The sequence below is a fragment of the Aequorivita sediminis genome (assembly GCF_032080575.2).
Classification (GTDB): Bacteria; Bacteroidota; Bacteroidia; order Flavobacteriales; family Flavobacteriaceae; genus Aequorivita; species Aequorivita sediminis.
Genome location: NZ_JAVLSO020000005.1, coordinates 1 through 115,343, shown reverse-complemented (window position 1 = coordinate 115,343; position 115,343 = coordinate 1). Strand labels below are relative to the sequence as shown.

Sequence of the window (115,343 nt, the reverse complement as noted above, 5' to 3'; positions counted from 1 at the left end):
AGAGGTTGAGGTTGATACCGATTATGTTTTAATAATAAGTACGGTTTCTGGGGCTTGGCGTTATTTAATTGGTGATACTATCGCTTTCACAGATGTAGAAAAAGCTGAAATTAAAATTACAGGTCGCACCAAATTCTTTCTAAATGTGGTGGGGTCACAGCTTTCTGTAAATAAAATGGAGGTTGCACTACGTGAATTGGAAGAGAAATTTGATATAAAAATCCCTGAATTTACACTTGCAGCTGTTAAGATAGATGAGGAGTTTTATCATCATTGGTATTTGGGTACAGATACTGAAATTAGCAATGAACAATTAGCTGATGCTTTAGATAATGCATTAAAAGAGGCAAATAATAATTATGCTGTAGCTAGATCGAAGGCTTTAAAAGGAGTAAAAGTATCAACTGTAAGTTTAGAAGTTTTTCAGGAGTGGAGTGCAAAGAATAAAAAGAAAGGTGGACAAGTTAAAATGGAAAAGGTGATGGGAGAAGAGAAGTTTGCAGAATGGGAAGAGTTTGTAAAGGAACTTAGTATATAAGCAGACGAATAGTTTCTTAACAAATTTTGATAACAAATAATTGAAATTGGGAAGTATGCAACGTTTTTACAATATTTAAAAACAAATTATCACCTATAGATATAATTGTAACGTCTTTTTCATATTCATCCTTTCGACTGAAAAAATTTTTGATTTTTGGTTTAAAAATTCCAATATAATAATTCCTTTTTCAGCAGTTTTATTTAACTCATAATTTTCTTTCAAATCAAGAGATTGTAATTTTACTACATAATGATATATTAATTTTGCAATTTTTTCAATATGAGATTCATGTAATTTCGAAATATGTTTTATTAAGTCTGAAGTCTTAATATTAGTTATTTTTTCTAATGGTAAGTCAAATTCGCTTTCTAGAACTTCATTTATACTGTTAATTTCGTTGTTTATATTACTTGAGTTAATTCCACTAATTTTTTCAATTAAACTAACTAATACTAAATTGAGCTTTTGAATTTCTCGCTTTATATAGTCCCTTTCTATATCCATTATTAAAAATTAGTATTTAAAAGTTTTCGTTTTAAATTTAGCTAGTTTAATATCGAAATTACGAGAAATTTTATATTGTTATTTCTAATATTTTAGATGCTTTTAAGTTTACAAATAGATTTAACCTTCTTTTTCAACTATTTCAATTTCTTCCTCAACTTTATTTTTATTGATGAGTTCCATAACTTCTTCAGGTGAAATGTAAAGCCTTCGAATTCGCTCTTTATATTTCTCTGAAAGATTGGCGTTATCGAGTATGAAGTTCTTTGTTTTTAGAATATAATCCCCCATACCATGAGCAATAGCATATGTATCTGCTGCGCGCTCTACTTCCCTTATATGTGCCGAAGAAAAGAGATATTTTAATCCAAAAATTAGCATTCCGACATTTGTTCTATTACGATAGTCCATAACATGGCCTAATTCATGTCCAATCCAACCAGTTATTACATCGGAAGGAATATCATCTATAGTGAATTTTTCACCTTCAATTTGAATGTTTCTACTAATTAAAATAACATATTCCCTATTTTCCTTCGATTTAAAAAAACTTGCAAATCTCGGTTGAGCTTGCATTGTAGATTTTTTTATGTTGTTCTTAAATTTAAACTCTATGGCGGTATCATAGAGTTCAGGATAATACGATATTGCTTCGATTACCTCTTTTTTAATGTTTTCTGGAATTATTTTGTTATCTAAATTGATATTTTGAGTTGAGATCATAGAAAGAGTAAAATACAAAATAGATTTTATGAAAGTCGTTAAAAGCATTGTAAAATTAAATCTCTTGTTAGTATACTGCTGACTATAATATATAAAGAATATTTTAAAACACTCAGACCTCCTCTAGCTGTTTCTGATACGTTTTGATCTTATCACGAAGTTTAGCAGCCATCATAAAATCTAACTCTTTGGCCGATTTTTCCATAGCTTTACGGGTATCTCGGATTTTCTTTTCAATTTGAGCTTTCGTCAGGTATTCCACTTCAGATTCTGCAGCAAGGCTTTCGGCTGTTTCAAACGAATACGCTTCTTGTTTAGACTTTGTTAGTGAATTTTCAAAAGACTTCTTAATTGCTGTTGGCGTAATACCGTGTTCTTTATTGTAAGCAATTTGCTTCTCTCTTTTGTAATTTGTGCTATCAATTGTCTCTTGCATACTTTTAGTTATTTTATCGGCATACATAATAGCTTTACCATTTAAGTTTCTAGCAGCACGACCTACAGTTTGAGTTAGAGAACGCCCACTTCTTAAAAAGCCTTCCTTATCAGCATCTAAAATAGCGACCAAGGAAACCTCTGGTAAGTCTAACCCTTCACGGAGAAGGTTTACTCCTACTAAGACATCAAAAAGACCAAGACGTAAATCCTGCATAATTTCCACTCGTTCCAAAGTATCTACATCACTGTGGATATAACGCGTTCTTACCTGAACACGAATTAAATACTTGGTAAGTTCTTCTGCCATTCTTTTAGTTAAAGTAGTAACCAAAACCCTTTCGTCTTTTTCAATACGAAGCTGAATTTCTTCAAGTAAATCATCTATTTGATTGAGGCTAGGGCGAACCTCAATGGGTGGATCTAGAAGTCCTGTTGGTCGTATAATCTGTTCTACAATCACACCGCCACTCTTTTCTAATTCGTAGTCGGCAGGAGTTGCACTCACATAAATTACTTGATTTTGAATAGCTTCAAATTCTTCAAACTTAAGTGGTCTATTATCCATTGCAGCTGGTAAGCGGAATCCATATTCAACCAAATTTTCTTTTCTAGAACGGTCTCCACCGTACATTGCACTAACCTGAGGGATGGAAACGTGACTCTCATCTACTACCATTAAGTAATCATCAGGAAAATAATCTAATAGGCAGAAGGGACGAGTACCGGGCAAACGTTGGTCTAAGTAGCGTGAATAGTTTTCGATTCCGCTACAATAGCCTAACTCGCGAATCATTTCAAGGTCGAAGTTTGTGCGCTCTTCCAGACGTTTCGCTTCTAAGTGCTTTCCAATTTCTTTGAAATACGCTATCTGTAAAACCAAATCATCCTGAATGCTTTTAATAGCATTTTGTAGTACATCTGGTGAAGTCACAAACATATTGGCAGGGTAAATGTTTAATCTGTCGTACTTCGCTATTATATTGTTGTTTAAAGGATCAAATACTTCAATTTCTTCAATTTCATCTCCAAAAAAATGAATTCTAAAGGCATCATCTGCATAACCTGGAAAAACATCAACGGTATCTCCTTTTATGCGGAATCGTCCGTGATTAAATTCGGCTTCAGTCCTAGAATAAAGGCTTTGAACCAAACGGTGAAGCAACTTGGTTCGCGAAATTATTTGTCCTTTTTTTAACGAAATAACGTTTTTCTTAAATTCAACAGGGTTACCAATACCGTATAAACACGAAACTGAAGAAACCACCAACACATCTCTTCGTCCAGATAATAGGGCAGAAGTAGTGCTTAATCGCATTTTTTCTATTTCTTCATTTATGGAAAGATCTTTTTCTATATAAGTTCCACTGCTGGGAATAAAGGCTTCAGGCTGATAATAATCGTAGTATGATACAAAATATTCCACTGCATTATTTGGAAACAGATTTTTAAACTCTGTATAAAGTTGAGCAGCAAGAGTTTTATTATGAGCTAAAACCAAGGTAGGTTTTTGTACTTGTTCTACGACATTGGCAACAGTAAAAGTTTTTCCCGAACCAGTTACACCTAAAAGTGTCTGATATTTTTCATCGGAATTAAGTCCTTCAACTAATGATTTTATAGCCCGTGGTTGGTCTCCAGTGGGTTGAAATTCTGATTCTATTTTAAACTTCATATGTTCTTTTTCAAAGCTTTACAAAAATAGTGAATTGAAGCGAAAAGAGATGCTTTGTTAGCTAATGCTTAACGTCTATTAATTATGAATTTCAATTTGAAATTTATCTAAAAGTCCAATTACTTCAGGTAGTGAAAATTTAGCGCCTTTTAATCTGTTTTGTTCAGGATCAATAGAATAGTTTTTAGCTTCTCGAAAATCAGCTTTTTCCAAATTCGTGTTTCGAAAAGTTGCATTCTGAAAATTACATCCCGTAAGTTTTACACCTTTTAAGTCTGCCTCAGTAAAATCTACAAATTGCAATTGTGAATTTTTAAAAATACTTCTGCTCAACTTCATTTTATAGAAAATTGAATGCTCTAATAAACACTCATCAAATGAAACAGCAAATCCGAATTCATTACAAGAATCAAATTGTAACCCTAGCATTTTACAATTTTTAAATCTAACATCCTGGAAAGAAACCTTAGACAAGTTACTGTTGCTAAAATTACAATCTAAAAACTTACAATCTGAAAACCTACTTCCAGAAAGATTGCTATTAGCAAAATTACAATTTTTAAAAGTGCAGAATTCGTATTCGGCTATTTCTAAATTATCTTTAGAAGTGTCTATATTGCTAAAGTCTTGATCGTCTATATATTTAATATTCATTTAATAATTTTCCGGTTAGTGGCTAGCATGTTTTAATCATTAAGAAGATTTTATTTCAACTTTATCACCGTAAAATTTGGGTTCCACGTTAAAAATAATATCTAGAAAAGCTTTCGTTCTTGCGAAATATTCGCGTAGCTTCACTTTAAAGCCATTTCTTCCACCCACATCTTTGGCGTTAAAACCAATTACATTTAAACCGTTTTTTCCGGCAAGATAAATAGCGCGTTCATTGTGAAACTGTTGTGAGATTACGGTAAAACTATCTTGACTAAAGATAACATGGGCACGGATAACAGAATCTAATGTTCTAAAACCAGCATAGTCTAAAAATATTACATCTTCAGGTATGCCGCGTTTAATCAATTCTTTTTTAAATGTTTTTGGTTCATTATAACTTTTCGAGCTGTTATCGCCGCTTACTAAAATAAAATCAATTTTATCGTTTTTAAATAGTTCTACTGCTGCATCAATTCTGTACTTAAAATATAAATTTATCCCTCCGTCTTTATAGTATTTTGCTGTTCCTAATACTACGCCAACGCTATTTTTCTTTATGGAATTTACATTGTTGAACGTCTTGCCTTTACTTGTGTTTGAAATTGTATAATTGGAATAAAAAGTCAAAAAAAACACGCTTAAGAACAACAGAATAATAACTTGAAAAATTTTTTTTATAATCATTGATAGTGTTGAGGTTTTTTTGCAGAATTTAAATCATAGTAAATCGCGATTGCTACTTCACAAAGCTACGCAATGGGTTTAATCTTATAATGTGTTTTCAGGAAATTAACTACTTATATTCTTCGCGTACTTCATCACTATTCGCAAAACAAACTGGTGATGAATTTTGAGGAATTTGATTTTTAGTTTCAATCCACTTACTTAAGTATTTTGTACTTTGTAGTGTGTGATGCTGTATCACTTGACCTAGGAAATTTTCTTGTCGGTGGTTTGTTATGTTTTCTACAAGGGAAGTAATTCTCACATTGAGTTTTTCAGAGAACAATTCACCTAAAAAACGTTTTTCAATAATTCTAAATCCATTTTTCTGAGCATTTCGCCAGGCGTCTTCATCTGAATACAGTTCAACTGCTTTAGTGATAAAGTTTTCATCCAATGTGGTTATAGCTCCACCAAATGATAAGTTGCCAATTAAACCTTCAGCGCCAATTTCCGTAGTAATAAAAGGCAAGCCAAATTGCATTGCATCAAAAAGTTTTCCTTTTAATCCAGCACCAAAACGTATAGGAGCGAGCTGTACACGATAATTATTCATTATCTCTCTAACGTTTTCTACCCAACCTTTTACAATAAAACCTTCTTTTTTATTATTAAGTTGAAGGATTTGCTGAGGAGCATATGCGCCGTAAACGTGGAGTTCAGCTAAGGGAATTTGCCTTTTTACTTTTGGCCATAATTTTTTAAGTTGTAAAACGGAATCTACATTAGGCGCGTGCAGTAAATTGCCTATAGCTAAAAAGTTTTCTCTTTCTGCAAATGAAATAGGGTTTTTGAGTTCCGAATTAGCGTCTGCCATTAATGGAAGATAGAAAAGTATACCTTGAGAAATCTTAAAAGTGTTCTTTAAAAGCTTCATTTCATATTCAGATATAATTAGAGAGAGATCACATCTTAAAATACTTGCGAGTTCCCTTTTTGCAGAATCTGAGAATAGATTTGCGTCAGAAACTGGTTTATTTTTTTTAATAGCTTCCTTTCTTGCGTTTCTTAAGAAGTGCAGATCCTCTGTATCTAAAATTTTCAATGCCTGAGGACAGTTTTCAGATACTCGCCAACCAAATTGTTCTTCAGTAATAAAACGGTCAAACATTACAACTGTTGGATTCAGTTTTTTTATAAAAGCATCAAAAGCAGGGTCGTTGAGTTTTATGTTTTTAATAGAAATATTTTGATCTATAAGGATAGCCGATTTTTCACCTTTTGCAGCAGTACTTACAAAGGTTATTTCATAATTAATTCCAGTGAAAAATTGTATCAATTGCATCATCCTCCCACCAGCCGCAGTAGTTGAAGGCTCAGGGTATGTATGGCCGATAATTAGCAATTTATATGTATTCAAATTAGTATCCATAAAATTCACACATTAATCCAAGGTTGAAAAATCCAGATAGAGCCCCTAAAAACAGCATAGTGCTTATAAACAGGATGGAGAGAATTACAATTTTGTTTTTTGAGCGATATGCGATGTAATTCATTATTATTTGAATGAATATAGCAAAACCTTGGGCTATTAACATCCGTTCGGCACATACAATAACAGGCTCCTTATAATATAGAATATAGGTGGCAATCATCAGAAGCACATAAAGCCCACTGATTATAAATAAGACTGTTTTTGGAAGGTTAAATCGAGAATAGCCCATCTTGACACTTTTATATCAAAGGTACAGAATTAAGAAGTTTCAACAATTAAAAAGCCTTTCCAAAGCAGCAATAGCTTCGGAAAGGCATGTTGAATTTGGTTAGTTTTATACTCCACTGTTATATAGAGAATTCAGCTCTTTAAATTATAACAGTGGAGTCCCCCTCTAATTAAACTTAATAAACAAACAAATGTTAACTTTTCTCACTAAGTTATTAAACTCTATTTCACTACTTAACATAGCGTCAAAAATAATTTTGAAACAAATATACTTTTGATATAAAGTAGTATCAATACCTAATTAGTATTTGGCTCATCTTACTGAGTATTCGGTTTAAATGAGTTTTATTTTTCCAAATACTAATTAATAGCTGCTATTTACTAAAATGATAGGGAATAAGCTAAGGCAGAATAGTATATTAGCTACAGACATGAGAACCTCCATCATTTTATTTGTTTTTTGTCTTTTAGCTAATTTGACATTAACGCAGGGTCAAATAATGGCTGACTCAATTGTGTCCAAATTTGAGCTCATCAATAGTAATGAAGTTCAAGCACATATTAGTGATAAAGGTTCTAGTTTCAAGGATGTTAAAGAGAGTGCTTCATGGAGTTCCTACAATTCGGCTTTATCTGTAAATTCTAAACAGGCACTTTGGTTAAAATTCATCTTAAAAAATAACTCCAAAGACACTATCCGGAATTATATATATAGTGATACCCCAAGTAATACTACATATCAGGAATTTAAAAACGAAGTTAAAATATTTAAAAATGGAAGGTTAATTCCCTTACCAAAGCGCACAAACAAGTCTGATTATTATTTTACAGAAATAGCACTAGCCCCCTTTCAAACCTCTCAAGTATTTATACAATTACACAATCCATTATACAACAAAATAGATGCCCCTACACTAAATTCTAAGCTCAGTTACTGGGAGACATTGCATAACATAAATGCGAAACAAGATGCATCAATTTCCTTTATATATATTTATATAATTACCATAACAACAATTTTTGCCTTTGCTCTGGTATTTTGGTTGCGGCTTTGGAGAAAACTATACCTATATTATTTAGGATATTTACTTTTTCAAATAATTTATGGTTTTCAAGTATTGCGAACAACTTCTGCATCATTTGGTAATTTGTTTACCTACATTCCAACACTTTCCACTTCTGCTTTTCAACCCGTTCAATTTATATTTATAGGATTTTACATTTTATTTATAAAACACTTATTGAAAGTTAAGTATTACGATAAATTACTGGCAAAAGTACTATCATACCTAGGAGTGTTTTGTTTTGTGTATGCGTTTTCACACTTTATATTCAGCTATTTTTTCTTTGGAAATATGTTTGCCGAAACAGTGTTTGTTATTGTGAGATTAATAATTATACCACTTAATTTTATACTTATTTTTTGGATAATTTATAAGGTTAAACATCCGCTTATAGGGTATTTTATAGTAGGACAAACGTTCTTTTTTATTGGTGCAGTTTTATCGTCCTATGTTGCTTATGCAGAATTGAACTTCATCCCAGGCCACTTCTTTAATTTTACTCAAGCTCCAAATATCATCTTTCAAATAGGATTATTGGCTGAGGTAATATGTTTCTCACTTGCATTAGGAGAAAATGTACTTCTGCTTCAAAAAGAAAAAACTATAGCTAATAAAGAATTAATTGTTCAATTAAAAGAAAACCAAGCTTTGCAAGAAAACATGAATCGGAAGCTTGATGAGAAAGTTCACAAAAAAACTGAAGAACTAATTAAGGTTTATTCTGAGATTGAAAAAGATAGAGAACAGAAGATAAAAGATGAATTTACTCAGAAAATTAGAGAAACAGAAATGATAGCGTTGCGTTCACAAATGAACCCTCACTTTATTTTCAATAGTTTAAGCGCAATAAAGCACTTAATAATGACCTCTAGAAATGATGATGCAATTACTTATCTGGATGAATTTTCTGCTTTACTACGAGGAATATTAAATAGTACTAAACATCAACAAATTACTGTAGAAGAAGAGTTGGAGATTTTAGAACTATATCTTTCATTGGAGCGTAGCCGTATGGGGTCTAGCTTTACTTATGATATTGAAGTATCGTCTATGGAGGAGCTTTCACAATATCAAATACCTCCATTATTGTTGCAACCTTTGGTTGAAAATGCAATCTGGCACGGTTTGCAACCAAGTCTTAAAGCCGAGAAAAAATTATCGATTATATTTGATACTTCTGACGATTTAATAATCACTATATTGGATAATGGTATCGGCAGAAAGGAAAGTGCAAAGAAAAAAAGATTACACGAGGCTATGGGTACTAGTCTAGTTCAAGATCGATTAACACTTTTTAATCATTTGAGCAACAAGTCAATACGTCTTAAGATTACAGACCTTGAAAAAGATGAAGTAGTTTTAGGCACAAAAATTACATTAACCTATGAAACTTAAATCATGACAAAAATTATAATAATTGATGATGAGGCGCATTGTACTAATGTATTAAAACATTTAATCGAAAGGGCACATTCAGATTATACCATAACGGGGGTTTTTACCAATCCACTGGAGGGGTTAGAGTTTATTAAGAAAAACCCACCTGATTTATTGTTTCTAGATATTGAGATGCCAAATTTGAATGGATTTACACTGCTAGATAATTTACTTCCAATAGATTTTGATGTAATTTTCACAACTGCATATGATCAATATGCCATAAAAGCATTCCGTTATAGTGCTATAAATTATCTTTTAAAACCTATTACAGAACGAAGTATAGTTAAGGCATTATCGGGTTGGGAGAGTCGACGAAAAAAGACATCTACCAAACAGTGGCAGATACTCAATGATTATATACAAGATCCTAAAAAGGATATTTCTCAAATAGCGTTGCCAACAGGAGTAGGATACAAGATTGTAGAAATTCAAAATATAGTGCGTTGTCAATCAGATAGTAATTACACCAATATTTTCTGTAAAGATCAACACAAGATTTTAATAAGTAGAACTTTAAAGGAAATAGAGGAATTGTTAAATGAAAAAGGTTTTATTAGAGTGCATCAATCCCATTTAATAAACCCTCAGTATGTAAAAGGAATATTAAAGCACGACGGAGGGAGTTTAATTATGCATGATGATGTCGAGATACCAGTGTCACGACAAAAAGCAAAACAAATTAATGAAATTTTAGAGACAATGCTCCGCTTTAAATAAAAAGTAAAATAATGGATTACTAAGCTGTTTTGAATTGAATTTTTATCCCCAGTCGTTTAAATGTCTGGGTTTTTTTATTTGTCCTATTATATAAAAAGTGTTTTTTCCAAATTCTAAATCATAACCTCCAAATTCTAATTGAGGGTTGTAATACTCTAATATCATCAATAGGTTTGTTCGTGAAATTCTTTATAAAAGAATAAAAAACGATATTATGAAAAAGATTTATACAGCTGTATTAACAACTTTAATGTTGTTAGCTTTTATAGTGCCAGTACAAGGACAGCGAGGTTTTATAAAAAGAAAAATAAAAGAGAAAGTTGAAAGAGACATGCGAGAGAAGCATGCCGAACCGCAACGAGAAAAAGGACGTAAAGCGTTAGAAGATATTACCTATGAAAATGATACGCGCTATCCAGTTCCAGAGAATCCCGTACAAGCAACTTTAGTGATAAAGATGCAATCGTTTAAAAAGAACGGAAAATTAGACGATACTAATACTGCTAAAATGGTATTTGGTAAAACTGGGGAATGTATGATAATGAATGAAGGAGATAAAAATGAAAGTCGAATGCTATTCGATTATAAAGGTGCTGCCACGTATATGGTGAATCATAAAGAAAAAACAGCGATGAAAATGCCAATGATAAATTTTCAAAAAATGGCTGAGAAAATGGCGGAAAATCAAGCCGATTTTGAAGATAGCAACGGTGAGTGGGAGCGGACTAACGAGGTAAAGGAAATAAACGGTTATAATGCCCAAAAATACGTTTATACAAATCCAGACGAAGATATTAAAATGGATGCTTGGGTTACCAAAGATATTAGTATTGATCTTAGTGGAAACCACCTATTTGGTGGACAGATTAAAGATTTTTCAAAAGCTTCAACCATTAAAATAGACGAGAACTACCCACAAGGGATGATGGTTAGAAGTATTTATTACGATAAGAAAAGTGATAACCCTAGTTCAATAATGGATATTACTTCTTTTAAAAAATCGTCAGACCCTAAATATTTCGATCTAAGTGGTTACACTATTAATGATATCTTAGGTAAGCTTTAGGTATATAATTAGAATTATTAATAAATATCAAAACTATAAACTATAAAAATTCAAACATGAAAAAGTTTCAATTCAAAATTCAAAACCTTTTATTCATCCCATTAACCTTTATTGCGTTAACAAGTTGTAGTAGCGATGATGATGGTGGTGAACCAGACCCAGTAGTAGAGCCTTTAGTGTTAGATTGTTCTACAATTACCGAAGCAATGGTTCTCGAAGATAGAGGTGCTGGAATTGATTATATATGGCCATGTTCCGTTAAAGTAAGAGCTCCGTTAACCATAGAGCCAGGAGTTACAATTGCCTTTGAACAAGGAGGAGGGTTAACCATTGACGACTATGACACCAGAACTGGAGCTCTAATAGCTAATGGTACAGAAGATAAACCAATAGTATTTACAGGTACAAATCAAACTCCAGGGGCATGGAATCGAATTTATATGGATTCGGGAGATTTAAATAACATATTAAATCACACTATAATAGAATATGCCGGAGGAACTGATGGAAGCAAACCTGCTTTGACAAACTTGAACGGAAGTAAAGTCCAAATTAAAAATACAATAATCCGCAATAATAAAGGAGATGGAGTTTATGTTGCTAGCTATGCCAATATAGATGGATGGGAAGCTAATACAGTAATCGGGAATCAAGGTTATCCAATGCAAATTGCAGCGAGAAAAATTAAGTTTCTAGACGGAACAGCAAGCTTATATGCCGATAACGGAATAAATCAAATATATGTAAACTCAGGATCTATATATAATCGCGCATTTATTGAAGACGAGGTAAATGGGCCTGTACACACATGGCTAAATCCTGGCATTCCATTCTTCATTGAAGAAAATATTTTTGTAAGACAAGATAGAGAAAATGAAAGACCAGGTCATTTAAAGATTACCGAAGGATGCAATATTGTTTTTGCAGAAAATTATGGTATCCAAGTGTATCATGATAATACTGTATTGGAAGTATTAGGATCAGCAGAAAATCCAGTAAATTTCTCTGGGCAATACGGACAAGGAAGTTGGAAAGGAATAAATATTATTCAAAGTATAAGTAATCTAAATAAAATTGAGAATGCAGTGATAGCCGACGCAGGACAATCTACTTGGGATTGGTTTAATCAGCCAGGCGGTCTTTCTTTAGGGGGACAAACTTCTCATGCAGTAAACTTAAACTTAAATAACGTACATTTTACTAATAGTGGTGGATGCGGAATTGTAGAAAGAAAAATGGCTAGTAATGCTAGTTTAGTATATAATAATCTCACTTTTACTAATAATGCTGGTGGCGATATTTGTGAGGAGCTATAAATTGTTAAAAATTTAATCTCATATTACTAAATAGTCATACTCGACCCTTTATTAAAATCAAGTACATTTTATTTTAATAAAGGGTCGATTTTAAAAACAATAATTATGAATGACAAAGAAAATACTCTGGAGGGTCAACCTTCAAATACGGTTGAAGAAGGAAAAACTATTGCAATTATAGCTTACATAACCATATTTGGCTTGTTGATAGCTTTTCTGATGAACAACGATAAAAAGAATTCATTTGCCTCCTATCACTTACGTCAATCATTGGGTTTAGGACTTACTAGTTTAGCTTTATCCGTTATTAGTATCATTCCAATTTTGGGATGGATAGTTTCATTATTAGGTAGTATTTTCATACTTGTATTATGGATTATTGGACTAATGGGAGCATTGAACGGAAAAGAAAAGCCAGTACCTTTTTTAGGTAAGAAATATCAAGAATGGTTTAAAAGTTTATAATTATGTGTAAGATAAAACCTTTATTGTTTGTTATAGGGATTTTCAGTCTTGTTTTAATAGGTTGTAAAAACAATTCAAACAATGCAAACAATGAAAATGATGCAGATAATAAAGCCTCATCCAAAGTAGAAAGCAAAGATGATGGCTATATTGAAATACAGCTTGAAGATGGTAAAAACATCGTATTAAATTCTCCTAACCAAAAAGGGAAGTTATTTGCCCCTAGTAGCCTTACTGTAAATATGGATAAGGATGGTGTGGTAGTAATGCTTAAATTAAACAAGTATAAAAGGCCTTTAGAAAACCAAGTTTATGACGATCCGCTTGATGCACAAATTACGCTTACAAGTATATCGCACAGTGGCCCGCTGGGAAAGGAAGCTTACCGCTCTTTTAATGAAAACGAGAACGGAGAAGAGGGGAAGGTAAAAATTAACCTAATTTCGCATAGTGAAGATCATGCTGAAGGAACCTTTGAGGGTACACTTTATTCGCAAAATAAGAAGGAAGCGATTATTAAAGGAAAGTTTAAAACCAAAAAGGAAAAGTAGGCAGGGCTAATTGCTCAAAATAATATTCTTGATAATGAATAATTAGTTAAACAAAAAAAGCGAGAAATTTCTCGCTTTTTTTGTTTAATAATAAGGTGTTTAATTTTTATCTTACAACTTCTGCATACAAGTCGAAGTCTTCGGCAGCGGTAATTTTTACATTAAAAAATTCTCCTGTTCTTAAATAGTCATCTTCTGCATTAATTAATACTTCGTTGTCAACATCTGGACTGTCAAATTCAGTTCGTCCTACAAAGTATCCACCTTCTTTTCTATCGATTACCACACGAAATTCCTTACCTATTTTTTGCTGGTTTAGTTCCCAAGAAATTTGAGATTGAATTTCCATTATTTGGTTGGCGCGATCCATTTTTACATCATCCGGAACGTCGTCTTCAAGATTGTAAGCGTGAGTATTTTCTTCGTGAGAATATGTAAAACAACCTAAACGCTCAAAACGCATTTCTTTTACCCATTCTTTTAAAGTTTGGAAATCTTCTTCAGTTTCACCTGGATATCCAACAATTAAAGTAGTTCTAATTGCCATTTCAGGAACGGCGGCTCTAAAGTCTTCTAATAACTTTGTAGTCTTTGCTTTAGTAGTTCCGCGACGCATGGATTTCAAAATAGAATCTGAAATATGCTGTAATGGTATATCTATATAATTACATATCTTAGGTTCATTGCGCATCACCTCCAATACATCCATTGGAAATCCTGTAGGGAAGGCGTAATGTAATCGAATCCATTCAATTCCTTCAACTTTTGCAAGCTTTTGAAGAAGCTCTGCAAGATTTCTTTTTTTGTATAAGTCTAAACCGTAATAAGTTAAATCCTGTGCTATTAAAATAAGCTCTTTAACACCTTTTGCTGCTAATTTTTCAGCTTCAACGACCAATTCCTCTATAGGGGTACTTCTGTGTTTTCCACGCATAATCGGAATCGCACAAAAAGAACATGGACGGTCGCACCCTTCAGCAATTTTAAAATAGGCATAATTCTTTGGTGTAGTCGTAATTCTTTCACCAATTAATTCGTGCTTATAGTCTGCACCTAAAGCTTTTAATAAACCTGGAAGCTCGGTTGTACCAAAATATTCATCTACATTCGGAATTTCTTTTTGAAGGTCTGGTTTATATCTTTCAGAAAGACACCCTGTAACAAAAACCTTATCTACAACACCTTCTTCTTTTTTCTGAACGTATTCAAGAATGGTATTTATGCTTTCTTCTTTGGCATTATTAATAAAGCCGCAGGTGTTAATTACCACAATGTTTCCTTCTTCCTCGTGTACTACTTCTTTATCACTAGCACGCAGTTGGCCCATAAGTACCTCACTGTCATATACATTTTTAGAGCAACCTAATGTTACTACATTAATTTTATTTTTCTTTAGGGATTTCGTGCGCATTTCTGTTATTTCTTAATTTAAAAAGTGTGCAAAGATACCACGAAAAATTAGAACATTCATTACTATCTATATCTAGTGCAACCAGCATAGATTTTTTAAGTAACTTTGCATTTTTAAAAACTTTTGAAATGAAAAAAATAACGTTCCTGCTAGCATTTCTTACTGCTGGCATCATGTTCGCGCAAAATACAATGACGCCTGAGCTACTGTGGCAAGTAAAAAAAGTAAGTCCGATTGGAATTTCTGACAATGGAGAAGTGCTTTTTTATAAAGTTACAACTCCCAACATGGAAGAAAATAACTTCGACTCAAAATTCTACGCTATGAAAGTAACTGGTGGCAATTTTGCTGAAGTTACAAAGGAAGAGGCTAAAGTGGCAGATAAAAATTTATCTCCAAATGGCAAATACCTTCTGATGCACAAAGCAGTTCATATTAACGACATTACTGGAAATGATATTTACAACGATCTACCAAAAAGTGATGCGTATGTATTTACGTCATTAGATTACCGTCATTGGGATAAATTCAACGATGGAAGTTTTAATCACGTTTTTTATAAAGATGTAGAAACTGGAGCAGAAACTGATATCACACCAGGCCAGCCATACTACACCCCACAAGCTCCATTTGGAGGTGATGAAGATTATATTTGGGGTCCAAAAGGTGAAAATATCTATTACGTAAGTAAAAAAGTTGCAGGCACAGAATATGCAGTAAGTACTAACACAGATATTTACAAGTACAACCTAGCCAGCAAAAAAACTGAAAATATTACTGAAGAAAATAAAGGGTACGATACAAACCCTGCATTTTCGAAAGATGGTGCTTTAGCTTGGTTGCAAATGAAAACTCCAGGTTATGAAGCTGATAAAAATGATATTATTGTGCTAAAAGAGGGTGTGAAACAAAACCTTACAGCACATTGGGATGGAACAGTTGCTAACTTTATATGGGCAAACAATAATAAAGATATTTATTTTACAGCTCCTGTAAATGGAACAAGACAACTTTTTAAAGTTGATCATCCGGGAAGATCAAGAAAAGTGCCTGTAGTAGAGCAGCTTTCACAAGGACAATTTGATGTAACGGGTATAGTAGCAGAAAAAAATGGTCATTTAATCGTTACACGTACCGATATGAACCACGCTACAGAGATTTTTTCTTTCGATTTAAAGAATAAAACTTTTAAGCAACTTACACAGGTTAATACTGAGTTTTACGGAAAAATGGATTTACCATCAGTTGAAAAGAGAATGGTAACTACTAAAGATGGTAAACAAATGTTGGTATGGGTGGTCTTACCTCCAAACTTCGATAAAACAAAAAAATATCCAACCTTGCTTTATGCTCAGGGTGGACCACAGTCTCCTTTATCTCAATTCTACTCATTCCGTTGGAATTTCCAATTAATGGCATCGCAAGGTTATATTGTTGTAGCTCCTAATAGAAGAGGAATGCCAGGTCATGGTGTAGAATGGAATGAAGCAATTAGTGGCGACTGGGGTGGTGGTGCAATGCAAGACTACTTAGATGCTATTGATGCTATTGCTAAAGAGCCTTATGTTGATAATGATAGACTTGGTGCTGTTGGTGCAAGTTTTGGTGGCTATTCAGTTTTCTGGCTTGCTGGAAATCACGACGGTCGTTTCAAATCTTTTATTGCTCATGACGGTGTTTTCGACAACCGATCAATGTATGGGACCACTGAAGAGTTGTTCTTTGTAAACCACGATATGGGTGGTGCTTATTGGGAGAAAGAAAATGAAGTAGCACAGAAAACATACAATGAGTTCAACCCAATTAATTATGTTGATAAATGGGATACTCCAATTTTAATAGTACAAGGTGGTAAAGATTATCGTGTACCTATTGAGCAAGGATTGCAAGCGTTCCAAGCAGCGCAATTACAAAATATAAAAAGTAAGCTTCTTTATTTTCCAGAAGAGAACCATTGGGTACTTCAACCACAAAATGCGTTGGTGTGGCAAAGAGAGTTCTTTAGCTGGTTAAAAGAAACACTTTAATTTATGCTAAATGAAAAATCACGAATGCACGAAAAATTATAAAAACTCGTGTGTTCGTGATTTTTAAATAAAATTAAAAGAATGGCAAATCAACAATTTTACTTTTGTTGAAAATACATTGAAAAATTACTCACAACAGTTTAACCAAATTAACAATTTACAGTATTTTTGCCTATGCAAAATAATGTCCTCATTTTAGATTTTGGATCGCAGTACACTCAATTAATCGCTAGACGCGTTAGAGAGTTGAATATCTATTGCGAAATCCACCCATACAATAAAGTTCCAGAAAACCTAGATCCTTATAAGGCTGTAATTCTTTCTGGAAGTCCATTTTCTGTTCGTGCTGAAGATGCTCCACATCCGGACCTTTCAAAAATTAAAGGTCAGAAGCCACTTTTAGCGGTTTGTTATGGGGCACAGTATTTAGCGCATTTTAATGGAGGAAGTGTAGAGCCATCAAACTTACGTGAATACGGAAGAGCGAAGTTATCTATGATTAAAGATGGTGAAGTTTTCTTTAAAGACATTCCAGAAAACACTAATGTCTGGATGAGTCATAGCGATACCATCGCGAAACTTCCTGAAAATGGAGTACGTTTAGCAAGCACTGTAGATGTTTTAAATGCTGCTTATAGAATTGAAGGCGAAGAAACCTACGCAATTCAATTTCATCCTGAAGTGTACCATTCAACGCACGGAAAGCAATTGTTAGAAAACTTTTTAGTGAATATAGCTGAGGTACCTCAAACGTGGACACCAGCTGCTTTTGTTGAAACTACTGTTGCAACTTTAAAAGAGCAAGTAGGAGATGGAAAAGTTGTGTTAGGATTAAGTGGTGGAGTAGATTCAACAGTTGCTGCTATTCTTCTTAATAAAGCAATAGGTAAAAACCTATACTGTATATTCGTAAATAACGGATTGCTTCGTAAAAACGAATTTGAAAGTGTATTAGACCAGTATAAAGATATGGGTCTAAATGTAAAAGGTGTAGATGCATCGGAGCGATTTTTAAAAGCTTTAAAAGATGTAAGCGATCCTGAAAAGAAACGTAAAGCTATTGGTAATGCCTTTATTGAAGTATTTGATGATGAGGCACATCAATTAACTGGCGTGGATTGGTTAGGTCAAGGAACTATCTACCCAGATGTTATTGAAAGCGTATCGGTTAATGGACCTTCAGTAACCATTAAAAGTCATCACAACGTAGGTGGGCTGCCAGATTTTATGAAATTAAAAATTGTAGAGCCGCTACGTATGCTTTTTAAAGATGAGGTTAGACGTGTAGGAAAAGAAATGGGAATCGACCCTGAATTATTAGGAAGACACCCTTTCCCTGGACCAGGCTTAGCAATTCGAATATTAGGAGATATTACGGCCGAAAAAGTTCGTATATTACAAGAGGTCGATGCTATCTTTATAAATGGGTTAAAAAAGTGGGACCTATACGATAAGGTATGGCAAGCTGGGGCAATTCTATTACCGGTAAATAGTGTAGGAGTAATGGGAGATGAAAGAACCTATGAAAAAGTAGTTGCTCTTAGAGCAGTCGAATCTACCGATGGGATGACTGCAGATTGGGTAAATTTACCTTATGAATTTTTACAAGAAGTAAGTAATCATATAATAAATCGCGTTAAAGGCGTTAATAGAGTAGTCTATGATATCAGCTCTAAACCGCCTGCAACAATAGAGTGGGAATAATTTCTGTAAAGTTTCTTTTTTGCTGAAATTGATTTTACTCATAAATCATGTTTAATTTTAACTGAAATTGAGACTATGTTTGACAAACTTAAAAATTCGATTATTCCTATGTTGAAGTGTTTAATATACGTTTCAGTTACGTTGTTATTTATGGTTAGTTGTGGATCTGCAGCGCAACAACAATACAAGAGTCACGCTGTTAAAAAAGGTGAAACGATTTCGAGTATTGCAGATGCATACAATATTTCTGAAGAAACAATTTACAATTTGAACCCTGAATCTAGAAATGGACTAAAGGCAAATAGTATTTTGATTATTCCTTCTAATAATATTATTAGTTCAGGAACAGAAAAATACAACTACCGCGAGCATAGGGTTAAACGAAAAGAAACTCTATACGGCATAGCTCAAGAATACAATGTTAGTGTTGATGATATCAAAAGGTTAAATAAGGAGTTGTACTCCAGAGGCCTGAGAAACGGAGAAAGAATACTTATTCCGGCGGCTTCAAAAAGTACCGAGGTTACTACTACAGATCCTGATAATAAATTACTATCTGGCACTCAAGAGTATAAAGTTCAAGCTAAGGAAACTAAGTTTGGAATTGCCAGAAAATTCGGGATTAGTATTGCGGAATTAGATGCGCTAAACCCAGAATTAGGCGATGGTTTAAAGAGAGGTTCAATAATTATTGTGCCTGAAGATACTGTAATAGAAGATGCTGAAATCGACGAAGATAAATTTCAGTATTACGAAGTATTATCCAAAGAAGGTTTTTATAGACTGAAAGTGAAATTTGGTCTTTCCCAAGATGAAATTATTGCTTTAAATCCGTATGCAAAAGATGGATTAAAAGAAGGAATGATTCTTAAATTACCTAAAGAATCAGATTACGCTTCTTCCAATGTTTATACCGATGTTAATCTTGAAGACCGAATAGACAATAAAAGTATGAAAACGGTAGCGCTTATGTTGCCATTTCGTTTACCAGATAGTCCAGACGACTCAACTGAAGGCGATAGCGATTTAATTAAAAGAGATCCTACCCTTCGTGTATCTTTAGACTTTTATAGCGGAGCATTAATGGCTGCTGAGTTTGCAAAGGATAAAGGCATTCCTGTTACTCTTAATGTATACGATACAGAAAGAAGTGAAAGTAAAGTTGCATCTATTATTTCAAATGGAAACTTTAAAAATGTAGATGCCGTAATTGGTCCATTGCTACAGAAGAATGTTGAGAAAGCTTCAGATATGCTTCAGAGAGATAAAATTCCAGTTTTTTCTCCTTTAAGCAATAGAGATATGGCTATGAATAAGAACCTTTTTCAAACCATACCTACCAATTCAATTCTTGAAAAAACAATGATTCAATATTTGGTGAAGCATTCATCAGGTAAGAATATTATTATAATTTCAGATTCAAAAAGAGCTAAACAGAAAGAAATGCTGCTATCGGCAATTCCAACTGCAAAAACAGTAGTGCCAAGAGGTGGAGGATATGTTGGCTCTAGTGATATTTCTGCTGTAGTAAATAACGGAATGGAAAATTGGGTTGTTCTTGAGTCTGAAAATCCTGTGCTAATTAGTAGTGCCGTAAATGTTTTAGCTGGAATGTCTCCAAGCTATAAGCTTCGCCTATTTACTTTCGATAAAAACGACGCTTACGAATGGCACGAAGTATCAAGTAGACGTTTAGCAAAATTAGATTTTACATTTCCATCTGTTAACAGAAAGTTTGACGAGGACGAACGCAATTCATTTTTGGTAAGTTATAAAAATAAATACGGTGTATTGCCCAATAGATACGCTATTAGAGGTTTTGATGTAACTTACGATGTATTGTTGCGTATGGCTTCAGAAAAAGATATTTACGATGCTGTACTACCTGAAAATCAAACAGTGTATATTGAAAATAAATTTAGATATAATAAGTCTGATACAGAAGGGTATTGCAATGAAGCGGCATATATTCTAAAATACAATAACGAACTTAAATTTGAAGTTGTAGAATGAGTACTTCTAAAGTAACATATTTAGGAAATCTTCGTACAGAGAACGAACACCTACAATCTAAAAACACCTATATCACAGACGCTCCAACCGATAACAACGGAAAAGGAGAAGCATTTTCACCTACAGATACTGTGGCTACAGGACTTGCTAATTGTATGATAACTGTAATGGGGATTAAGGCGAGAGATATGAATGTAAATATGGATGGAACTACAGCAATGGTAACCAAAACTATGGCTGCAAATCCGCGTCGTATTTCTAAAATTGAAATAGCCCTGAATTTTCCTGCGGGTATCGAAGAAAAATCGAGAAAAATATTAGAAAATACAGGGAGAACTTGTCCAGTGATACAAAGTCTTCACCCGGATATTGAAAAAGTAATTGAGTTTAATTGGGGCTAAGAAGGCAATTAGCTTTCTTTTTCAGTTGAGAGTCAGTTATTTTAATTTCCACGATATTTTTGACTTCAGCTTATTATGAAACTTTTTATTGCATTATTAATTTTCTTGATAACACTCCCTCAGAACAATTCTGAAAAAATCATGTGGAGTGAAAGTTATAAGCTTAGTTGGAATGACTTTCGCGGAAAACCTTTACGTAGTGCAAGTTTTGTTGCGACCACCAATTCGGGAATAAGCTTTCAATATTCGTATTCAATCAAGAATAATAAGGTTAGTGTTGATTACTCGGTATCAAGTTTCTTTGAGCCGAATAACTCTTGGTATATTCCTGAAAAAGTAAATGATTATATTCTAAAACACGAACAGCTTCACTTTGATATATCAGAATTACATGCTCGAATGCTTAAAAAGAATTTAGAAGGAAAGCAGTTCTCAAAGAGTGTGCAATCTGAAATTGAAAAAATTTACAGAGAAGTTGAACAGAAAAGAAGGGCAATGCAAACGAAATTTGATACCGAAACTGATCACTCTCGAAATGACAAACAAGAATTATACTGGCGAGAATATATCGCCAAACAACTCGCCGAATATGAACATTGGAAATAGCCCAGACCCTAATCACTTAATTGAACTTGCTAATTATAAAATGCCTTTCGGAAAATATGAGGGGTATTATTTGGTGAATGTTCCTGAGTATTATCTTGTGTGGTTTAAACAGAAGGGATTTCCTGAGGGGAAACTTGGAAGAATGATGGCCGAAATGTATGAGCTCAAACTCAATGGGCTAGAGGGCTTAGTGAAAAAGCTTATCAAAAAGTAAAATTCTGTATCTTTTTGGCGATAGATAAAGTTGCAATAATTAAAAGGAAAAATGAAAAAGATTTTAAGCTACATCTGGCCAGTCACAAGAAAATTTCCTTCTGAATTTAATGGCACTTTAGAAATTTCTTATATTAATGGTAAGAAGGTTTTGGATACAAAAAACGCAAATTATTCTTACGGGTCACTTCAGAAAATATTAGAAATAGGTTTGACTAAAGTAAATCTAAAGTCTGTTGAAAACTTATTGCTTTTAGGTTTAGGCGGTGGAAGTATTATCCAGTCTCTTCGTGAAACATTTGAATATCAAAAAAATATTATTGCTGTAGAAATCGATCCTGAAATCATAAAGTTGGCTAAGGATGAATTCGGTATTGCTTCTTCAAACACCTTGCAAATTATCCAAGCCGATGCTTTTGAGTATGTGAAAACTTCTAAAAATAAATTTCAGCTAATTATAATCGATCTTTTTATAGACACCACTGTACCTTCAAAATTTTTTAAAAAGGAATTTTGTGACAATGTTTCAAAACTCATCGAAATTAATGGAGAGTTAATTTTTAATATAGGAGTGAACTTAGAAAAGGATACAGAAATGGCTACCAAAATTATTGATAATTTCGGCAGTCACTTCGACTTTTATTCGCTTAAAAAGGTAAATGGAACAAATCATTTATTAATTGGGAAAAAAATATCTTAATTCTAACTACTGACGGAAATTCATTTTGAAAATAGGGTATTTCATTTTTGAATTTTAAACCTTTCCTTTCCACAATAAAAATGTACCTTTGCATCCCGTATAATCATTTCAGCAGAGGCATCCATGAGCACTACAAAATACATCTTCGTTACGGGCGGGGTTTCATCATCATTAGGAAAAGGAATTATCGCAGCATCGCTAGCTAAACTATTGCAGGCTAGAGGCTACCGTGTAACTATTCAAAAACTAGATCCTTACATTAACGTAGATCCAGGAACTTTAAATCCATACGAGCATGGCGAATGTTATGTTACAGATGACGGTGCTGAAACCGATTTAGATTTAGGGCATTATGAGCGTTTCTTAAATTTGTCAACTTCTCAAGCAAACAATGTTACCACAGGACGTATTTACCAAAGCGTAATCCAAAAGGAGCGTCGTGGTGAATTCTTAGGAAAAACGGTTCAAGTAATTCCACATATCACAAACGAGATTAAAGAGCGTATCCAACTATTAGGAAAAACTGGCGATTACGATATCGTTATTACCGAAATAGGTGGAACTGTGGGAGATATTGAGTCTTTACCATACATAGAAGCTGTTCGTCAGATGAAATGGGAAATGGGAGATGATAACGCTCTAGTTATACATTTAACCCTTGTCCCTTTCCTTGCTGCTGCAGGTGAATTGAAAACCAAGCCAACTCAACATTCGGTTAAAACCTTAATGGAAAGTGGTATCCGTGCAGATATTTTAGTTTGTAGAACAGAACACGAACTTTCTTTTGATTTAAGAAGAAAGCTTGCACTTTTCTGTAATGTAAAACAAGAAGCTGTAATTCAATCTATAGATGCTTCTACAATTTATGATGTTCCAAACTTAATGTTTGAAGAAGGCTTAGATAAGGTTACTCTTAAAAAATTAAATCTTGTAGATTCAAATGAACCAGACTTAGAGCATTGGAATAACTTTTTACAAAGACACAAAAACCCGAAAGCTGAGGTTAGAGTTGGTTTAATTGGAAAGTATGTTGAACTACAAGATAGCTACAAATCTATTTTAGAAGCTTTTATTCATGCGGGAGCTGAAAATGAGGTTAAAGTAAATGTTGACTTTATACATTCAGAGCACATTAATGCAAAAACTATTGGTAACAAACTTTCTAAACTTGATGGGATTCTTGTTGCACCAGGATTTGGCGAACGAGGAATTGAAGGGAAGGTTGCTGCTGTTCAATATGCACGTGAAAATAACTTACCGTTCTTGGGAATTTGTTTAGGAATGCAAATGGCAGTTATTGAGTTTGCTAGAAATGTGTTGAACTTAAAAGATGCAAATAGTACCGAAATGAATCCAAAAGCTCAAGACCCTGTAATTAGTATTATGGAGGATCAGAAAAACTTAGAGGATATGGGAGGAACTATGCGTTTAGGTTCATGGAAATGTGATATAAAAGAAGGTAGCTTAGCGAGCAAGATATATGATTCAAACTCTATCGAAGAGCGTCACCGCCATAGATATGAGTTTAACAGTAAGTATAAAGATGAATTAGAAGCTGCAGGTATGATTGCTACAGGTAGTAATCCAAATACCGATTTGGTAGAGATTGTAGAAATTCCAAGTCATCCTTGGTTTATTGGCGTTCAATACCATCCTGAATATAAAAGTACGGTCGCCAATCCGCATCCACTTTTTGTAGCCTTTGTAAAAGCAATGCACGAACATTCAGAAAAAAAATAACTAAGACAATTTGGCGTAAGCTCGAAGAAAGGCGGGATTATTGTTTACCTAGCTGTCTTATAAGTTTAAATCTAAGTTATTAACTGAGATTACAACGAAACAAAACGATTAAATTAAACTAAACTTTCGAATTCTAAATTCGGAATGCATTAAAACGATTGCGGTACAAGTCCGCGACTTAGTATGGAAGAAAAGAAATTTGACGTAAACTCACTCGTAGGTTTTTTATTGATTGGTGGTATCCTTATTTGGATGCTTTATATGAATAAACCTACCGAGGAAGAATTACAAGCTGAACAAGCAAAAACTGAAGCTGCAGCAAGTGAGGCTATTTCATCAGAAAAAGGACCTCAAGACACAACTTTAGCTGGAGCTATTTCAGATTCAATGAAGCTAGGTTCTGCAAGTGATTCATTAGCTTATGAGCAATTGAAAAACCAATTAGGTTCTTTTGCTTATTCTAGCACATTGCCTTCTGCAACCGATGAAAGTACAGTGTTTGAAAATGATGTGCTTTACTTAAAAGTAAGTAATAAAGGAGGTTATATTTCGGAAGCTAGATTAAAGAATTTTACAAAATTTGATTCTGTTCCAATCTATCTTATTAAAGATGGCAACGCTTCATTAAACCTTCAGTTTACAGCTGAAAATAGAAATTTAAACACAGCAGATTTATACTTCGAGCCTACATTAAGTGACAACGGCGAAGATAAAGTGCTTTCTATGAAGTTAAAAACTTCACAAAATGGATTCCTAGAGTATCGTTATACCTTGAAGCCTGGTGAATATATGCTCGATTTCAGTATTAATAGTCAAGGGTTAGATGGTGTATTAAATACCTCTCAGCCTATGTATTTAGACTGGAGATTAAAAGGATATCGTCACGCAAAAAGTATCTCGTATGAAAACAGATATTCTCGTTTAACTTACGAATACGACGACGAAAAACACTCAAAATTGTCTCCATCTGGTGATGACGACGAATTAGAGAAAGATGTTACTTGGATGAATTTCCGTCAGCATTTCTTTAGTTCAATGCTGCTTACAGATACTCCATTTAAAGAGGTAAAACTTACATCTGTAGATTTAGTAAAAGATGAAGAAATAGATACTGTATATACAAAACAGTACGGGGCTAAGATGCTTATAGAACCTAAAGGTGGAAAGTTGGCTCATACGATGAATATGTATTACGGTCCTTCAGATTATAAAATCTTTAAAGAATACGGTCGTAACTTAGATGAAGCTATGCCGTTAGGTTGGGGAATATTTGGGTTTATTAATAAATACGTTATTATACCATTGTTTGGGTTATTAACAGATTTCTTACCAGCGGGAATTGCCATTATTGTACTTACCATTTTAATTAAGCTATTGCTCTCTCCTGTGCAGTACAAGCAATACCTTGCTCAGGCTAAAATGAAGGTTTTAAAACCTGAAATGGATGCAATAAAAGAGAAGTACAAGGACAATAAGCTTAAAATCCAGCAGGAAACTATGAAGTTGCAAACTTCCGCAGGTGCCAGTCCGCTGAAAGGTTGTTTACCAGCTTTATTGCAAATTCCTGTGTTCTATGCCTTGTTTACCTTTTTCCCATCGGCATTCGATTTGAGACAGAAGAGTTTCTTATGGGCAGAAGACCTTTCAAGCTATGATACAATTTTAGAATTGCCATTTCATATTCCATTTTATGGGGATCACGTAAGTTTATTCCCAATATTAGCTTCTATTGCAATCTTCATTTATATGATGATGACAACAGGACAGACAATGCAGCAACAGCAGCAACCGGGAATGCCTAATATGAAATTCATAATGTACCTTTCTCCATTGTTTATGTTGATTTTCTTCAACAACTATGCAAGTGGTTTATCGCTGTACTATTTTGTATCGAACTTGATTACTATCGGGATAATGCTTGTAATCAAAAACTTCATTATTGATGAAGAAAAGATTCACGCTAAAATTCAGGTGAAAAAAGCGCAACCAAAAAAGCAAAATAAATTTCAGCGTAAAATGGCTGAAATGATGGAGCAGGCTGAGGAACAAAAACGAGCTGGGAAGCGATAATATTTTCTAATCTTAATAAAGAAGGGTTTCTTTGTAGGCTGATATTTCGGCATATTTGGAAACCCTTCTTCAATTCACAACTATAGTAAAATAGAATTAAAGCTTCTTCGTTATATTTATTGAAATATTACAAACACTATGAAAATATTTAATGCCTTACTTTTCTTAGGAATTTTTATCTCATCTGTAACAGGTTTTTCTCAAAATGATACAAACCAAATGGATGCAGATGGTAAACGTCACGGAATTTGGAAAAAAACATATCCCGAAACGGAACAATTGCGATATGAAGGTAAGTTTGAACACGGGAAGGAGGTTGGAGAATTCAGATTTTATTGTGAAGACTGCAAGAATCAGCCTACTGTAATTAAAACCTTTAACAAGAGTGATAATATTGCCGAAGTCAAGTATTTTACTAAAAAAGGAAAACTTGTAAGTGAAGGTAAAATGCAAGGTAAAGACCGAATAGGGGAATGGGTTTACTATCACGAAAAATCTAAGGTAGTTATGTCTCGAGAAAACTATCTAAACGACGAACTTCACGGAAAAGTTATAACCTATTACCCAAATGGAAAAATAACTCAAGAAACCGATTATAAGCACGGGAAAAAGGACGGAGAAGATAATTATTACTCGGCGGAGGGGGTACTGCTTAAAAAACTTCCGCATTCTAATGACCTAATTCACGGACATGTTTTTTACTACGATGCTTATGGTAATGTAGTAATTGAAGGCCACTACAAACACGGTAAAAAGCATGGACTTTGGAAATATTACAAAGACGGACAAGTTGCTTTAGAGGAAACTTTTCCAAAGAAAAATAGAGAGTAAATTTAAACTTACTTTGTTTTTATTAAGTTATTACAAACAAACCTTTCTCAATCCTTTACCTTTATTAATTAGCTATCATTTATAGATAATTGTTGCTAATTAAATTTTAGCTTTTTATAGGGTTAAGCCTTGTCTTTGCTCTAAAATCAATAGCATTATTTCAAATTGTTTCTTTAGCTTTATCAATTATTTTAAACTCTTTCAGAATGAATCGTTTTCTCACTATTTTATTTTTAATTTTTCCTGTTTTTATTTTCGCGCAGTTAAAATCACCTGCAGAATTTTTGGGGTATGAAATAGGTACTCAGTTTTCAAGGCACGCCGATGTAGTTGCTTATTTTGAACACGTTGCTGAAAACAGTGCGCTTGTTCAATATTCCGATTATGGAACTACAAACGAACGTAGAAGATTGACCTATGCCATTATTTCTTCTGAAGAGAATCTTAAAAACATTGAAAAGATTCGTACTGATAATTTAAAAAATGCTGGAATTATTACAGGAAATGCCAGCCCAGAGAAAGCTATTGTTTGGTTAAGCTACAATGTACACGGAAATGAAGCGAGTAGTAGTGAAGCAGCAATGAATACAATCTATAAATTGCTGACAGAGCACCAAAATTATCTTCAAAATACTGTAATAATTATGGATCCTGGTGTTAATCCAGATGGGCGAGATAGATATGTAAATTGGTACAATCAAGTGCAAGCTAGGCCTTATAACACCTCCCAAGATGCTACAGAGCATAAAGAGCCTTGGCCAAGTGGCCGACCTAACCATTATCTATTCGATTTAAATCGCGATTGGATGTGGGCAAGTCAGATAGAAACGCAACAACGCTTAAAAATTTATAATCAATGGATGCCGCATCTACACGTAGATTTTCACGAACAGTTTATAAATAACCCATATTATTTTGCTCCTGGAGCAGAACCTTATCACGAAATAATTACCCCTTGGCAACGCGATTTTCAACATCAAATAGGAAAGAATAACGCCAAGTATTTTGATGAAAACGGATGGTTGTACTTCACACGTGAGAGTTTTGACTTATTATACCCAAGTTATGGTGATACTTACCCAATGTATATGGGGGCGATTGGAATGACTTACGAGCAAGCAGGGCACGGTATGGCTGGATTAGGTATTATAAATGATGAAGATATCGAACTCACACTTGTAGACCGTGTTGCTCATCATACCACAACAGGACTATCAACTATTGAAGTTGCTTCAAAACAAGCGAAAACCCTTAATTCAGAATTCGGAAAATTCTTTCAAAATGACAATTTAAAATTCAAGAGCTTTGTGCTAAAAGGAAATGCAGATAAAATTAAAAGTCTAACCGAAATGTTAGATCGTCACGATATTAAATACGGGTTTGCAGATGGTGGTAAAGTGAAAGGTTTTAGCTATTCAACATCGAAAAATGCAACAATAGACGCTAAAGATGCTTTAGTGGTTAGTACAAATCAACCTAAAGGGAAGATGGTGCAAGTACTTTTTGAACCTACCACATCACTATCAACTCCAATTACTTACGATATTACAGCATGGAGTCTGCCTTATGCCTTTGGTTTAGATGGTGTTGCAAGTACTAGTTTGGTTACTGCTAATAGTACAGCGAAAAAATCAGCAGTTTCTAATATTGCTTCTCCTAATGCCGCTGGTTATATCGCGAAATGGAATAGCTTACAAGACGCCACATTTCTTTCGGAATTATTAAAGAATAATATAAAAGTGCGTTTTTCTGAAAAAGAACTTGGTTTTAATGGAAATAACTTTGGTCGAGGAAGTTTAATTATTACAAGAAGCGACAATAAAACCAATTCAGAATTTGACACAAAGCTTATTGAAATAGCAAATAAAATGGAGCGAGAGCTCTACGCTTCTCCAACGAGTTATGCTGATGAGTTAACAGATTTTGGATCACAGTACGTGCATTTAATCAAGAATAAAAAAGTTGCCATACTTCAAGGTGCAGGGACCTCTTCATTAAATTACGGAGCCCTTTGGCACTTTTTTGAAACGCAACTAAAGTATCCGATCACTTCAATAAACACAGAAAGTGTAGGAAGAATTAAATGGAGTGAATATGATATTTTAATATTACCTGAAGGAAATTACAATTCAATTTTAAACGATGATAACTTTAAAAAACTTGAAGATTGGATTGAGCAAGGCGGTAAAATAATAGCTATAGGTAATGCTGTAGACATTTTTGAAGGTAAAAAAGGTTTCGATTTAACCAAAAATGCTTCTGAAAACGATGATGAAAAAGAAGATGAAGCTTCAGATAAAAACCTAATTCCTTATGCTGAACGTGAGATGGAAAGTACTAAAGATATGATTACTGGAAGTATTTTTAAAGTGAAGTTAGATACCACTCACCCCTTAGCTTTTGGATACGATGTTACGTATTATAGTATGAAATTGGGTAATAAGTCTTACAAGTTTTTAGAAGATGGTTATAATGTAGGTTATATTGAAGGAGACGCTGTAAGTGTTTCTGGATTTACTGGTGAACGCGCCAAGGCTTCACTTAAAAACTCAATTGTTTTTGCTCAGGCAAAGAAGGGTAGTGGTAGTGTAGTTTATATGGTTGACGATGTGTCATTCCGTTCGTTTTGGCAGAATGGAAAACTGTTTCTAGCCAATGCAGTATTCTTTGTGAATTAAAACTCTCGATTAATATATTTAAAACTCGGACTTTAAAATAGAAGACCGAGTTTTTTTATTCAATAATATCGACTGAAATATCTTCAGTAATTATCTCTGAAAGCAACGTTAGTTTTCCTTCGGTAAAGAGCTCATCTAGAGAGTTCATATCTACATTTTCCCAAGGTTCGGCTTTGTAGTTTTTGTAATCAACAAAACGTATTCCTTTTACAACACTAGGGTTAAAAGCTTCTCTAAAACGTATGCCACCTTTTCCAGTGTAGAATTTATATGCGAAATAGTCAGTAGTATAATCATCTTTATTAATCCAATACATATATATATCTTCGTGATCTTCGCCGCCGCCTTCTTGCTTAAACGTTACTTCAATTTCGTAGTATTTCTTGCCTTTAACCTCAGCTTCTCCAACTAATTTTTTATTTACGGCTTCATCATTCAAACCGTAAGGCAATTGCACAAAATAGTGTACAGAATTTACCGAATTGGAATACAGATTCATTAGAGAGTCTGGCAAGTTTATTTTTACACCATCAACTTTTCTTTCAAAACTACTATTTGTAAGCACATCAAAAGTTTCTCCTAAAGAATCGTTTATTGTTCGAGTTAATTTATAAAGACCGTTTTTTCTTTCGCTAGTGTATTTATTATTACGAAAAGTGAATTCAATTTTGGCCTTGTCGTATTTATCTCCTCCAGCATTTTCAATTGCCTTATCAATAATCTGTTGTGCTGTAAGTTGTTTTTCTTCTTGCTTGCAGGAAATAAAAAAGAAAAGAAATCCAATTATAGGAAGGACTCTCATAGGGTTTTGTTTTTTCTCAAAGATACAAATGAATTATTCTAATTTAGAATATCATTAAACTTCATTGTTTATGGAGGGTTTAAAAAAAAATTAATCGATAATAGTTCTAAATGTCAGATTGATTCTTGCTGAATGTATTTTTTTAGTTGGCGGTAATCGATGTAACCAATAGGTTTGAATTTCACCTTTCATTACTAATAAGCTACCGTGTTCTAAGTTTACAGAAATCGTTTCTTTGGTTTCTTTGTGCTTAAAAGCGAATTTACGCGCTGCACCAAAACTAACAGAAGCAATTGCTCCGTTCTTTTTTAAATCCTTTTCATCGTCGCTATGCCATGCCATGCCTTCTGCACCAGTGTGATACAAGTTCAGTAAACAGCTGTTATAAGTTTCTCCGCTTTCTTTTTCAATATAGTTTTTAAGCTCAAGTAATTCTGGTGTCCATGGAAGCGCTTTCTTTGTTGTTTTTGAATAGGTGTAATTAAATTCCTTATCACCATACCAAGCTACTTTTCGTTTTGTAATAATTTTTTTTCCAAAAATGAAGGCTTCATCATTTTTCCAGAAAATGGAATTTAGAAGAATTTCGAAATAACGATTTGCTACTTCTTTAGAAAATATTCTTCCGAGGTAATTAACCTCGCCATCTTTAGGGAGTAAGTTCTTTTCTGAATCTGCTTTTAGGGAAAATAAATTTAATTGTTGCAAGTGAAATCTTTTATAAAGAGTGATAAAAGTAATAACTACAATCGAATCAAGTTTATTTAAGACGCATTATTTCGTTATTAAAAAATGTAAGAGAGAATTTAAATTGAATTCATTACTTTTATTAGTCAATTGATTATCAAAACAAAACCTAAACAATTATGAATATTGTGCTTTTTATTTTCGGAGTTATAGTAGTGATTGCAATTTTGCTTGTTATTGTTTTTAATCGCTTTGTAAAAAACAAAAATTTAGTAAAAGATGCTTGGAGTAATATTGATGTTGCTTTAAAACGTCGCTACAATTTAATTCCGAACCTTATCGAAACTGTAAAAGGATATGCAGCCCACGAAAAATCTACATTAGAAAGTGTTATAAATGCCCGAAACGCTGCAATGTCTGTACCTTCAGATGATATCAATAGCCAGATAAAAGCAGAAAGTCAATTACAACAATCGTTACGCAGTATTTTTGCATTAGGTGAAGCTTATCCAGATTTAAAAGCTAATCAAAGCTTTTTGGACTTACAGCAGAAATTAAATGAAATTGAAGTAAATCTTGAACGCAGTAGAAGGTATTACAATGGTACGGTGCGTGAAAATAATACCTATGGCGAAAGTATGCCTGGTGTTTTATTTGCTGGAATGTTTGGGTATAAGCATTTCGATTACTTTGAAGCTGATGAAGCCGAACGCAAAAATGTAAAAGTGAGTTTCGATTAAATTTTATTAAAACATATGCGATTAAGATGCTTTTCAATTATTTCATAAAACTAAAGTTTAATTGCCGGTTCAATAAAAAACTGGTTCTACTAGTTTTTGGAATATTCTTTTTCCTAAAAGCTTCTTCTCAGGATTTTACTGTTGATTATGCAAAGGTTGATATTTATTTAAGTGAAGAGGGGTATTTTGATGTTGTAGAGAATTACGACATTACTTTCACAGCTCCCAAACACGGGATATATCGTACCATACAAACTCAATACGATATTAAAACGGAAGATGGAACGGATGAAAAGCGTAAAATTGATATTGAAAATATTGATGTTTCAAAGCATAAGTATTCAACAACGCCATTTTTTGCACGAAAAGTAAGCCATGATTTTGAAATTAAAATTGGGGATAAGGATAAAACTATAATCGGTCCGGAGCACTACGAAATAAAATACAGGGTTTACAATGCCTTTCTCTATGGAGAAGAAAACACTCATTTCTATTGGAATATTAAACCAGATAATTGGTTGGCACCCTTTAAAAAATTAGATTTTACTATTCATATTCCTGAAAGCATTGATTTGGATTTAGACAATATCTATGTGTATTCGGGTGAGCGAGGGCAATCTGCAGTTTCACCTTATTTTGAGGTTAGTTATGACGATGGAGTGTTTTTGGTTAAAAGTACTAGAGACTTTAATTCTACAAGCGGAGAGAGTGTAACAGCACTTGTAAAATTGCCATTAGGCTCTATAAAAGAAATAAAACCCTTTTGGCCATTTTGGACTGACTATGGTTGGACTATTATTTTGGGAGCTTTAGTCTTTGTTTTTTATTTAGTTTGGAATAAATACGGGAAGGATGATAAGGTAATAGCGACTACAAGTTATTTTCCTCCAAGTGGCATAGACCCAGCTATGGCAGGGTATTTAATAGATGATAAAGGTGATTCCGAAGACCTAATTGCATTATTACCCTATTGGGGAGAACGTGGGATTATAGCCATAGAGGAAATTTCAAAGAAAAATTGGTTTGGTAAAAGTGATACTAAAATTACACGTTTGAGACCTCTGCCAGAGGGTGCTTCACCCTATGAAATTACTTTATTCAATGGAATTTTTGGTAGCGGGCATAATTCTGGTGAAAAGAGTGTTTTGATAAGTAGTTTGAAAAATTCATTTTACACAAAAATGGATAAAGCAAAAACATTATTAAAAAAACAAGCCCAAGTATATTATGATCCTAAAGCGAATAAAGTTCAAATTGGAGCAATAGTAGGTCTAATAATTATAGATCTTATTCTACTTTTTGTCTTTTTGGTATATTGGGGTCCAATAGCGGTAATTGCACTTGTTCCAGTTTTCGCATTTTTACTTTATATGACAGTGCATCTGGTAAAGAAAAACGCGAAAGGAACTCAAGTTTTATCTGAATTAAAAGGGTTTAAACAGTTTATAAAAATAGCAGAAGAGAATAAACTAAAAATGCTATTAAAAGATAGTCCCAATTACTTTGAATCTACGATGAGCTATGCGCTAGCTTTTGGATTACTCAGCAATTGGGTTAAAAAATTTGAAGTCCTCGATTTACAACCTCCTACTTGGTATTCTTCAACTACAGGAGTATTGACAATGAATAATTTTTCCAATTCATTTTCTAATACAATGCAGTCTACCAAATCTACTATGGTTAGTTCACCATCAAGCAGTTCGTCTGGAGGAGGGTCGTCTGGAGGTGGTTTTGGCGGCGGCGGTGGTGGAAGCTGGTAAGTGTTTTTTTATTTATGTAGTAAAATATTAAATTACATCTAGAATCTAGAATCTAGAATCTCAAATCTCACATCTCACATCTCAAATCTCACATCTCACCTATACCCCCAAGGAGCTGCTGGAGTTTCAACTTCTTTAGTTAAATCGAATTTTACAGTAAATACTCTGTCGCTCCCAATTCGGCGTAAATTGTAGGTCATAGATGTATCATCAAGTGTAAACCACCATACATTAGTAGAGGCTAAAGGAAGCATATTGCTTGTATGTTGGTCTGCAGGGAAAAACTGTATATTCGGTAAGCCTGTATTAGAGCTTACCCCTCCGTATTGCGTAATATCTTCTTCCGTTCCATCTTCGTGACGATGATCGTGCTTTAAAAGGATGCGATTGTCCTCTTGCAAGGTTAATACCCAAGTTCTAGATCTATTTTCTCCTACAAAAAACGGAACGCGGATGGTATTGTCTTCACAACTTCTAATATGCATAACAAGTTTTTCTCCCATAAAACCATCACCTTCCTTGCCACCAGCTGTAATAACTCCTTCATAAGCTTTATCGCAATGTGATTTTAAATTATTCCAGAATTGCTCAGAAGAAGGAGTTTCTTGAGCAAAAAGATGAAAAGGTAAAAACAACAATATGAAGAATATTTTTTTCATTTTATCAGAATTTAAAAGAACTGACAAGATATCAACTTTTAGGTAATTAGTAAATTATTATCGATTTAAAGTAAAGAGCTAAGCTATGTAAAATGATTATGTGTGAATTTATAAGTTATAAATCTCTTTTCTTTAGAATTGCATAAGACCAATAAACAAATAAAAACGTCCATACAATTACAATTAGGATATTTAACCAACCAACTGCATAATCCTTTGTAAAATTTTCGCCTAACTGGTTTGCTGCGGTTTGAATAACTCCCAAGCGGCTAAACGGTTCTTTTATTAAGTTTGCCATGGCGTTTAACGGGAAAAACAACGCTACTTTGTCTGCAATTTCAGTGTCTCTAAAAAACTGCCATTTCATTAAGCCGTAGAGTAGCCATTCAATTACTTGCCAAACAATTAAGAAACCAAGCGCAAAGGCAGAACGCTTTACCAACACCCCTAGAAATAAACAAAATGAGAAAAAGGCAACGAGTTTAATGAAATACGCTGCTATATATTCCAAATCGCTAAAAATAATTCCTATTTCATTATAATCGGAAAAGCTTAACCCCAAGATAAGTGTTACTATAAATATAAAAAGGGTAGAAATGCCAGCGAACAAAAGCACAGTTAGGAACTTAGAAAGTACAAACTCTTTTTTGCTAAGCCCATCGATTAGGTTTTGCTTTAGGGTGCGATAACTATATTCATTACTCATCAAGGAAACAATAACAATGGCTAAGAATAGCTTTAGAATGGCCGCCATATATGTATTAAAGTGCCAAATAATAGGAAAGTTGAAAATTCCTTGATCTGCAACCCTAAAGTGAATATTTCCAAAATTGAACTCTATTGAGGCAATAAGGGCTATAAAAGTGATAAGTATAAAATAGATACTCGATATAACTTTTACAGATCGGCTATGTTTCAGTTTAAAAAGTTCTATTTTTAGTAATCGTAGCATCTGTAATTAGTTTTGTTTGGTTAGTTCAAGGAATTGTTCTTCAAGGCTTTCTTTTCTCTTTACAAGATGGGAAAGGGTAATACCTTTTTCAAAAAGCAATTTATTTACTTCGGTCGCATCCATGGGTTGGTTTAGATAAGCTATTAGATATTCTCCTTCCCGTTTAACAGTTCCAAAAGCAGAATTCCCTTCTAAAGCTTGCTCTAGCATTTCCATATTATTACTCTGAAGGGTTAAAAAGCCATGGCTTGCATTCATAGCATCCACACTGCCTGAATACAGACTAACTCCTTTTCTTAGAATAACCACGTGTGTACATACTTTTTCTACTTCATCAAGCAAATGTGAAGCGAGTAATATTGTGGTTCCCAAAGAAGCAATTTTCTTAATAATCTCTCTAATTTGATGAATTCCCTGCGGGTCAAGACCGTTTGTAGGTTCGTCTAGAATTAATATTTCAGGGTCATTTAATAAAGCTGAAGCTATCGCCAAACGCTGTTTCATACCTAGTGAAAAGGTGCTAAACTTGCTGTCTTTTCTATCGGATAAACCAACTAATTCTAACTTTTCTAAAATTTTAGCTTCAGAAACCTCTTTGATTTTACAAACCAATTTAAGGTTTTGTACTGCTGTCATATAAGGGTAAAAGTTAGGTCGCTCAATAATAGCACCTACTTTTTTTAAAGCATTGTGAGTAGAAATATCTCCGTTAAACCATTGAAAGTCGCCTGAAGTTTTATTTACTACATTAAGCACAATGCCAAGTGTTGTACTTTTACCGCTTCCATTTGGACCAAGTATCCCGTAAACATTGCCTTTCTCGATGGTAAATGATAGGTTGTTTACAGCAGTAAGTGAGCCGAATTTTTTGGTAAGATTATTTATTGTGAGAATATTTTCCACAGAAAAGGTTTTGGTGGTTATTGTTTGTATGACGAATTGCAAAGGCTTTTGTTACATTTTCAATTCTGAACATTGAAATCTATATTCAGAATTAAGTACCTTTGCACATCTTTTAAAACATAAATATAATGCAAGACGGAATCTACGCAAAAATAACCACAGAAAAAGGAGAAATCCTTATTAAACTTACACACGATAAAACTCCAGGAACAGTTGGAAATTTTGTGTCTTTAGCAGAAGGGAATTTAGAAAATTCAGCAATTCCACAAGGGAAACCTTATTACGACGGACTGAAATTTCACCGTGTAATCCCAGATTTTATGATTCAAGGAGGAGATCCAAAAGGAACAGGTTCAGGAGGTCCAGGATATAACTTTGAAGACGAATTTCATCCAGATCTTCGCCACGATACACCAGGTGTAATCTCTATGGCTAATGCAGGTCCAGCAACTAACGGAAGTCAGTTTTTTATCACTCACGTAGCAACACCTTGGTTAGATAATAAGCACACCGTATTTGGAAATGTAGTGGAGGGACAAGATGTTGTTGATAGTATTGCTCAAGGGGATACTATGCAAAAAGTTGAAATTATTCGCGTTGGAGAAGAAGCCGAAAAGTGGAATTCAGTAGAAGCTTTTAGAAGTTTTACTGGTGAAAGAGAAGCGCGAATTGCAAAGATGAAAGAGCAACAAGATGCGGATCTTAAGAAAGTTGCTGAAGGTTTTGATAAAACAGATAGCGGACTTCACTATAAAATCATCATTAAAGGTGATGGTAAGAAGGCTGAAAAAGGAAAGACAGTTTCTGTACATTACAAAGGAATGCTAACTGACGGAACCGAATTCGATTCTTCATACAAGAGAAGACAGCCTATAGACTTTCCATTAGGTAAAGGCCACGTAATTGAAGGTTGGGATGAAGGTATTGCTTTATTGCAAGTAGGTGATAAAGCTAGATTTGTAATTCCTTCTAACCTCGCTTATGGTGAGCGCGGAGCTGGTGGTGTAATTCCTCCAAATGCAAATTTAATTTTTGACGTTGAATTAATGGATGTAAAATAAGTTTACAAATTTATTTAAACATCATAAGAAGTCTTCATTACTCTATTATTAGCGTAATGAAGATTTTTTTTTTAAAACTGTTATTTCCTTCCAACGAAATGCTCCATTGTTTTATAAATACCGAGCACCTTTCCAGCAAACCAATCGAAAGCATTGATAGAAAGAACAGCTTGTCCTAATCGTGTAAAGCGGTAAATGTACCCCGGAATGGTAACCATCTTTTTATCCTTTTCAATTGCTTTTACAATTGTAAGTGCCGCTGTTTCAGGTTCGAGAATAGGAATCTTAGATTGAACCCCATCAAACATTCCAGTATTGATGTAATATGGCATAATGGTAGTAACCTTTATGGCTTTGTTTTTTTGCATCATTTCTAATCGAAGACTATCAGACCATCCGATCATTGCCCATTTGCTAGAAGCATACACCGACATTTTTGGATTAGAGATTAATCCACCGGAAGACGCGATATTGCAAATATGCCCTGAATTTTGATTTAACATGCCATCAAGGAATTCCTTAGTAACATACATCGGGCCAATGGCATTAATTTCCATAGTTTTAGCAATATCTGCATTTGTGTGTTCGTCGAAATATTTTCCTACAACAATTCCAGCGTTGTTAATTAGTACATCAACGATTCCTATTTCCTGTTTTACTCGATTTGCAGCTTCTTTAATTTCCTCAGGATTGGAAACATCTATTTTAAATCCAAAAAGATTATTGTTATTGGAAAACTCAGTTAGCGTATTGTTGATATTTTCCTGACTAATATCCCATATAATCACTTTTGCCTTCCGCTCAAGCATTAATCGAACCATTATCTTTCCTATACCAGACCCTCCACCTGTGATTAAAACGGTTTTATTATTTAATTGACTCATAAATTAATGTGGTTGATGGAATTTCTTATTTCCATTTAATATTACATCCAATACTTGGTTTTTGATCCTTTCGTTGCGGATTATTATTTAAAATGTTATCCATAGCTTCGCGTAAATCTCGGCCATTTACAGGAATTCTATTACCAGGTCGGCTGTTGTCTAATTGTCCGCGGTAAACCAGTTTAAGTTCTTCATCAAAAAGATAAAAATCAGGCGTGCAAGCTGCATTATAAGCTTTTGCTACTTCTTGAGTTTCATCAAATAAATATGGGAAAGGATAGCTTTCTTTCTGGGCAGTACGCCACATTTCCGCTGGGGAGTCTGCTGGATATTTAATGATGTCGTTACTGTTAATTGCCACAAACCCAAAACCAATCACCCTGTAATCGTTGCAAATGCGAACTAATTCTTCATTTACATGTCTTACGAATGGACAGTGGTTACAAATAAACATAACTACAGTTCCTTTTTCACCACGAATGTCCTTTAGCGCAACAAGTTTATTGGTTATTGCATCTGTAAGTACAAAATCTGGGGCTTTGGTGCCAAGGGGTAGCATTTTTGATTCAGTGTCTGCCATATTGTATTTAAAATAATCATAATGTGTTCAGGTCTAAATATACAATTTTTAAGGGGTTAATTAACTAACGATTGTAGGCTAATACTAATACGGTTCGTATTTATTTTACTAAAAAAATTATAATTCTTTGCCGATGTTTAATTTCGTAGCTAACTTTAAAGATTAAATCAAAATTTTATGAAAAAATCATATTCATCATTATCTGTAGCTATTCAAGATTTACAAAAGGAAGGTTATACCGAAGACTTTAATCTTGTAGAAGAAGGAATAGAATCTAAAAATCTTAAAAAGAAGTGGAAGGCTGGAGAGCTGGATGTTGTAAAATATTACCGATTTGAAGGAATGACCGATCCGGGAGATAATACCATTCTTTATTTAATTGAAACAAAGGGAGGAGTTAAAGGTCTGCTAGTAGACGCTTATGGCGCCGACCAAAGTGTGGTTTCTTCAGCCATGATTCAAAAACTTAGAATAAACCATGCCAAATAAGCTTACTTGGTCCGATTTCGAAAAGGTAGAAATGCGGGTTGGAACAATTATAGAAGCCAATGATTTTCCCGAAGCGAGAAACCCTTCATATCAACTTATAATAGATTTTGGAGAAGAAATAGGACAAAGAAAAACTTCAGCTCAAATAACAAAACGCTATCATAAGGATGAATTGATAGGGAAACAGGTGGTAGCAGTTGTCAATTTTCCAAAAAAACAAATTGCAAACTTTATGAGTGAGTGTCTTGTTTTGGGAGCCGTAGATGGGAAAAATGTTACCTTATTGCAAACAGACAAACCGGTTGAAAACGGATTGCGAATTTTATAAAGTTAATATCAAAGCTTATAAGCACACCGACTAATGAAAAAGTTCTTAATCTATATATTCTTACCATTTTTATTTGTTTCATGTAAAAACAATACTCAGGAAGAACAGAAAGAAAAAGAGGTTGTTTTAAAAAATTACGATAAAATAAATCAACTAAATTGGTTGATAGGAACATGGACAAATGAGATTGCCGGTGAATATTCACAAGAAACTTGGTCTAAAGAAAATGATAGTACTTTTACAGGGTTTAGCTTTGTTGAGGTGAATGGTAAACCTGAACGAACATTAACCATGGCCTTAGAGGAGAAAGAAAACAACTTGTTTTTGTCCTTTCTAAAAGTTGATGAAAAAAATTCTAAACCTCACACCTTTACACTTGTTTCATCAGAAGAAGGCAAATTTGTTTTTGATGATCACAATATAGATTTCCCTGAAAAAATTACCTATACCCACCCTGCCAAAGACTCCTTACACAGATGGATAGAAGTAGAGATAGAAGGTGAGCCAACTAAAACAAATTTTTACTTCACCAGAAAATAAAACCTAATTAAGCTTCGGCATCTAAGGTATCGGTAACTACATAATAGCGCGGATCCTCTACAGAGCTTTTTATTATTGTTTCAAATTCTGGATTCCACTTAAGTAATAAAGCTTTACAATCTGGACTAAGGTGCGTTAATTTAATTTGCTTTCCGTTATCAAGATATTTATTCGCAATATTGCGAACAGCTTCCACACCAGAATGATCTGATATTTTAGATTCTATAAAGTCGATTTCCACTGATTCTGGATCGCTTGAAACATCAAACTTACTGTTAAATGCTGTAGTTGACCCAAAGAACAAAGGTCCCCATATTTCATAAACTTTTGTACCGTCTTCTTTAATTCTCTTTCTAGCTCTAATTCTTGTAGCACTTTTCCAAGCAAAAACTAAGGCACTCATAACAACCCCTATAAATACTGCTATTGCAAGATCTAGCCAAACTGTTACCGCTGATACTGTAATAAGCACTATAGCATCTGAAATTGGAATTTTATGTAGAATTCTAAAACTACTCCAGGCAAAGGTTCCAATTACAACCATAAACATTACACCAACCAATGCAGCAATAGGAATTTGTTCAATAAGTGGAGCACCAAATAGCACAAAACAAAGTAAAGCTATTGCAGCTGTGGCACCAGAAAGTCTCCCGCGTCCACCAGAACTTACGTTAATGATAGATTGCCCAATCATTGCACAGCCACCCATGCCACCAAAAAGTCCGTTAAGGATGTTAGCTCCTCCTTGAGCCACGCATTCTCGGTTCCCACTTCCGCGAGTTTCGGTCATTTCATCTATAAGATTCAACGTCATCAACGATTCTATTAATCCTACAGCCGCCAATATAAAAGCAGTAGAAAATATCAATCCCCAATGACCGTCTAGGGTTTCAATAAATCCAAAAATCTGAGTTTGGAACATCGGCAATGAACCTTTTAAACCAGATCCGCCGCCATCACGAATAAACGAGCCAACAGTACTGACATCAAGGCCACCAAAAATTGTAATTGCTGCAACTACAATAATAGCAATTAGAGCCGCTGGAAGCTTTTTGGTAATTTTCGGTAAACCGAACATAATACCCATAGTCAATCCAACTAGCGCTAGCATTACCCATAGGTCCAAACCGGAAATCCATTGCGGTACTGTACCGCGAGTTTCTTTAAATAGACCTAGTTGAGATAGAAAAATTACAATGGCTAAACCATTTACAAATCCCATCATAACAGGATGGGGGATAAGTCGAACAAATTTCCCTAACTTAAAAACGCCCGCCATTATTTGAATAGCTCCAACAAATAAAAGGGTTATAAAAAGCCATTGAAGCCCAAGGTTTTGAACGGGTTCTGCTAATGTAAGTCCAACTTCATTTCCTTTTTGGATTAAGTGTACCATAACAACTGCCATAGCCCCAGTTGCCCCAGAAATCATACCGGGACGACCACCAAATAGAGCGGTTACAAGTCCCATTATAAAAGCACCATAAAGTCCCACTAAAGGATCTACACCCGCTACAAATGAAAAAGCTACCGCTTCTGGAACCAATGCAAGAGCAACAGTAAGTCCTGATAGAATGTCGTTTTTAGGATTCTGAGTGAAGTTTTGAAGTGTTTTTGCGAACATAATGTTTTTTATAAAGGGCGGCAAAGATAACCTTTTTGAAATAAAATTAAAGGATTGAGTGTTTCAATGCATTTTAAGTTGTAAATCTATTTAAAACATTGATTTTTAGGAAATAAAAAAACCGGCTACGAAATTATTCGCGCCGGTTTTACTTTTTTGTTTTTCAACAACTAAATATCGTCGAAACTGATGTCAGTAAAAGTACTAGTATCAGTAGCAGTTGTTTGTGCGACTGTTTCTTTAACAGGATTAGGCGTAGTGTCTGTTTCCTTTTTGTAATCTTTCTGATGACGTTCGCTTATAACTTCTTCGCCTTTCTCATCTATAATGTAATTTATCATTTCTTCAAGAGTGTCTTTAAACTCAGTAAAGTCTTCTTTGTATAGATAAATTTTGTGTTTTTTGTAGTGGAAAGACCCATCATCGTTTGTAAATTTCTTACTCTCGGTAATAGTAAGGTAAAAATCTCCTGCTTTTGTAGACCTTACATCAAAAAAGTAGGTGCGTCTTCCTGCACGCATAACTTTTGAAAAAATTTCTTCTTGCTCCATCGTATAGTGCTCACTCATAATTTCTATTTTTTTTAACTAGGTGTCGCCAAAAATCTAAAAAAAAACCAAACCAGCCAAAGTAAATTACATTTCTTTTTCTAAAAGCTGCTTTGAATACAGTTCCTTATAATAACCGTTGGTGTTAACTAGCTCTTCGTGAGACCCTTTTTGAATAATTTTTCCTTCATCTAAAACAATAATTTTGTTAGCGTTTTTAACCGAAGAAATTCTATGACTTACTATGATAGTGGTTTTATCTTTTGAAATTTTAAATAAATTTTGAAGAATCTCTTCTTCAGTTTCTGTATCTACAGCCGAAAGGCAATCGTCAAATAGTAAGATTTGAGGATCTTTTATAATTGCTCTTGCGATAGAAACTCTTTGCTTTTGCCCACCACTCAATGTTAGCCCTCGTTCTCCTAAAATTGTATCATACCCTTTTTTAAAGCCAATAATGTTTTTGTGAACCGCAGCATTTTTTGCAGCATTAACAACCTCTTCCTCAGTTGCTTCTTCCTTACCAAAACGAATGTTGTTTTTTATCGAATCGCTAAACAGAAATGCATCTTGTGGAACATACCCAATGCTGTCACGTAAATTATCCAAGTTGAGGTTTCGGATAGCGGTTTGGTCAATTCTTAACATTCCCTCTTCAACATCGTATAATCTACCTATCAACTCAAGAATAGTTGATTTTCCAGATCCTGTATTTCCCACAATTGCAAGAATTTCTCCTGGTTTTACAGAGAAAGAAACATTTTTTAAAGCCGTAATTCCTGTATCGGGATAAGTGAAAGTTAAATTGTTGAATTCTATATCTCCATGAATAGAAGTGCTTTCAGTAACAAGATTTTTAATGGCAGGTTCTGTTTTTAGAAACTCATTTATACGTTCTTGTGATGCTTCTGCCCTCTGAACCATAGAAGTAACCCAACCTACAACAGCTACCGGCCAAGTAAGCATATTTACATAAATTAAAAACTCAACTATAGTACCAAATTCAGCAATTTGACCGTCTATGTATCTACTTCCCCCTATGTAAATAACTAGAATATTACTTACGCCAATAAGCAACATCATTAAAGGAAAAAATAGGGCTTGTACCTTGGCAAGGTCTATGTTTTTTACTTTGCTGCCTTCGGCTAACTCTTCAAAATTAGCATTAATGCTTTCTTCGGTTCCGTAGGCTTTAATAACGGCAATTCCACTAAAACTCTCTTGAGTAAAAGTTGTTAGTTTCGATAAATATTGTTGAACTATAGTACTGCGTTGATTGATAATAACACTTAGTTTATAAATTGCAACCGATAGAATTGGGAGTGGAGCAATAGCGTACCAAGTTAAAATAGGTGCAGTGTAAAACATATAACTTATTACAACTATAAAAAGTGTAATTGTAGTAATGCTATACATAAGCGCCGGTCCAACATACATTCTTACTTTAGAAACATCTTCACTTATTCTGTTCATTAAATCGCCAGTTCGATTTTGTTTATAAAAGCCTAAAGAAAGTTTTTCGTAATGTTGAAAAATCTCGTTTTTTAAGTCGTATTCCACATATCTAGAAACCACAATAAATGTTTGTCTCATCATAAACGTGAAAAACGCAGAAAGCAATGCAGCGCCTAGTAACAGTAAAATATTTATTAGAAGTTCGTGTTTTACAAAAGCCAAATCGGCTACCTCTCCATTTAAGTATTGCTTTACGACAGTTACCGAATCTCCTACTTTCATAGGAACAACAAGTTTAAATACCGTTGCAACTATGGTAATAAACACTCCCAACAGAAGGCGCCACCTGTATTTTAAAAAGTATTTGTTTAGATATTTTAATTCTTTCATTAGAAATAAATTGAATGTTTTTTTAAAGTTCTTAAATTAACACCCTTTGCTTTGTGGAATTAACAAGTAAAAGTTACTTTTGCACTGCCTTTTTAAAGGATAAACAAAAATCAAAATAGTTATGAAAACTGAGGTAATCAATACAAACGAACTACATAAAATAGACCCTGTATTTGGTCAAATGTCTTTTGATGATCACGAGCAAATTGTTTTTTGCAACGACAAAGATACTGGATTGAAAGCAATAATTGGTATCCACAACACTGTTTTAGGACCAGCTTTAGGTGGTACTAGAATGTGGAACTATGCAAACGAGTGGGAAGCATTGAATGACGTATTGCGTCTTTCTCGTGGTATGACTTATAAAAGTGCTATTACAGGTTTAAATCTTGGTGGAGGTAAAGCAGTTTTAATTGGTGATGCTAAAACTCAAAAAACGCCAGAATACATGTTGAAATTCGGTGAGTTTGTACATTCATTAAGCGGAAAATATATTACTGCAGAAGATGTAGGAATGACAACTGCTGATATGGATTTAGTACGCACAGTAACACCTCACGTGACTGGTGTTTCTGAAGCAAACGGAGGTTCAGGAAATCCTTCTCCAATTACAGCCTATGGTGTTTTTATGGGACTGAAAGCTGCAACTAACTATAAATTTGGTTCAGATAATCTAGATGGGAAAGTAGTTTACGTTCAAGGAATTGGTAACGTTGGTGAAAACCTTGTTAAGCATTTAAGCGAAGAAGGTGCCAAAGTTTATATCTCAGATATAAACCAAGATCGCTTAGAAGAAGTTCGCGATAAATACAATGTAAACATTTACACAGGTAGCAATCTGTATGCAGAAGAAATGGATATTTATGCTCCATGTGCATTAGGAGCTACTATTAACGATCATACTATTAACCAATTTAACACGAAGATTATTGCTGGTGCGGCAAATAACCAGCTTGCCGATGAGCAAAAGCACGGTAAAATGTTACGTGAAAGAGGTATAGTTTATGCTCCAGACTTTTTAATTAACGCGGGAGGGATTATAAATGTATATGCTGAACTTGAAAATTATGGCCGTAAGGAAATAATGAGCAAGACAGAAAATATTTACAATACTACGCTAGAGATATTGAAAACAGCTGAAAGTGATAAAATTACAACACATCAAGCAGCCTTCAATATTGCACAAGCTAGAATAGACGCAAGAAAAAACGAAAAATAGTACAAACCTTTTTAGTACTACAATATCACTATTTCTTATATTTGCAGCGCACAAGTTGTTCTTGTGCGTTGCTATTTTAAAAACAAGTTCTTTTAAAAAATAATATGCTTACTAGAAGACATATCCGAGTAAAAGTTTTGCAGACTGTTTATGCTTACAATCACAGTGTAAACCCGAACATAGATGTACAAGAAAAGTTTCTTCATCACAGTATTGGTCAAATGCAAGATTTGTATTTACTAATGTTAGAGTTGTTAGTTGCGGTAAAAGATCAAGCAGAAGATTTTCTCGCTAAGTCACAAAATAAATATCTAGCTACCGACTCTGAAAAAAATCCTAGTCGTACTTTTATAGATAACAAAGTATTAGATATTATAGCCAACAATACTGTTTTTTCTGAAATAATTGATAAGAAAAAACTTAACTATTGGGCGTTAGACAATGAATATGTAAGTATTGTTTTTAAAGAATTACGCGAAAAAGACTGGTATCAAACTTATCTAGATAAAACAGATACTACCCTTAAAGAGGATCAAGCTTTCATTGCGAAGTTCTACAAAGAAGTGATTGCTCCTAATGACAAGCTTTACGATTACTTAGAAGATAAACGTCTTACTTGGATAGACGACTTTCCAATTGTAAATACGGCAATCGTTAAAATGTTAGGGAAAATTTCAGAAAAGAATGCTTCCGATCTTCTAGTTCCAGATACATATAAAAACAATGAGGACCGTGAGTATGCGCTTCAACTTTTTAGAAAAGTAATTCTTAATGAAGAGAAGCTAAACCTCCAGATTGAAGGAAAAACTCCAAATTGGGATCAAGATCGAATTGCCGATATAGATTTAATTATCTTAAAAATGGCAATTGCTGAATTTTTATACTTCCCATCAATTCCTGTTCGCGCAACAATAAACGAATACTTAGAAGTTTCAAAAGAATACTCTACCCCAAAAAGTAGCATTTTCGTAAACGGTATCTTAGATAAATTGGTAAAAGAATTTACCGAAAATGGGGATCTTAATAAAATGGGAAGAGGGCTTCAATAAGAGTAAAATATTGTCTATTTTTGCCCTGCTAAAAACATAAAAAATTAAAAAAATGAAAAAATCAGTTTTATTTGTAGCTATACTTTCTGTTTTTGCGTTTTCTTCTTGTAAAGATAATGCAGCAGACAAAGTAAACGAAGAAAATGTAGCAGCAGCAGAAGCACGTGATGCAGAATCTGGAAAATTTCCAGTAATGACTTTTGAAGAAGGTCAATACGACTTCGGAACTATCGAGCAAAATACACCTGTTGAACACGTATTTAAATTTAAAAACACTGGAGATGCTCCATTAATGATAGTTAACGCAAAAAGTAGCTGTGGATGTACTGTTCCAGAATATACTAAGGAACCAGTTGCTCCAGGAGAATCTGGTGAACTTTTAGTTAAATTCAACGGTGCTGGTCAAAACCAAGTTAGCAAGACTGTAACGATTACTACAAATACAAAAGCAGGAGTAGAAACCTTAACTATTAAGGCTTTCGTTACCCCTAAAGGTGGAGCAAAACAGCTACCAACCTCATAATTTACTTACTGGAATTTAAAAATTACTATGGAACAAATACAAGGTTTTTTACCTATAATATTATTGTTTTTGGTGATGTATCTTTTCTTGATACGCCCACAAATGAAAAAAGCCAAACAAGAAAAGCAGTTCGCTGCTCAGCTTAAAAAAGGCGATAGAGTTATTACAACAGGAGGATTGCACGGTAAAATATTAGAACTGTCTGATGATGGAACTTGTGTTATTGAAAGCCTGGCTGGAAAAATGAAGTTTGAAAGATCTGCCATTTCTATGGAAAGAACAGCAAAACTAAACGCACCTGTTAAAGAAAAGAAATAGAAAATTGTTCCTTTTTGAATTAAAAACTCCCTCTCTATTTTATATAGTTGAGGGAGTTTTTTATTTTAGATAATTCTTGTGAAGCTAAAAGCTCTTCAGATTATCTAATTTGCTAGTTTTAAATATTATCTCCTAATTTATCGCTGTATTTACTATGTCCGACATTAAGAAGAATCAATTGCGAAAACACAAAAGATTGGCGACTTGGCTATTCTTTTTTATGGCGATTGTATATGGAGTGATGGTTTACCTTCAACATCAAGGTAGTGAAGCTTGGATGGGCTATGTAGAGGCCTTTTCGGAGGCTGGGATGGTTGGAGCGCTGGCGGATTGGTTTGCTGTGACGGCTATTTTTAAACACCCTCTTGGAATTCCTATTCCTCATACAAATTTGATAGAGAGAAAAAAGGACGATCTAGGACAAAATTTAGGGAAGTTTGTAAAAGACAACTTCTTAAATCCCGAAAACATACGGCCGTATATAGAAAAATTGAATGTTGTAAAATGGGTCTCAGAATGGCTAAATAAGCCCACTAGTCAAAAAATTCTGGAGAAAGAAATTATTAATCTTACTCAAAAAATCATTTCAGACCTTCAGGATAAGGATGTAGAACAATTTTTAGCAAACAAAGGGACGGAGATTTTACGTGAAATATATTTTCAGAAAATATCATCTTCGGGAATTAAATACTTTATTGATAAAAAAGAACATATTGACGTATTGGAAATTCTACTACCAGAAATTAAGGAGTATATCAATGAAAGCCAAGAGATGATACTTCATAGATTATCTGAAAACAGACCATTTATTGCTTTTTTAGCTGGTAGAAAAATTTCAAATGAAGTGGTTGAAGGTTTGATAAAATTTATTGATGAAATAGAATCGGATAAAGAGCATTTTGTTCGGAAAAAACTTACGGAAAATTTACAAAATTTCTCTGAAGAAATTTTAGTTTCTGAGCATTGGAAGGAGAAATTTGAGACGTTAAAACAAGAAGTATTAACGGAACAGAACTTAAGGGTGTACACTGATGATGGGTGGCAATCTATTAAAGGGCTTTTATTGCAAAACCTAGAAAATCCTAACTCACAATTGCAAAGTTACCTAAAAAGTAATATTCAAAAGCTATCGCATAGCCTTTCCGATGACCAAGAAATTAGCAATAGGATAAATAGTTGGGTGCGTCATTTTTTATATAGAATGACATTAAAAAACAGTGATGAGGTAGTAGCGCTTATTAGCAGCACTGTTGCCAGTTGGGAAGGGAAAGAACTCAGTGAAAAGCTAGAGTTGGAAGTGGGAAAAGACCTTCAGTTTATACGTATAAACGGTACTTTGGTAGGTGGTTTTGTGGGATTACTAATTTATACACTTACTCATTTGTTTATTTAACACTAAAATTCGGTTGCGTATTTTTTTAGACGTAAGACCGCTGCGCTGAAGGACGCAAGACATTGGATGTAAGACCGCTGCGCTGAAGGAGATAAGACATAAGACTTAAGACCGCTACGCTTAAAGACGTAAGACTTGATATTTGACAACTTTATGTTAATGTTAAATGGATTGATCAGGTTTTTAAAATAAACTTTAATTGGTGAACTTAATATTAAGCCGTTAGTTAATAAAAGTATACTCCAATTGTGTAATTATAAGGGCGTGATTAAATTCTGAGATTAAAATAATAAAAGCACCAAACTCCATAGGAATACCTTTGGAATTTGGTGCTTATTTTTTTAGGAGTTTATTTTGCTTCTGTCTTAAATTTAGTAAGGTCTTCTGCTGTAATTTTTGCAATGTTCACAATTACCTCTACCGCTTTAATCATACTCTCAACAGGTACATACTCGTATCTACCGTGGAAGTTATGACCACCAGCAAAAATATTTGGACAAGGAAGCCCCATAAAGCTTAATTGCGAGCCATCTGTTCCACCTCTAATAGGTTTTATTAAAGGTTTGATGTTTGCTTGCAACATGGCTTCTTCTGCTATATTTACAATATGCATTACAGGCTCCACCTTTTCACGCATATTAAAATATTGGTCTTTTATTTCAACCGATACAGCCTCTGTTTCAAATTGTTCATTTAAATCATCAGCAAGTTTTTGGATCATTTCTTTTCGAGCTTCAAAATGCCCTCTGTCGTGATCGCGGATAATATATTGAAGTTGCGTTTCGTCTACACTTCCTTTTATATTGTGTAAGTGAAAGAATCCTTCACGACCTTCTGTGTGTTCTGGTGTTTCAAGTCTTGGTAAGGAATTGATAAAGTCTGTAGCAATGTACATACTGTTTACCATTTTCCCTTTTGCATACCCTGGGTGTACAATTTTTCCTTTAATTGTAACTACGGCACCTGCTGCGTTAAAGTTTTCGTATTCTAATTCTCCCACTTGACTTCCGTCCATAGTATAGGCCCATTCAGCACCAAATTTTTCTACGTCGAATTTATGTGCGCCACGACCAATTTCTTCATCTGGAGTGAAACCTACACGAATTTTTCCGTGTTTTATTTCAGGGTGATTAATTAGATATTCCATAGCCGAAACAATCTCGGTAATTCCAGCTTTATCATCGGCACCCAAAAGTGTTGTTCCGTCAGTAGTGATAAGGGTCTGACCTTTGTACAACAATAAGTCTTCGAAATAATCCGGAGAAAGAACGATATCTTGTTCTTCATTCAGAACAATGTCTTTCCCATCATAATTTTCAATTATCTGCGGTTTAACGTTGGCACCTGTGAAGTCAGGGGAAGTATCAAAATGCGATACAAAACCAATCACCGGAACATCATGTGGAACATTTGATGGCAAAGTAGCCATAATGTAAGCGTTTTCGTCGATGCTTACGTCTTCCATTCCTATTTCTTTTAGCTCCTCAGCTAGTTTATTTGCTAAATCCCATTGCTTTTTGGTACTCGGAGTTGTGTCGCTATTTGGGTCACTTTCGGTGTCAATAGTTACATAACTTTTAAAGCGGTCAATAATGTGTTGTTTTTCAATCATGTCTTTTTCATTTACAATACAAAATAAAGCATATTCAAAATAACAAATACATAGTTTAGTGTATTTTTGTACCACATTTTGCAATTATGTATAAAACTATCATCCGTCCCATATTTTTCAGCTTCGATCCTGAGAAAATTCATCATTTTACATTTTCATTACTTCAATTCTGCCATAAGCTTGGTTTAGGAGGTATTTTCCGAAGTATTTATAAAGTTGAAGATAAAAAACTTGAACGCGAGCTATTTGGTTTAAAATTTCCAAATCCCGTAGGTCTTGCAGCAGGTTTTGATAAAGATGCAAAACTTTATAAAGAATTGTCAAATCTCGGTTTTGGCTTTATCGAAATTGGAACCGTTACGCCAAAACCTCAAGCTGGAAATGAGAAACCTCGTTTATTCCGTTTAAAGGAAGATTCAGCTGTTATTAACCGAATGGGGTTTAATAATGGGGGAGTAGCAGAAGCCGTAGAAAGGTTAAAGCAAAACCCTGCACTTGGAGATAAAAGAAGGGTTTTAATTGGTGGGAACATTGGTAAAAATAAAGTTACGCCAAATGAAGAAGCGGTTAATGATTATATCATTTGTTTCGATTCATTGTTCAACTATGTAGATTACTTTGTTGTAAATGTAAGTTCGCCAAACACACCAAACCTTCGTGCGTTACAGGAAAAGAAACCTTTAACCGACTTGTTGCAAACGCTTCAAGACAGAAATTACAAAAAAGAAAAGCGTAAGCCAATTCTTTTAAAGATCGCTCCAGACTTAACAGATGAACAACTAACCGATATTATTGACATTGTAAATACTACAAAAATTGATGGTGTAATTGCCACAAATACTACTATTTCACGAGATGGACTTATTTCAGCAAACAAAGACGAAATGGGTGGGTTAAGCGGAAAACCTCTAAACAAACGTGCCACAGAAGTAATTCGTTATCTTTCAGAAAAAAGTAATAAATCGTTTCCAATAATAGGAGTAGGTGGAATTCATTCAGCTGAAGATGCGCTCGAAAAGCTTGAAGCAGGAGCGAGTTTGGTTCAGTTGTACACAGGGTTTATTTATGAAGGACCAAGTTTAATAAAACGGATAAATAAAGCAATGCTTAAAAGGACTTAAGACAATAGGATGTAAGACGTAAGACGTAAGACAAATAATTTAGCGTCTTCATTTATCCGCGATCAATATTTAAAAGTATATCAAAGCAAATCCTAAGTCGTATATCTTATAGTAGTAAGTCATTTTTTATGATTGAAACCCTAATTTCTTTTACCATTGCAACTTTGGCACTAGCACTTTCTCCGGGGCCAGACAATATTTATGTGCTTACACAATCGTTAGTTAATGGCACTAAAAGTGGAATAGCTACAACGGCTGGATTAATTAGTGGTTGTATTGTGCATACCACCTTATTGGCTTTTGGAGTTTCTGCGATAATAACAACTTCCGAAGAAATTTTCTACGGCATTAAAATTTTGGGAGCTTGCTACCTGCTTTATTTAGCTTATTCGGTTTTTAAAAGTGATTCAGAAATTACCTTTACCAATAACGCTCCAAAAAAAACGTATTGGCAGCTTTTTAAAACTGGGGTGATAATGAACTTATTAAACCCAAAAGTAATGATTTTCTTTTTGGCGTTTTTCCCTGGTTTTCTATGGGATAAAAATGACAATACGGTTTACCAGTTTTATGTGTTAGGAATTACTTTTATGATAGTTTCTTTTTTTGTTTTCAGCTTGATAGCGCTTTTAGCAGGACGAATATCTAATTTGCTGATGGAGTGGAAACGTATAAATACTGTTCTAAAGTGGTTGCAGATTGTGGTGTTTGTGGGAATAGCTGTTTTTATCTTGCTGCCGTAATTAGGTTTTTAATTAAAATATAGATTGAGACTTTGAGGTTTTATTTCTCCGCTCTAGAAGCTTCGCGAGCATTGTATGGTCTCTTAGGCTTTAATTGAGTAACAGTACTTACTTTTCTTATCTCAATATCATTTAGCCGCCTTTGTTTTCCTGATATTATTAAATAATAATATCTTTAGAGGATGAGTCGCAATTATAAACCAGCCTGCGTACTGGCAGGTTCCATAGTCCTCAAGGGCTTTATTTTGTAAGCTTTGCAGATGAATAAGTGTTGTTGGATAATATTGTTGTGTTTCGGTGCTATGGTTGAATAGGAAAGTTTAATTAAAATTGTGCAAGGAACGCGATGCAATCGCGCACCAGCGGGGGCTAATTCCAGAGCCCATTATATCTAAAGGTTTAGGAGTAACTTCTGTTGCTTCTGGATCAGCTATTTTTTTAAGTTCAAATCCGGAAAAATTAAAAATTACAACAAAGTTTAAATAAATGGATTATCGGCGATCAACTATTTTTTTATTTTCTTTTGCACTCATCTTTCTTTTAGGGTTAGCGTTAAAAGTTTTTATTAATACGCAATCAGTTTTTGTTTCAAACATATGTTTTTTTTTAAGTATAATATTTTTAATGATTTATACATTTAGAGTTTTGTTGAACAATGACATTAAGAATTTAAAAAGATTGAATTTGTGTTTCAATATAAGTAAATTTTTAGGTTTAATCGGGAGCGTTATGGGTATAATACTTTTAAGGTTTTATATATTTGATCAATCTGCTTCCATGTATTTAATAATAAGTATATGTGTTTTGTTATTATTGAATTCTTTTTTTGATTTAAGACCTAATGAATCCCACTTAAATGACGAGTAATTTGAGTTTAATGTGAATATATCTGATTTTGGGGAAAGAAACTACGACCCCGCACTGGGCAGGTGGATGAACATAGACCCGCTCGCGGAGGCGATGCGCAGACATTCGCCTTATAATTATGCGTTTAATAACCCCAACTATTTTATAGATCCCGATGGGATGATGCCTGGAAGTTTCAGCGATGGCTATAGAACACAAAGTCTTTCTTCCACGACAGGGGCGGTAGAGAGTTACAATTTTGGATCGGGCAACGAGAGCGGAGCTTTGAAAAGCGGGGGTAGTGGCGATGGCCAAGATGCTAAGGGTTTAACAAGGTTCAGGGATAATTCCAATGAGAATGAAACTTTCACTAAAAATAACGTCCCGACTGATGGCGATCCTACAATAATCGCAACTAAGTATATTGATGAAAGAGGCAATGAACTATTAAATACCAATGATGGGAGTGATGATATTATTACTGTTCCAAATGAACAATTGGCCGAATTTCTAAAAAATGTATATTGGACTAGGAATAATCAATTAAATTCACGGGGATGGAATGACTATTGGAAAACTGAAATATTAGGTTTTGATAATAGCGAATCTATGGAAAATCTACTTTCGAGTACCGCTTCACAATCTTCAAGACAAAGAATGATTAATTATATACAAACTGGTACTGTAACAGATGGGGTGAAATTTGCACTTACAGAAGTACTTTATCAAAATCTAAACCCAATAAATCATATTCCTACACCTATTAATGTTCGATCTGTTAATCCTTGGATTAAGTTCAATAGACAGATGGGTCCAGGCAAGTTTACCAAACAAAATTATGGTTCCTCAAAATCTGCGAAAAAGGCTAAAACAAATGCATATTTAAATTGGAAAAAAGAGAATAGAAATTATTATTAATAAGGATTTTGGAAAATGAAAAGACAGTTTTATTTTATTGAGAATAATAAGAGAATTCAGTTTATAATTGCAAATAAAGGATTTCATTGGTTTCCTGCAATTATCTTAGGAGTTTTTTCTATTTTTTGTTTTTCCTTTCCAATTATGGTGATTTTATTTACAACAGGTTCAGTTGGGTTTGGATTTATTATAACAATTTTAATTTTTGGAGGTATTGGAATTTATTCTCTTAGAATTTTTCTCTGGAACTTATTTGGCAAGGAGGTTTTTCAATTATCTAATAATCAAATAACACATTATTATGACTATGGCTTATTTAGAGATAATTTTGAGAAGCTAAATGGCAAAAAGTTGATCTTTTGTTATTCCATAGAGGATGACCCTTATGAAATATTTGAATTTGAAGAAGGTGAAATATTTGACGCAAATAGAGTCTATTTTCCCGCTTTTAAATTAAATAAACAATCAAATATTTCAGATTTTGCTGTATCAATTGATGGAATTATAAATTTTCGACAACTAGGAATGAAATTTAATAGAGAGAATAGGAACAGATAATAATCTCCTCGTCCCTCGCTGGCCTTAGCGTCCCGCTCATGCCACGCAACAAACAAGATCAAATGTTATAGCTTGATTACATTTTAATTAGAGGAAAAATTGAGTATTTTTATGCCTGCCTACCGTTTTAGGCAGGATGCCATAGGGACAAAACTTAAAAAGAAAGCAACATTCTGCTCAACAATTACAACAACCGAGTACCCCCGCTCCCGCGCGATTGCATCGCGTGGTCTCCCAGACTTTAATTGAGTAACAGTACTTACTTTTCTTATCTGGATATCATTTAGTAACCTTTGTTTTCATGATATTAGGAAATAACAATATCTTTAGAGGATGAGTCGTAGCTATAAACCAGCCTGCGTACTGGCAGGTTCCTTAATCCTGAAGGACTTTATTTTCTAAGCTGTGTAGACGAAAACGGATTTTTGGAAGATATTGTGGTGTTTCGGTATTATGGCTGAATTAAAAACAAATATTAGAAGGAACGCGATGCAATCGCGCACCAGCGGGGGACTTTATAGTCTTTTAGTATTTTGTTTGAGGATTAGTGCTTTTTATTGAGCTGTAGGAAACCACACGAGAGGACTCGTGCGGTAGCAAGAGCTGTTATTAAACTTCAGGAAACCACACGAGAGGATTTACTCATTCGAATTTCATTTCGTGCGGTAGCGTGGAGAAGCCACCCTATTTAATAAAAACCCGAGTTGATTCTCTCATTTATCATTTTTTCGCTTTCCTAATTTCGTTTTTACTTATTCAAAAGCTATCTTTGGACCAATGCAAGAAGTAAAAATAATAGAATGTCCGCGCGATGCTATGCAAGGCATCAAAGAATGGATTCCCACCGAGCTAAAAGTGAAATATATACAATCACTATTGCGCTGTGGTTTCGATACTATAGATTTTGGAAGTTTTGTTTCGCCAAAGGCGATTCCGCAAATGCAGGATACAGCAGCGGTGCTTTCACAGTTAGATCTATCTACTACAAATAGTAAATTGTTAGCAATTATCGCAAATCTACGCGGGGCAGAAGATGCTGTAAAACATCCGGAAATTCAATATTTAGGGTATCCTTTTTCGATATCTGAAAATTTTCAGATGCGCAATACCCATAAAACAATTGATGAGTCGATAGTATTGTTAGGTGAGATTCTAAACATTGCAGATAAAAATAACAAAGAAGTTGTTGCCTATTTGTCTATGGGCTTCGGAAATCCTTATGGCGATCCTTGGAATGTCGAGATAGTAGGAGAGTGGACAGAGAAGCTTTCTGCTATGGGTGTTAAGATTTTATCGTTAAGTGATACTGTTGGTTCTTCTACACCTGAAATTATTTCATATTTATTTAGTAACTTGATCCCTAAATATCCTCACATTGAATTTGGTGCTCATTTGCATACTACCCCAAATGCATGGCACGAAAAAATAAGCTCGGCTTTTGAGGCTGGCTGCAGAAGGTTTGATGGTGCTATTCAAGGCTTTGGCGGTTGTCCCATGGCAAAAGACGAGTTAACAGGAAATATGCCTACCGAAAAAATGTTAAGTTATTTTACAACTGAAAAGATTTCGAGTAACATAAATCCTATGTCTTTTGAAAGCGCATACAATGAAGCTACTAAAGTTTTTACTAAATATCATTAATATATAAAGCTTAGTTTAAACCGAATTATTGTAATTTGTTAAGCTAAAGCTTTTTACATTTTGATTTAATATTTATTACAGATGAAAAAAACATTACTATTTTCTTTTCTTCTTGCGATTCTTTGCTCTGGGTGTTCAATAATTAACTCAATTCCAAAGGAAGATCCTATACAAGGTGCGGGTGCTGTTACCTTAAAATTTATTCAAATTAACGATGTTTACGAGATTTCTCCACTGAACGGTGGTGAGTATGGTGGGTTGGCAAGAGTAGCATATATACGCGATTCTATCAAAAAGGATTTTCCTAATACATTTATGTTTCTAGCCGGCGATTTTCTCAACCCTTCTCTTCTTGGAACTTTAAAACACGAGGGGGAAACGATAAATGGTAAACATATGGTGGATGTGCTAAATGCTATGGAAATAGATTTGGTGACCTTTGGAAATCATGAATTCGATTTAAGTGAATCGGAATTACAAAAAAGATTGGATGAATCGAAGTTTAAATGGACATCAGCAAATGTACGGCATGCTACAGAAGAAAAAGTAAGTCCGTTTACAACAAAATTGGAGTATACTAATGCACCAATTTCCGACTATGTAACATTTCCGGCGCATGATGAAGAAGGAAATCAAATTCAATTTGCTGTTTTTGGCGTTACCTTACCTTCAAATCCGAAAGATTACGTGTCCTATGAAAATATTTATGAGAGTTCTAAAAGAGCGTATAAAGAAGCGATACAAAAATCAGATTTTGTGGTTGGCTTAACACATGTATCTATTGAAGAAGATTTAGAAATAGCCCGACTTTTAAGGAATTTACCGCTAATAATGGGAGGGCACGAACATTTTAATATGTTGTTAAAAGAAGGTAGGACAATTATTACTAAGGCCGATGCAAATGCAAAAACGGTATATGTCCACACTCTTATTTACAATTTAAGAACGAAAATGCTATCTGTAGCTTCAGAATTGGTTTTTGTAGGTAGCGATGTGCCATCGGCTCCTAAAGTAGAGCGAGTTGTGAAAAAGTGGGAAGAATTGTTGGATAATAAATTAAAGGAAGTTGTGGATTCTCCTTACGATGTTATTTATAAAGCTGATGAAATACTTGATGGGACGGATGATGCAAATAGGAGTAAGCAAACCAACCTAGGAAATATAATAACAAAGTCGATGGCACATGCGTATAATAATAAAGTAGCGGGTGCAATTGTTAACGGAGGCTCAATACGTATTGATGATAATTTGCAGGGAAATATTACTAGTACAGACATTTTTAGAGTGTTACCCTTTGGAGGTAGCGTGTTAAAAGTTCAACTTAGAGGAAGTTTACTAATTGAGGTACTAGAGTATGGCAATAATCAAAAAGGTTCAGGCGCATATTTGCAAAGACATAACTTTACTCAAAATTCTAAAGGTACTTGGTTAGTACAAGGGGCCCCTATAAATCCTAAATTGCGTTACACAATCGCCATAAGTGACTTTCTTATGAAAGGGCTAGATATTCCTTTTTTAACGCAAGAAAATAACAGAGTATTAAAAGTTTATACCCCTTCTGAAAAAGAGAATGCAGCAGATATTCGAAAAGCAATTGTCAACTATTTAAAGTCAAAGAATTAATTATTGTGCTTACTGCATTTTCAAATTTATTGGAATAAAGTAGCTAATACGTAAAAGTTTTAAGCTTAAAAGGTATGGCCGTTATCACTATAAAAGTCTAAACTACTTCTCATTACAATAAATTTTTAAAATTTATTTAAATTAAATCTAAATAAATTTGCGAGATTTCTATATCACTCTTATTTTTGCGGCTGAAAATTATACTATTTTAATTCAGTCTAAATAATATTTGATGAAAAATTTATTTCTATTTACCTCACTTCTAAGTGCTACCTTTTTTATTTCGTGTTCTTCAGATGATGATCAAGCAATTATTGAAAATAATATTGATACACCAGAAACCTACAAATTTGTGCGTGATGGGGAGTCTAGTGTTAACTTTAGTGGCCAAACTACTCGTATTTTAATGGCTGGCGAGACAGCGCAAGCATTTACAGATTTTGAAAATACTACCGAAGCATCATTATTAGCTATGTATAATCATGAAGCTGGAAACGATGACTTTTCTGATGCTACGCTAAATGCTTCAGGTAAAAATTTAAGAAGTAAGTGTGCTGCATCTTATGATTACTTTGCAACAAATACTGCCGAAAGTGCCCAGATTAAAGCCACTTTTGATAATTATATTATTTCACAAACCAATGAGGTGTTTCCTAACAGAATGGTTATGGCATCTCCGGGAATTGCTGGACAGATTGCTGATGGGGACAAAACCCGATACGTTAATTCAAAAGGTTTGGAGTATAACCAAGCATTTGCCAAAGGTATTTTAGGAGCCCTTATGACAGATCAAATGTTGAATAATTATTTAAGCCCTTCAGTTTTGGATGAAGGCGATAACCGTGAAAAGAATGATGACGGAATCACGGAAGAGAATAAAAATTATACTACAATGGAACACAAATGGGATGAAGCATACGGGTACCTTTATGGGGCCTCTGCGAATCCTGAAAATCCAAACCTAACTATTGGGGATGATGATAAATTTTTAAATGAATATGTTGGTCGTGTTAATGATAATTCAGATTTCTCAACCATAGCTGCCGATATATGGAACGCTTTTAAATTAGGTCGCGCTGCTATTGTGGCAAAAGATTATGAGGTTCGCGATGCTCAGGCCGCAATTATTCGTGAAAAAGTTTCAACTGTACTTGCTGTTCGTGGCATATTCTACCTTCAGATTGGTAAAAATAAAATTGCTGAGGGTAATCGCGAAGGATCATTTCACGCATTATCAGAAGCCTATGGTTTTATTTATAGCCTTCGTTTTGCTAGAAAATCTGAAAGTGCTACACCGCTTTTCACCAGAAATGAAGTAGATACTCTTTTAGCGATGTTGATGGATTCTCCTGAAAATGGTTTCTGGAGTGTTACTCCTGAAACTATTGATGAGGTTTCCGAAGCCATTGCAGTAAAATTTGATTTTACAGTTGCACAAGCAGCCACTAACTAAAACTATAAATTCAACACTCCCCACTAATATATTATTGGTGGGGTTATAAATTTATTACTATGAAATTCCTTCAAGTTTCTGTATTATTAATTACAATATTTACGTCAATCGTTGCGTGTTCAAGTGATAATGAAACTCCGCAAGATGAAGGTGATAACTTTGATCGGGGTACAATGTTAGTTAACTGGGCAGACAATATTATAATTCCTGCCTATACCAGTTTTAACCTGAAGGCTACTGCACTAGAAGCAAGTACAATACAGTTTACTGCAAATCCCACGGCGGAAAATTTGCAATTACTTAGATCGGCTTGGAAAGATGGTTATGTATCGTTTCAACATATTTCAATGTTCGAAATTGGAAAAGCGGAAGAACTTCGTTTTAGAAACCGGTTAAATGTATATCCTGCCAATACAGATCAAATTGAAAATTTTATTGCCAATGGAATATACGATTTTGCTCTGCCTTCTACCATTGATAAACAAGGCTTTCCGGCATTAGATTATATGCTAAACGGATTGGCAGAAACCGATACCAATATTATACAGTTTTACACAACAAACGCTAATGCTGAAGGCTATAAAAATTATCTCTTAGCGTTGTCTGAATCCATTACATCTTTGAGCAATGAGGTTTTAAATAGTTGGATTAACGGGTACCGCGATACTTTTGTAGCAAATACGAGTTCATCGGCATCTGGAGCTGTTGATAAATTGACCAACGATTACATTTTTTATTTTGAAAAATCGCTTCGCGCCGGAAAAGTTGGTATTCCAGCAGGTGTATTCTCTGCCGAAACTTTGCCTCAAAATGTGGAAGCCTATTATAAGAAAGATATTTCAAAAGAACTTTTATTAGAAGCGATTGCCGCAAGCCAAAACTTTTTCAATGGAAAGAGTTTTGACGGAAATGAAAACGGCCCTGGCTTTAATACGTATTTAAACTATTTGAATACCATTAAAAACGGAGAAAATTTAGGTGATTTGATAAATAGTCAATTTGCGGTTGCAAAAACTAAGGCCAATGAACTAAATCCAAATTTGGCTCAGCAGGTAGAAATGGATAATTCTAAAATGCTAGAGACTTATGACGAGTTACAGCGTCTTGTAATTTTAATGAAGGTAGACATGGTTCAAGCCTTTGATGTAAGTATAGATTACATCGATTCTGATGGGGACTAAAATGCTAAGAGAATTAAACTAATTTCGAAAATTAAATTGGCTTACTTCCACGCAGTATAATATACCATGTTCAAAAAAATTAATAAGTATCTAAATAAAACCACACAGGCCGCTCCGTTAGCGGTCTTTCGTGTTTTATTTGGTTTTATGATGTTTTTTAGTATCGTTAGGTTTTGGGCGAATGGGTGGATAGATAAATTATACGTACAACCAAAGTTTTTCTTTAGTTATTACGGTTTTGAATGGGTGAAACCGATTGGAGATTACACTTATATAATATTTATAATTTGTGGTATCGCCTCCCTTTTAGTGGCTTTGGGATATAAATATCGCTTGGCCATTATCGTATTCTTTTTAAGCTTTACCTATATTGAGTTGATGGATAAAACTACGTATCTCAACCACTACTATTTTATAAGTTGTATTGGATTTCTGATGATTTTTTTACCAGCTAATGTTTATTTTTCTGTAGATGCTTTAAAAAATCCTTTAAAAGCTTTTAATGAAATTCCTAAATGGACAGTAGATAGTATTAAGCTTATGCTTGGTATAGTTTATTTTTATGCGGGGTTGGCAAAATTAAATAGTGATTGGTTAGTGAATGCAATGCCTTTAAAAATTTGGCTCCCTTCAAAATATGACTTACCATTTTTAGGAGATTTGATGCAACAGCAGTGGCTGCATTACGCGTTTAGTTATAGCGGTGCGATTTATGATTTAACAATTCCATTTTTACTTTTGTACAAACCTACGCGATGGCTTGCTTTTATTTTAGTTGTAGTCTTTCATGTTCTAACAAGGGTGTTATTCCCTATTGGAATGTTTCCGTATATAATGATTGTAAGTACATTAATTTTCTTTGACACACGTTTCCATCAAAGTATTATCAATTTCATTTCAAAAATATTCGGTTTCCAACTTTCAAAAAATACTGATAGTTCCAAAATAAAAATATATAGGTTTAACAAAAATATATCTTTGCCTGTGGTAACGGTATTTTTTATAGTTCAATTATTGTTTCCTTGGCGATATCTGGCGTATCCTAATGAGCTTTTTTGGACTGAAGAAGGGTATCGTTTTTCCTGGCGGGTAATGCTTATGGAAAAAGCTGGTTACGCGCAATTTAAAATAAAAAATAAGGCAACTGGAGCACAGTTTTTAGTGGATAATACAGATTTTCTAACCCCATTTCAGGAGAAACAAATGAGTACACAGCCAGATTTTATATTGCAGTATGCACATTTTTTAGGCAATCATTTTGCGACCCAAGGACATAAAAACATTGCTGTTTATGTAGAAAGCTATGTAGCATTAAATGGAAGACTCAGTCAACCGTTTATAAATCCAGAAATAGACTTAATGTTACAGAAAGAATCCTTTCAACCAAAAAACTGGATTTTACCATTTAACCATAATATCAAAGGACTTTAAAGATTTTTCCATGTTTAAAAATGCTTTACTAATTTTTTTCTTAGGTTTTAATATTTCAGCTTTTGCGCAATTTTCTGTTTCAGGGCAAGTATTTTCAAATGAATCAAATACAGCAGTTGCTTACGCAGAGGTTTATATTTTAGATTTAGGAAAATCTAGAATTAGCGACGCAGAAGGAAAATTTGAATTCTCCAATATTCCTGCAGGAACTTATGAATTCGCGGTTTTCAGTCTGGAATATGAGGTGTTGAAGAAACATATAACTATTTCTGAAAATACAACCATTTCTTTTAATCTTAAGATGTTGGGCGAACAGTTATCCGAAGTGCTTATTACAAAACGTAAAGAAGAAATTTTCGCGTTGCGAAATTTAAGACAAGTGGAGGGGACAGCCATTTACGCAGGTAAGAAGAGTGAGGTTGTAGTTATGGATAATCTAACTACCAATACAGCAACTAATAATGCACGACAAATATACGCTCAGGTAGTGGGTTTAAATATTTACGAAAATAACGATGGAGGACTACAATTAAATATTGGCGGTCGAGGTTTAAATCCAAACAGAACAGCAAACTTCAACACGAGACAAAATGGGTACGACATTTCCGCAGATGTTTTGGGGTACCCCGAAAGTTATTACACCCCACCTGCAGACGCTATTAGAGAGATTGAAGTTGTTCGTGGTGCAGCATCACTTCAATACGGAACACAGTTTGGAGGTTTAATCAACTTTAAACTAAAAGAACCCAATACTAAAAAGAAGCTAGAGTGGGTTTCACGACAATCTTTAGGTTCCTACAACCTCTTCAATAGCTTTAATAGTTTAAGTGGTACTGTAGGGAAGTTTGGATATTATGTTTATTACAATTTTAAAACAGGAGACGACTTTAGGCCGAACTCCGAATTTGATTCTCATAATGCCTATGCGCATATAGATTATAAATTCTCCAACAATACTAAAGTTGCTTTTGAAATGAGCTACCTGAATTATTTAGCACAACAACCAGGAGGTCTTACCGACAAACAGTTTGAAGAGGATCCTACTTATAGTAATCGGACGCGAAACTGGTTTAAAGTGGACTGGAAGCTATACTCACTTCGATTAGACCATAGTTTTTCCGAAAAGACAGATTTTAGTTTAAATTTATTTGCATTGGACGCTTACAGAAAGACTGTTGGATTTCGTGAAAACAGGGTTTCACAGGAGGATGATTTGGATGCACCTCGAGAACTTATTTCGGGAGATTTCAATAATTGGGGAGCAGAAGCCAGGTTTTTAACACATTATAATTTATTGGGTAATGAAAATGTATTGCTTTTAGGGAGTAAATATTACCAGTCTAAAAATAGCGAACGCCAAGGGCCGGGTAGTGATGGGAGTGATCCAGATTTTAATTTCGCAAATGATAAATACCCTAACTATCCCAGACAAAGTGATTTTGAGTTTCCAAATTTAAACATTGCTATTTTTGGAGAGAGTATTTTTAACCTGAGCTCTAAACTCTCTATAACTCCAGGTTTCCGATTTGAATATATAAAAACGCAGAGCGAAGGCGAATTCAAAAAAATTAATTTTGACATTGCGGGAAATCCTATATTAAATGAGAACATTGAAGATAATCGCGATTTTGATAGAACCTTCATATTATTGGGAGTGGGAATGAGCTATAAACCTTGGCGAGTTATGGAATTATATGGAAATTTAAGTAAGAATTATCGTTCTGTAACTTTTAATGACATTAGAATAACTAATCCTTCGTTGGTAGTGGATCCAAATATAACCGATGAACAGGGATATACTTTCGACTTAGGTGCTCGTGGGAGGTTTGGAAAACACATCTCTTATGATATAGGAGGCTTCTTTTTAAGTTATCAAGATAGGTTAGGCGTAATCGTCAGGGAGGTAAGCGATATTCAGGATGAGCGTTTTCGCGGCAATATAGGCGATGCAGTAACCTATGGATTGGAAAGTTTTGTAGATTGGAATGTGATGGAGTCTTTCTCTACCAATAAAAACTTTAAGATGAATTATTTCATAAATCTCGCAGTTACTGATAGTGAGTATATTTCTTCCGAAGAAAATAATGTAAAAGGAAATAAAGTAGAATTTATTCCGGCAATTAACTTAAAAACTGGGTTAGGATTCGGTTATAAAAACTTTTTGGGGAGTGTTCAATATACCTACTTAAGTAAACAATTTACTGATGCCACGAATAGCGAACGCGATTTTGAAAGTCAAAGCGGTATTGTAGGAGAAATTCCTGCATACGATATTCTTGATATTTCTCTGGCTTATACCTTTGGTGATTTTAAATTGGAAAGTGGAATCAACAACGTTTTAAACAATAGTTATTTTACTAGAAGAGCTACTGGTTATCCAGGACCAGGAATTCTTCCTAGTCAGTCGAGAACTTGGTATGCTACACTTCAAATTAAGCTGTAACCATAATATATTTTAAAATTAAAAGTTGTATATTTGCACGCAATTAAAACATAAATACATTCCGATTCTGTCACTTCAGTTTAGCCTCGGAAATTAAATTAATTGCAATGACTGCACACAATAACAAAATTCTTGGAGAAGGCCTTACTTATGACGATGTACTTTTAGTGCCCGCATATTCTGAAGTTTTACCCCGTGAGGTTTCAATAACCACCAAATTTTCTAGAAACATTATACTTAACGTTCCAATAGTTTCTGCAGCTATGGATACCGTTACTGAAAGCGCTATGGCAATTGCTATGGCTAGAGAAGGTGGAATTGGTGTTCTTCATAAAAATATGACCATTGAGCAGCAGGCTGCCGAAGTAAGAAAAGTTAAGCGTGCAGAAAGCGGAATGATTATAGATCCAGTTACGCTTCAAAAAGAAAATACTGTAGGAGATGCTCAAAATACAATGCGTGAATACAGTATTGGTGGAATACCGATTACTGATGAAGCAGGACTACTTATTGGAATAGTAACTAATCGTGATTTGCGTTTCGAAAAAAACTTGAAACGTCCGTTATCCGAAGTTATGACTTCAGAAAATTTAGTGACAGTTGCGCAAGGAACTTCACTAAAACAAGCAGAGATAATTCTTCAGCAAAACAAAATTGAAAAGCTCCCTGTTGTAGATGATTCGGGAAAACTTTTGGGGTTAATTACCTTTAGAGATATAACAAAACTTACCCAAAAACCAAGTGCTAATAAAGATCAATTCGGAAGACTTCGCGTAGCAGCAGCATTAGGTGTAACTCCTGATGCAGTTGATAGAGCAGAAGCTCTAGTAAATGCTCAAGTTGATGCAGTAATTATCGATACAGCTCACGGGCATACTAAGGGTGTGGTAGATGTTTTGAAAAAAGTAAAAGAAAAGTTTCCAGATTTAGATGTTGTAGTTGGAAACATAGCAACGCCAGAAGCTGCATTGTACTTAGTTGAGGCTGGGGCAGATGCTGTAAAAGTTGGAATCGGGCCAGGTTCAATTTGTACTACAAGAGTAGTTGCTGGAGTTGGTTTTCCACAGTTTTCAGCAGTTTTAGAAGTTGCTGCAGCTTTAAAAGGAACAGGTGTGCCTGTAATCGCAGATGGTGGAATTCGTTATACAGGTGATATTCCTAAAGCATTGGCTGCAGGTGCAGATTCTGTAATGTTAGGTTCGCTATTAGCGGGAACCAAAGAATCTCCAGGGGAAACAATTATCTACGAAGGAAGAAAATACAAGTCATACCGAGGAATGGGTTCTGTGGAAGCTATGAAACAAGGTAGTAAGGACCGCTACTTCCAAGATGTAGAAGATGATATTAAAAAATTAGTGCCAGAAGGAATTGTAGGCCGTGTACCATATAAAGGTGAGTTAATTGAAAGTATGACTCAGTTTATTGGAGGTCTTCGCGCCGGTATGGGATATTGCGGTGCAAAGGATGTTGAATTTTTAAAAGAAAATGGAAAATTCGTTAAAATAACATTTTCAGGGGTTACAGAAAGCCATCCTCATGATGTAACTATTACTAAAGAAGCTCCTAATTATAGTAGATAATTTATTCGACATGTATTAATTAAAAAACAAAAGACACTAGGATTTCCTAGTGTCTTTTGTTTTTAATATTATTTGGTATTACTTTAATAAGACCAAATATACTAGCAAAATTTTTTCGACAAAAAAAGGTGAAGCTATTGACCTCACCTTTTTAAAATTATATGATAAAGAATTTAGTTTCCTTCGGCTTCTTCAGCAGATACTGAAATGCCAAGTTCTAATAAAATAGGAACTGTAAGGTCGTAAGCTGGGTCTAAATATACAATGTCTTGTGTTGTTCTAGTTACCTGAGTATAACCTTGTTGTTTAGCTACTTTTTCTAACGCTTGACCTATCTTAGTGTATAATGGCTTCAGTGCTTCTTGTCGTCTTATTTCCATAAGCTTTGCTCCATTTTGCTGAAACTTTTGGATATCGTTATCTAACGCTAGCAAAGCTGTTTGCTTTTCTTTCTTAATTTCAGCTGAATACGTAGCTTCATCTTTCTTATACTCCTCAAGAAGCACTTTGTATTCGTCTATTTTTTTGTTTAAATCTACGTCTAAAGACTTTCCGTAAGTTTCCATTTCAGTTTGTACAGAAGTAAGTTCTGGCATTTTTGAAAGTATATACTCTATGTCTACAGCACCTACTTTTCCTTGTGCAAAAGTGGAAAGACTAATAAAGAAAACGGCAATTTTTAAAAATTTCATTTCGTTTATAATTAATTATTTAGAGGGCAATATTACTATAAAATTTCCAAAAAACCCTAAATGATAGAATTAGAGTACGCTAAATTTATCTTAATTTAATGTATCAGGATTAACACTTATGCTTCATCGTAATACTGTCCACGGGTAGGTTTTAGTGTTTCTCTCAAAGAATTCATTAAATCTTTATTAACAACCATATATGCCGTGTGATGCATTTTTGAAAGTTCCTCTTGACCTATTGTTGGATTGTTGAGATTTTCCATCTGTGCAAATTCAGATAGATGTATAGTGTGGTGTTTTGCTGTTTGTTCGGCGTTAGGGCCGCGAAAATCCCAGATAAGTTTTACTCTTTCACTCATTCGTTTGTTTTTTATAGATCTCAAATACTTTTTTTGAAATTTAAAATCTAAATTTTAAGACCAATGCAAGTTAAGTGTTTTTTGTATTTATTTTATTATTGAAGACACTATATTGCCGATAAATTCGTTTGCTTTTGGGTGTGATTTCACGTAGGTTTTTGCTATTTTCGCACATTTGTAAGCCAAAATATTTGTATAGGCATAACTTCATTTAAAACAATAATTCAATAATAATGAGAAAATTTCTTACCGTATGTCTTTTAGCTTTTTTAAGCGCGACGACAGTTTTTGCACAAAGTAAAAAAGATGAACTTCTAACGATAGATGGTTCTCCTGTTTATGTAAAAGAATTTAATCGTGTTTATAAGAAAAACTTAGATCTTGTTCAGGACGAATCTCAAAAAGATGTCGACGGCTACTTGGAGTTATTTATAGATTATAAATTAAAAGTTGCTGAAGCCCGTGCACAAGGTTTAGATCAAGATCAATCCTACGTAAGAGAGCTTTCTCAATATCGCGATCAACTTTCAAGACAGTATTTAGCAAAAGATCAAATTACTGATGAATTGTCTAAGGAAGCCTACGAAAGAGGTAAAGAAGAGATAAATGCTTCTCACATTTTAATTCTTGTTGATTTTGATGCAATGCCACAAGATACATTGGCTGCTTATAACAAATTAAAGAAGATTCGCGAGCGCGCTTTAAAAGGTGAAGATTTCACCGAATTAGCCAAAAAACATTCTGAAGAGCCTAATGCTTCAGTAAGTGGTGGAGATTTGGGTTACTTCTCGGTTTTCCAAATGGTTTATCCTTTCGAAACAGAAGCTTACAATACTAAAACAGGAGAGATTTCAAATATAGTTAGAACTCAGTTTGGGTATCACCTTATAAAAGTAAACGATAGAAGAGAAAGAGCTCCAAAAATTGAAGTAAGTCATATAATGATTTCCGACAAAAGAAAAGAACGCAATTTTGATCCTCAAGAGCGTATTCAGGAAATTTATAAACTTCTAGAGCAAGGGGAGTCTTTTGAGAGTTTGGCAAAACAATACTCAGACGATAGGGGTTCTGGAAATAAAGGTGGGGAATTAAAGCCATTCACTAGAGGCGATCTTAAGGCACCAGAATTTGAAGCAGCTGCATACAAACTTAAAACTCCAGGTGAATTAAGTAAGCCTGTAAAATCTGAGTTTGGATGGCATATCATCAAATTGAGAAATATTATTCCAGAAGAAAGCTACGAAAGCCAAAAAGAAACGCTTGATAAAAAAGTAGAGGGTGGCGATAGATCTAAAGTAGTATATCACGCAGTAAATAAGAAAATTAAAGATAAATATGGTTTTAAAGAAGGTGTAGATTATTTGCCGTTTTTTGATAATTATGTTTCAAAAGATGTCTTTAACAGAAGATGGGAAGGTGAAGAGATAAAACCAGAAGACGATAAGGTGTTGTTTACAATTGGAGATAAAGATTTAAAGTATTCAGATTTTGCTACTTATATTTCTTATCGTCAAAAATCTACTAGAGCTTTTAAAGATAAAACTCTTTTATTAAACAGTTTATATGAAGAATTTGTGAACGTAAGTTTAACAGATTACTTTAAAGACAAATTAGAAGATGAAAATGAAGCGTATGCAGCTGTTTTAGATGAATACCGAAATGGTCTTTTGATTTTTGATGTGATGAATAAAAATATTTGGCAAAAAGCTAAAACTGATACTGTTGGTCTGCAGGAGTTTTATGATAAAACAAAAAACAATTACACTTGGAAACAACGTTTAGATGCAGAGATTTATTCGGCAACTTCTAAGAAGGTAGCTCAAGAAATTCAAGCGATGTTGAAAAACAACAAGGCTGTTGATGAAATAAAATCTGAAATAAATAAAAATGAAGAAGTAAAGGTATTAGCTTCAACTGGTACTTTTGAAGTTGACGCTGATGATTTACCTAAAAATATTACCGCTAAAAAGGGTGTGTCGGATATTTACGAGAGTAACGATTCGTATATAGTTGTAAATGTAAAAGATATTTTAGCTCCTAGTATAAAGCCTTTAGATGAAGTAAAAGGTAGAGTTTTAAGTGATTATCAAAATCATTTAGAGCAGGAGTGGAATAAAACTCTACGTGCTAAGTATAATGTTCACGTAAATAAAAAAGCCTTAAAGCGTATCAAAAAAGAGCTTAAGTGATAAGAACAATTCTTTTTTTTCTCATATTATCATCCGTTTTCACGGGCTGCAATTACTTTGAAAAACCAACAGAGGAAAACGTTGTAGCTAGAGTTAACGACAACTACCTATATTTGAGTGAGGTTGAAAGTTTAGTGCCAGAAAACTCTTCAAAAGAAGATAGTGTTTTAATTGTCAATAATTATATCAATCGTTGGGCGACTCAGAAGTTGCTTATCGACCAAGCTAAAATTAATTTATCACCGGATAAGCTTCAACAATTTGATAAATTGGTTGAAGAATATAAAAACGATTTGCTAACTGAAAGCTATAAAGGAGCTGTTGTTGGTAAACAAATAGATAGTGTGATAACTGAAGAGGATTATAGAATATATTACTCTACAAACATCGATAATTTTAGACTAAAAGATTTATTGGTAAAATTAAGGTACATACACTTACCTCCCGAATACGATGGAATACAAGAAGTAAAACAGAAATTATCACGCTACGATAAAAAAGATAAAAAGTCATTGACTACCGAAAATTACAGATTCGTTTCAAGTAATTTTAATGATTCGGTTTGGATTAAAAAACAAATGCTACTCAATGTTTTACCTGTTTTAAAAGGAATTAATGAGCAAGTGTTAAAAAAATCAAATTTTGTACAATTACAAGATTCTTTGGGGGTATATTTGGTGAAAATTGAAGATGTACTCAATCCCAATGATACGCCACCACTTTCATATATTAAACCTACATTAAAGCAGATTATTCTCAACAAAAGAAAGCTCGAACTTATTAAAAAGTTTGAAGCCGATATTACTAAAGACGCTATAGAAACAAAAAACTTTGAAATTTACACCAATGAATAAATTCTTATTACTATTTCTTTTATGCACACCAATGATTTACGGCCAAACAGTATTGGAGCCGGATAGCAGTGGAGTTGTAAAAAGTAACGATTCGCTTGTAGTGAGTCAAGCTCTTAAAAAAGACACAATAGTACCATTTAAACGATTTAAAGCTGAAGGCGTTAGCGCAGTAGTAGGCGAACATATTATTTTGGATAGCGATATTGATAAGGCTTATGTTGAAATGAAATCACAAGGTATGTCTGTTGATGATGTGAGCCGTTGCCAATTAATGGGGAAGCTAATGGAAGACAAACTCTATGCTCATCAGGCTAAACAAGATAGTATTATGGTTGCTGATGCTGAAATAAATGGAATGATAGACCAGCAATTGCAGTATATGGTTTCGGAATTAGGAAGTGAAGAGAAAGTTGCAGCCTATTATCGCAAAGACAATATTGCAGATTTAAGAAAAGAGCTTTTTGAAGCAAATAAGAATATAAAACTAGCTAGCTTAATGCAGCAAAAGGTGATTGAAAAAGTTGAAGTTACTCCTGAAGAGGTACGTACATTCTTCTTTTCAATTCCAGAAGATGAGCGCCCAGTATTTAGTGCTGAAATTGAAATTGCTCAAATCGTAGTTGAGCCCGAAATTACACAACAAGCAAAAGATGAAGTTATAGCTAAGTTATACGCTATGCGTGCCGATATTATGGACAACGACGCAAGTTTTTCTACTAAGGCAGTACTTTACTCTAAAGATCCAGGTTCCGCGTCAAAAGGAGGTCTATATGAAGGAGTTACAAGAGACTCGCCTTGGGCTAAAGAATTTAAAGATCAGGCTTTTTCATTGTTAGAAGGAGAAGTAAGTGAGCCATTTGAAACCGAATTTGGATATCATATTCTTTATGTTGAAAAAATTCGTGGTCAAGAAGTAGATGTACGTCACATCTTATTATTCCCAGAAGTTTCACAAAAATCTATAGATGATGCGCATAAAAGAATGGATGATATTAGAGCCGAAATTGAAGCCGGAGAAATCTCCTTCGCTCAAGCAGCTCAGAAATACTCAGACGATAAAGAAACACGCAACAACGGCGGACGATTAGTAAACCCAGTTACATTCGATACTAAATTCGACTTAACAAAAATGGATCCTACCCTTAGTGCTAAGGTGTACAATCTTGAAGAAGGTGAAGTGTCTAAAGTTTTTACAGATCGTGACCGTACAGGTAAGAGTAGTCTGAAAATTCTTACAGTTACCAAACGTTTTGAAGAACACGCTGCAGATTATGCGAAAGATTATGAGCGTATTAAAGAATTGGCATTGCGTGAAAAGCAAATTAAAGTAATAAACAAGTGGCAGAACGAAAAGATTAAAAGTACCTATATTAGCATCAACGAAGATTACCAAGATTGTGACTTCGCAGGGGATTGGGTAAAATAATTTATGATTTTTTAATATGTCAGACGTAGCAGCCGTAAAACAACTGGTTTCAAAATACAATGCCCTTAGGCAGGAAATAAAAAAAGTAATAGTAGGTCAAGACGAAGTGGTAGAGCAAGTGTTGCTTTCCATATTTTCTGGCGGCCATGCGTTGCTTATTGGTGTTCCTGGGCTTGCAAAAACCTTGTTGGTGAATACTGTTGCTGAAGCTTTGGGGTTAAACTTTAAAAGAATACAATTTACTCCAGACTTAATGCCTAGTGATATTCTAGGTTCAGAAATTTTGGATAAAGACCGTGAGTTTAAATTTATCAAAGGCCCAATATTTGCAAATATTATTCTTGCCGATGAGATTAATAGAACACCACCTAAAACACAAGCAGCACTTTTAGAAGCAATGCAAGAACGCGCTGTAACTGTGGCTGGACATCACTACAAATTAGATTTACCTTATTTTGTGCTCGCTACACAAAACCCTATTGAACAGGAGGGAACCTATCCCTTACCTGAAGCCCAATTAGACCGCTTTATGTTTGCGATTAACTTAGAATACCCTTCGTTTGCTGAGGAAGTAGAAGTTGTAAAGCAAACTACCGCTGGTGTAAATCAAAGTGTAAACGCACTGTTTACAGCTCAAGAAATTATCGGTTTTCAACAGCTAATTAGAAGAATTCCTGTAGCCGAAAACGTTATTGAATACGCGGTTGGATTAGTTGGAAAAACGAGACCTAATAGTCCTTCAGCACCTGAAATTGTAAAAAATTACGTAGATTGGGGAGCAGGACCTAGAGCTTCACAAAACCTAATTTTAGCAGCAAAATCGAATGCGGCTTTAAATGGAAAATACTCTCCAGATATTGAAGATGTTCAAAAAGCTGCTATCGGAATCTTAAGGCACCGACTAATAAAAAATTATAAAGCAGAGGCTGAAGGCTTGAGCATTGAAGAAATTATTAGAAGTTTATTCTAACTTCTTTCATTAAATTATAGGGGAGGTCTTTCACTATAAAAATTATAGAAGATAAAAATTAGACACTTATTAAGTTGCTCTTATCTTTTTAAAATTCTCATTATTAGTAGTTAAAAATTAAAGAATTGATATTTTTTAATAACTAAAATTGGTTTTAATTGAATTATATTCATTAAAGAAGCAACTTCGTTAAATACTTTTTAAATAATCCAAATTTTTGTAAATTCGCAACAACAAAAAATACAACTATGGCTTTTGATATTGATATGATTAAAAAGGTGTACGCCCAGATGGCAGAACGTGTTGATAAAGCACGTGAAATCACGGGTAGACCCCTTACACTTTCTGAAAAGATACTTTATTCTCACCTTTGGGATGGCACACCAAGTACCGCTTTCCAACGGGGAAAAGATTATGTAGATTTTGCTCCAGATAGGATTGCTTGCCAAGATGCAACAGCACAAATGGCATTGTTACAATTTATGCAAGCAGGAAAAAAATCGGTTGCAGTTCCAACTACTGTTCACTGCGATCACTTAATTCAAGCAAAACAGGGTGCTGCAAAAGATTTAATGCGCGCTAACGAAACAAGTAATGAGGTATTTGACTTCTTAGAATCTGTTTCAAACAAATACGGAATTGGTTTTTGGAGACCAGGAGCCGGAATTATTCACCAAGTAGTACTTGAAAACTACGCTTTCCCAGGAGGAATGATGATTGGTACCGATAGCCATACTGTAAACGCAGGTGGTTTAGGAATGGTAGCAATTGGAGTTGGTGGTGCCGATGCAGTTGATGTAATGGCAGGAATGCCTTGGGAATTAAAATTTCCAAAACTTATTGGTGTTAAATTAACTGGAAAGTTAAACGGATGGACTGCCTCTAAAGACGTAATCTTAAAAGTAGCTGGTATTCTAACAGTAAAAGGTGGAACAGGTGCTATAGTTGAATATTTTGGTCCAGGAGCTAAGAACCTTTCTTGTACTGGTAAAGGAACTATTTGTAATATGGGTGCCGAAATTGGAGCGACTACTTCAACATTTGGTTACGACGATTCTATGGAGCGTTTCCTACGTGCTACAGATAGAAATGAAATTGCTGATGAAGCAAACAAAATACGCGAGTATTTAACTGGAGATGATGAAGTTTACGAAAATCCAGAACAATATTTCGATCAAGTAATTGAAATTGATCTATCTACACTACGCCCGCACCTAAACGGTCCATTTACTCCAGATTTAGCTACTGAAGTTGGTGATTTAGGTGAAAAAGCAAGAAAAAATGATTGGCCACTTAAAGTTGATTGGGGATTAATCGGTTCTTGTACAAACTCTTCATATGAAGATCTATCTAGAGCTGCATCTATTGCACAACAAGCAATTGATAAAAAATTAAAATCGAAAAGTGACTTCGGGATTAATCCAGGTTCAGAACAAATTCGCTACACTGCAGAGCGTGATGGCTTACTAGATGTTTTTGAAAACCTTGGCGCTACTATCTTTACTAACGCCTGCGGACCTTGTATTGGGCAGTGGGATAGAAGTGATAGAAAAGGCGAAGAAAAGAACACTATTGTGCACTCTTTTAATAGAAATTTCTCAAAACGTGCAGATGGTAACCCAAATACACATGCCTTTGTAGGATCGCCAGAAATGGTCGCAGCAATTGCAATTTCCGGTCGTTTAGATTTCGACCCTATGAATGATACCCTTATTAATGAAGATGGAGAAGAGGTTAAATTAGACGAGCCAGTTGGACTTGAATTACCTCCTAAAGGTTTTGCGGTTGACGATAATGGCTATTTAGCGCCAACTGAAGACGGTAGCACTGTTGAAGTTAAAGTTGCAACGGAAAGTGAGCGCCTTCAATTGTTAGAGCCATTCGTGCCAATTCAAGATGCTGAATTACAAGGTGTAAAACTTTTAATAAAAGCATTCGGAAAATGTACTACAGACCATATTTCTATGGCAGGACCTTGGTTACGTTACCGTGGACACTTAGATAATATTTCAAACAATACCTTAATTGGGGCTGTTAATGCTTTCAATAAGAAAACAAACTTCGTTAAAAATCAATTGACTGAGGAATACGGAGGTGTACCAGATGTACAACGTGAATATAAAGCACAAGGAATTAAAACTATTGTTGTGGGTGACCATAACTACGGAGAAGGTTCTTCTCGTGAGCACGCAGCAATGCAGCCTAGATTCTTGGGTGTTGCAGCTGTTTTGGTAAAATCTTTCGCAAGAATTCACGAAACAAACTTGAAAAAACAAGGTATGCTTGGATTGACATTTGCTAATGAAGCAGATTACGATCTAATTCAGGAAGATGATACGTTCAACTTTGTAGATATTGCAGATTTTGCTCCTAATAAACCATTGACAATTGAAGTTGTTCATAAGGATGGAAGTAAAGATGTTATTATGGCAAACCATACGTATAACGATGCTCAAATTAAGTGGTACCGTGAAGGTTCAGCTTTAAATTTGATTAAAAAGCAAAACGCTTAATAAGCACTATTTTTAATATACAAACCTAACAGGTTTAATTACCTGTTAGGTTTTTTTATACCTTAGAGTTATGACTGGTTTTTTAAAGAAACACTGGAGTAATATTTTATTCGTTGGATTACTTGTTTTACTAATTATCCCGCAAACGAGGATGCCAATACAAGTTTTTGTACAACGATTAATCTCATTTTCTCCATCTGAAAAAGCCGAGGCTAAACGAGAAACGTTAACCGATTACAATTGGAGTTTACAACCGCTCAATTCTAAAGAAATCAATTTCTCACAATCTGAAGGAAAGGTTACAATAGTAAATCTTTGGGCTACTTGGTGTCCGCCGTGTGTTGCGGAAATGCCTTCTTTTCAAAAACTATACAACAGTTATGGAGACAAAGTAGATTTCTATTTCGTTACTTCAGAAACTCCAGAAAAGATTGAGAAATTTATGGATAAAAACGGTTATAATTTGCCGGTATATATCCAAAAATATAAAGCACCAACACAATTAGAATCCAATGTGCTTCCTACCACTTATGTAATGTCTAAAACAGGTGAAATAGTTATAGATGAAACGGGTGTAGCCGATTGGAATAGCAAGAAAATGAGAGCCCTTTTAGATAGACTTCTATCGGAATAGATATTAAGTTTAAGTTTACTATTTTTTAATTTCTTCCGTTTGTGAAGGGTATTTCTCTTTAAACTTTTCCATTAATACAAATATTGTAAGCAACATAGTAAGTGCGTAAACACTATCTTCAATAGGAACAGTTCCAATTCGAATTCCAAGGTTTTCAGCATCGTTATACCACACTACTTGTTCGTTAATCCAACTTCCAGTTAAGAAACCATTCACTATAAAAAATGGTATAAGGAGCACTAAAAAAACTGGAAAAAATATATTTAAAGCACTTCGCATATAATTGAAGACTAATCCTAGTAATACAACCGCATATGCAAAATTAATTGCTGTGTACCAACGATCGAAGTTGTAGAGAAGAATTGCAATAAAAGTGGTTTGCAGGGTATAATAAACGAGTTTTGTAAGATTATTGGAAAACGAAAATTTAGGCCACAAATTTTTAAAGGCATATATAGTGAATAGACAAGCGTAGGGAATACAGATAAAAAACAGCCATTCTTCAATAGGGAGATTTACTACTCGATATCCTGATAGGTAAGTATCGTTAAAACCCCAAAACCCATTTTGAGTGAAAATGATATCCCAAGAAACAAAAAAAGCCATCATTATAAAGGTGGCGGGAAAAAAGTATTTCCACAATTTGTAGAACTTCAATTTTGGGTGAAAACTGAAAATAAAAGGAATGCTTAATGAAGCTAAATCCAATACAAAATAAAGGTGCCACATAATTTATTTCTTGAAGTATTTTAATGGTGGAAGTAACATTCCGAAACACTCTCCATCTTCTTTACCTAAGTGTTTATGGTGTATTTTATGCGCTCTTCTAATTCCTCTAGCGTACCAATTATTTGCATTTCTAAATAACTTAAAGCGCTGGTGGATAAAGATATCGTGAACAAAGAAGTAAGCGAGGCCATAAGCAAAAATTCCTAAACCAATTGGCAATCCAGCCCAGAAGCCATAATAACTCCACCCAATAAAACAGCTTATACTTATTAACGCATAAAAAAGAAAAAAATAATCATTGCGTTCCCACCAACTGCCGTGATCTTTTTTGTGATGATCTTTGTGCAACTTCCATAAAAACCCGTGCATAATATATTTATGAGTGAACCACGCCATAAATTCCATTATGCAGAAAGTAGCAACGAAAATTATTATCCAAAGAACTGTATCCATTTATACTATTAGTTGTTTTAAGTTTTAGAAATCTTGTTTAGAAATAATGTTACCTCACCAAATTTAATTGATATTTCACATAGCTCCTCATTAAGAGCCCAAACTTTTCAGTATTTGGGATTCGAATCCGAGTATTTTTAATTTCTAAAGCGGGAGTTTTTTGAAGTTTTTTCAATAGCCTTTTATAATATCTATACGCAATAAAAACTCCTAGTTTCGCTTCATTTGGAAGATGTAGTATTCCCTGATATCCTTTGTCGAAATTATCAGTTATTTCACTAATTATATCTTGTTTTGAAACTTCATCTAACGAATCTAAATTTGCATTTGGAAAATAAGTTCGTTGTAGATTATCGTGGTCTTCTTTTAAATCTCTGAGAAAATTTACCTTTTGAAAAGCCGAACCTAAATTCATAGCTGCTTCTTTTAGGGCTATGTACTTATCTGTATTTCCTTTTACAAACACTTTTAAGCACATCAGTCCAACAACATCTGCTGAACCATAAATGTAGTTGTTAAACTCTTCTGCAGTAGTGTAAACCTGTTTTGTTAGGTCTAGACGCATACTTGCCATAAAAGTATCTATCAACTCTCTGTCAATGTTGTATTTGTATACAGTATGTTGAAATGAATTTAATATTGGATTCAAACTAATACGATCTTCCAAAGCTTCATTTAAAGCAATTTCAAAACGATTAAAAAGTACTTCTTTGTTGTAATCGTGAAATGAGTCTACAATTTCATCGGCAAAGCGAACAAATCCGTAAATATTGTGAATATCTTGACGAATAGATGGTGCCAGCATTCGCGTAGCTAACGAAAAAGATGTACTATAAGTTTCAGTAACCTTTTTGCTGCAGGATTTGGATACTATGTCGAAAAGTTCTTTCACTTCTTTCTTGATTTTTCAATTAATCCTGCTGCCAATTTTCCTGAAATTAAAGCTGGTGGTACTCCGGGACCAGGAACAGTAAGTTGTCCCGTGAAAAATAAATTCTTCACTTTACTGCTCTTTAAATTTGGTCTTAAAAATGCTGTTTGCAAAAGCGTATTAGCAAGCCCGTATGCATTTCCTTTATAACTATTGTAATCTGAAATAAAGTCGTTTACGCAAAATGACTCTTTAAATATAACTGATTTTGCTATAGATTGATTCGTAACATCTTCAAATCTTTTCACTATTTTTTCAAAATACACTTCTCTTATCTTTAGATTGTCTTCCAAACCAGGTGCAAGAGGTATAAGAAAAATTGCTAATTCCTTTCCTTTAGGCGCAACATTCTCATCTGTTTTTGAAGGAAAACTAGCGTAAAATAAAGGTTCTTTAGGCCATTCGGGGGTGTCGTAAATTTCTTCAGAATGCTTCTTAAAATCAACATCAAAAAATAAAGTGTGATGATCTACATTTTGAATCTCCTTATCAAATCCTACGTAGAAAAGTAGGGCAGAAGGAGCAAACGTTTTTCTTTTCCAATAACTCTCAGAATATTGACGATATTTAGAGGGTAGCAAGCTTTCGGTATGGTGATAATCTGCACCACTTAGTACAAAATCGGCATTTACTTGATTTCCATTTACTATAATCGATGTCGCTTGTCCGTTTTCAACAGTAATCTTTTCAACGTTTTGATTTGTTTTAATTGTTACACCTAGCTCTTCTGTAAGTTGCTGAATTCCTTTTACTACAGCATACATCCCTCCCTTTGGATGAAATGTACCTAAACCAAAATCGGCATAATTCATAAAGCTGTAAAAAGATGGTGTATTTGATGGCTTAGCACCTAAAAATAGAACAGGAAATTCTAATATAGAAATTAGTTTTGGATTGTTAAATTCTTTCCTTACGTCTTTACTGATGGTGCTAAAGAATTGTCCAACTTTTTTTATGGTGGCAGGAGTTACAAGTTCTAAAGGTGAAACTCCAGGTCTATAAACCAGATCTTTTATGGCTATATTATAATTATCTTGGGCTTGTGCAATAAACTTTTTTAACTTCGTTGAGCTACCTGCTTCTTCATTCTCAAAGGCAACACAAATTTTCTCTAGAGTATCTTCAATAGTTATATAATCGTTTTTTCCAAAATAAACGCGATAGGCAGGATTGAGTTTTTCTAATTGGTAATATTCAGCAGGAGACTTTCCGAAATCGGAGAAAAATCGTTCAAATACATCGGGCATCCAGTACCAAGTAGGGCCCATATCAAATTTAAATCCATCCTTTATTAACTGTCTGGCGCGGCCCCCAATGCTAGAATTTTTTTCATATATAGTAACATTGTACCCCGCTTTAGCTAAATAGCAAGAAGCAGCAAGGGAAGAAAACCCGGAACCGATAAGAAATACGGACTTATTCATTTTGTTTAACAAATGTACAAAATAATTAAACAATTTTAAATCATAAAATGGCTAATAAAAAATATTTATTCCAAATAACATTTATTTGCGCAGCAAATTTTTATAGTAATCGGGTAATGTGTGAATGTGAGAATTTTATAATGTAAGAGAGTTATAAAATTTTTTCAATCTGTTGAGTAAATAGTTCCAAGCTGTTAAATACCCGAATATTTTTACAAGTGTTCACTAACTGATCAATTTTTCTACCTAATATCCAAAGTTCACAAGGTTTTGTATCGCCAACTTTCTTTTGAAATTCGCTTATATAATTCTCTACCTGGTCTGGCTCTGGCTCTACTGTAAAATACGTCACGAAAACGATTTCAGATTGAGCTTTTAATATGTGCTTTAAACTATCTAATGGTACATTGGCCCCTAAGTATATAGTGTTATATCCTGCTGATAAAAGTTCATAATTTGCAAATAATAAGCCTATATCGTGAATTTCTTTCAACGGTAAGTACAATACGAAGATTTTGTTTTCTTTTCCCTTTGGAGAGTTTTTTACAAAATTGTATTGCTGAATTATTAAATGGCGTATTTTTTCTGAAATAAAATGTTCGTGGGACGGATCAATAGTGCCAGAATGCCAAAGAATTCCAGTTTCATTTAATAGCGGAACAAATACTTCTAAAAACACTTCTCGAAATGACTTTTGCTCTATTAGTTTCCTAACGGTAGCGTCAAAAAGTTCACTATCGAACTCAAACATAGCTGTCTTTAAAACATTACAGGCATATTCGGTATTTAATTCGAGAATATTCTCTTTAACTAAATTTTGAAGTTCAGTTTTAGTAAGGCTTGCTAAGGTTGAAATTTTATGACCTTCATTATATAAATAAACAACATTTAGAAGTTTTTTTAAGCTTTCGAGATCGTATTTCCTTATGTTGGTATCGGTGCGGTTAGGTTCAAGAAGATTATATCGCTTTTCCCAAATCCTTATAGTATGGGCTTTAACGTTTGAAAGATTTTCAAGATCTTTTATGCCGAATTGAGTTTTAACCACAAAAATTAAATAAATAATATTTCAAGGGTGAAATTACTAAAAAGAAAGAAGGTTTGTTTAAAAAATTGAATTTATCTTTAAACAATTCGATATGGATATTGATTAAATGTACACTTAAATTTGTACCCGGAATGGGACTTGAACCCACACGTCCATAAGACACATGGCCCTCAACCATGCCTGTCTACCAATTCCAGCACCCGGGTGGATGTTGCTATAAGCTGCTAGCTTACTAGAACAAAGCGCAAATATAATATTTTATAAAATGAAAGCTAAAGCGTTCATAGTTTATTTATAAATTTAATTTCAATAAGAAGTTTAATATGATTTTGGTCATTAATAGAGTCGTTAATTAAGGTTATATTTGATATTATAAGTAATTAATTCGTGATACTATGACTATAAACATTCAATTCATAAAAATGCCTACTAGTGAGGCAATGTCAGATTATGTTAAGGAAAGACTGAATAAACTAGGAGATAAATACGAATGGCTAATTCGGGCAGATGTCAGTTTTAAAATGGAAAACAACGTCTATGGAAAAGGTAATATTTGTGAAATTGAGTTAAGCCTGCCTGGACCTAAGATTTTTGCAGCTTCAACCGAAACAACTTTTGAAGCGGCAGCTAAAGAAACAATCTCGGATTTAGAAAGACAACTTAAAAAACGTAAAGCAAAATTTTCAACCCACTAAAAACATAAAGATGAAAAAAATATTAGTCCCTGTAGATTTCTCGAAATATTCCGATTACGCCATGGAAGTGGCGGCTGGAATTGCTAAAAAACAAAACGCTGAAATTATTGCCTTGCATATGATGGGGCTTAGTGATGCGGTAGTAACAAAAAACGAATCGAGAGAGGTTTTTGAAGCAATGTACTATATGAGGCTTGCCGAAACAAAGTTTGCAGAACTTTTGGATAAAGATTACTTAGAAGGTGTGAAGGTAACGGATACCGTTCATAACTATACAATCTTCAGTGAAATAAATGATGTTGCTAAAGAAATGAACATAGATCTTATAGTAATGGGCTCTCATGGAAGTTCTGGCTTAAAAGAAGTCTTTGTTGGTAGTAATACTGAGAAAGTGGTTCGTACTTCAGAAATTCCGGTTTTAGTGATAAAACATAGACACGAAAAATTTAATCCGAATTTGGGAGTTTTCGCCTGTGATTTTTTAGAAAATTCAGTTGGACCTTATAAACGTGCTAAAGAGGTTTTTGAAATTTTTGGAATAGATATGCAAATGCTGTATGTAAACCTAGCTGGGGATTTTCGCAGTACTAGAGAAATTGAAAAAAGAGTTTTAGACTTCTTTAAAGCTGCTGGAGAATCAAATCCTCTAGAAAGGTTAAACAGTGTAGCTTATTACAACGAATATTCAGTAGAGGCTGGAATTTTTGGCTATAGCCAAATAGTTAATGCAGATATTATTTCTTTACCAACCCAAGGTAGACAAGGCCTAGCACATTTTTTCTCAGGAAGTATAGGGGAAGATGTAGTAAACCACTCAGATTTGCCAGTCATGACATTTAGAGTTTAGTTAATTGCTATCGACACCAATTAACTTTAAAAAGCAGAAATTCACCAATTGAGTTTCTGCTTTTCTACTTCTTACTAAACGGTGTTTAATGCTATGTCAATCATCTTAGAAAAACTGCTTTCTCGTTCTTCAGAAGTTGTAGTTTCACCAGTTACTAAGGAGTCTGAAATAGTAAGAATAGCCAATGCTTTTACATTGTGTTTTGAAGCGATAGTATAAAGTCCTGCAGTTTCCATTTCGACGCAAAGTACTCCATATTCAGCCCATTTTTTATAATCTTCAACATTATCTTCGTAGAAATGATCGGTTGTAAGAATGTTTCCAGCTGTTAATTTGATGTTGTTTTCTTTAGCATAAAGCACAGCTTTCATAAACAAATCGAAATTGGCAGTAGGAGCGAAATCTGAGTTTGAGAAACGGGATTTATTGATGCCAGAATTAGATGAAGCTGCCATTGCAATCACTATATCGCGAACATTAATATCTTTTTTATAGCTACCTGCCGAACCTACTCTAATTAAGTTTTTTACACCATAATCCTCAATAAGTTCGTGACAGTAAATTAAGGTTGAAGGAACACCCATTCCAGTACCTTGAACCGAAATGCGCTTACCTTTGTAAGAGCCAGTAAAACCATACATTCCGCGTACTTCGTTATAGCAGTGAACATCTTTTAAATAAGTTTCAGCTATCCATTTTGCTCGTAAAGGGTCGCCAGGAAGAAGAACAGATTCTGCAACTTCACCTGTTTTGGCTTCAATATGTGTGCTCATTTGTATTTGTTTTGCTCGATGTAACAATTTGAATTCCGGAGGAAGTTCCTATTCTACTCACGCCTAAATCGATGTATTTTCTTGCTGTCTTTACGTCTCTTATGCCCCCAGAAGCTTTTATTTTTAATGTGTCACCTACAGTTTCAACCATTAATTTCACGGCATTCTCGGTGGCTCCACCAGTGCCAAATCCTGTGGATGTTTTCACAAAATCTGCTCCAGCTGCTTTTGAAATTTTACAAGCGGTAATTATTTCACTGTTGGTTAAATAACAAGTCTCAAGAATTACTTTTAAAACTTTACCTTCAATTGCCTGTTTTATATCTGAAATTTCCTTTTCGATAGCCTCAAACATTTCAGACTTCAAAAATCCTAGGTTAAGTACCATATCAATTTCATCGGCATCTTCTTGTACACATTGTTCTGCTTCGAATAATTTAGAATTGGTAGAATTCGCTCCCAAAGGAAAACTAACTACTGCAGCAATTTTTACGTCGCTATTTTTTAGTTCGTTTTTTACCAGTGAAATGTAGCAGCTATTCACACAAACAGCATAAAAGTTATACTCCTTAGCTTCATCACAAAGTTTGATTATATCATCTTTTGTTGCTGTGGCTTTAAGAAGGGTATGGTCTATATATCGATTTAATTCCATCAGTTTTTATGCTGATTGATAATAGCAATTAAATCATCTTTTTGCAAAACACCACTCTGACGCCATTTTTGCTCTCCATTACGGAACAGAATCATGGTAGGAACACCTCTCACTTGAAATTGTGCCGCAAGCGGTTGATTTTTGTCAACGTCTATCTTTACGATTTTTACGGTATCACCAAGTTCATCTTTCACTTGTTTTAAAATAGGAGCTAGCATTTTACAAGGCCCACACCAATCAGCGAAAAAATCGACAAGAACAGGTGTTTCGGAGTTAATTATATCTTTAAAATTACTTTTCATAGCATTTCTATAAGATTAAATCTACCAAATAATATTAGTATTTGGCTGCGACTTAATACGATTTATATTTAAACGATAATATAATATTTGAAGGCTAAATTACCAAGGTTTGTTCGCTAATTTTTCAAAAATTATACTGCTAAATTATAACATAAAAAGATTCTTTTTATGCTTTCTAAGCACTGGTCTCAACATTTCTAAAGGTATTTTTATTGAATACGTACCAGTGTATGAAGGGCAGATAATGCAGTCGTCAAAATAGTATTCGACTTCCATATCGTTTATAACAAAGTTATTTTTAGCATTGAAAAAATCGTCGTCAGAGATTGTCCAACAATCGTAGTACATTTCCCCCGATTGGATTTTTTTATTTAAATTTTCGTTTAAAATCTCTTGTACTTCATCTTCTGTTCCGTCGTTAAAAAAATCTTCGAAATTTAAGAAAACTCCGCGCTCTAAATCAAAGTTTAAAGTCTCAAAAGTATAAGCAGCATGGGCTGCACCCGTGTAGTGATTTTCTTTGTAGAAAAGCACACTTATTATTTTGTCGTTAAGATTATAGATTTTGTAATCAACACTTCGCAGTTCATTTTGCCTTGGAATTCCTAATGAATCACACAAGCGCTTTTCCTCTAAAATTTGCTTTTCTATTTCTTTAATGTCTAAATAATTATTCTTGATATACTCATTAAAGTTCTCAAACTGTGGTTTAATTTTTTCATTTAAATAAGGGTATTTAAAATCTAATGTAAACCATTCATCTTTTTTTAAAAATGACTTAGAAACTAATAATGGCTCTAATTCTTCTTTTTGATCTTTTTTTTCAAGTAGTTCTTTTCTCTTAATATCTAGAGTTTGCTCCATTAAATTCAAGTCCTTATCTGTAACACTAAAAGAATCAACACTTTCTTTAATTAGTTGTTCTTCTTCATTTTCAATTTTTACTGTATTAGTGTCATTCTTACAGGCAAGAAGTGCAAGAAAGGCAAGGATTGGAAGAAGGTTTTTCATTTTAGTTTTGGTTTAATTTATAAAAATAACGAAAGATTTTTAGTGTCGGGAAGAAAGTTAATTTAAATAAGAGTTATTTTTCAAGTAATAATTTTAATTTGGCAAGCATTACAAGTTCGCTTTTGTTTTTCCCTGAAAATGAACTAGCAATAGCATCAGCAGTTTTCCAAATTAGTTTTTTTCGCTCTTCAGTAAAAAGTTTTGAATTTTCTTTTTTATAGTCGGCAAAACTGTCGAAACAGTCGTTTGCATCAAGCTGTTCATAGTCGAACCAATCAAATACTATTTCAATTTGATGTACTGCGTCTACTTGTAATGAATCTTTATCGTTATCAAAATTTTTCCATTTATTTAGAACCATGTTTTTAAGAATATCATATTCTTCTTTGCGCACAACTTTATCAGCAGCTGCAATTGCGTAAAATAATTCTCCCATTTTCTGGTAAAAAAGCAATTGTGGTTTATCCATTATACCTATAATTATGTGGTTATAAAGTGTGTAAATCTAGTTTTATTTCATTTTAAATTTAATGATATAAATCAGTTAAGGGAAACTGATAAAATTCCTTACTTTTGTAAGGAATGAAGGTATTTGACGAAAAAAAAGGTAATATTTTTAAAATTCTTTCTGAAGCTATTTCAGAAGGAATTGTTATTGTTAACGACAAACATGAAATTGTAACCTCTAATGATGCAGGTGATAAAATGTTTGGCTACGAATACGGGGAACTAATTGGTAAAAATCTCAATGTTTTAATACCTCAGGAATATAGAAGTAATCACCATGTTCAAGTTAATGAGTTTATGGAAAATAGCGACCCGAGGCAAATGGGTCATGGTCGTGATTTGTATGGTAAAAGAAAAGATGGCAGTACCTTTCCTGTTGAAGCTGGACTAAATCCATTTGAAGTCTATGGCAGTAAGTATGTGATGGCTTTGGTTACCGATATCACTGTTAGAAAACAACAAGAGTTGCAAATTAGAGAGCTTAATAACGAATTAGAACTAAAAATTGAAAAGCGAACCCAGGCTTTAAAAGAAAGTATTATTGAACTCGAAAAAGAAGTAGTAAAAAGAAAGGATGCCGAGGATAAAATTAAAGAGTCTTTAAGAAAAGAACGAGAGTTAGGAGAGCTTAAAACAAAGTTCTTATCTTTAGTTTCACACGAATTTAAAACCCCCTTAAGTGGAATTCTTACATCTGCAACATTGTTAGGGAAGTACAAGGAGACTAGTCAGCAGGACAAGAGAGAGAAACACTTAAAAACTATTCAAAATAAAGTAAAGTACCTAAATAATATCCTCAACGACTTTTTATCTATTGAGCGCCTAGAATCTGGGAGGGAAACTTATAAATACAGTACTTTTCCATTAAGTAAAGTAATAAATGAAGTGATTTATAATGCCAATATGCTTTTAAAGGAAGGTCAGCAAATTAACTATCCAAAAAACATAGACGGCATACAGGTTTATTTTGATGAAAAAATTTTAGAATTATCATTAACCAATTTAATTAATAACGCTATAAAATATTCGCCAGAAAATACAAGTATTGATGTAATTGTAATGCCTAAAGACGACACTATGAGCATTAAAATTGTCGATCAAGGAATTGGTATTCCTTTAAAAGAGCAGAAATTTATTTTTAATAGATATTTTAGAGCTGAAAATGCTTTGTTAAATCAAGGTACTGGCATTGGTTTAAATATTGTTAAAAGCCATCTAAACAATATAGGTGGAACTATAATTTTCGAAAGTGAAGAAAATAAAGGAAGTACATTTATTATTACCTTCCCAAACAAAACTCCAAAAAGTTAATATGAAGAAAATACTTCTAATTGAAGACGATACAGCACTTAGAGAAAATACAGCTGAGCTTTTAGAGCTATCAGATTATAATGTAATTACAGCTGCTAATGGCAGGTTGGGTATAGAACAAGCTTTAAAGGAGATTCCAGACATAGTGGTTTGTGATATTATGATGCCTGAGATAGATGGTTATGGCGTATTGGAAGCCTTAGCTTCAAATGAAAAAACATCTCATATACCCTTTATATTTCTTACGGCTAAAACCGAACATAAAGAAATAAGAAAAGGAATGGATATGGGGGCAGATGATTACCTCACTAAACCATTTGATGAAGGGGATTTAATTAGTGCCATAGAAAGTAGATTAGCGAAATCTGCAATCTTTTCAATGCGTTCAAATAGCGTTGGATTAAATTTAGATAACGATGAAGACCAAGAAACCCCAAGGAATTTAAATCAGCTTAAAAATTATTTTTGCGATGAAGGTAGCGTTGCAAACTATAAAAAAGGGGAAACAATTTATCGTGCTGGGGATCACTCCAATAATATTTTTTTATTGACCAAAGGAGTGGTAAAGACTCATACCATGGACGATAATGTAAAAGAACTTATTACTGGATTATATAAAGCCGACGACTTTTTAGGCTTTACTTCTTTTGATGATAATTTACCTTATGCCGAGTTTGCTACAGCTGTAGAAGATGTAGAACTGGTTAGCTTATCTAAGACTTATTTAAAGGAGATTTTATTAAAAAGTAAGGATGTTAGTTTAGAATTAATGAATCTTCTCAGTGATAATTTAATCGATATAAAACAGCAATTAGTAAAGATGGCTTATAGTTCGGTTAGAAGGAAAACAGCGTCTACAATCATTCAGTTTGCTGAAATTATGAATAAAAATACATCATCACCTTTGCGAATTTCACGTAACGATCTAGCTGCAACTGCAGGAATAGCAACAGAAAGTTTAATTAGAACACTATCTGAATTCAAAAAAAATGGAATTATTGAAATTGAAGGACGTGATATTCATATTGTAGATTTAGAAAGGTTGAAGTATATAGAATAACAAAGTTTCTTCTTTCAAAACTGATTTTTATCATTTCACCTATCAAAGCTTAGGTATAACTTTGTCTGTGAGACTTTGGTAAAATGAAAAATATTTTAATTCCTACAGATTTTTCTAAAAATTCGCATAATGCAATTCGTTATGCATTAGATTACTTTGCTGATATTCCAGTCAGTTTTTATTTGCTTCATGTGGCTTCAAATAACATGCAAAATCCAAGTGGAGAGGGTGAGGGTATCACAGAATCTATCGCTGAAGTTGCTACACTTCAAAACGCTTCATCTAAACTTAAATCGTTAATTAAAACTTGTAATGCCTCTAAATTAAACTCTAAGCATAAATTTTTTGCTATAGAAGAAGACTTGAATTTAGTTGAAGCCATTCGCAAGCAGGTAATTGAGAAGGAAATAGATTATATTTTAATGGGCACTAGAGGAACGTCTGTTTCTAGTTCAAAAAGGTTAGGAAGTAACACCTGTAAAGTAATAACGAAGGTAAAATGTTCTATAATAGCTATTCCTGGTAATGCTAGATTCAGAGAAGTTAGCAACATTGCCTTTATAACTGATTATAACAATATATTCAGAAGTAAAATATTTACGACACTTTCCGATAATTTGGAATTACATAATTCGGCACTTCGGGTACTTAATATAAGAACACATAATCTTGGCCTTAATAGCGAACAAACCGACAATAAAGGGTTTTTACACTATTCTTTTAGAGAAAAGAAACACAGTTTTCATTTTGTAGAAAATAAAGAACTTGAAGCGGGGCTTAAAAATTTTATAGAAACTTGGGACATAAGTATGGTGTCCATTGTAGCTAAAAATTTAAATTTTATTGAGCGTTTATTATTAAGACCAGTGGGTAAATTGGTGAGTTATGAACCAAATGTCCCGTTTTTAGTAATTCACGAATAGTTAATATTTATAAGCATTTTACTTAAAAAAAAAAGGCTTTGATAAATAATTAAAAGAAATTTTAAAGTTTATCTTCTTCTTTTTTTATCGGATGATCTTCATAAAAATCTTTAAATTTTTTATCTGTATTATAATAATCAGTCAAAACGCTATAGACAGAAAATATTAATAAAATTTCACCTATAACAGTGAGAAAGAAAATATAGTTGAAGGAGAATCCTAATGCCGCAAATATCGCAACTGTCGCCAATACTAGAGTGGTTAATACCAAATACGAAATAACAGAAAGTTTCATAATGTTTTTATTTTTAAGTTACGAAACTTAAAACCTAATGTCTCATAATGAAACCTTAAATATCAAGTGCTTAGCTGATACTTATCATATTTATTTCAGTAAGAAAACCTTATATTTACTTATAAACCTCTAAATATTTACTAATGCACAAAATTTTAATTCCTGTCGATTTTTCAAAAAACTCTATGAATGCCGCAAAGTACGCAGCCGAGTTATTTAAACACGGTCATTCTGAGATATATCTTATTCACGCTTATGCCGATAGGGTTTACAATGAAAAATTAAAGTCGCCAAATGCCGATTTTGACAATTTAAAGACGAAATTACTTAGTGATGTAGAAGAGAAACTAGCTAGAATGAAAAAGGATCTTTTTACTTATTCACCAAATCCAAAACATAAAATAATTACAGTTGCTGAATTTGGTTTATTGGTAGATACTGTGAATGAATGGGTAGAAAGTAAAAATGCTGATATTGTAGTAATGGGAACACAAGGCGAAACCGACGATAAAAATATGACGTTTGGAAGTAATACACTCCAAGTTATTAAATATGTAAAATGTCCAGTTTTGGCCATTCCAGAAATCTATACCGATGTGCATCCTAAAAACATCTTATTTCCATCAGATTTTATGATTCCATTTAAAAGAAGAGAATTAAAACTATTAGGATCACTAGCTAAGTGCTTTGCTTCTAAAATCAACTTCTTATATGTTTCAAAATTTAACAACTTGTCTCTACGACAGCAGGATAACATAACTTTTATGGAGGCTTGTTTAAGTGAAAATCAGATAGATTTTGTTCAAAAGGATAAAAAGAACGTTACCAAAGCAGTAAATAAGTTTATTATAGAAAACCCTATCGATATGCTAGTGATGGTTAATACACGGCATTCCTATCTAGAAAATATTCTTTATAAGTCAACTATTGAAAAGATAGGTTTAAAAATTGATATTCCCTTTTTAGTACTTCAAAACTTACCGCGTTAGTAATAATATTTAAGCAATCATTTATTTAATTATTCTTTGTTATCTATGGAATTTTAAATAATTTATACAACCGAAACCACATAGGTATCAAGAATTAATTTTAGATACATTGAGGCTTAAACCACTTATTTTTTAGTCTATGAAAAAAATAATTGTCCCTTCCGACTTTTCTGAAAATGCATATGCTGCATTGCACTATGTTTCAAAGCTTTACGGTGATGAGTCCATACATATAGTAGTTTTACACTCTTATAGTTCACAGAGTAGAAATAATAACAATTTAGCAGGAATTAGTGTAAAAGCAGAAACCGCCAAAATAAATCCTGAAGAAGAAAGTGAAAAATTGCTTCAAAAAATAGAACTAAACACCCCGAAGCAAAATCATAAATATGAATTTATTGTAACCCCAGAATCCTTGTCGAGTACCATCAATAAAATGGTTAAAGAAGACGAGGTAAGCCTTGTAGTGATGGGAGATAAAGGGCGTACCAGTGCAGAAGATGTGTTGGTGGGGAGTACAACAATAAAAGTTTTAAAATCATTAGAAAACTGTCCTTTACTCATTGTTCCAAATCACGTAAAGTTTGTAGTTCCTTTAAGGATTGGTTTCGCTAGTGATTACAACGAGTTTTTTAGTTTTTCAAAATTTAAACCAATCACAAGGCTAGTTAGACAGTTTAATTCACAAATCAACATTATTAATGTAGGTTCAGAGAAAGAGCTGGACAAAACACAAAAAGAAAACTACGACAAGTTTATAATAGACTTAACTGAATACGATGTAGATTTTCACTTTATACCCAAAAAGGGAAATATTTCTAATACCTTACATTCTTTTATAGATGAAAAGGATATCGATCTATTTGCAATCATACATCATAAACACAGTTTTATAAAACAACTTTTCCGTGAGTCAGTGGTAAGTAGGATAGGAAAACACGATTATGTGCCACTTTTAGTTATTCCATCGCAGAGTAAATAAAAAAATGTAAATTAAGAATTTAAATAAACAGATATTATGAAGAAAAGAATATTAATACCCACAGATTTTTCACGCAATGCATTTAATGCTATTAAATATGCCATGGAGCTGTATAAACGCGAATATTGTGAATTTTTTATTCTAAACACATATTATTTATCTGGATACTCTAAAGACAATTTATTGAGTCCTCATCCAACTGAAAAAGACCTAAGTATTGTTAAAGAACGTTCTGAAAAGAATATTGAAAGATTAAAAGTTCAAATGAGTTTTTATGAAGATAACGAGAAACACAGTTTTAAATATTTTAGTGAATTTGGACCTTTTTTCGAGCTAATGAAAAATGTTGTTGCCAGAGAAGACATAGAACTTGTTATTATGGGAACTCAAGGTGAAACGGATAATAAAACCGTTATATTAGGAAGTAATGCCGTAAATGTGATGGAAAAAATTAGGAGTTGTCCAGTTTTAGCTATTCCATCTACAGTTTTATTTAAAGAACCAAACGAAATTGTTTTTCCAACTAGCTTTAGAACGCATTACAAGGAAAAAGAGCTGTCCACTTTAGTTGAGATTTCTCGATTATTAAATGCGCCAATTCGCATACTACACGTTCAGAAAGGCAAAGCATTATCTAAACCACAAATAGAGAATAAATTACTTTTAGAGAAAATATTAGATCCAGCTTCCTTTACACATCATAGGCTGTATAATGTAGATTTAAAAGATGGTGTAAGTTGTTTTGTTCAAAGTCGAGAAAGCGAAATGATTGCCATTGTAAATAAAAAACATAACTTCTTTGGTAGTATATTTTCAAACCCTATGGTCAAAGAACTAGGGAAACATACTAATGTTCCTCTATTAGCAATGCACGATTTAAGAACATAGAGTTTTAGAGTGGGGTTCAAAACACAAATAAATTTTCAGCTATGCATAAAAACATACTAATTCCTACAGATTATTCGCGAAATGCATTTAATGCTATAGTGTATGCCTTTGAACTTTTTAAAAACATAGATTGTACATTCTATATTTTTCACTCTTATTTTATACAGCATTCTGCTCGTGGAAATTTTTTATTTCCAGAACCAGAACCATCTGAGTATGATTTGGCCGCTAGACTTTCAGCAGAAAAAATGACTTTCCTGAAAAACAAGGTTAATCTCTTAGCTGATAATCCTAAACATACCATATACTACGACCACAAATTTGGATCTTTTATCGATTTGATAGGAGAAAAAGTAAAGAAAAATAATATCGATCTAATTGTGATGGGAACCCGTGGTATAACTAATGATGGTGAAGTTGCTTACGGTAGAAACTCGGTAAATATTATGGAAAATATAAGGGATTGTGCCGTTCTTGCAATTCCTTCAAACATATCGTACAGAGAAATTAACGAGATTGTATTTCCAACCAATTTCAAAAATCTATATATCGAAAGTGAGATGAAAACCTTTGTGAAAATTGCCAAACAAGGTAAATCACCAATTCGAATTTTACACATTGGGAAAGAAGCTGATCTTACTGAAAGACAAAGGAATAATAGGACTCAGCTTGAAAACCACATTAAAGATTTAGAATTCACCTATCATTGGCTTGATAGGGTAGGAGTTAAAGAAGGATTGCTTGCGTTTGTTGATGAACGCAAAAGTGGGCTGATAGCTTTTGTAAATAGAAAACATTGGTTTTTTGGCAGTGCCTTTACGAATCCTTTGGTTAAAAGTTTGGGCGTACATTCTAAAGTGCCAATATTGGCGCTTCACGATTCTAGAACCTAATTATATTACAAAAATAATGGTTGTTGAAGTTGTTAAGCATTCTGGAGAAAGAGCAGATTTTTCAATTGAAAAACTGAAATCTTCACTCCGCAAAAGTGGTGCGGAAGAGGCATTGGTTAATGAAATTTCAAATATTGTTCGCGACGAGTTATATCAGGGAATTTCAACCCAAGAAATATATAATCGTGCTTTTGCTCTTCTCAAGAAAGAGAAGAAAGGATATGCTTCAAAATACAAACTAAAGAAGGCGATTTACGAGTTAGGACCAACGGGATTTCCTTTTGAAAAATTTATAGCTGCCTTGTTGTTTTACAGTGGCTATAAAGTAAAAACTGGGCAGTTTTTACAAGGAGAATGCGTACTTCACGAGGTTGATGTTGTTGCACGTAAAAACGATCAATTTATTGTTGTAGAATGTAAGTTTCACAGTGATGAAGGTCGAAATTGTAATGTGAAAATTCCACTGTATATCCATTCCCGATATCGAGATATTTTAAATAATTATAACGATAAAAATGAATCAGAAATGCCAACCGAAGGATGGGTGGTTACTAATACACGATTTACCGAAGACGCTTTACTATACGGGAAATGTGTAGGACTTTACCTGTTAAGTTGGGATTATCCTAATGGCAACGGTATTAAAGATCGAATAGATCGATTGGGGCTTTACCCAATTACGGTATCCACCTTGCTGAGCCAACGAGAAAAACAGTTTTTGCTCAGTCGTGATATAGTGCTATGCAAACAATTAATAAACGATGATTTTTATTTAGACCATCTTGGAATTTCTGAGAATAGACAAGCTCGAATTTTAGAAGAGATAAAAATCTTGTGTAAACACAATTAGTTATGCAAAAGATCAAAGTTCATTTTTTGGGTGCTGCTGGAACAGTTACAGGGTCAAAATTCTATATTGAAACACCAGAACAAAATATTTTAATTGACTGTGGAATGTTTCAAGGAGTTAAGGAGATTCGTAAGAAAAATTGGGAAGATTTACCTATAGCTATTCCTTCAATAGACGCGGTATTATTAACACATGGGCATTTAGATCACACAGGGTATTTACCAAGGTTGGTGAAAAATGGATATAGAGGAAAGATTATTGGAACGGCACCAACATTAGCAATTGCAAAAATTATATTGTTAGATAGTGCTAAAATTCACGAGGAAGAAGCTGAAAGGGCCAATAAAGAAGGGTATTCTAAACATACACCTGCCGAACCATTTTACACTTTACAAGAAGCTGAGGTAACCTTAGGCTTTTTTAAATCGGAAGAAAGAGACCAATGGCTTCAGCTTTCAGAAAATATTAAATATAGATTTAAATATAACGGGCATATAATTGGAGCCACTTTTATTGAATTAGATATTTTCGGTAAAACTTTTGTTTTCTCTGGAGATATTGGTCGCGAACACGACTTATTGCTCTCTCCACCCGAAAAACCAAAATGGGCCGACTATTTATTTATTGAAAGCACCTATGGAAACAAACTTCATCCACAAGAAAGTGTTTCAGATAAATTGGTAGAACTCATCAACAAAACCATTCACAATAGGGGGAATCTTATAATTCCTTCTTTTGCGGTAGAACGGCTACAGACTTTGATGTTTTTGCTTTGGAAATTGTACAATGAAAACCGAATTCCAAATATTCCAATATTTATTGATAGCCCGATGGGAAATAATGTGCTATCGGTATTTCAGAATTTTTCAGACTGGCACAAAATACCAATGAAAGAATTTTATGCGATGAGCAATAGGATGAATATAATTACGTCCTATAAAGAAACTTGGGAGACCATAGATAATCCACAGCCCAAAGTAGTTATTGCTGGAAGTGGAATGGTTACAGGCGGAAGAGTATTAACGTATCTAAAACAGATGATTGACAAGAAGAATACCTCTGTACTGTTAGTTGGTTACCAAGCTGAAGGGACTCGTGGGAGACAGCTGTTAGAAGGAGCTCATGAATTAAAATTCTTTGGAAAATATCATCCAGTGAAGGCAGAGATACACCATATTGAAAGTCTTTCTGCCCACGCAGATCAACAAGGACTATTGGATTGGACTAGCAAAATTAAAAACATTCCCGAGGAAACATTTTTAATTCACGGAGAGCCTACAGCACAAGATGCGCTGCGACTAAAACTTCAAGATACTTATGGATGGAAGGTTTCAATTCCTAAACTGTTTGAAGTAAAAGAAATTTTAGTTTAAATAACTCTTCTTCATTGAAGTAATTTTATTAGACATCAAAGTCGATATAATTCTTTTTTGCATTTTCAAATCTATTTTATAGATCTAATAGTTATTAGTTTTTATAATCTTTAATTTTGGTTTTAGCATTTAAAAATGCCATTCACTAACTTTAAAATAGTCGAATTATTAGATAGGTTCTAGTCTTTTCGGCTGTTATTTTAAAGTTACACACAATTTAAATAAACTGAAATATGAAAAGAACAATTATCGTAATCGCTTTATCATTTATGAGTCTTGGGTTATTCGCTCAAAAAAAGTATATGAAAAACATAAATGAGACTATAGAGCTTTCTAATAAAGTTGTTTCATTGTTTAATGACAATAAAATCTCTGAATCCTTTGATCAATTAACTCTTTATTGGCCAATGCCACAAAATGAAATTGAGTCGATTGAGGAAAAAACTATTAAATATTTAAATTTAGTAGAACAACGATTCGGAAAATCAATTGGAACAATAAAAGTAAAAAATGAGACTATCTCTGATATAGCAATTAGAGAAACCTATTTAATAAGATATGAGAATACTGCAATAAGATTGATCTTCACTTACTATAAAAACAATAATGGGTGGATTGTAAATGCGTTTAAATGGGACGACTTATTTACTGAAGAATTTAAATAAAAACTGTGTACAACATTGGCTATAGGTAATGCGGGTTAATCTATTGCCCAAAGTTTTTGCTTTTTTATTACTCCAATTTGTATATTAGTTCAATAAAATAAAAATAGAAGGCTCGCTCGGGTCTGTGCTTAACCGAATAGTTTAACATTCTTAGCCCGCACCACCCAAAGCCTAGACCGATAAACTATGAAAGAATTCTGGCACAAACACAATTTAAGAGTTCACTATAAGCAAACAGACCAAATGGGAGTGGTACATCACGCCAATTACGTTACTTGGTTTGAAATTGGTCGTACAGAAATGATGCGTTCCAACGAACTTCCTTACAGCAAAATGGAAAGTATGGGTTTAATGCTGCCTGTTTTAGAGGTTCAAGTTAAATATCATAAACCCGCGCTTTACGATGAGGCTATCGGGATATTTACAAAGATTAAAAACCAATCCGCCGTTAGATTAGAATTCTATTATGAAGCAAGACGACTTGGTAAAGCAGGTACGCCTTTAGCTCTAGATGAAAATGTAGAGGGAGAACCTGAAGGAGAACTTCTAGCATCTGGAACATCGCTGCATATGTGGTTGGATAAAAACTGGAAACCAGTTAGACTAAATAGTAGAGCGCCTGAAGTTTATGAACTAATTCAAAATATATCGATAGATTCTAATCGATAATGTTCACTAGAAAATATAGAGGAAAAAGCTGTGTAATCGTTCTTTATTAAAGATTACACAGCTTTTTTATTTCACTTAAAACTCTTTTCTGTCGTATTTGGGAGAGTCCTATTTTTTCAAGTAAAAAAGAAGACTCGTATAATTCTTTAGTTAGAATAACATTTTTTTCGATAAGAAGATGCTTTTCCTTCTTTGTCAAAGTTGTTAGCGTGGTAATAGGGTAGAGGGTATATTTATCTATATTGTGTTTAATTCCATTGTTATCAGGATAATCCCAACTCATTAAATGCAGTCCAACACATTTGGAATAATCAATCGCGTCTTTTGAAAAACGTGTGTTAGTAACTAACCATCCCTGTTTTAAATGGGATTTTTTCTCAGGATCATTATTCCATCGCCTTTGAATATCTAAAAAACGAGAGTTAATATACAGTGGTATTTTTACATTACTTACAGCCCTAGGATCTGTATGGAATTTACATTCTACAGTGTAAGCATTACCATCTTTTTCAGCTAGAACATCAACTTCGTGTGTTATACATTCACCTTGTAAAGTAATTCCAACCTGTGTTGTATAACCATGGTGTTTAAGAACGGCGCCAATTAAACTTTCAAAAGGGAATCCTGTGGGACCTAAATCTAAAATAGCCCGTTTTAAACTGTATTTAGAAGCTGATACGCGGTTGAGTTTTTTTAGTATAGAATACGCTGTTTTGTAAATTTCTTTAGACTTCATTCCGTCGTAAAGCGTGGGCATAATCTTATTAACTACTTGATCTATTTCGTTTTCCGAAGCTTTACTTCTTCTAAGTGAAGTTTTTAATTTTTCAACTTTAAACTCTTCAATGTCACCGTTGAATTTTTCTATTTTGATATTAATTTGTCCCATAGTATTATATTACTCTAAATCCCTGTAAAAAATCTCTTAAGCTAAAGATGTTTAACCAAGTAGATTTTTATCTGTAAATTTCTGTTTGAATCAGCTTGTTACCAACATATCAAATTTCGATAATTATACTATGTATTTAGTGTTTTCAATGAATATTATTAGTGTTCAACTTATATTTTATGGGATTTTAAAGTAAAATAAAAAAGACTTATAATTTTATTGAAAATACTCGAAATATCCGTCAAGATTTTCCTTAATATTTTTTTTAATTTTAGCACCTTCATCTACAGTTGTAACCTTTCCTAAAGCATCAATTTTCTCTATAAGTGGATGTAAAAAAACATGTAGATTATCGTGAGATGGGCCTTCCATAGTACACTCCTTAACAACGAAGTTTTTTACTTCATTTAAGTTGGAAGCCAAAGCGTGGTAACCTTCCGTGGTTTTAGTCTCAGTAGACTTAAGCATATCCAACATTTTATTTACTCCTTCAGTAGTTTCAATATTTGCGTCCCATTTACTACCGTTGTCAAGTTGAATTTCGTTTGTCCAAGCATTATCTAATGAGTGAGAAGCCATGTCGATATCGTGGTGTTCGTGAACCTCTTCAACAGTATCTACTGCGTCGGCACTAACATCCTTGGTTTTTGTTTCGTTACAGCCTACTAATAAAGCTGAAATAATTGTCAGTGATAGAATTGTTTTTTTCATTATATATTTTTTGATGTTACAATTTAACTATTTAAAAGTTCAATGCTAACAAATGACGGGATTATTATAGCAAATGGTTATGATTAAAATCATATAAAGGTTTAGCGAAACCACATATTTTTATTCCATTATTTTATTTTCAATTAATTTAAAAAAGAGAAGCGTATATTTACATAAGGCTAGTATAGATATTGATATTGCCTTTCTAATTTTAATTTGATGAAAAACATATTATTCCTTTTGGTTTTGATGATTCTGTTTGTTAGTTGTTCGAGTAGTCGCTTGGTAGACGAGTACATTAATAAGGAGAATCCTAATTTCCAAGCTCAAAAGGTTTTGGTGGTAGGTTTAACCCCGGATGGTGGATTGAAACGCCAATTTGAATACAGTCTTGTAAAGGCCTTAAAAGATGAAAATATAATTGCTGTTAAAAGCGTAGATTATTTTGAAAGTAATGTGAACGAGATAGATCAATCTGAAGAGAATTTAGAAGCTCTGAAAAAGCAATTATTAAACCAAAGTTTCGATGCAGTACTTTTTTCAAAAATAGTGGGTCAGGAAAACAAGGTAACCATGGCGCAATCCTATAGAAATCTTACTCGATCTTTCCGGTCATTTAATGATTACTACAATGAGAACAAAGTAATTTATGAAAGTAACCAAATTGAAGATTACCCAGTTTATAATACAGAAACATCTTTGTTTTGCCTTTGTCCAGGTAGGAACAACGATTTAATTTGGAGAGGAAAAATAGACATAGTGAATCCTCCCTCAGCAGCTACATCAACTCGAGATTATGTGAATACGTTAATGCAAGCGCTTAAAAAAAATAAGTTGCTGAAAATAAGGTAAATTTCTTACGAATAATTTCTGAATATTAAAAGCGGAACTCGAGTACTGTAACTAATTTTGGAAGTATCTGAACCAAATATAAAGCGGTCTAAAAAACTTTCTCTCTCTACAAACACAGCGTGAAATTGAACAGGAATTAATTGTGTAAAGGCATCAATCGCAACAGCAGACGGGATATTTTTAATACTAAAACGCTCCATATTTATATCTTTAAAATGATCGATATAATTACCATTTGATGAATCCACTTCTACACTGTTTTCTTCAATTTCCAATATTTTTAGGGTTGAATTGTGTTTTCGAACTATATCTAAAATTACTGCTAAAGAATCATTTTTAAGTTGATACTGATAACTTACAGATAGTAGAAACGAGTCAATTTTAGTATAGACATATCCTTCAGGAATTGCTAAAACTGGACAGTTTGCCTTTCTAATCAATTTCAAGGTATTACTGCCAAATACTACTTCTTCGGCTCCAGTTGCCCCGTTTGTACCCATGATGATAAGTTCAATATTATTTAAACTTACTGCTTGATTTACGGCATCAACGATATTGTCGAAATCAAGTTTCGGGACAAAAGTGAAGTTTTCACTTTCAGATTGCGATTTACAATAGTCAATCATCTTTTTAAGTTCCTTCTTATTATCGTTTAAAATACCATCATAAACTGAATCTCCTGCAGTGCCGTATAGTACATCTGAGGTAATATATCCACTAGGTTTTTGTGAATTTAGAATATGGAATGTGACAGTTTCCCCTTCGAAAAGTTTTAATGAATACTTTATTGCGTTCTTCGAATTTTCAGAAAAGTCGGTAGGTAAGAGTATGTTTTTCATAAGCCATTCTTTACTCAAATATATTGACAATGATTGTTTTAAGAAATGATTAATGTCATTAATATTAAGATTTCCAATTTTTAAATTACAGCCTAATTTATCCAAGACAATTAGTTTTATAATAAGTGACTAAAAGGTCATAAATATGATAAATGTCATTTTACAAGTATCCTTTATAAAATACATTTGTTCTATAATTTAATACTAACAACTATGAAGAATATAATTAAATCGATGGCTGCACTCGTAATCTTACTACTAGTAAGTTGCGGTGGAAAAGAAGAAAAAAAGAAAGAAGGAATTCAAATTGGTCAAAAGCCGGCTCCAACTGAGACTCCAAAAGAAACACCAGTTTCATCGGTTAAGCCTTCCGAGACTGTAGATCTAACTAATAAAGGAATTGGTCCTGTAAAAAACGTAGATCTTGCTCCTGAGGTTGATGATGCAATGGCGGCTAAGGGTTTAGACCTATTCAAGTCAAAATGTATGGCATGTCATAAAGTAGATAAAAAGTTTATCGGTCCACCACCAACGGGAATTTTGGAAAGACGAACACCAGAATGGGTAATGAATATGATTCTAGATCCAGAAGGAATGGTTAAAAACGATCCACTAGCAAAAGCTTTATTACAAGAATTCAACGGTTCGCCAATGGCAAATCAAAGCTTAACTGAAGAGGAAGCACGACAAATACTAGAGTATTTTAGAACCTTATAAAAATTCTTAACTAACCAAATTTCCCTTGCGGGACTACTTGTTCTGCAAGGGATAAAATAACTGAAAAGCAGGATGAATACAACTTTAAGAGTACTTTTTGTTTTCATTTTATTACTTGCTTATACTGCATGTAAAAATGAAACAAATTCGGAAGGGAACGGAACCCTAACTGAGAATTCCGTAGATAATAGTGTACCTAAAAAGGAAGGCCAAGCATTTATTACTGATGATGAATCTGCACCTAATGTTCTTCAAATTGCAATGCGTTCACCAAATCACAAAACATTGGTAGCAGCGGTTCAAGCGGCGGGTTTAGAAAACTCACTAGTTAACGCTGGTCCGTTAATGGTTTTTGCACCAACTGATGAAGCTTTTAAAGCCTTGCCTGCTGGCACTGTAGAAGATTTATTAAAGCCTGAAAACAAAGAAAAATTGGCTTCAATACTTAAACACCATGTAACTCCTGGTAATTATTCTAAAGATTTTCTAAAAAAGTTTAAAAAAGTTGGACAGGCAGATGGTAATGATGCAATAGTTGAAGTAAATGGTGATGATGTAACTGTAGGAGGAGCTAAAATTGTAGCAAGTGTACCTGCAGGTAACGGAATTGTACACGTAGTAGATAAGGTAATTCTTCCTGCAAATTAGTTATAAACAATTTAATTTAAATAATAGACCAATGAAAAAATCAATTAATATTTTAATTTCTGCGATTATGGTAGCCGGTTTGGTTAGCTGTAATGATGGCGGAACAAAAAAGAGCAAAAGTGGAGGCCAAGGAGGTTTAGCGACCAACGCAGCTGAAAGAGTGTATGTTGCTCCTGGAGAACATGACGAATTTTACGGATTTATGTCTGGAGGATTTAGCGGACAGCTTGGTGTGTACGGTCTACCATCAGGGCGATTGTTAAAAGTACTTCCTGTATTCTCTCAGAATCCAGAAAATGGCTGGGGGTATACCGAAGAAACTAAACCGATGTTAAATACATCTTTTGGCTTTGTCCCTTGGGATGATTCTCACCACCCAGATATATCTCAAACTGAAGGAGTGCTAGATGGACGTTGGGTATTTATTAATGGAAACAACACTCCACGTATCGCCCGTATAGGTTTAGAAAGTTTTAAAACTGAAGAAATTATTGAAATCCCAAATAGTGCGGGTAACCACAGTTCTTCATTTATAACTGAAAACACTGAGTATGTAGTAGCAGGAACACGTTTCTCTGTGCCAGTTCCTCAGAAGGATATGTCTATTAATGAATACAAAGGTAATTTTAAAGGCGCCTTAACTTTTATTAAAGTAGATCAAGAAACAGGAAGAATGAATATTAAATTCCAGCTAATGATGCCAGGATTTAACTACGACCTTTCTCACCCGGGACGCGATAAGAGTCATGGATGGTTTTTCTTTACTACATATAATACTGAAGAAGCTCACTCATTATTAGAGGTAAACGCTTCACAAAACGATAAAGACTTTATTGCAGCTGTAAACTGGAAAAAAATTGAAGAATACGTAAATAACGGAGGCGGTAAAAAAGTACCTGCTAAATATGCCCATAATATCTTAGATGAGCATACCCACACTGCAACTTCAACCATGATTGATGAGGTTCTTACTGTAGATCCTTTAGACGTACCAGGAGCTGTTTACTTCTTACCAACTCCTAAATCTCCTCATGGATGTGACGTAGATCCTACTGGAGAATACATCATCGGTAACGGAAAACTTTCTGCCGATCTAACTGTACACAGTTTTACTAAAATGCTAGATGCAATCGAAAACGAGAAATTTGATGGTGAAGCTTATGGTATTCCAATTTTAAACTTTGAGGATATTCTTGCTGGAGTTGTAAAACAACCAGGATTAGGCCCATTACATACTGAATTTGATGGAAAAGGGAATGCATATACTACTTTCTTTATCTCTTCTGAAGTTGTAAAATGGAAAGTGGGAACTTGGGAAGTATTAGATCGTCAACCCGTATTCTATTCTGTAGGTCACGGGATGATTCCTGGAGGAAATTCACGTAAGCCATTTGGTAAATATTTCGTAGCCCTAAACAAGATTACAAAAGACAGATATTTACCAACTGGCCCAGAGCTAACTCAGTCTGCTCAATTATTTGATATCACTGGAGATAAAATGGAATTATTGTTAGACTTCCCAACTATTGGTGAGCCTCATTATGCTGCTGCTATCCCTGCAGAAATGGTAGCTCCAAACTCTAAAAAGATTTTCAAATTAGCAGAAAACAAACACAAATATGCAGTATTAGACAACAGCGATGTTAGAGTGGAGCGCGATGGAAAAGAAGTTCATATTTATATGAATATGATTAGAAGTCACTTTAACCCTGATAACATTGAAGGTGTAAAAGTGGGTGACAAAGTATATTTCCACATTACAAACCACGAACAAGATTTTGACGTACCACACGGGTTTGCTGTAATTGGTGCCAATAATGCCGAAATGCTAATTATGCCTGGAGCAACCGAAACTTTAGTTTGGGAACCAAAACAAGTAGGTGTATGGCCATTCTACTGTACTGACTTCTGCTCTGCACTTCACCAAGAAATGCAAGGATATGTAAGAGTTAGCCCAGCCGATTCGGATATTGAATTATCTTGGACATTAGGGGAAGATTAAAAGATGTTTTTAGTAGTGAAAATACATATTAGTGATTAGTAGTATTTTCATAGGAGACGGGGGTTGTTGATTTCCCCCGTCTTTTTTAAACGATAATTATTTTTAGATTTTAAAATAATCAAATTACCAAATAAATCACCTAATACTTAAACCAAACCCAACCAAACACTGACGTTTAAGATTTTAAAATTTAAACAAAATGAAAAAAGCAGGAATAATAATGATAATTGGCTCCTTGCTATTATTGGGTCTTTTTAAATTCCCATTGTGGAATATAATGCTTGGTGCACCGCAATACCCAGATCCATTAGGAATGGATATTTATATACAAGGAATTCAAGGAGTGGAAGAATTTGATATTCAAAATATCGACGGACTTAACCACTATATTGGGATGAAGCCAATTCCGAAAGTGGAAGAAATGTGGGAATTTGATGTGTTCCCAAAAGTGATCGGGCTTATGGTTGCTTTAGGGGTAATCATCGGGATTCTTGGTTTCCTAGGGAAAGTAAGTTACAAATGGTTCCTCGGCTGGTTTATAGTGATGTCTATTTTAGGTATATTGGGAATGTACGATTTTAACCTGTGGTTAACAGACTACGGAACTGATCTTGACCCAAAAGCTATTATGAAATTGGAAAATCTAGACGGCACACCTATGACATATAAACCACCGCTTATTGGCTTTCAAAAAATGTTGAATTTCGATGTTGATTCTTGGCCTGGAGTAGGAGCCTATATGATCTTTAGTGGGATGTTATTAACAGTTGTAGCTTTTTTTGTGGGAAAAAAAGAATATAAAAAATAATCAAATTAATGCTCCTATCCCTCATTTAGGAGAAGGTGGATTAATAAAATGTGTGTACGTTTTATTAAGACGAAAGGGGTAAACCTCTAAAAATTTACAATTATGAAAACCATACAATTATTACTAATTTCATTGTTATTCGTAGCGTGTAATGTTAGTCCACAGCCCATTAATTATGGATCTGATGCTTGTCATTACTGCGATATGACTATTGTAGACAGACAGCACGCTTCACAAATAGTTACGGCTAAAGGTAAAGTTTATAAATTCGATGCTATTGAGTGTATGGTTCATTCCTTACAAGATGAATTTAAGGACACAGAAATGGCATATAAAGTAGTAGCGAACCTTAATAATCCAGGGGAACTAATTGAAGCTTCAAACGCCACATACTTGGTGAGTGAAAAATTACAAAGTCCGATGGGTGCCAATCTTTCAGCATTTTCAGATACCCAAGAGGCTCAAAAAGCACAAGAAAAATTTACGGGTAAAATATATAGTTGGGATGAAATACAGAAACACTTAAAGTTGAAATAGGATAATGACTTCAGCAGTTTTTTTAACAGCTTTAGGGCGGTTTAAAGCCTTGCTGAAGTCGTTTTTTTAATTGCTAAATAGTTGATGTTACAGACTAAGTATTTATAATTCAATTTAAATTTTGAAAAACAAACTTTTCATAGTATTCCTTTTTATTTCATTGTTTTCAAGTAGAAACCTTTGGTCGCAAACAATTACTGTATGCAATACATGTCCGGTGAAAGCTATAAAAGAGGCGGTTAAACAAGCCTCAGAAGGGGATACTATTTTGGTGAAAAAAGGTGTTTATAAGGAAGCTAATATTAAAATTGATAAGAGCATTGCGCTTATAGGCGAAGGTCTTCCTACTATAGATGGAGAAGAAAAAGGAGAGATTATTACCATTGGCACAGACAACGTTACCTTAGATGGATTCAAAATTATTAATGTAGGCGTGAGTTACACTACAGACTATGCTGCAGTGCGAGTTGTAAATAGCACAGGTTTCCTTATTCAAAATTTGGAACTCGAAAAGCTTTTTTTCGGAATTTACCTTCAAAAATCTAATGATGGAAAAGTTTTAAACAACAAGGTAAGGGGAGAGGCTGTTACCGAATTTAACTCAGGGAATGCAGTTCATTTATGGTATTGTAAAAATGTTGAGGTAATTGGTAATGATGTGCAGAATGTTCGCGATGGAATTTATCTGGAATTTTCAGATAATATAACTATTAAGGATAATTTCAGTAAGAATAACGTGCGATACGGACTTCACTTTATGTTTAGTAACAATAACTATGTAATCAATAATACTTTTGAAACTAATGGTGCTGGTATAGCATTGATGTTTTCAAAATTTATGCAAGTTGAGAATAATATTATTCAGAAAAACTGGGGAACAGCGGCTTATGGATTACTGTTAAAAGAAGTAAACGACGCCGACATAAAAAACAATTTGTTTTTCGAAAATACCGTAGGAATTACGGTTGAAGGAAGTAACCGTTTGGAATACTCTAACAACGATTTTACGAGTAATGGATATGCTTTAAAAGTGAAAGGTGCCTGCTATCAAAACTATGTAATAAACAATAACTTCCTTTATAATTCATTCGATATATCCTATAACGGACGTATTAATGACAATAAGTTCGACAATAATTTTTGGAGTAATTATACCGGTTACGACCTCAATAAAAACGGAATAGGAGATGTGCCTTATCGCCCTGTAAAACTATTTTCATATATAGTAAACCGAACGCCAGAAACGATAATTTTAATGCGAAGCCTATTTATAGACATAATAGACTTTTCAGAAAAAGTATCACCCGTATTTACTCCAGATGACCTATTGGATGAAAATCCAAAAATGAAACGTATAAATCATGATAGAAATTAAGGATTTACATAAAAAATTTGGTAAAAATGAAGTGCTAAAGGGCATTGACCTCTCTATAGGCGAAGGTGGAATATTTTCCATTCTCGGTCCCAATGGTTCAGGGAAAACTACACTTATCAAAGCTATTCTTGGGATGGTAATACCAGATTCAGGGGAAATTCTCTTTAATGGAGAATCACTAAAAAATAATTTTAAATATCGCGATAAAATTGATTACTTACCGCAAATAGCCAACTTTCCTGGAAACTTAAAGGTGAGTGAGCTTATAGAGATGATTAAAGATCTAAGAGCCACTAAGGCAACACATGACGAAGCTTTAATAGATTTGTTTAAATTGCAACCTTTTCTGAATAAACGACTTGTAAATCTGTCTGGAGGAACAAAACAAAAAGTAAACTTAGTACTTACGTTTATGTTCGACAGTCCATTAATTATTTTGGATGAGCCTACAAGTGGTCTAGATCCAATTTCACATTTACGATTAAAGAATTTAATTTTTGCCGAAAAAGAGAAAGGGAAAACAATTCTTGTAACCTCCCATATTTTAAGTTTTGTGGAAGAAATTGCCGATGAAATAGTGTTTATTTTAGAAGGCAAAATTTACTTTAAAGGTAGTATCACCGAACTTAAAACCAAAACCGAACAACTTGATTTTGAACATGCAATAGCCTCCATTTTATCCGCAAGTTATGCTTAAGATTTTAAAATATAGTTTTTATGATTTAATGCGCAGCCGTTGGAGCTACGTATACTTTCTATTTTATTTACTGCTTGGTATTGTGCTATTGTTTTTAAACAACGATTTGTCAAAAGCAGTAATAACCCTAATGAATGTGATAATCATTCTTGTACCATTAATCGGAACTATTTTTGGTGTGATGTACTATTACAACTCTCGCGAATTTACTGAGCTTCTTTTAGCACAACCTATTAAGCGAAGTTCCATTTTTTTAGGGCAGTACTTCGGGGTTGCAACATCATTGGCTATGAGTCTGGTAGTAGGATTAGGTTTACCCTTTGTTTTCTATGGTATTTTTAACAGTAGTGCTATATGGGATTTCACATTGTTACTTATAACCGGCTGCTTTCTCACCTTTATTTTTACCGCTTTAGCCTTTGTTATTGCCCTTTCTAACGAAAATAAAATTAAAGGTTTTGGATATGCTATTTTACTTTGGCTTTTTATGGCAGTAATCTACGACGGATTATTCTTAATGTCGCTGTTGTATTTTGAAGACTACCCTTTGGATAAATTCTCATTAATTGCCACTATGCTAAACCCAGTGGACTTATCGAGAGTTTTAATACTACTTAAACTAGATATTTCTGCTTTATTAGGATATACTGGAGCCGTATTTCAACAATTTTTCGGAACAAGTTTTGGGGTGATTTTATCCTTTGTAATGTTAGTGTTTTGGGTTGTCATTCCAACATTCTTTATCTGGAGAATCGCTAAACGGAAAGATTTTTAAATGGTGCATTTACACATATTTACATCGATAGCTTAAAAGATGTGTACTTGGATTGATGCCATCTTATTGCAACTTGAATTTATAATATTCTAAATAATTAATACTACAAAACTTCCTACTCACTCTCTTTGTCATTTCCCATTAGTATATTGACATTTTTAGCATTACAATTAAACATGTAGGAAAGTGGATAAGTACTTTATTGAATATTCCGATAATTGGAATTTATTCAAAAAGCTTCATCTATAAACTTATAATGCTGAAATTATGACGCTTGAGATCTGAAGATTCTTTATCCTGATTATAAATAAAAGTCTCTTCAAACTTCGTTAATAACTAAATTTTTACAAAATTGGAGGCTTGTGCAGCTGTTTTCACAGTTATGTGCTGTTTTTCTATCTTCGGCCTGATAATTTTAGTCCTGAATTTATATTCATTACAATTAATCCCAAGTTTAAAGCTCCGATTACTAATTCTAATACCTGTACATATAAAAACGTATTATCTATAGATTTGTAAGTAGCGTGATAGTAGAGATATATGGCCAATGAAATTAAAATCACACCATTTAAGGCAATAAGCTTCATTCTTTTTAATTTTTTATTAACGATAGGGTTTTGTGAATTTTCTGAAAGTTTTTTACCTGAAAGCGCCAACATAGGCATCGTAACTACAAGAATCGGAAGACAATAAAGTATCCCCGTTTTCACTTGTTTTATAAAGAAATCTTCTCCAAGTATTTCTGCAATCAGCGAAAAGCTAAAAAAGCAGCTTATTGTGAATCCGGCAATTACTGTTGCCATAATGTGTACTATAACTATTTTTGACCGTTTCATTTCTTTACATTTTATGAAACAAATCTATTGCATTATATACTCTCAAAATTGCAAGAATCGGAAATCAGACATACTCGCACGTATATTTTTTGGTGAAACTCCAGTTATATTTTTGAATGTATTGGTAAAATGAGCTTGGTCTGCATAATTTTGGGTGTATGACACTGATGTTAAAGAATCGGTCGAATGTTTCATCTGAAAAATGGCCTGTTTTAATTTTACTAAATGGATATACTCTTTTGGGGAACAGCCAATTGATTTATAAAAATGGTTTCGTAATGTCCGGCTAGAAATTCCAATTTCGTCTGAAATTGTTGATATAGAAATATTTCCTTTTTTCGATTCAACAAGGTTAATGGCTTCAGTAATAATGTTGAGGTCTTTGACTAAAATGGTTTTTAAAAAAATGTTTTCTATTGCTACAAACATTTTTTTTGGATTTGAACATGTGTGTATTTTGTTCTTGAAATTTAGTGCATTTTTACCAAACAAGTTCTCTGTTCTGATTAGCCATGGCATTTCACAAATATTCACGTTTGTCAAATACGCCAAAGTATAGGGTCTGACGTGAGCTCCAATAATTTTTATTCTCTCCGTCAACGGTTTCACCGAAATTTGATTTGTGGATATTCTGGAAATAATCATTTCCGCCTTAATAGTTTCTTCTATTGAATGGTTGGTAACTAAAAACGGATGTTCAAAAAAATATCCGAACGTAATTCTGGGAAAAGGAATTACATATTCTTCTTCCATGCTCAATTCGGTTATCGGGATATCTATATAAAAGTAGTAGTCCACCAGCGATTGTAGGTGGTCATTGAACGGTTTTTGTATGATGAAGTCATTTTTCACCAGTTAATTATATTACCATATTATGATTGAGAATGATTAGATACGTGGATTATAACGTAAGATAATAAATAAAAACTGAAAATAATCCCGGCAGTTAATGAGATAATGAAGAGATTGACTTGTAGTCATCTAAAGATTTTTAGCGTTAATATTTGATTTAGCACTGATTTGAGCTAATATGCGTGTATTCGGATTACTTGTTCAAAGTTTACCTTGAAATAGTCTAATCCTATGGCACGAGTGCAGCCAATTGTTGAAACAAATTGGGGTCAAACATGGTGATGCTACGTTTTTAGTCACAGGTTGATTTTAGCGTTGTTTTTCCATTTTCTTCAATCATTTCAAATCCATTATCAAGCATTGGTTGAAAGCTTTTTCGTCCAGTAAATTGCCAAAGTGCATATCCATATTGGCATTGATTGATTATTCCATTTTGATATTCCATAAACATTAATTCCTTTAGTTCATCCCAATACTTTTTTGGTGAATGGATAAAGATTATTAGGGGATTAAATTCTGGGTCAGCAAATTCTTTTTTATAGTATTTTCTAATTCGTTCAGTGCTTGGAAATCCGTACTTTTTTGTTATTTCTATCAATCTCTCAGTGTGTTCAGCATCCATTGGATTAATATATTTTCTAAAAATCAACTTGCTAATACTATCCGATACAAATTTTCGATTTTCCAATTCCATAACCCTTAAACTGTCTGGAAGGTTTTCAATTCTGTCCGTTTCTGATTTGTCAAATGTCTTAAAAATTGTGTACTCACGCATAGTTTGGTCGTAGCCATACATAAATTCCATTTCTTCTACTAAAATGTTTATATCCTTTTCCAAAAGAGAGTCTTTAACAGATTGTGAAAAAATTGTATTACTCAATAATATGCTAAAAATCAAAAGTTTTAATTTCATTCTCGAATTTTATGTAAATGTTGTACAACGCGGTCTCGGCTATGGTAGTAGGGTTGGTTAGCACTTAAATTTGCAATCATACACCATGCTGAAAATCCGCGCCTCTATAGCTATCGGGATTTCTAATTAGGCTATTACTAGCATTTAATTATGTTCGGCTTTGTAGCTAGTTTATTTTATTCTTGCTTTTGTTCAAATATATTCTCAAACGCATAATAAACAGCTATATGTAAAGCGTCTCCGTGTGTTTTATCCTCTAAAAATTTGTAAGTCAAATCCGTATTTTGCTCTTTGTTTTTATTGAGCTTGTCATACAATTCTTTTGCAGTCCGTTCCATTACTTCTCCCTCTTTTCCACCAGCTATATAAATCGATTTTTTAGAACTATACGTTTTAGGGTTTTCATCTAGCAGGTTTTCATCATCCCACCATAAACTTGGACTTACAATTATATAATTGTCAGATAGTTCAGGTTCTTTGATTAGAATCTCCGTTGCCAATAGTCCTCCAAGAGATTGACCAATAATTGTTTTCATTTCCGTGGTTCTGTATTCGAAATTAATAAAGGGCTGAAGTTCTTTTTTTATAAAGGAAATGAAATTTTCAGATTTTCCAGACGTAGGAAACTCTTTTTGATCAAGTTCACTTTGAGAAGGATAAGTAAAATCTCTTTTTCTATCTACATTTGCTATTCCAACAACAATTGATTCGGGAATCATATTAATCCACGAAAAAGAACCGAATTGCACAATTCCAGAAATATGAATGAAATCCCCTTCTTTAGAACCATCAAGCAAATATATTACAGGATAGTTTTTTAAGCTGTCCTGCGAATAATTCATTGGTAGATAGATGTTCAAATCTCTTGTTTCGTTCAGTAGTTGAGATTTAATTTTTATTGTTTCTCCAATTGTAAAGTCCGTTTTGCTAATTTTTTCGAGTAAATCTTGTCCGTATGAAACCTTTACTGTTAAAAGTAGAATCAGACTTAATATTATTTGTTTCATAATTTTTGCTCAAATTAGCTACGGCGGTTTTGTGTATGATTTCGTTATGTGTGTCAACACTAAAGTTAGCAAATAGATCACGAATGGAAGTCTGCGTACCAATAACTATCGGGATTTGTGAGTAGGCCATTACTAACAATGAATTATACACATTGTTGTGGTGTCGTTTTTAATTTTTCTATCAGTTTGTCATTAAATTCAATTAGTTCAACAATTTCGGAATTCCAACTGTCCTCAATTATTTCTCCAAAACCTGTGTAAAAAACATCCCAATTGAGATTTAAACTTTTTCCAAGTTCAACTATAAATCCGCTCAAGTCATTTCCTTTATTTTGTAATTCTTCCATAAACCAATTCCCAAAACCGTTTGCAGATTCTAATTCACTTGAAAATGATAAATAATATTTTGGAACTTCATTTTCGTAAATAATAGTTTCATTATACTCTATTTCCAAAAAAGGAAAAAATCTTTCATTTCCTCTTTCCTCAACTAAATAAGATTCCGTTTCTAGAGTTATTTTATTCATCTTCTATCTCAAATATTTTTCGAACTTGTGGATTAATTTTCTGTCATTTGATTTTGTCTTTTTCAATCCAAATTTCAGTTTTGTTAAGCATACTTCCAGTTTTCCAAATCAGACCAGATTCAATAGCTTTTATGTATAATTCATAACTTTCGTCAATTGTAAGTTTTGAGAAAGCCCAATATTTCCATTTAACGATTTTAAAATTCCACCAAATCCAACCAAAACAAATTACAAGAAAAACAGTAATTGCAACAATATAATCAGCCTTTTCCAATTTCAGAATGTTCGAAGTAAACCAATTTGCTATAAATCCACAAATAATAACAAACGAAACTAAAGATCCGTAAACCGTAATCAATCCTTTGTTTATTAATTTACTTAAATTCAATTATTTAGAGTTTTTTTGTTGATTTGTCAAATGCATTACAACATTTAGTATAACCGCAGTTACGGATAAATATACGAGGTTTTTCGGTTAAGCACCTACGGTAGCAATTACGCGTGGAATTGGGCGCAGTCGAATCCGCCGTAATTGTGGTTATACATTGTTACCTGTAGTTATTTTTTCCGATACACTATTAAATTATATTTAAATTCGGTTCCATCACTTTCTAAAAGTTCAAATACTTTCAATTCCGTTTGAGTGATTTCCGCTATTTCTATTTCGTTTTCCGTAAACTCAATTAAAGAACCAGATTTTTTTAATTGTTCCAAAAGTCCAGGCGCAAGTTTGTCAATCGGCAAGTTGTATTTTGGTTTGTCAAAGGTCAATATAACTACCTTTTTTTCTGAGTCATATTTCCATTTTCCACTTTCACAATTTTCTGTATTTTCACAACCAATTAGTTCATAAGTTCCATTTTTCTCAATCCGCATACTTGGTCGCCAAACGACTTCGTTGGCGGTAATTGTGTCATTTACAAAATGTTTTATTTCCTCAATAATTTTTCCGTTTTTATCAGTCAATTTTTGAAATTCCCACGTTCCGATAATCAGATTTTTAATTTGTTCTGCATTTTTCTTTGTTTTTGCATCATCTATTAATTCCAAGTAAGTTTTAGATGACTGGCAATAAGTCAAAATTGGTAAGAATATGATGGCAAGCAGGATGTTTTTCATAATTACAGGCAACGTTTAGTATAACCGCAGTTACGGATAAATATACGAGGTTTTTCGGATAAACACCTACGGCAGCAATTACGCGTGGATTCGGACGCAGTCGAATCCGCCGTAATTGCGGTTATGCAGCGTTGTAAAACGTTTTTCTCATACGTTTCTAATTATCAGGAATATTCCTCCAATAATTAACATAAAAATGACCGTCCAAGTACTTACTAATGTCTTCCAGGTGAAAATTGAATATTTATTCATTCGGAAACTGTCTTTCTCGTAAATTCTCCAAGCTAATAACATAATGGCAAGCAAAAAATAAATCACTCCTGAAGCGATCGGATTTTCCCTTACATATTCATTTATAAATTCCATTATTCAAGAATAATTTAAATGTTTTCCGATACATAAGTTTGATTAAAAGTCCTTACTCTAATTCTATCCTCTTTATTTAAAATGCCATAAATCCATACGGGAATAAGTAATCCGCAAGCAACTATGAAAATCCCAAAAATCGTTTTCATCTCGGAAATCATTTGCATTACAAAATAAAGTCCGACCATAGTACCTACTAAAAATATAATTCCAGAAAGTATTGAGGTCAATTTGGATTCTTTTGCGTAAAATTTATTTGATTCAAGATTAACATTTAGATCACATTTTTCACAATCAACCTTTTTTGTTTTTCCATTCTCCATTGTAAATTCAATCCGGGTTCCCGCATTCGTTTTCACTCGGTTTTCGTGATTACAATTAGTGCATTTATAATATACTCTCAAATTTATTCAAATGTTTTACAACCGTTTCGTATATGATAACTAGGCGTGTTTCAGCAAGTAATTTAGCAAATACAATCCAAATAGAAAATCCGCGTCCCGATAGCTATCGGGATTCGTAAGTAGGCGAGAAAAAGCAATTACTTATAGGCATTGTTGGCAATAGTTTTTAATAATTCAGGTTACAGTTTTTCATTCAAATCTTGTCTTCCGACAATTGCCATTATTTCTACAATATCCTCATTTACTTTAAAATAAATGCTATCAACACCGCAAACACAGCGTCTGTAGTCCTTTTTTAAATATTCAACAGATTCAAATGAAAAAGGTCTTTGGGCAATGATTTCGAAATATTTAAAAAATGATTCAAAGTATTTATCCGCTTGAATCATTCCAAATTTTTTCACACCGTAATGATGAATCCGTATCAAGTCATTTTTCGCTGCATTGCTTAACCTATATTTAGTCATTAAGCATAGACTTTGATTGAGCTAAAATTTCATTTTTACTTTCATTTGTAAATCCGCTATTTTCGGCTTTCTCCAATTTAGTGCGAATCCAATTAATTTCAATTTGTTGTTTTCGAGCTTGTCTAATTAAGTCATTTACTAATTCACTCTTGCTTGAGTACTCTTTTTTATCCACTTGAGTTTTTAGCCATTCATCGTTTGGCTTTGTGAATGATATACTTTGTCTTGCCATAATTCAATTTTTTGATGTAAATATACACCAAATACGAATCATTTCCAAAATAAGCTAGAAAAAGCAATTACTTATAGCCATTGTTGTAGGTAGTTTTTTTACAGTTATTTTTTAATAATTCTATCCCTCTTTTTTGTCCAAGCTCGGATAGTTCATTCCAATCTTTACAGGCTAATTCAAATCTTCCAGTTTCATAAAAAATAGCGGCTCTATTATAAAGTGCATCTATATTTTTTGGGTCAAGTTCATAGCTCTTTGTAAAATTATTTATTGAACTTTCGTAGTCTTTATTTTGATAGGCAATAATTGCTTTATTGAAAAATTCTCCAGCTTTTTGAATTATTCTTGTATCTCCTCCATAAAAATGGTCTAATTGATAGAAAGAATCAGTGAAAAATTTCATTGAAATTCCACGAAATGTTTTAGTTTTTTCATCTTTTAAAACGAAGGGCATTTCTATAGTTTCAAGATGTTTAAACTTCTTTAAGTTCCAAAGTTTATATGATTTATCAATTACTTTTCTTACTCTTTTAATTTTACTGGAATCAGATGTATTTGAGTAACTGATTAAAGTATTTATCTCTCTATTTTTTAAATCAATTGTGATGACTCCTTTAGCTTTAAAATTACTGTGTTTATTCTTAAAAGCTTTGTTCAATTCAAGTTCCAAACTCGACCTTAAAGTTGGTGTATAAAATTCATTTGCAATTTGATTTTTACTTTCTGATTTTTGATTTTTAATTTCATTAAACAATTTTTGCTCTCTAATAAAATAGAACCTCTTTAATTTATCTTTTTCCATTCCATCTATTCTTTCACAGAGAATCAGCGTGTCATTTTTTACTCTTTCTATTTCGTAGCCAGAATTTGAAGATGTTTTGATGAAATTTTGATTTAGTGAGTATGGAAAACAAACCTCATTTACTCTATGAGTTGGATTTCCATTAGTACACATTTCCAATTTTTTAAAAGTGTAATTAACGTAAGAAGAGTCAGTAAGGAAACGGTCAACTAAACTACTACCATCTTTCATCTCAATCTTATATTTTATCCAATCTCCATTTAATTCCGAAATATTGACTTTTTGACAATACGATTTGATTGTAATTAGAAGGAATAATAAAAGTATGTTTTTCGTCATTTTTAAAATTACCTACAACGTTTAGTATAACCGCAGTTACGGGATCAAATTTAATGTTTTTCGGATAAGCACCTACGGTAGCAATTACGCGTGGATTCGGACGTAGTCGAATCCGCCGTAATTGCGGTTATGCATTGTTGTGCACAGTATTTTCTATCCGTTAAATAGATTATTAGTTATGTTTTCAATTAGTACATTTTGGTTTAATATTTTTAACGAAGTACTGTCAGATTTTAATATCAATTGACCTTTTTCTTCTCCGACCAAAATTTCATATTTATGCAAGAAGATCCGCTTTGTTAAATCATAAGATTCATCCGTGTAATTAAGTCCGTTATGTTCTTTAAATTCGATTTGGCTGCCATTTTTAATGAAGTCAACCATAATTTTCTCACTTTTAAATCCCGGTAAAATAACAGCAGAATGTTTATTAATAAACTTAATTTTCTCGGCATTTTCATATCCGACGACATTTAAAGATATTTCTATATCAGAACTTATTGTTTCCGGATAAACTGATTTATCCAAATATTTTATTTCATCAATTATCCATTCTCCTTCCAAGTCTTTGGGAACAGTCTCGGAGCAGGAAAAAATAACTATTAATAGGAGAAATGAGTAAAGTTTCTTCATATTGTGCACAACGGCAGTCTGTCTCAAAACTACACTAATTTTCTTTTAAATTCAGTTGCAGGGTTAAGATTTCCGTATTTCATGAATTTTATGAAATTTCT

Annotated in this window: 115 protein-coding genes and 1 tRNA gene (1 of these 116 running past the window's edge); 68 read left to right on the top strand and 48 right to left on the bottom strand. The window is 33.7% G+C overall.

Going from position 1 to position 115,343, the window contains the following annotated elements; all coding sequences use genetic code 11:
• A protein-coding gene (locus RT250_RS10030) for a GH3 family acyl-acid amido synthetase (RefSeq protein WP_313114542.1) crosses the window boundary here: on the top strand, window positions 1-538 show its final stretch. The gene continues 989 nt to the left of window position 1, outside the view; 538 of the gene's 1,527 nt are visible here — the last part of the coding sequence; its start codon lies beyond the left edge, outside the window; the stop codon is at window positions 536-538.
• 93 nt (window positions 539-631) lie between these two features.
• Here RT250_RS10030 and RT250_RS10025 read toward each other — a convergent pair whose 3' ends face one another.
• From RT250_RS10025 to RT250_RS09995, 7 genes are all read right to left on the bottom strand, one after another.
• Window positions 632-1,045, bottom strand: a complete 414-nt coding sequence (locus RT250_RS10025; RefSeq protein WP_313114541.1) for a hypothetical protein — start codon at window positions 1,043-1,045, stop codon at window positions 632-634.
• Between the two features lie 120 nt (window positions 1,046-1,165).
• Window positions 1,166-1,768: a hypothetical protein gene (locus RT250_RS10020; protein WP_313114540.1), complete on the bottom strand. Its 603-nt coding sequence runs from the start codon at window positions 1,766-1,768 to the stop codon at window positions 1,166-1,168.
• 112 nt (window positions 1,769-1,880) lie between these two features.
• Window positions 1,881-3,878, bottom strand: a complete 1,998-nt coding sequence (uvrB, locus tag RT250_RS10015; protein ID WP_313114539.1) for an excinuclease ABC subunit UvrB — start codon at window positions 3,876-3,878, stop codon at window positions 1,881-1,883.
• A gap of 78 nt (window positions 3,879-3,956) precedes the next feature.
• Window positions 3,957-4,532 carry a pentapeptide repeat-containing protein gene (locus RT250_RS10010; protein WP_313114537.1) on the bottom strand — a complete coding sequence of 192 codons (576 nt, stop codon included), beginning with the start codon at window positions 4,530-4,532 and terminating at the stop codon, window positions 3,957-3,959.
• Window positions 4,533-4,571: 39 nt separating this feature from the next.
• A complete protein-coding gene (locus RT250_RS10005; protein WP_313114592.1) occupies window positions 4,572-5,168 on the bottom strand; it encodes a SanA/YdcF family protein in 597 nt (198 codons plus the stop codon).
• A gap of 157 nt (window positions 5,169-5,325) precedes the next feature.
• Window positions 5,326-6,627 (bottom strand): glycosyltransferase, encoded by a 1,302-nt coding sequence (locus RT250_RS10000; protein ID WP_313114536.1) that lies wholly within the window; start codon window positions 6,625-6,627, stop codon window positions 5,326-5,328.
• Entirely contained in the window at window positions 6,617-6,919 is a 303-nt protein-coding gene (locus RT250_RS09995; protein WP_313114535.1) for a hypothetical protein, read from the bottom strand. Before RT250_RS09995 ends, RT250_RS10000 begins: the two co-directional genes overlap by 11 nt.
• Before the next feature lie 499 nt (window positions 6,920-7,418).
• On the opposite strand from RT250_RS09995, the gene RT250_RS09990 reads away from it, so the two are divergent.
• From RT250_RS09990 to RT250_RS09965, 6 genes are all read left to right on the top strand, one after another.
• Window positions 7,419-9,377 (top strand): histidine kinase, encoded by a 1,959-nt coding sequence (locus RT250_RS09990; protein ID WP_313114534.1) that lies wholly within the window; start codon window positions 7,419-7,421, stop codon window positions 9,375-9,377.
• A gap of 3 nt (window positions 9,378-9,380) precedes the next feature.
• Complete coding sequence (locus RT250_RS09985; RefSeq protein ID WP_313114533.1) at window positions 9,381-10,139, top strand: LytR/AlgR family response regulator transcription factor; 759 nt, start codon at window positions 9,381-9,383, stop codon at window positions 10,137-10,139.
• Between the two features lie 214 nt (window positions 10,140-10,353).
• A complete protein-coding gene (locus tag RT250_RS09980; protein ID WP_313114531.1) occupies window positions 10,354-11,205 on the top strand; it encodes a hypothetical protein in 852 nt (283 codons plus the stop codon).
• A gap of 56 nt (window positions 11,206-11,261) precedes the next feature.
• A complete protein-coding gene (locus RT250_RS09975; protein WP_313114529.1) occupies window positions 11,262-12,521 on the top strand; it encodes a hypothetical protein in 1,260 nt (419 codons plus the stop codon).
• A 105-nt stretch (window positions 12,522-12,626) separates the two neighbouring features.
• Window positions 12,627-12,986 carry a DUF4870 domain-containing protein gene (locus RT250_RS09970; protein WP_313114528.1) on the top strand — a complete coding sequence of 120 codons (360 nt, stop codon included), beginning with the start codon at window positions 12,627-12,629 and terminating at the stop codon, window positions 12,984-12,986.
• Window positions 12,987-12,988: 2 nt separating this feature from the next.
• Window positions 12,989-13,537 (top strand): hypothetical protein, encoded by a 549-nt coding sequence (locus RT250_RS09965; protein ID WP_313114526.1) that lies wholly within the window; start codon window positions 12,989-12,991, stop codon window positions 13,535-13,537.
• A gap of 106 nt (window positions 13,538-13,643) precedes the next feature.
• On the opposite strand, the gene rimO is transcribed toward RT250_RS09965, so the two are convergent.
• Window positions 13,644-14,948 carry a 30S ribosomal protein S12 methylthiotransferase RimO gene (rimO, locus tag RT250_RS09960; RefSeq protein WP_313114525.1) on the bottom strand — a complete coding sequence of 435 codons (1,305 nt, stop codon included), beginning with the start codon at window positions 14,946-14,948 and terminating at the stop codon, window positions 13,644-13,646.
• 128 nt (window positions 14,949-15,076) lie between these two features.
• On the opposite strand from rimO, the gene RT250_RS09955 reads away from it, so the two are divergent.
• The 11 genes from RT250_RS09955 to RT250_RS09905 all read left to right on the top strand — a co-directional run bounded on the left by RT250_RS09955 (window position 15,077) and on the right by RT250_RS09905 (window position 29,931).
• Window positions 15,077-16,975: a S9 family peptidase gene (locus RT250_RS09955; protein ID WP_313114524.1), complete on the top strand. Its 1,899-nt coding sequence runs from the start codon at window positions 15,077-15,079 to the stop codon at window positions 16,973-16,975.
• 174 nt (window positions 16,976-17,149) lie between these two features.
• Window positions 17,150-18,679 carry a glutamine-hydrolyzing GMP synthase gene (guaA, locus tag RT250_RS09950; protein ID WP_313114523.1) on the top strand — a complete coding sequence of 510 codons (1,530 nt, stop codon included), beginning with the start codon at window positions 17,150-17,152 and terminating at the stop codon, window positions 18,677-18,679.
• 75 nt (window positions 18,680-18,754) lie between these two features.
• On the top strand, window positions 18,755-20,692 hold the full coding sequence (locus RT250_RS09945) for a LysM peptidoglycan-binding domain-containing protein (protein ID WP_313114521.1): 1,938 nt from the start codon (window positions 18,755-18,757) through the stop codon (window positions 20,690-20,692).
• Complete coding sequence (locus tag RT250_RS09940; protein ID WP_313114520.1) at window positions 20,689-21,093, top strand: OsmC family protein; 405 nt, start codon at window positions 20,689-20,691, stop codon at window positions 21,091-21,093. Before RT250_RS09945 ends, RT250_RS09940 begins: the two co-directional genes overlap by 4 nt.
• A gap of 75 nt (window positions 21,094-21,168) precedes the next feature.
• On the top strand, window positions 21,169-21,699 hold the full coding sequence (locus RT250_RS09935; RefSeq protein ID WP_313114517.1) for a DUF922 domain-containing protein: 531 nt from the start codon (window positions 21,169-21,171) through the stop codon (window positions 21,697-21,699).
• Window positions 21,683-21,913 (top strand): DUF3820 family protein, encoded by a 231-nt coding sequence (locus RT250_RS09930; protein WP_313114515.1) that lies wholly within the window; start codon window positions 21,683-21,685, stop codon window positions 21,911-21,913. Before RT250_RS09935 ends, RT250_RS09930 begins: the two co-directional genes overlap by 17 nt.
• Window positions 21,914-21,964: 51 nt before the next feature.
• Window positions 21,965-22,612 (top strand): spermidine synthase, encoded by a 648-nt coding sequence (locus tag RT250_RS09925; protein ID WP_313114513.1) that lies wholly within the window; start codon window positions 21,965-21,967, stop codon window positions 22,610-22,612.
• Between the two features lie 123 nt (window positions 22,613-22,735).
• Window positions 22,736-24,352 (top strand): CTP synthase, encoded by a 1,617-nt coding sequence (gene pyrG / locus RT250_RS09920; RefSeq protein WP_313114511.1) that lies wholly within the window; start codon window positions 22,736-22,738, stop codon window positions 24,350-24,352.
• A gap of 183 nt (window positions 24,353-24,535) precedes the next feature.
• On the top strand, window positions 24,536-26,422 hold the full coding sequence (gene yidC, locus RT250_RS09915) for a membrane protein insertase YidC (RefSeq protein WP_313114508.1): 1,887 nt from the start codon (window positions 24,536-24,538) through the stop codon (window positions 26,420-26,422).
• A gap of 138 nt (window positions 26,423-26,560) precedes the next feature.
• A complete protein-coding gene (locus tag RT250_RS09910) occupies window positions 26,561-27,253 on the top strand; it encodes a toxin-antitoxin system YwqK family antitoxin (RefSeq protein WP_313114505.1) in 693 nt (230 codons plus the stop codon).
• Between the two features lie 206 nt (window positions 27,254-27,459).
• Window positions 27,460-29,931: a M14 metallopeptidase family protein gene (locus tag RT250_RS09905; RefSeq protein WP_313114503.1), complete on the top strand. Its 2,472-nt coding sequence runs from the start codon at window positions 27,460-27,462 to the stop codon at window positions 29,929-29,931.
• A gap of 55 nt (window positions 29,932-29,986) precedes the next feature.
• Here the strand turns inward: RT250_RS09905 and RT250_RS09900 are convergent, their stop codons facing one another.
• Together RT250_RS09900 and RT250_RS09895 are read right to left on the bottom strand one after the other, a co-directional pair.
• Window positions 29,987-30,733 (bottom strand): DUF6503 family protein, encoded by a 747-nt coding sequence (locus tag RT250_RS09900; protein WP_313114501.1) that lies wholly within the window; start codon window positions 30,731-30,733, stop codon window positions 29,987-29,989.
• Window positions 30,734-30,823: 90 nt separating this feature from the next.
• Window positions 30,824-31,441: an alpha-ketoglutarate-dependent dioxygenase AlkB family protein gene (locus RT250_RS09895; RefSeq protein WP_313114499.1), complete on the bottom strand. Its 618-nt coding sequence runs from the start codon at window positions 31,439-31,441 to the stop codon at window positions 30,824-30,826.
• Window positions 31,442-31,599: 158 nt separating this feature from the next.
• Here RT250_RS09895 and RT250_RS09890 point away from each other — a divergent pair, with 158 nt between their 5' ends.
• Window positions 31,600-32,160: a LemA family protein gene (locus RT250_RS09890; RefSeq protein ID WP_313114497.1), complete on the top strand. Its 561-nt coding sequence runs from the start codon at window positions 31,600-31,602 to the stop codon at window positions 32,158-32,160.
• A gap of 26 nt (window positions 32,161-32,186) precedes the next feature.
• The gene (locus RT250_RS09885; protein WP_313114494.1) at window positions 32,187-33,920 is read left to right on the top strand and encodes a DUF2207 domain-containing protein; all 1,734 of its coding nucleotides are present in this window, start codon (window positions 32,187-32,189) and stop codon (window positions 33,918-33,920) included.
• A gap of 95 nt (window positions 33,921-34,015) precedes the next feature.
• Here the strand turns inward: RT250_RS09885 and RT250_RS09880 are convergent, their stop codons facing one another.
• From RT250_RS09880 to RT250_RS09870, 3 genes are all read right to left on the bottom strand, one after another.
• Complete coding sequence (locus RT250_RS09880) at window positions 34,016-34,579, bottom strand: hypothetical protein (RefSeq protein ID WP_313114492.1); 564 nt, start codon at window positions 34,577-34,579, stop codon at window positions 34,016-34,018.
• 115 nt (window positions 34,580-34,694) lie between these two features.
• Window positions 34,695-35,531, bottom strand: a complete 837-nt coding sequence (locus tag RT250_RS09875) for an ABC transporter permease (RefSeq protein ID WP_313114491.1) — start codon at window positions 35,529-35,531, stop codon at window positions 34,695-34,697.
• Window positions 35,532-35,537: 6 nt separating this feature from the next.
• Window positions 35,538-36,434, bottom strand: coding sequence for an ABC transporter ATP-binding protein (locus RT250_RS09870; protein ID WP_313114488.1), 897 nt, complete (start codon window positions 36,432-36,434; stop codon window positions 35,538-35,540).
• Window positions 36,435-36,562: 128 nt separating this feature from the next.
• On the opposite strand from RT250_RS09870, the gene RT250_RS09865 reads away from it, so the two are divergent.
• Complete coding sequence (locus RT250_RS09865; RefSeq protein ID WP_313114486.1) at window positions 36,563-37,495, top strand: peptidylprolyl isomerase; 933 nt, start codon at window positions 36,563-36,565, stop codon at window positions 37,493-37,495.
• 80 nt (window positions 37,496-37,575) lie between these two features.
• Here the strand turns inward: RT250_RS09865 and RT250_RS09860 are convergent, their stop codons facing one another.
• Window positions 37,576-38,379, bottom strand: a complete 804-nt coding sequence (locus RT250_RS09860; RefSeq protein WP_313114485.1) for an SDR family oxidoreductase — start codon at window positions 38,377-38,379, stop codon at window positions 37,576-37,578.
• Between the two features lie 25 nt (window positions 38,380-38,404).
• Complete coding sequence (locus RT250_RS09855; protein WP_313114483.1) at window positions 38,405-38,959, bottom strand: thioredoxin family protein; 555 nt, start codon at window positions 38,957-38,959, stop codon at window positions 38,405-38,407.
• A 177-nt stretch (window positions 38,960-39,136) separates the two neighbouring features.
• On the opposite strand from RT250_RS09855, the gene RT250_RS09850 reads away from it, so the two are divergent.
• The 3 genes from RT250_RS09850 to RT250_RS09840 are packed head-to-tail and all read left to right on the top strand — an operon-like array spanning window position 39,137 to window position 40,316.
• Window positions 39,137-39,448, top strand: a complete 312-nt coding sequence (locus RT250_RS09850; protein ID WP_313114482.1) for a phosphoribosylpyrophosphate synthetase — start codon at window positions 39,137-39,139, stop codon at window positions 39,446-39,448.
• The gene (locus RT250_RS09845) at window positions 39,438-39,776 is read left to right on the top strand and encodes a tRNA-binding protein (protein ID WP_313114481.1); all 339 of its coding nucleotides are present in this window, start codon (window positions 39,438-39,440) and stop codon (window positions 39,774-39,776) included. Before RT250_RS09850 ends, RT250_RS09845 begins: the two co-directional genes overlap by 11 nt.
• A 33-nt stretch (window positions 39,777-39,809) precedes the next feature.
• Window positions 39,810-40,316, top strand: coding sequence for a DUF6265 family protein (locus RT250_RS09840; protein WP_313114479.1), 507 nt, complete (start codon window positions 39,810-39,812; stop codon window positions 40,314-40,316).
• 7 nt (window positions 40,317-40,323) lie between these two features.
• Here the strand turns inward: RT250_RS09840 and RT250_RS09835 are convergent, their stop codons facing one another.
• From RT250_RS09835 to RT250_RS09825, 3 genes are all read right to left on the bottom strand, one after another.
• On the bottom strand, window positions 40,324-41,940 hold the full coding sequence (locus RT250_RS09835; protein ID WP_313114478.1) for a SulP family inorganic anion transporter: 1,617 nt from the start codon (window positions 41,938-41,940) through the stop codon (window positions 40,324-40,326).
• A gap of 170 nt (window positions 41,941-42,110) precedes the next feature.
• Window positions 42,111-42,509 carry a PUR family DNA/RNA-binding protein gene (locus RT250_RS09830; RefSeq protein WP_313114476.1) on the bottom strand — a complete coding sequence of 133 codons (399 nt, stop codon included), beginning with the start codon at window positions 42,507-42,509 and terminating at the stop codon, window positions 42,111-42,113.
• Window positions 42,510-42,575: 66 nt separating this feature from the next.
• A complete protein-coding gene (locus tag RT250_RS09825; protein WP_313114473.1) occupies window positions 42,576-44,333 on the bottom strand; it encodes an ABC transporter ATP-binding protein in 1,758 nt (585 codons plus the stop codon).
• Between the two features lie 121 nt (window positions 44,334-44,454).
• Here RT250_RS09825 and RT250_RS09820 point away from each other — a divergent pair, with 121 nt between their 5' ends.
• From RT250_RS09820 to RT250_RS09800, 5 genes are all read left to right on the top strand, one after another.
• A complete protein-coding gene (locus RT250_RS09820; RefSeq protein ID WP_313114471.1) occupies window positions 44,455-45,552 on the top strand; it encodes a Glu/Leu/Phe/Val family dehydrogenase in 1,098 nt (365 codons plus the stop codon).
• A 104-nt stretch (window positions 45,553-45,656) separates the two neighbouring features.
• Entirely contained in the window at window positions 45,657-46,601 is a 945-nt protein-coding gene (gene nusB / locus RT250_RS09815; RefSeq protein ID WP_313114468.1) for a transcription antitermination factor NusB, read from the top strand.
• A 52-nt stretch (window positions 46,602-46,653) separates the two neighbouring features.
• A complete protein-coding gene (locus tag RT250_RS09810) occupies window positions 46,654-47,124 on the top strand; it encodes a DUF1573 domain-containing protein (RefSeq protein WP_139856017.1) in 471 nt (156 codons plus the stop codon).
• A gap of 27 nt (window positions 47,125-47,151) precedes the next feature.
• Window positions 47,152-47,442, top strand: a complete 291-nt coding sequence (gene yajC / locus RT250_RS09805) for a preprotein translocase subunit YajC (RefSeq protein WP_139856016.1) — start codon at window positions 47,152-47,154, stop codon at window positions 47,440-47,442.
• A 154-nt stretch (window positions 47,443-47,596) separates the two neighbouring features.
• Complete coding sequence (locus tag RT250_RS09800) at window positions 47,597-48,835, top strand: DUF445 domain-containing protein (protein WP_313114464.1); 1,239 nt, start codon at window positions 47,597-47,599, stop codon at window positions 48,833-48,835.
• Between the two features lie 349 nt (window positions 48,836-49,184).
• Here the strand turns inward: RT250_RS09800 and pepT are convergent, their stop codons facing one another.
• Window positions 49,185-50,447, bottom strand: a complete 1,263-nt coding sequence (pepT, locus tag RT250_RS09795) for a peptidase T (RefSeq protein ID WP_313114462.1) — start codon at window positions 50,445-50,447, stop codon at window positions 49,185-49,187.
• Window positions 50,448-50,533: 86 nt separating this feature from the next.
• Between pepT and RT250_RS09790 the strand changes: the two genes are divergently transcribed.
• The 11 genes from RT250_RS09790 to guaB all read left to right on the top strand — a co-directional run bounded on the left by RT250_RS09790 (window position 50,534) and on the right by guaB (window position 65,985).
• Window positions 50,534-51,568, top strand: coding sequence for a quinone-dependent dihydroorotate dehydrogenase (locus RT250_RS09790; protein WP_313114461.1), 1,035 nt, complete (start codon window positions 50,534-50,536; stop codon window positions 51,566-51,568).
• A gap of 128 nt (window positions 51,569-51,696) precedes the next feature.
• Window positions 51,697-52,311 (top strand): LysE family translocator, encoded by a 615-nt coding sequence (locus tag RT250_RS09785; protein WP_313114459.1) that lies wholly within the window; start codon window positions 51,697-51,699, stop codon window positions 52,309-52,311.
• A gap of 879 nt (window positions 52,312-53,190) precedes the next feature.
• Window positions 53,191-54,075 carry an RHS repeat domain-containing protein gene (locus RT250_RS09780; protein WP_313114457.1) on the top strand — a complete coding sequence of 295 codons (885 nt, stop codon included), beginning with the start codon at window positions 53,191-53,193 and terminating at the stop codon, window positions 54,073-54,075.
• Between the two features lie 15 nt (window positions 54,076-54,090).
• On the top strand, window positions 54,091-54,633 hold the full coding sequence (locus RT250_RS09775) for a hypothetical protein (RefSeq protein WP_313114456.1): 543 nt from the start codon (window positions 54,091-54,093) through the stop codon (window positions 54,631-54,633).
• Between the two features lie 777 nt (window positions 54,634-55,410).
• On the top strand, window positions 55,411-56,274 hold the full coding sequence (locus RT250_RS09770; protein WP_271393480.1) for a hydroxymethylglutaryl-CoA lyase: 864 nt from the start codon (window positions 55,411-55,413) through the stop codon (window positions 56,272-56,274).
• Window positions 56,275-56,355: 81 nt separating this feature from the next.
• Window positions 56,356-57,897: a bifunctional metallophosphatase/5'-nucleotidase gene (locus tag RT250_RS09765; RefSeq protein WP_313114455.1), complete on the top strand. Its 1,542-nt coding sequence runs from the start codon at window positions 56,356-56,358 to the stop codon at window positions 57,895-57,897.
• A gap of 232 nt (window positions 57,898-58,129) precedes the next feature.
• The gene (locus RT250_RS09760) at window positions 58,130-59,350 is read left to right on the top strand and encodes a DUF4856 domain-containing protein (protein ID WP_313114454.1); all 1,221 of its coding nucleotides are present in this window, start codon (window positions 58,130-58,132) and stop codon (window positions 59,348-59,350) included.
• Window positions 59,351-59,409: 59 nt separating this feature from the next.
• Entirely contained in the window at window positions 59,410-60,531 is a 1,122-nt protein-coding gene (locus RT250_RS09755; protein ID WP_313114452.1) for an imelysin family protein, read from the top strand.
• 66 nt (window positions 60,532-60,597) lie between these two features.
• Window positions 60,598-61,962, top strand: a complete 1,365-nt coding sequence (locus RT250_RS09750; protein ID WP_313114451.1) for an HTTM domain-containing protein — start codon at window positions 60,598-60,600, stop codon at window positions 61,960-61,962.
• A gap of 10 nt (window positions 61,963-61,972) precedes the next feature.
• Window positions 61,973-64,405 (top strand): carboxypeptidase-like regulatory domain-containing protein, encoded by a 2,433-nt coding sequence (locus tag RT250_RS09745; RefSeq protein WP_313114448.1) that lies wholly within the window; start codon window positions 61,973-61,975, stop codon window positions 64,403-64,405.
• Between the two features lie 107 nt (window positions 64,406-64,512).
• Window positions 64,513-65,985 (top strand): IMP dehydrogenase, encoded by a 1,473-nt coding sequence (gene guaB / locus RT250_RS09740; RefSeq protein WP_313114446.1) that lies wholly within the window; start codon window positions 64,513-64,515, stop codon window positions 65,983-65,985.
• Window positions 65,986-66,158: 173 nt separating this feature from the next.
• Here guaB and RT250_RS09735 read toward each other — a convergent pair whose 3' ends face one another.
• Together RT250_RS09735 and RT250_RS09730 are read right to left on the bottom strand one after the other, a co-directional pair.
• Window positions 66,159-66,677, bottom strand: a complete 519-nt coding sequence (locus RT250_RS09735; RefSeq protein ID WP_313114445.1) for an OmpH/Skp family outer membrane protein — start codon at window positions 66,675-66,677, stop codon at window positions 66,159-66,161.
• A gap of 116 nt (window positions 66,678-66,793) precedes the next feature.
• Window positions 66,794-67,036, bottom strand: a complete 243-nt coding sequence (locus tag RT250_RS09730) for a hypothetical protein (protein WP_313114443.1) — start codon at window positions 67,034-67,036, stop codon at window positions 66,794-66,796.
• Window positions 67,037-67,269: 233 nt separating this feature from the next.
• Between RT250_RS09730 and RT250_RS09725 the strand changes: the two genes are divergently transcribed.
• The 6 genes from RT250_RS09725 to RT250_RS09700 all read left to right on the top strand — a co-directional run bounded on the left by RT250_RS09725 (window position 67,270) and on the right by RT250_RS09700 (window position 75,622).
• Window positions 67,270-69,225 carry a peptidylprolyl isomerase gene (locus RT250_RS09725; RefSeq protein ID WP_313114442.1) on the top strand — a complete coding sequence of 652 codons (1,956 nt, stop codon included), beginning with the start codon at window positions 67,270-67,272 and terminating at the stop codon, window positions 69,223-69,225.
• Complete coding sequence (locus RT250_RS09720; protein WP_313114440.1) at window positions 69,222-70,079, top strand: peptidyl-prolyl cis-trans isomerase; 858 nt, start codon at window positions 69,222-69,224, stop codon at window positions 70,077-70,079. Before RT250_RS09725 ends, RT250_RS09720 begins: the two co-directional genes overlap by 4 nt.
• Window positions 70,072-71,505 (top strand): peptidylprolyl isomerase, encoded by a 1,434-nt coding sequence (locus tag RT250_RS09715; protein WP_313114439.1) that lies wholly within the window; start codon window positions 70,072-70,074, stop codon window positions 71,503-71,505. Before RT250_RS09720 ends, RT250_RS09715 begins: the two co-directional genes overlap by 8 nt.
• Window positions 71,506-71,521: 16 nt before the next feature.
• Entirely contained in the window at window positions 71,522-72,475 is a 954-nt protein-coding gene (locus RT250_RS09710; RefSeq protein ID WP_313114436.1) for an AAA family ATPase, read from the top strand.
• Window positions 72,476-72,723: 248 nt separating this feature from the next.
• Window positions 72,724-74,988, top strand: coding sequence for an aconitate hydratase (locus tag RT250_RS09705; RefSeq protein WP_313114433.1), 2,265 nt, complete (start codon window positions 72,724-72,726; stop codon window positions 74,986-74,988).
• A gap of 70 nt (window positions 74,989-75,058) precedes the next feature.
• On the top strand, window positions 75,059-75,622 hold the full coding sequence (locus tag RT250_RS09700; protein ID WP_313114431.1) for a TlpA family protein disulfide reductase: 564 nt from the start codon (window positions 75,059-75,061) through the stop codon (window positions 75,620-75,622).
• 18 nt (window positions 75,623-75,640) lie between these two features.
• Here the strand turns inward: RT250_RS09700 and RT250_RS09695 are convergent, their stop codons facing one another.
• The 6 genes from RT250_RS09695 to RT250_RS09670 all read right to left on the bottom strand — a co-directional run bounded on the left by RT250_RS09695 (window position 75,641) and on the right by RT250_RS09670 (window position 80,413).
• The gene (locus tag RT250_RS09695) at window positions 75,641-76,351 is read right to left on the bottom strand and encodes a lycopene cyclase domain-containing protein (RefSeq protein ID WP_313114430.1); all 711 of its coding nucleotides are present in this window, start codon (window positions 76,349-76,351) and stop codon (window positions 75,641-75,643) included.
• Between the two features lie 3 nt (window positions 76,352-76,354).
• The gene (locus RT250_RS09690) at window positions 76,355-76,804 is read right to left on the bottom strand and encodes a sterol desaturase family protein (protein ID WP_313114429.1); all 450 of its coding nucleotides are present in this window, start codon (window positions 76,802-76,804) and stop codon (window positions 76,355-76,357) included.
• 49 nt (window positions 76,805-76,853) lie between these two features.
• Window positions 76,854-77,696: a phytoene/squalene synthase family protein gene (locus tag RT250_RS09685; protein ID WP_313114427.1), complete on the bottom strand. Its 843-nt coding sequence runs from the start codon at window positions 77,694-77,696 to the stop codon at window positions 76,854-76,856.
• Window positions 77,693-79,159, bottom strand: a complete 1,467-nt coding sequence (gene crtID / locus RT250_RS09680) for a bifunctional phytoene desaturase/3,4-desaturase (RefSeq protein ID WP_313114425.1) — start codon at window positions 79,157-79,159, stop codon at window positions 77,693-77,695. The genes RT250_RS09685 and crtID overlap by 4 nt, the downstream gene beginning before the upstream one ends.
• A gap of 151 nt (window positions 79,160-79,310) precedes the next feature.
• A complete protein-coding gene (locus RT250_RS09675) occupies window positions 79,311-80,207 on the bottom strand; it encodes a MerR family transcriptional regulator (protein WP_313114422.1) in 897 nt (298 codons plus the stop codon).
• A 123-nt stretch (window positions 80,208-80,330) separates the two neighbouring features.
• Window positions 80,331-80,413, bottom strand: a tRNA-Leu gene (locus tag RT250_RS09670).
• A gap of 189 nt (window positions 80,414-80,602) precedes the next feature.
• Between RT250_RS09670 and hpf the strand changes: the two genes are divergently transcribed.
• Both hpf and RT250_RS09660 read left to right on the top strand, forming a co-directional pair.
• Complete coding sequence (hpf, locus tag RT250_RS09665; RefSeq protein ID WP_313114419.1) at window positions 80,603-80,902, top strand: ribosome hibernation-promoting factor, HPF/YfiA family; 300 nt, start codon at window positions 80,603-80,605, stop codon at window positions 80,900-80,902.
• 10 nt (window positions 80,903-80,912) lie between these two features.
• Entirely contained in the window at window positions 80,913-81,749 is an 837-nt protein-coding gene (locus RT250_RS09660) for a universal stress protein (protein ID WP_313114417.1), read from the top strand.
• A gap of 74 nt (window positions 81,750-81,823) precedes the next feature.
• Here RT250_RS09660 and deoD read toward each other — a convergent pair whose 3' ends face one another.
• From deoD to RT250_RS09635, 5 genes are all read right to left on the bottom strand, one after another.
• The gene (gene deoD, locus RT250_RS09655) at window positions 81,824-82,522 is read right to left on the bottom strand and encodes a purine-nucleoside phosphorylase (RefSeq protein ID WP_313114414.1); all 699 of its coding nucleotides are present in this window, start codon (window positions 82,520-82,522) and stop codon (window positions 81,824-81,826) included.
• Window positions 82,506-83,177: a deoxyribose-phosphate aldolase gene (deoC, locus tag RT250_RS09650; RefSeq protein WP_313114413.1), complete on the bottom strand. Its 672-nt coding sequence runs from the start codon at window positions 83,175-83,177 to the stop codon at window positions 82,506-82,508. The genes deoD and deoC overlap by 17 nt, the downstream gene beginning before the upstream one ends.
• Entirely contained in the window at window positions 83,177-83,479 is a 303-nt protein-coding gene (gene trxA / locus RT250_RS09645; protein WP_313114411.1) for a thioredoxin, read from the bottom strand. Before trxA ends, deoC begins: the two co-directional genes overlap by 1 nt.
• A gap of 144 nt (window positions 83,480-83,623) precedes the next feature.
• A complete protein-coding gene (locus RT250_RS09640; protein ID WP_313114408.1) occupies window positions 83,624-84,490 on the bottom strand; it encodes a DUF3298 and DUF4163 domain-containing protein in 867 nt (288 codons plus the stop codon).
• 73 nt (window positions 84,491-84,563) lie between these two features.
• Window positions 84,564-84,959 carry a hypothetical protein gene (locus RT250_RS09635; protein ID WP_313114407.1) on the bottom strand — a complete coding sequence of 132 codons (396 nt, stop codon included), beginning with the start codon at window positions 84,957-84,959 and terminating at the stop codon, window positions 84,564-84,566.
• Window positions 84,960-85,072: 113 nt separating this feature from the next.
• Here RT250_RS09635 and RT250_RS09630 point away from each other — a divergent pair, with 113 nt between their 5' ends.
• From RT250_RS09630 to RT250_RS09620, 3 genes are all read left to right on the top strand, one after another.
• Window positions 85,073-86,308 carry a PAS domain-containing sensor histidine kinase gene (locus RT250_RS09630; protein ID WP_313114404.1) on the top strand — a complete coding sequence of 412 codons (1,236 nt, stop codon included), beginning with the start codon at window positions 85,073-85,075 and terminating at the stop codon, window positions 86,306-86,308.
• Window position 86,309: 1 nt separating this feature from the next.
• Window positions 86,310-87,368, top strand: a complete 1,059-nt coding sequence (locus RT250_RS09625; RefSeq protein ID WP_313114402.1) for a response regulator — start codon at window positions 86,310-86,312, stop codon at window positions 87,366-87,368.
• Window positions 87,369-87,451: 83 nt separating this feature from the next.
• On the top strand, window positions 87,452-88,291 hold the full coding sequence (locus RT250_RS09620; protein WP_313114400.1) for a universal stress protein: 840 nt from the start codon (window positions 87,452-87,454) through the stop codon (window positions 88,289-88,291).
• 61 nt (window positions 88,292-88,352) lie between these two features.
• Here RT250_RS09620 and RT250_RS09615 read toward each other — a convergent pair whose 3' ends face one another.
• Complete coding sequence (locus RT250_RS09615) at window positions 88,353-88,586, bottom strand: hypothetical protein (RefSeq protein ID WP_313114398.1); 234 nt, start codon at window positions 88,584-88,586, stop codon at window positions 88,353-88,355.
• Window positions 88,587-88,729: 143 nt separating this feature from the next.
• Between RT250_RS09615 and RT250_RS09610 the strand changes: the two genes are divergently transcribed.
• From RT250_RS09610 to RT250_RS09575, 8 genes are all read left to right on the top strand, one after another.
• A complete protein-coding gene (locus RT250_RS09610; RefSeq protein ID WP_313114395.1) occupies window positions 88,730-89,575 on the top strand; it encodes a universal stress protein in 846 nt (281 codons plus the stop codon).
• Window positions 89,576-89,714: 139 nt separating this feature from the next.
• Window positions 89,715-90,557: a universal stress protein gene (locus RT250_RS09605; RefSeq protein WP_313114393.1), complete on the top strand. Its 843-nt coding sequence runs from the start codon at window positions 89,715-89,717 to the stop codon at window positions 90,555-90,557.
• A gap of 36 nt (window positions 90,558-90,593) precedes the next feature.
• A complete protein-coding gene (locus tag RT250_RS09600; RefSeq protein ID WP_313114391.1) occupies window positions 90,594-91,445 on the top strand; it encodes a universal stress protein in 852 nt (283 codons plus the stop codon).
• A gap of 41 nt (window positions 91,446-91,486) precedes the next feature.
• Entirely contained in the window at window positions 91,487-92,338 is an 852-nt protein-coding gene (locus RT250_RS09595; RefSeq protein ID WP_313114389.1) for a universal stress protein, read from the top strand.
• 16 nt (window positions 92,339-92,354) lie between these two features.
• Window positions 92,355-93,188: an ATP cone domain-containing protein gene (locus RT250_RS09590; protein ID WP_313114386.1), complete on the top strand. Its 834-nt coding sequence runs from the start codon at window positions 92,355-92,357 to the stop codon at window positions 93,186-93,188.
• A gap of 2 nt (window positions 93,189-93,190) precedes the next feature.
• Window positions 93,191-94,561 carry an MBL fold metallo-hydrolase RNA specificity domain-containing protein gene (locus RT250_RS09585; protein WP_313114384.1) on the top strand — a complete coding sequence of 457 codons (1,371 nt, stop codon included), beginning with the start codon at window positions 93,191-93,193 and terminating at the stop codon, window positions 94,559-94,561.
• Window positions 94,562-94,794: 233 nt separating this feature from the next.
• Window positions 94,795-95,226 carry a hypothetical protein gene (locus RT250_RS09580; RefSeq protein WP_313114382.1) on the top strand — a complete coding sequence of 144 codons (432 nt, stop codon included), beginning with the start codon at window positions 94,795-94,797 and terminating at the stop codon, window positions 95,224-95,226.
• A gap of 186 nt (window positions 95,227-95,412) precedes the next feature.
• Entirely contained in the window at window positions 95,413-95,895 is a 483-nt protein-coding gene (locus RT250_RS09575) for an acyl-CoA thioesterase (protein WP_313114379.1), read from the top strand.
• A 46-nt stretch (window positions 95,896-95,941) separates the two neighbouring features.
• Here RT250_RS09575 and RT250_RS09570 read toward each other — a convergent pair whose 3' ends face one another.
• Window positions 95,942-96,784 carry an ATP cone domain-containing protein gene (locus tag RT250_RS09570; RefSeq protein WP_313114377.1) on the bottom strand — a complete coding sequence of 281 codons (843 nt, stop codon included), beginning with the start codon at window positions 96,782-96,784 and terminating at the stop codon, window positions 95,942-95,944.
• Between the two features lie 216 nt (window positions 96,785-97,000).
• The gene (locus RT250_RS09565) at window positions 97,001-97,495 is read right to left on the bottom strand and encodes a hypothetical protein (RefSeq protein ID WP_313114374.1); all 495 of its coding nucleotides are present in this window, start codon (window positions 97,493-97,495) and stop codon (window positions 97,001-97,003) included.
• 219 nt (window positions 97,496-97,714) lie between these two features.
• Between RT250_RS09565 and RT250_RS09560 the strand changes: the two genes are divergently transcribed.
• Window positions 97,715-98,347, top strand: coding sequence for a hypothetical protein (locus RT250_RS09560; RefSeq protein ID WP_313114371.1), 633 nt, complete (start codon window positions 97,715-97,717; stop codon window positions 98,345-98,347).
• Between the two features lie 5 nt (window positions 98,348-98,352).
• On the opposite strand, the gene RT250_RS09555 is transcribed toward RT250_RS09560, so the two are convergent.
• Complete coding sequence (locus RT250_RS09555) at window positions 98,353-99,186, bottom strand: universal stress protein (protein ID WP_313114369.1); 834 nt, start codon at window positions 99,184-99,186, stop codon at window positions 98,353-98,355.
• 213 nt (window positions 99,187-99,399) lie between these two features.
• Here RT250_RS09555 and RT250_RS09550 point away from each other — a divergent pair, with 213 nt between their 5' ends.
• The 8 genes from RT250_RS09550 (at window position 99,400) to RT250_RS09515 (ending at window position 106,745) form a co-directional block, all read left to right on the top strand.
• On the top strand, window positions 99,400-99,903 hold the full coding sequence (locus tag RT250_RS09550; protein WP_313114367.1) for a c-type cytochrome: 504 nt from the start codon (window positions 99,400-99,402) through the stop codon (window positions 99,901-99,903).
• A 72-nt stretch (window positions 99,904-99,975) separates the two neighbouring features.
• Complete coding sequence (locus tag RT250_RS09545; RefSeq protein ID WP_313114366.1) at window positions 99,976-100,551, top strand: fasciclin domain-containing protein; 576 nt, start codon at window positions 99,976-99,978, stop codon at window positions 100,549-100,551.
• Between the two features lie 31 nt (window positions 100,552-100,582).
• The gene (gene nosZ / locus RT250_RS09540; protein ID WP_313114364.1) at window positions 100,583-102,553 is read left to right on the top strand and encodes a Sec-dependent nitrous-oxide reductase; all 1,971 of its coding nucleotides are present in this window, start codon (window positions 100,583-100,585) and stop codon (window positions 102,551-102,553) included.
• Between the two features lie 199 nt (window positions 102,554-102,752).
• Entirely contained in the window at window positions 102,753-103,361 is a 609-nt protein-coding gene (locus tag RT250_RS09535) for a hypothetical protein (RefSeq protein WP_313114362.1), read from the top strand.
• Between the two features lie 102 nt (window positions 103,362-103,463).
• Complete coding sequence (locus RT250_RS09530) at window positions 103,464-103,898, top strand: nitrous oxide reductase accessory protein NosL (RefSeq protein WP_313114361.1); 435 nt, start codon at window positions 103,464-103,466, stop codon at window positions 103,896-103,898.
• Between the two features lie 121 nt (window positions 103,899-104,019).
• Window positions 104,020-105,273, top strand: a complete 1,254-nt coding sequence (locus RT250_RS09525) for a nitrous oxide reductase family maturation protein NosD (RefSeq protein ID WP_435373074.1) — start codon at window positions 104,020-104,022, stop codon at window positions 105,271-105,273.
• Window positions 105,260-105,970 carry an ABC transporter ATP-binding protein gene (locus tag RT250_RS09520; RefSeq protein ID WP_313114359.1) on the top strand — a complete coding sequence of 237 codons (711 nt, stop codon included), beginning with the start codon at window positions 105,260-105,262 and terminating at the stop codon, window positions 105,968-105,970. Before RT250_RS09525 ends, RT250_RS09520 begins: the two co-directional genes overlap by 14 nt.
• The gene (locus RT250_RS09515; protein ID WP_313114356.1) at window positions 105,963-106,745 is read left to right on the top strand and encodes an ABC transporter permease; all 783 of its coding nucleotides are present in this window, start codon (window positions 105,963-105,965) and stop codon (window positions 106,743-106,745) included. Before RT250_RS09520 ends, RT250_RS09515 begins: the two co-directional genes overlap by 8 nt.
• 395 nt (window positions 106,746-107,140) lie before the next feature.
• Here the strand turns inward: RT250_RS09515 and RT250_RS09510 are convergent, their stop codons facing one another.
• The 12 genes from RT250_RS09510 to RT250_RS09455 form a co-directional block, all read right to left on the bottom strand.
• On the bottom strand, window positions 107,141-107,581 hold the full coding sequence (locus RT250_RS09510) for a hypothetical protein (RefSeq protein ID WP_313114355.1): 441 nt from the start codon (window positions 107,579-107,581) through the stop codon (window positions 107,141-107,143).
• Between the two features lie 42 nt (window positions 107,582-107,623).
• Window positions 107,624-108,334, bottom strand: a complete 711-nt coding sequence (locus RT250_RS09505) for a helix-turn-helix domain-containing protein (RefSeq protein ID WP_313114353.1) — start codon at window positions 108,332-108,334, stop codon at window positions 107,624-107,626.
• Window positions 108,335-108,725: 391 nt separating this feature from the next.
• Entirely contained in the window at window positions 108,726-109,346 is a 621-nt protein-coding gene (locus tag RT250_RS09500; protein ID WP_313114352.1) for a hypothetical protein, read from the bottom strand.
• A 176-nt stretch (window positions 109,347-109,522) separates the two neighbouring features.
• Entirely contained in the window at window positions 109,523-110,353 is an 831-nt protein-coding gene (locus RT250_RS09495) for an alpha/beta hydrolase (protein WP_313114351.1), read from the bottom strand.
• Between the two features lie 143 nt (window positions 110,354-110,496).
• Complete coding sequence (locus tag RT250_RS09490; protein WP_313114350.1) at window positions 110,497-110,880, bottom strand: hypothetical protein; 384 nt, start codon at window positions 110,878-110,880, stop codon at window positions 110,497-110,499.
• Window positions 110,881-110,923: 43 nt separating this feature from the next.
• On the bottom strand, window positions 110,924-111,268 hold the full coding sequence (locus tag RT250_RS09485; RefSeq protein ID WP_313114349.1) for a hypothetical protein: 345 nt from the start codon (window positions 111,266-111,268) through the stop codon (window positions 110,924-110,926).
• A gap of 170 nt (window positions 111,269-111,438) precedes the next feature.
• Window positions 111,439-111,999, bottom strand: coding sequence for a hypothetical protein (locus RT250_RS09480; protein ID WP_313114347.1), 561 nt, complete (start codon window positions 111,997-111,999; stop codon window positions 111,439-111,441).
• 380 nt (window positions 112,000-112,379) lie between these two features.
• Window positions 112,380-112,724, bottom strand: coding sequence for a hypothetical protein (locus RT250_RS09475; RefSeq protein WP_313114345.1), 345 nt, complete (start codon window positions 112,722-112,724; stop codon window positions 112,380-112,382).
• A 224-nt stretch (window positions 112,725-112,948) separates the two neighbouring features.
• Window positions 112,949-113,236 (bottom strand): type II toxin-antitoxin system RelE/ParE family toxin, encoded by a 288-nt coding sequence (locus RT250_RS09470; protein WP_313114343.1) that lies wholly within the window; start codon window positions 113,234-113,236, stop codon window positions 112,949-112,951.
• On the bottom strand, window positions 113,229-113,468 hold the full coding sequence (locus tag RT250_RS09465) for a ribbon-helix-helix domain-containing protein (RefSeq protein ID WP_313114341.1): 240 nt from the start codon (window positions 113,466-113,468) through the stop codon (window positions 113,229-113,231). Before RT250_RS09465 ends, RT250_RS09470 begins: the two co-directional genes overlap by 8 nt.
• Window positions 113,469-113,535: 67 nt before the next feature.
• A complete protein-coding gene (locus RT250_RS09460; protein ID WP_313114339.1) occupies window positions 113,536-114,501 on the bottom strand; it encodes a tetratricopeptide repeat protein in 966 nt (321 codons plus the stop codon).
• A 261-nt stretch (window positions 114,502-114,762) separates the two neighbouring features.
• The gene (locus RT250_RS09455) at window positions 114,763-115,242 is read right to left on the bottom strand and encodes a hypothetical protein (protein WP_313114337.1); all 480 of its coding nucleotides are present in this window, start codon (window positions 115,240-115,242) and stop codon (window positions 114,763-114,765) included.
• Between the last annotated feature and the right edge of the window lie 101 nt (window positions 115,243-115,343).

Bases quoted from the DNA above. Each gene is read 5' to 3' on its own strand.
- hpf (WP_313114419.1), top strand. From the start codon at position 80,603: ATGACTATAAACATTCAATTCATAAAAATGCCTACTAGTGAGGCAATG.
- RT250_RS09470 (WP_313114343.1), bottom strand. From the start codon at position 113,236: ATGACTAAATATAGGTTAAGCAATGCAGCGAAAAATGACTTGATACGG.
- RT250_RS09830 (WP_313114476.1), bottom strand. From the start codon at position 42,509: ATGAGTGAGCACTATACGATGGAGCAAGAAGAAATTTTTTCAAAAGTT.
- RT250_RS09970 (WP_313114528.1), top strand. From the start codon at position 12,627: ATGAATGACAAAGAAAATACTCTGGAGGGTCAACCTTCAAATACGGTT.
- uvrB (WP_313114539.1), bottom strand. From the start codon at position 3,878: ATGAAGTTTAAAATAGAATCAGAATTTCAACCCACTGGAGACCAACCA.
- yidC (WP_313114508.1), top strand. From the start codon at position 24,536: ATGGAAGAAAAGAAATTTGACGTAAACTCACTCGTAGGTTTTTTATTG.
- RT250_RS09455 (WP_313114337.1), bottom strand. From the start codon at position 115,242: ATGAAGAAACTTTACTCATTTCTCCTATTAATAGTTATTTTTTCCTGC.
- RT250_RS09750 (WP_313114451.1), top strand. From the start codon at position 60,598: ATGTTCAAAAAAATTAATAAGTATCTAAATAAAACCACACAGGCCGCT.
- guaB (WP_313114446.1), top strand. From the start codon at position 64,513: ATGACTGCACACAATAACAAAATTCTTGGAGAAGGCCTTACTTATGAC.
- RT250_RS10000 (WP_313114536.1), bottom strand. From the start codon at position 6,627: ATGGATACTAATTTGAATACATATAAATTGCTAATTATCGGCCATACA.
- RT250_RS09975 (WP_313114529.1), top strand. From the start codon at position 11,262: ATGAAAAAGTTTCAATTCAAAATTCAAAACCTTTTATTCATCCCATTA.
- RT250_RS09560 (WP_313114371.1), top strand. From the start codon at position 97,715: ATGAAAAACATATTATTCCTTTTGGTTTTGATGATTCTGTTTGTTAGT.
- yajC (WP_139856016.1), top strand. From the start codon at position 47,152: ATGGAACAAATACAAGGTTTTTTACCTATAATATTATTGTTTTTGGTG.
- RT250_RS09605 (WP_313114393.1), top strand. From the start codon at position 89,715: ATGAAAAAAATAATTGTCCCTTCCGACTTTTCTGAAAATGCATATGCT.
- RT250_RS09625 (WP_313114402.1), top strand. From the start codon at position 86,310: ATGAAGAAAATACTTCTAATTGAAGACGATACAGCACTTAGAGAAAAT.
- RT250_RS09865 (WP_313114486.1), top strand. From the start codon at position 36,563: ATGCAAGACGGAATCTACGCAAAAATAACCACAGAAAAAGGAGAAATC.
- RT250_RS09635 (WP_313114407.1), bottom strand. From the start codon at position 84,959: ATGGATAAACCACAATTGCTTTTTTACCAGAAAATGGGAGAATTATTT.
- RT250_RS10020 (WP_313114540.1), bottom strand. From the start codon at position 1,768: ATGATCTCAACTCAAAATATCAATTTAGATAACAAAATAATTCCAGAA.
- RT250_RS09860 (WP_313114485.1), bottom strand. From the start codon at position 38,379: ATGAGTCAATTAAATAATAAAACCGTTTTAATCACAGGTGGAGGGTCT.
- RT250_RS09610 (WP_313114395.1), top strand. From the start codon at position 88,730: ATGCACAAAATTTTAATTCCTGTCGATTTTTCAAAAAACTCTATGAAT.
- RT250_RS09850 (WP_313114482.1), top strand. From the start codon at position 39,137: ATGAAAAAATCATATTCATCATTATCTGTAGCTATTCAAGATTTACAA.
- RT250_RS09755 (WP_313114452.1), top strand. From the start codon at position 59,410: ATGAAATTCCTTCAAGTTTCTGTATTATTAATTACAATATTTACGTCA.
- RT250_RS09990 (WP_313114534.1), top strand. From the start codon at position 7,419: ATGGCTGACTCAATTGTGTCCAAATTTGAGCTCATCAATAGTAATGAA.
- RT250_RS09545 (WP_313114366.1), top strand. From the start codon at position 99,976: ATGAATACAACTTTAAGAGTACTTTTTGTTTTCATTTTATTACTTGCT.
- RT250_RS09945 (WP_313114521.1), top strand. From the start codon at position 18,755: ATGTTTGACAAACTTAAAAATTCGATTATTCCTATGTTGAAGTGTTTA.
- RT250_RS09940 (WP_313114520.1), top strand. From the start codon at position 20,689: ATGAGTACTTCTAAAGTAACATATTTAGGAAATCTTCGTACAGAGAAC.
- RT250_RS09460 (WP_313114339.1), bottom strand. From the start codon at position 114,501: ATGAAAGATGGTAGTAGTTTAGTTGACCGTTTCCTTACTGACTCTTCT.
- RT250_RS09630 (WP_313114404.1), top strand. From the start codon at position 85,073: ATGAAGGTATTTGACGAAAAAAAAGGTAATATTTTTAAAATTCTTTCT.
- RT250_RS09905 (WP_313114503.1), top strand. From the start codon at position 27,460: ATGAATCGTTTTCTCACTATTTTATTTTTAATTTTTCCTGTTTTTATT.
- RT250_RS09760 (WP_313114454.1), top strand. From the start codon at position 58,130: ATGAAAAATTTATTTCTATTTACCTCACTTCTAAGTGCTACCTTTTTT.
- RT250_RS09955 (WP_313114524.1), top strand. From the start codon at position 15,077: ATGAAAAAAATAACGTTCCTGCTAGCATTTCTTACTGCTGGCATCATG.
- RT250_RS09925 (WP_313114513.1), top strand. From the start codon at position 21,965: ATGAAAAAGATTTTAAGCTACATCTGGCCAGTCACAAGAAAATTTCCT.
- pepT (WP_313114462.1), bottom strand. From the start codon at position 50,447: ATGATTGAAAAACAACACATTATTGACCGCTTTAAAAGTTATGTAACT.
- RT250_RS09530 (WP_313114361.1), top strand. From the start codon at position 103,464: ATGAAAACCATACAATTATTACTAATTTCATTGTTATTCGTAGCGTGT.
- deoD (WP_313114414.1), bottom strand. From the start codon at position 82,522: ATGAGCACACATATTGAAGCCAAAACAGGTGAAGTTGCAGAATCTGTT.
- RT250_RS09910 (WP_313114505.1), top strand. From the start codon at position 26,561: ATGAAAATATTTAATGCCTTACTTTTCTTAGGAATTTTTATCTCATCT.
- RT250_RS09825 (WP_313114473.1), bottom strand. From the start codon at position 44,333: ATGAAAGAATTAAAATATCTAAACAAATACTTTTTAAAATACAGGTGG.
- RT250_RS09520 (WP_313114359.1), top strand. From the start codon at position 105,260: ATGATAGAAATTAAGGATTTACATAAAAAATTTGGTAAAAATGAAGTG.
- RT250_RS09880 (WP_313114492.1), bottom strand. From the start codon at position 34,579: ATGAAAAAAATATTCTTCATATTGTTGTTTTTACCTTTTCATCTTTTT.
- RT250_RS09770 (WP_271393480.1), top strand. From the start codon at position 55,411: ATGCAAGAAGTAAAAATAATAGAATGTCCGCGCGATGCTATGCAAGGC.
- pyrG (WP_313114511.1), top strand. From the start codon at position 22,736: ATGAGCACTACAAAATACATCTTCGTTACGGGCGGGGTTTCATCATCA.
- RT250_RS09490 (WP_313114350.1), bottom strand. From the start codon at position 110,880: ATGAATAAAATAACTCTAGAAACGGAATCTTATTTAGTTGAGGAAAGA.
- RT250_RS09535 (WP_313114362.1), top strand. From the start codon at position 102,753: ATGAAAAAAGCAGGAATAATAATGATAATTGGCTCCTTGCTATTATTG.
- RT250_RS09745 (WP_313114448.1), top strand. From the start codon at position 61,973: ATGTTTAAAAATGCTTTACTAATTTTTTTCTTAGGTTTTAATATTTCA.
- RT250_RS09845 (WP_313114481.1), top strand. From the start codon at position 39,438: ATGCCAAATAAGCTTACTTGGTCCGATTTCGAAAAGGTAGAAATGCGG.
- RT250_RS09495 (WP_313114351.1), bottom strand. From the start codon at position 110,353: ATGAAACAAATAATATTAAGTCTGATTCTACTTTTAACAGTAAAGGTT.
- RT250_RS09725 (WP_313114442.1), top strand. From the start codon at position 67,270: ATGAGAAAATTTCTTACCGTATGTCTTTTAGCTTTTTTAAGCGCGACG.
- RT250_RS09855 (WP_313114483.1), bottom strand. From the start codon at position 38,959: ATGGCAGACACTGAATCAAAAATGCTACCCCTTGGCACCAAAGCCCCA.
- RT250_RS09515 (WP_313114356.1), top strand. From the start codon at position 105,963: ATGCTTAAGATTTTAAAATATAGTTTTTATGATTTAATGCGCAGCCGT.
- RT250_RS09690 (WP_313114429.1), bottom strand. From the start codon at position 76,804: ATGGATACAGTTCTTTGGATAATAATTTTCGTTGCTACTTTCTGCATA.
- RT250_RS09640 (WP_313114408.1), bottom strand. From the start codon at position 84,490: ATGAAAAACCTTCTTCCAATCCTTGCCTTTCTTGCACTTCTTGCCTGT.
- RT250_RS09985 (WP_313114533.1), top strand. From the start codon at position 9,381: ATGACAAAAATTATAATAATTGATGATGAGGCGCATTGTACTAATGTA.
- RT250_RS09660 (WP_313114417.1), top strand. From the start codon at position 80,913: ATGAAAAAAATATTAGTCCCTGTAGATTTCTCGAAATATTCCGATTAC.
- rimO (WP_313114525.1), bottom strand. From the start codon at position 14,948: ATGCGCACGAAATCCCTAAAGAAAAATAAAATTAATGTAGTAACATTA.
- RT250_RS09995 (WP_313114535.1), bottom strand. From the start codon at position 6,919: ATGGGCTATTCTCGATTTAACCTTCCAAAAACAGTCTTATTTATAATC.
- RT250_RS09785 (WP_313114459.1), top strand. From the start codon at position 51,697: ATGATTGAAACCCTAATTTCTTTTACCATTGCAACTTTGGCACTAGCA.
- RT250_RS09890 (WP_313114497.1), top strand. From the start codon at position 31,600: ATGAATATTGTGCTTTTTATTTTCGGAGTTATAGTAGTGATTGCAATT.
- nusB (WP_313114468.1), top strand. From the start codon at position 45,657: ATGCTTACTAGAAGACATATCCGAGTAAAAGTTTTGCAGACTGTTTAT.
- nosZ (WP_313114364.1), top strand. From the start codon at position 100,583: ATGAAAAAATCAATTAATATTTTAATTTCTGCGATTATGGTAGCCGGT.
- RT250_RS09810 (WP_139856017.1), top strand. From the start codon at position 46,654: ATGAAAAAATCAGTTTTATTTGTAGCTATACTTTCTGTTTTTGCGTTT.
- RT250_RS09840 (WP_313114479.1), top strand. From the start codon at position 39,810: ATGAAAAAGTTCTTAATCTATATATTCTTACCATTTTTATTTGTTTCA.
- RT250_RS09615 (WP_313114398.1), bottom strand. From the start codon at position 88,586: ATGAAACTTTCTGTTATTTCGTATTTGGTATTAACCACTCTAGTATTG.
- RT250_RS09505 (WP_313114353.1), bottom strand. From the start codon at position 108,334: ATGGAAGAAGAATATGTAATTCCTTTTCCCAGAATTACGTTCGGATAT.
- RT250_RS09820 (WP_313114471.1), top strand. From the start codon at position 44,455: ATGAAAACTGAGGTAATCAATACAAACGAACTACATAAAATAGACCCT.
- RT250_RS09600 (WP_313114391.1), top strand. From the start codon at position 90,594: ATGAAGAAAAGAATATTAATACCCACAGATTTTTCACGCAATGCATTT.
- RT250_RS09875 (WP_313114491.1), bottom strand. From the start codon at position 35,531: ATGCTACGATTACTAAAAATAGAACTTTTTAAACTGAAACATAGCCGA.
- RT250_RS09800 (WP_313114464.1), top strand. From the start codon at position 47,597: ATGTCCGACATTAAGAAGAATCAATTGCGAAAACACAAAAGATTGGCG.
- RT250_RS09835 (WP_313114478.1), bottom strand. From the start codon at position 41,940: ATGTTCGCAAAAACACTTCAAAACTTCACTCAGAATCCTAAAAACGAC.
- RT250_RS09700 (WP_313114431.1), top strand. From the start codon at position 75,059: ATGACTGGTTTTTTAAAGAAACACTGGAGTAATATTTTATTCGTTGGA.
- RT250_RS10010 (WP_313114537.1), bottom strand. From the start codon at position 4,532: ATGAATATTAAATATATAGACGATCAAGACTTTAGCAATATAGACACT.
- RT250_RS09735 (WP_313114445.1), bottom strand. From the start codon at position 66,677: ATGAAATTTTTAAAAATTGCCGTTTTCTTTATTAGTCTTTCCACTTTT.
- RT250_RS09900 (WP_313114501.1), bottom strand. From the start codon at position 30,733: ATGAGAGTCCTTCCTATAATTGGATTTCTTTTCTTTTTTATTTCCTGC.
- RT250_RS09885 (WP_313114494.1), top strand. From the start codon at position 32,187: ATGCTTTTCAATTATTTCATAAAACTAAAGTTTAATTGCCGGTTCAAT.
- RT250_RS09620 (WP_313114400.1), top strand. From the start codon at position 87,452: ATGAAAAATATTTTAATTCCTACAGATTTTTCTAAAAATTCGCATAAT.
- RT250_RS09710 (WP_313114436.1), top strand. From the start codon at position 71,522: ATGTCAGACGTAGCAGCCGTAAAACAACTGGTTTCAAAATACAATGCC.
- crtID (WP_313114425.1), bottom strand. From the start codon at position 79,159: ATGAATAAGTCCGTATTTCTTATCGGTTCCGGGTTTTCTTCCCTTGCT.
- RT250_RS09695 (WP_313114430.1), bottom strand. From the start codon at position 76,351: ATGTGGCACCTTTATTTTGTATTGGATTTAGCTTCATTAAGCATTCCT.
- guaA (WP_313114523.1), top strand. From the start codon at position 17,150: ATGCAAAATAATGTCCTCATTTTAGATTTTGGATCGCAGTACACTCAA.
- RT250_RS09550 (WP_313114367.1), top strand. From the start codon at position 99,400: ATGAAGAATATAATTAAATCGATGGCTGCACTCGTAATCTTACTACTA.
- RT250_RS09765 (WP_313114455.1), top strand. From the start codon at position 56,356: ATGAAAAAAACATTACTATTTTCTTTTCTTCTTGCGATTCTTTGCTCT.
- RT250_RS09775 (WP_313114456.1), top strand. From the start codon at position 54,091: ATGAAAAGACAGTTTTATTTTATTGAGAATAATAAGAGAATTCAGTTT.
- RT250_RS09705 (WP_313114433.1), top strand. From the start codon at position 72,724: ATGGCTTTTGATATTGATATGATTAAAAAGGTGTACGCCCAGATGGCA.
- RT250_RS09580 (WP_313114382.1), top strand. From the start codon at position 94,795: ATGAAAAGAACAATTATCGTAATCGCTTTATCATTTATGAGTCTTGGG.
- RT250_RS09465 (WP_313114341.1), bottom strand. From the start codon at position 113,468: ATGGCAAGACAAAGTATATCATTCACAAAGCCAAACGATGAATGGCTA.
- RT250_RS09730 (WP_313114443.1), bottom strand. From the start codon at position 67,036: ATGAGTGAAAGAGTAAAACTTATCTGGGATTTTCGCGGCCCTAACGCC.
- RT250_RS09965 (WP_313114526.1), top strand. From the start codon at position 12,989: ATGTGTAAGATAAAACCTTTATTGTTTGTTATAGGGATTTTCAGTCTT.
- RT250_RS10025 (WP_313114541.1), bottom strand. From the start codon at position 1,045: ATGGATATAGAAAGGGACTATATAAAGCGAGAAATTCAAAAGCTCAAT.
- RT250_RS09590 (WP_313114386.1), top strand. From the start codon at position 92,355: ATGGTTGTTGAAGTTGTTAAGCATTCTGGAGAAAGAGCAGATTTTTCA.
- RT250_RS09570 (WP_313114377.1), bottom strand. From the start codon at position 96,784: ATGGGACAAATTAATATCAAAATAGAAAAATTCAACGGTGACATTGAA.
- RT250_RS09575 (WP_313114379.1), top strand. From the start codon at position 95,413: ATGAAAGAATTCTGGCACAAACACAATTTAAGAGTTCACTATAAGCAA.
- RT250_RS09500 (WP_313114352.1), bottom strand. From the start codon at position 109,346: ATGAAATTAAAACTTTTGATTTTTAGCATATTATTGAGTAATACAATT.
- RT250_RS09565 (WP_313114374.1), bottom strand. From the start codon at position 97,495: ATGAAAAAAACAATTCTATCACTGACAATTATTTCAGCTTTATTAGTA.
- RT250_RS09790 (WP_313114461.1), top strand. From the start codon at position 50,534: ATGTATAAAACTATCATCCGTCCCATATTTTTCAGCTTCGATCCTGAG.
- RT250_RS09935 (WP_313114517.1), top strand. From the start codon at position 21,169: ATGAAACTTTTTATTGCATTATTAATTTTCTTGATAACACTCCCTCAG.
- RT250_RS09555 (WP_313114369.1), bottom strand. From the start codon at position 99,186: ATGAAAAACATACTCTTACCTACCGACTTTTCTGAAAATTCGAAGAAC.
- RT250_RS09585 (WP_313114384.1), top strand. From the start codon at position 93,191: ATGCAAAAGATCAAAGTTCATTTTTTGGGTGCTGCTGGAACAGTTACA.
- RT250_RS09510 (WP_313114355.1), bottom strand. From the start codon at position 107,581: ATGAAACGGTCAAAAATAGTTATAGTACACATTATGGCAACAGTAATT.
- trxA (WP_313114411.1), bottom strand. From the start codon at position 83,479: ATGAAAAGTAATTTTAAAGATATAATTAACTCCGAAACACCTGTTCTT.
- RT250_RS09715 (WP_313114439.1), top strand. From the start codon at position 70,072: ATGAATAAATTCTTATTACTATTTCTTTTATGCACACCAATGATTTAC.
- RT250_RS09930 (WP_313114515.1), top strand. From the start codon at position 21,683: ATGAACATTGGAAATAGCCCAGACCCTAATCACTTAATTGAACTTGCT.
- RT250_RS09480 (WP_313114347.1), bottom strand. From the start codon at position 111,999: ATGAAAAACATCCTGCTTGCCATCATATTCTTACCAATTTTGACTTAT.
- RT250_RS09595 (WP_313114389.1), top strand. From the start codon at position 91,487: ATGCATAAAAACATACTAATTCCTACAGATTATTCGCGAAATGCATTT.
- RT250_RS09980 (WP_313114531.1), top strand. From the start codon at position 10,354: ATGAAAAAGATTTATACAGCTGTATTAACAACTTTAATGTTGTTAGCT.
- deoC (WP_313114413.1), bottom strand. From the start codon at position 83,177: ATGGAATTAAATCGATATATAGACCATACCCTTCTTAAAGCCACAGCA.